The sequence below is a fragment of the Paenibacillus fonticola DSM 21315 genome, from assembly GCF_000381905.1.
In the GTDB taxonomy this organism is placed as follows: domain Bacteria; phylum Bacillota; class Bacilli; order Paenibacillales; family Paenibacillaceae; genus Fontibacillus; species Fontibacillus fonticola.
The window spans coordinates 172,705-277,642 of sequence record NZ_KB907248.1 but is presented as its reverse complement, the minus strand read 5'-3'; the positions used below and the strand labels follow the sequence as shown (position 1 = coordinate 277,642).

General features: G+C 49.8%; 90 protein-coding genes, 1 other RNA gene and 2 pseudogenes (1 of these 93 cut by a window edge). 81 read left to right on the top strand and 12 right to left on the bottom strand.

Annotated features, from left to right (window positions below; all coding sequences use genetic code 11):
• Positions 1–373: 373 nt before the first annotated feature.
• Positions 374–546, top strand: a pseudogene (locus G358_RS33805) (IS200/IS605 family transposase); the annotation flags it as partial.
• 140 nt (positions 547–686) lie between these two features.
• On the opposite strand, the gene G358_RS0106145 reads toward G358_RS33805, so the two are convergent.
• The 4 genes and pseudogenes from G358_RS0106145 to G358_RS29490 all read right to left on the bottom strand — a co-directional run bounded on the left by G358_RS0106145 (position 687) and on the right by G358_RS29490 (position 5,298).
• Complete coding sequence (locus tag G358_RS0106145; protein WP_019636324.1) at positions 687–1,877, bottom strand: glycoside hydrolase family 130 protein; 1,191 nt, start codon at positions 1,875–1,877, stop codon at positions 687–689.
• 18 nt (positions 1,878–1,895) lie between these two features.
• Complete coding sequence (locus G358_RS0106140) at positions 1,896–3,107, bottom strand: AGE family epimerase/isomerase (protein WP_019636323.1); 1,212 nt, start codon at positions 3,105–3,107, stop codon at positions 1,896–1,898.
• Between the two features lie 3 nt (positions 3,108–3,110).
• Positions 3,111–4,063 (bottom strand): annotated as a pseudogene (locus tag G358_RS31180) (glycoside hydrolase family 113).
• A 200-nt stretch (positions 4,064–4,263) separates the two neighbouring features.
• Positions 4,264–5,298: a substrate-binding domain-containing protein gene (locus G358_RS29490; protein ID WP_019636322.1), complete on the bottom strand. Its 1,035-nt coding sequence runs from the start codon at positions 5,296–5,298 to the stop codon at positions 4,264–4,266.
• A 361-nt stretch (positions 5,299–5,659) separates the two neighbouring features.
• Here G358_RS29490 and G358_RS0106125 point away from each other — a divergent pair, with 361 nt between their 5' ends.
• The 16 genes from G358_RS0106125 (at position 5,660) to G358_RS0106050 (ending at position 24,712) form a co-directional block, all read left to right on the top strand.
• A complete protein-coding gene (locus tag G358_RS0106125) occupies positions 5,660–6,979 on the top strand; it encodes an ABC transporter substrate-binding protein (RefSeq protein ID WP_019636321.1) in 1,320 nt (439 codons plus the stop codon).
• 107 nt (positions 6,980–7,086) lie between these two features.
• Positions 7,087–7,962, top strand: a complete 876-nt coding sequence (locus G358_RS0106120; RefSeq protein WP_019636320.1) for a carbohydrate ABC transporter permease — start codon at positions 7,087–7,089, stop codon at positions 7,960–7,962.
• A 2-nt stretch (positions 7,963–7,964) separates the two neighbouring features.
• The gene (locus G358_RS0106115) at positions 7,965–8,798 is read left to right on the top strand and encodes a carbohydrate ABC transporter permease (protein ID WP_026342094.1); all 834 of its coding nucleotides are present in this window, start codon (positions 7,965–7,967) and stop codon (positions 8,796–8,798) included.
• 34 nt (positions 8,799–8,832) lie between these two features.
• A complete protein-coding gene (locus tag G358_RS0106110; RefSeq protein WP_019636318.1) occupies positions 8,833–9,855 on the top strand; it encodes a glycoside hydrolase family 130 protein in 1,023 nt (340 codons plus the stop codon).
• Between the two features lie 121 nt (positions 9,856–9,976).
• Complete coding sequence (locus tag G358_RS0106105) at positions 9,977–10,936, top strand: acetylxylan esterase (RefSeq protein WP_019636317.1); 960 nt, start codon at positions 9,977–9,979, stop codon at positions 10,934–10,936.
• 322 nt (positions 10,937–11,258) lie between these two features.
• Positions 11,259–13,076 carry a translation elongation factor 4 gene (lepA, locus tag G358_RS0106100; RefSeq protein WP_019636316.1) on the top strand — a complete coding sequence of 606 codons (1,818 nt, stop codon included), beginning with the start codon at positions 11,259–11,261 and terminating at the stop codon, positions 13,074–13,076.
• Between the two features lie 222 nt (positions 13,077–13,298).
• Positions 13,299–14,510 (top strand): radical SAM family heme chaperone HemW, encoded by a 1,212-nt coding sequence (gene hemW, locus G358_RS0106095; protein ID WP_051107654.1) that lies wholly within the window; start codon positions 13,299–13,301, stop codon positions 14,508–14,510.
• A 73-nt stretch (positions 14,511–14,583) separates the two neighbouring features.
• Positions 14,584–15,051 carry an N-acetyltransferase gene (locus G358_RS0106090; RefSeq protein ID WP_019636314.1) on the top strand — a complete coding sequence of 156 codons (468 nt, stop codon included), beginning with the start codon at positions 14,584–14,586 and terminating at the stop codon, positions 15,049–15,051.
• A gap of 103 nt (positions 15,052–15,154) precedes the next feature.
• Positions 15,155–16,183 carry a heat-inducible transcriptional repressor HrcA gene (gene hrcA, locus G358_RS0106085; protein ID WP_019636313.1) on the top strand — a complete coding sequence of 343 codons (1,029 nt, stop codon included), beginning with the start codon at positions 15,155–15,157 and terminating at the stop codon, positions 16,181–16,183.
• Between the two features lie 91 nt (positions 16,184–16,274).
• Positions 16,275–16,865: a nucleotide exchange factor GrpE gene (grpE, locus tag G358_RS0106080; protein WP_026342091.1), complete on the top strand. Its 591-nt coding sequence runs from the start codon at positions 16,275–16,277 to the stop codon at positions 16,863–16,865.
• A 71-nt stretch (positions 16,866–16,936) separates the two neighbouring features.
• Positions 16,937–18,787, top strand: coding sequence for a molecular chaperone DnaK (dnaK, locus tag G358_RS0106075; protein WP_019636311.1), 1,851 nt, complete (start codon positions 16,937–16,939; stop codon positions 18,785–18,787).
• 148 nt (positions 18,788–18,935) lie between these two features.
• Entirely contained in the window at positions 18,936–20,057 is a 1,122-nt protein-coding gene (gene dnaJ / locus G358_RS0106070) for a molecular chaperone DnaJ (protein WP_019636310.1), read from the top strand.
• Positions 20,058–20,286: 229 nt separating this feature from the next.
• Positions 20,287–21,912, top strand: coding sequence for a DcuS/MalK family sensor histidine kinase (gene dcuS / locus G358_RS0106065; protein ID WP_019636309.1), 1,626 nt, complete (start codon positions 20,287–20,289; stop codon positions 21,910–21,912).
• Positions 21,909–22,622, top strand: a complete 714-nt coding sequence (locus tag G358_RS0106060) for a response regulator (RefSeq protein ID WP_019636308.1) — start codon at positions 21,909–21,911, stop codon at positions 22,620–22,622. The genes dcuS and G358_RS0106060 overlap by 4 nt, the downstream gene beginning before the upstream one ends.
• Before the next feature lie 261 nt (positions 22,623–22,883).
• On the top strand, positions 22,884–24,311 hold the full coding sequence (locus tag G358_RS0106055) for an FAD-dependent oxidoreductase (RefSeq protein WP_019636307.1): 1,428 nt from the start codon (positions 22,884–22,886) through the stop codon (positions 24,309–24,311).
• Positions 24,312–24,346: 35 nt separating this feature from the next.
• Positions 24,347–24,712: an FMN-binding protein gene (locus tag G358_RS0106050; RefSeq protein ID WP_019636306.1), complete on the top strand. Its 366-nt coding sequence runs from the start codon at positions 24,347–24,349 to the stop codon at positions 24,710–24,712.
• 76 nt (positions 24,713–24,788) lie between these two features.
• Here the strand turns inward: G358_RS0106050 and G358_RS0106045 are convergent, their stop codons facing one another.
• Together G358_RS0106045 and G358_RS0106040 are read right to left on the bottom strand one after the other, a co-directional pair.
• Positions 24,789–25,070, bottom strand: coding sequence for a YxcD family protein (locus tag G358_RS0106045; RefSeq protein ID WP_019636305.1), 282 nt, complete (start codon positions 25,068–25,070; stop codon positions 24,789–24,791).
• 3 nt (positions 25,071–25,073) lie between these two features.
• The gene (locus G358_RS0106040) at positions 25,074–25,526 is read right to left on the bottom strand and encodes a hypothetical protein (RefSeq protein WP_019636304.1); all 453 of its coding nucleotides are present in this window, start codon (positions 25,524–25,526) and stop codon (positions 25,074–25,076) included.
• Positions 25,527–25,722: 196 nt separating this feature from the next.
• On the opposite strand from G358_RS0106040, the gene G358_RS0106035 reads away from it, so the two are divergent.
• The 9 genes from G358_RS0106035 to G358_RS0106000 all read left to right on the top strand — a co-directional run bounded on the left by G358_RS0106035 (position 25,723) and on the right by G358_RS0106000 (position 32,284).
• Positions 25,723–26,091, top strand: a complete 369-nt coding sequence (locus G358_RS0106035) for a hypothetical protein (protein WP_019636303.1) — start codon at positions 25,723–25,725, stop codon at positions 26,089–26,091.
• A gap of 32 nt (positions 26,092–26,123) precedes the next feature.
• Positions 26,124–26,294: a YfhD family protein gene (locus G358_RS32140; protein ID WP_019636302.1), complete on the top strand. Its 171-nt coding sequence runs from the start codon at positions 26,124–26,126 to the stop codon at positions 26,292–26,294.
• Between the two features lie 273 nt (positions 26,295–26,567).
• Positions 26,568–27,695 carry a Gfo/Idh/MocA family protein gene (locus G358_RS0106025; protein WP_019636301.1) on the top strand — a complete coding sequence of 376 codons (1,128 nt, stop codon included), beginning with the start codon at positions 26,568–26,570 and terminating at the stop codon, positions 27,693–27,695.
• 86 nt (positions 27,696–27,781) lie between these two features.
• The gene (gene prmA / locus G358_RS0106020; protein WP_019636300.1) at positions 27,782–28,750 is read left to right on the top strand and encodes a 50S ribosomal protein L11 methyltransferase; all 969 of its coding nucleotides are present in this window, start codon (positions 27,782–27,784) and stop codon (positions 28,748–28,750) included.
• 6 nt (positions 28,751–28,756) lie between these two features.
• Entirely contained in the window at positions 28,757–29,218 is a 462-nt protein-coding gene (locus G358_RS31175; RefSeq protein ID WP_420836046.1) for a site-2 protease family protein, read from the top strand.
• Positions 29,206–29,439, top strand: coding sequence for a zinc metalloprotease (locus G358_RS34490; protein WP_420836045.1), 234 nt, complete (start codon positions 29,206–29,208; stop codon positions 29,437–29,439). Before G358_RS31175 ends, G358_RS34490 begins: the two co-directional genes overlap by 13 nt.
• Positions 29,440–29,529: 90 nt before the next feature.
• Positions 29,530–30,303 (top strand): 16S rRNA (uracil(1498)-N(3))-methyltransferase, encoded by a 774-nt coding sequence (locus G358_RS0106010; RefSeq protein ID WP_019636299.1) that lies wholly within the window; start codon positions 29,530–29,532, stop codon positions 30,301–30,303.
• A 2-nt stretch (positions 30,304–30,305) separates the two neighbouring features.
• On the top strand, positions 30,306–31,649 hold the full coding sequence (gene mtaB / locus G358_RS0106005; RefSeq protein ID WP_019636298.1) for a tRNA (N(6)-L-threonylcarbamoyladenosine(37)-C(2))-methylthiotransferase MtaB: 1,344 nt from the start codon (positions 30,306–30,308) through the stop codon (positions 31,647–31,649).
• A 203-nt stretch (positions 31,650–31,852) separates the two neighbouring features.
• On the top strand, positions 31,853–32,284 hold the full coding sequence (locus tag G358_RS0106000; RefSeq protein WP_019636297.1) for an NUDIX hydrolase: 432 nt from the start codon (positions 31,853–31,855) through the stop codon (positions 32,282–32,284).
• Here the strand turns inward: G358_RS0106000 and G358_RS0105995 are convergent.
• Positions 32,281–33,315: a Na/Pi cotransporter family protein gene (locus tag G358_RS0105995; protein ID WP_019636296.1), complete on the bottom strand. Its 1,035-nt coding sequence runs from the start codon at positions 33,313–33,315 to the stop codon at positions 32,281–32,283. The two genes, G358_RS0106000 and G358_RS0105995, sit on opposite strands and share 4 nt — an antisense overlap.
• 146 nt (positions 33,316–33,461) lie before the next feature.
• Between G358_RS0105995 and G358_RS0105990 the strand changes: the two genes are divergently transcribed.
• The 26 genes from G358_RS0105990 (at position 33,462) to rnpB (ending at position 67,164) form a co-directional block, all read left to right on the top strand.
• Positions 33,462–34,832: a class I SAM-dependent rRNA methyltransferase gene (locus G358_RS0105990; RefSeq protein WP_019636295.1), complete on the top strand. Its 1,371-nt coding sequence runs from the start codon at positions 33,462–33,464 to the stop codon at positions 34,830–34,832.
• 229 nt (positions 34,833–35,061) lie between these two features.
• Positions 35,062–38,589 carry a helicase-exonuclease AddAB subunit AddB gene (gene addB, locus G358_RS0105985; RefSeq protein WP_019636294.1) on the top strand — a complete coding sequence of 1,176 codons (3,528 nt, stop codon included), beginning with the start codon at positions 35,062–35,064 and terminating at the stop codon, positions 38,587–38,589.
• Positions 38,586–42,737, top strand: a complete 4,152-nt coding sequence (gene addA / locus G358_RS0105980) for a helicase-exonuclease AddAB subunit AddA (protein ID WP_019636293.1) — start codon at positions 38,586–38,588, stop codon at positions 42,735–42,737. The genes addB and addA overlap by 4 nt, the downstream gene beginning before the upstream one ends.
• Before the next feature lie 227 nt (positions 42,738–42,964).
• The gene (locus G358_RS0105975) at positions 42,965–44,149 is read left to right on the top strand and encodes an exonuclease SbcCD subunit D (protein WP_019636292.1); all 1,185 of its coding nucleotides are present in this window, start codon (positions 42,965–42,967) and stop codon (positions 44,147–44,149) included.
• A complete protein-coding gene (locus G358_RS0105970) occupies positions 44,146–47,682 on the top strand; it encodes an AAA family ATPase (protein WP_019636291.1) in 3,537 nt (1,178 codons plus the stop codon). The genes G358_RS0105975 and G358_RS0105970 overlap by 4 nt, the downstream gene beginning before the upstream one ends.
• 355 nt (positions 47,683–48,037) lie before the next feature.
• The gene (locus G358_RS0105965) at positions 48,038–48,403 is read left to right on the top strand and encodes a histidine triad nucleotide-binding protein (protein WP_019636290.1); all 366 of its coding nucleotides are present in this window, start codon (positions 48,038–48,040) and stop codon (positions 48,401–48,403) included.
• Between the two features lie 130 nt (positions 48,404–48,533).
• On the top strand, positions 48,534–48,707 hold the full coding sequence (gene rpsU / locus G358_RS0105960; protein WP_005547957.1) for a 30S ribosomal protein S21: 174 nt from the start codon (positions 48,534–48,536) through the stop codon (positions 48,705–48,707).
• Positions 48,708–48,722: 15 nt separating this feature from the next.
• Positions 48,723–49,166 (top strand): GatB/YqeY domain-containing protein, encoded by a 444-nt coding sequence (locus tag G358_RS0105955; protein WP_019636289.1) that lies wholly within the window; start codon positions 48,723–48,725, stop codon positions 49,164–49,166.
• Positions 49,167–49,566: 400 nt separating this feature from the next.
• Positions 49,567–49,854, top strand: coding sequence for a sporulation protein YqfC (gene yqfC / locus G358_RS0105950; protein WP_019636288.1), 288 nt, complete (start codon positions 49,567–49,569; stop codon positions 49,852–49,854).
• A 3-nt stretch (positions 49,855–49,857) separates the two neighbouring features.
• Positions 49,858–51,039, top strand: coding sequence for a sporulation protein YqfD (gene yqfD, locus G358_RS0105945; RefSeq protein ID WP_019636287.1), 1,182 nt, complete (start codon positions 49,858–49,860; stop codon positions 51,037–51,039).
• 6 nt (positions 51,040–51,045) lie between these two features.
• Positions 51,046–52,017: a PhoH family protein gene (locus G358_RS0105940; protein WP_019636286.1), complete on the top strand. Its 972-nt coding sequence runs from the start codon at positions 51,046–51,048 to the stop codon at positions 52,015–52,017.
• A gap of 153 nt (positions 52,018–52,170) precedes the next feature.
• Complete coding sequence (locus G358_RS0105935) at positions 52,171–54,456, top strand: HD family phosphohydrolase (RefSeq protein ID WP_019636285.1); 2,286 nt, start codon at positions 52,171–52,173, stop codon at positions 54,454–54,456.
• A complete protein-coding gene (gene ybeY, locus G358_RS0105930; RefSeq protein WP_019636284.1) occupies positions 54,431–54,928 on the top strand; it encodes an rRNA maturation RNase YbeY in 498 nt (165 codons plus the stop codon). The genes G358_RS0105935 and ybeY overlap by 26 nt, the downstream gene beginning before the upstream one ends.
• Complete coding sequence (locus G358_RS0105925; RefSeq protein WP_019636283.1) at positions 54,928–55,308, top strand: diacylglycerol kinase family protein; 381 nt, start codon at positions 54,928–54,930, stop codon at positions 55,306–55,308. Before ybeY ends, G358_RS0105925 begins: the two co-directional genes overlap by 1 nt.
• 43 nt (positions 55,309–55,351) lie before the next feature.
• Positions 55,352–55,759, top strand: a complete 408-nt coding sequence (locus G358_RS0105920; RefSeq protein WP_019636282.1) for a cytidine deaminase — start codon at positions 55,352–55,354, stop codon at positions 55,757–55,759.
• A gap of 35 nt (positions 55,760–55,794) precedes the next feature.
• Positions 55,795–56,697, top strand: coding sequence for a GTPase Era (gene era, locus G358_RS0105915; protein ID WP_019636281.1), 903 nt, complete (start codon positions 55,795–55,797; stop codon positions 56,695–56,697).
• Between the two features lie 133 nt (positions 56,698–56,830).
• Positions 56,831–56,986: a YqzL family protein gene (locus G358_RS32135; protein WP_084662676.1), complete on the top strand. Its 156-nt coding sequence runs from the start codon at positions 56,831–56,833 to the stop codon at positions 56,984–56,986.
• 21 nt (positions 56,987–57,007) lie between these two features.
• Complete coding sequence (recO, locus tag G358_RS0105905) at positions 57,008–57,757, top strand: DNA repair protein RecO (protein WP_019636279.1); 750 nt, start codon at positions 57,008–57,010, stop codon at positions 57,755–57,757.
• 351 nt (positions 57,758–58,108) lie between these two features.
• Positions 58,109–58,996, top strand: a complete 888-nt coding sequence (glyQ, locus tag G358_RS0105895) for a glycine--tRNA ligase subunit alpha (protein WP_019636277.1) — start codon at positions 58,109–58,111, stop codon at positions 58,994–58,996.
• Entirely contained in the window at positions 58,989–61,067 is a 2,079-nt protein-coding gene (glyS, locus tag G358_RS0105890) for a glycine--tRNA ligase subunit beta (RefSeq protein ID WP_019636276.1), read from the top strand. The genes glyQ and glyS overlap by 8 nt, the downstream gene beginning before the upstream one ends.
• 26 nt (positions 61,068–61,093) lie before the next feature.
• Entirely contained in the window at positions 61,094–61,555 is a 462-nt protein-coding gene (locus G358_RS0105885) for a YaiI/YqxD family protein (protein ID WP_019636275.1), read from the top strand.
• A 43-nt stretch (positions 61,556–61,598) separates the two neighbouring features.
• Positions 61,599–63,419, top strand: coding sequence for a DNA primase (gene dnaG / locus G358_RS0105880; RefSeq protein WP_026342088.1), 1,821 nt, complete (start codon positions 61,599–61,601; stop codon positions 63,417–63,419).
• Positions 63,420–63,464: 45 nt separating this feature from the next.
• Positions 63,465–64,595 (top strand): RNA polymerase sigma factor RpoD, encoded by a 1,131-nt coding sequence (gene rpoD / locus G358_RS0105875; protein ID WP_019636273.1) that lies wholly within the window; start codon positions 63,465–63,467, stop codon positions 64,593–64,595.
• A gap of 183 nt (positions 64,596–64,778) precedes the next feature.
• Positions 64,779–65,564: a tRNA (adenine(22)-N(1))-methyltransferase gene (locus G358_RS0105870; protein WP_019636272.1), complete on the top strand. Its 786-nt coding sequence runs from the start codon at positions 64,779–64,781 to the stop codon at positions 65,562–65,564.
• The gene (locus G358_RS0105865) at positions 65,540–66,655 is read left to right on the top strand and encodes a Nif3-like dinuclear metal center hexameric protein (protein WP_019636271.1); all 1,116 of its coding nucleotides are present in this window, start codon (positions 65,540–65,542) and stop codon (positions 66,653–66,655) included. Before G358_RS0105870 ends, G358_RS0105865 begins: the two co-directional genes overlap by 25 nt.
• Before the next feature lie 95 nt (positions 66,656–66,750).
• Positions 66,751–67,164, top strand: an RNA gene (gene rnpB / locus G358_RS31555) — RNase P RNA component class A.
• A 111-nt stretch (positions 67,165–67,275) separates the two neighbouring features.
• Here rnpB and G358_RS0105860 read toward each other — a convergent pair.
• The gene (locus G358_RS0105860; protein ID WP_019636270.1) at positions 67,276–69,213 is read right to left on the bottom strand and encodes a S8 family peptidase; all 1,938 of its coding nucleotides are present in this window, start codon (positions 69,211–69,213) and stop codon (positions 67,276–67,278) included.
• A 142-nt stretch (positions 69,214–69,355) separates the two neighbouring features.
• On the opposite strand from G358_RS0105860, the gene G358_RS0105855 reads away from it, so the two are divergent.
• The 5 genes from G358_RS0105855 (at position 69,356) to thiI (ending at position 73,541) form a co-directional block, all read left to right on the top strand.
• Positions 69,356–69,583, top strand: coding sequence for a DUF1540 domain-containing protein (locus G358_RS0105855; RefSeq protein ID WP_019636269.1), 228 nt, complete (start codon positions 69,356–69,358; stop codon positions 69,581–69,583).
• A gap of 42 nt (positions 69,584–69,625) precedes the next feature.
• Positions 69,626–70,027 (top strand): hypothetical protein, encoded by a 402-nt coding sequence (locus G358_RS0105850; RefSeq protein WP_019636268.1) that lies wholly within the window; start codon positions 69,626–69,628, stop codon positions 70,025–70,027.
• A 166-nt stretch (positions 70,028–70,193) separates the two neighbouring features.
• Positions 70,194–70,937, top strand: coding sequence for a lytic transglycosylase domain-containing protein (locus tag G358_RS0105845; RefSeq protein WP_019636267.1), 744 nt, complete (start codon positions 70,194–70,196; stop codon positions 70,935–70,937).
• Positions 70,938–71,152: 215 nt separating this feature from the next.
• A complete protein-coding gene (locus G358_RS0105840) occupies positions 71,153–72,304 on the top strand; it encodes a cysteine desulfurase family protein (RefSeq protein ID WP_019636266.1) in 1,152 nt (383 codons plus the stop codon).
• 1 nt (position 72,305) lies between these two features.
• The gene (thiI, locus tag G358_RS0105835) at positions 72,306–73,541 is read left to right on the top strand and encodes a tRNA uracil 4-sulfurtransferase ThiI (protein ID WP_019636265.1); all 1,236 of its coding nucleotides are present in this window, start codon (positions 72,306–72,308) and stop codon (positions 73,539–73,541) included.
• Positions 73,542–73,619: 78 nt separating this feature from the next.
• Here thiI and G358_RS29480 read toward each other — a convergent pair whose 3' ends face one another.
• Positions 73,620–74,324, bottom strand: coding sequence for a TerC family protein (locus G358_RS29480; RefSeq protein WP_019636264.1), 705 nt, complete (start codon positions 74,322–74,324; stop codon positions 73,620–73,622).
• 168 nt (positions 74,325–74,492) lie between these two features.
• On the opposite strand from G358_RS29480, the gene G358_RS0105825 reads away from it, so the two are divergent.
• From G358_RS0105825 to G358_RS0105800, 6 genes are all read left to right on the top strand, one after another.
• Entirely contained in the window at positions 74,493–75,152 is a 660-nt protein-coding gene (locus G358_RS0105825; RefSeq protein ID WP_019636263.1) for a TerC family protein, read from the top strand.
• 140 nt (positions 75,153–75,292) lie between these two features.
• The gene (locus G358_RS0105820; RefSeq protein WP_019636262.1) at positions 75,293–75,790 is read left to right on the top strand and encodes a hypothetical protein; all 498 of its coding nucleotides are present in this window, start codon (positions 75,293–75,295) and stop codon (positions 75,788–75,790) included.
• Positions 75,791–75,941: 151 nt separating this feature from the next.
• On the top strand, positions 75,942–77,783 hold the full coding sequence (gene typA / locus G358_RS0105815; RefSeq protein ID WP_019636261.1) for a translational GTPase TypA: 1,842 nt from the start codon (positions 75,942–75,944) through the stop codon (positions 77,781–77,783).
• Positions 77,784–77,845: 62 nt separating this feature from the next.
• Positions 77,846–78,160 (top strand): YlaH-like family protein, encoded by a 315-nt coding sequence (locus G358_RS0105810; protein WP_019636260.1) that lies wholly within the window; start codon positions 77,846–77,848, stop codon positions 78,158–78,160.
• A gap of 124 nt (positions 78,161–78,284) precedes the next feature.
• On the top strand, positions 78,285–79,373 hold the full coding sequence (locus G358_RS0105805; protein ID WP_019636259.1) for an LCP family protein: 1,089 nt from the start codon (positions 78,285–78,287) through the stop codon (positions 79,371–79,373).
• Between the two features lie 76 nt (positions 79,374–79,449).
• Complete coding sequence (locus G358_RS0105800; RefSeq protein WP_019636258.1) at positions 79,450–79,902, top strand: pyridoxamine 5'-phosphate oxidase family protein; 453 nt, start codon at positions 79,450–79,452, stop codon at positions 79,900–79,902.
• 52 nt (positions 79,903–79,954) lie between these two features.
• Here G358_RS0105800 and G358_RS29475 read toward each other — a convergent pair whose 3' ends face one another.
• Positions 79,955–80,620, bottom strand: a complete 666-nt coding sequence (locus G358_RS29475; protein ID WP_019636257.1) for a YhcN/YlaJ family sporulation lipoprotein — start codon at positions 80,618–80,620, stop codon at positions 79,955–79,957.
• Between the two features lie 110 nt (positions 80,621–80,730).
• Between G358_RS29475 and G358_RS0105790 the strand changes: the two genes are divergently transcribed.
• Positions 80,731–82,062, top strand: a complete 1,332-nt coding sequence (locus G358_RS0105790) for a PhoH family protein (RefSeq protein WP_019636256.1) — start codon at positions 80,731–80,733, stop codon at positions 82,060–82,062.
• Between the two features lie 163 nt (positions 82,063–82,225).
• Positions 82,226–83,500 (top strand): sugar ABC transporter substrate-binding protein, encoded by a 1,275-nt coding sequence (locus G358_RS0105785; protein WP_026342087.1) that lies wholly within the window; start codon positions 82,226–82,228, stop codon positions 83,498–83,500.
• Between the two features lie 19 nt (positions 83,501–83,519).
• Here G358_RS0105785 and G358_RS0105780 read toward each other — a convergent pair whose 3' ends face one another.
• Both G358_RS0105780 and G358_RS0105775 read right to left on the bottom strand, forming a co-directional pair.
• On the bottom strand, positions 83,520–84,611 hold the full coding sequence (locus tag G358_RS0105780) for a coiled-coil domain-containing protein (RefSeq protein WP_019636254.1): 1,092 nt from the start codon (positions 84,609–84,611) through the stop codon (positions 83,520–83,522).
• Positions 84,612–84,835: 224 nt separating this feature from the next.
• The gene (locus tag G358_RS0105775) at positions 84,836–85,072 is read right to left on the bottom strand and encodes a DUF2626 family protein (RefSeq protein ID WP_019636253.1); all 237 of its coding nucleotides are present in this window, start codon (positions 85,070–85,072) and stop codon (positions 84,836–84,838) included.
• A gap of 342 nt (positions 85,073–85,414) precedes the next feature.
• On the opposite strand from G358_RS0105775, the gene G358_RS0105770 reads away from it, so the two are divergent.
• The 16 genes from G358_RS0105770 to G358_RS0105695 form a co-directional block, all read left to right on the top strand.
• A complete protein-coding gene (locus G358_RS0105770) occupies positions 85,415–86,068 on the top strand; it encodes an RsfA family transcriptional regulator (protein WP_019636252.1) in 654 nt (217 codons plus the stop codon).
• 178 nt (positions 86,069–86,246) lie between these two features.
• Positions 86,247–87,215, top strand: coding sequence for a ketopantoate reductase family protein (locus G358_RS0105765; RefSeq protein ID WP_019636251.1), 969 nt, complete (start codon positions 86,247–86,249; stop codon positions 87,213–87,215).
• Between the two features lie 71 nt (positions 87,216–87,286).
• Complete coding sequence (locus tag G358_RS0105760) at positions 87,287–87,679, top strand: DUF3397 domain-containing protein (protein WP_019636250.1); 393 nt, start codon at positions 87,287–87,289, stop codon at positions 87,677–87,679.
• Positions 87,680–87,958: 279 nt separating this feature from the next.
• On the top strand, positions 87,959–89,659 hold the full coding sequence (locus G358_RS0105755) for a peptide ABC transporter substrate-binding protein (protein WP_019636249.1): 1,701 nt from the start codon (positions 87,959–87,961) through the stop codon (positions 89,657–89,659).
• Positions 89,660–89,855: 196 nt separating this feature from the next.
• Positions 89,856–90,788, top strand: a complete 933-nt coding sequence (locus G358_RS0105750; protein WP_026342084.1) for an ABC transporter permease — start codon at positions 89,856–89,858, stop codon at positions 90,786–90,788.
• Between the two features lie 3 nt (positions 90,789–90,791).
• Positions 90,792–91,742, top strand: coding sequence for an ABC transporter permease (locus G358_RS0105745; RefSeq protein ID WP_019636247.1), 951 nt, complete (start codon positions 90,792–90,794; stop codon positions 91,740–91,742).
• Positions 91,743–91,753: 11 nt separating this feature from the next.
• The gene (locus tag G358_RS0105740) at positions 91,754–92,749 is read left to right on the top strand and encodes an ABC transporter ATP-binding protein (protein ID WP_019636246.1); all 996 of its coding nucleotides are present in this window, start codon (positions 91,754–91,756) and stop codon (positions 92,747–92,749) included.
• On the top strand, positions 92,746–93,681 hold the full coding sequence (locus tag G358_RS0105735; RefSeq protein ID WP_019636245.1) for an ABC transporter ATP-binding protein: 936 nt from the start codon (positions 92,746–92,748) through the stop codon (positions 93,679–93,681). The genes G358_RS0105740 and G358_RS0105735 overlap by 4 nt, the downstream gene beginning before the upstream one ends.
• Before the next feature lie 133 nt (positions 93,682–93,814).
• Entirely contained in the window at positions 93,815–95,452 is a 1,638-nt protein-coding gene (gene bshC / locus G358_RS0105730) for a bacillithiol biosynthesis cysteine-adding enzyme BshC (protein WP_019636244.1), read from the top strand.
• A gap of 62 nt (positions 95,453–95,514) precedes the next feature.
• Entirely contained in the window at positions 95,515–96,783 is a 1,269-nt protein-coding gene (locus G358_RS0105725) for an adenosylhomocysteinase (RefSeq protein ID WP_019636243.1), read from the top strand.
• 476 nt (positions 96,784–97,259) lie between these two features.
• The gene (mraZ, locus tag G358_RS0105720; RefSeq protein WP_019636242.1) at positions 97,260–97,697 is read left to right on the top strand and encodes a division/cell wall cluster transcriptional repressor MraZ; all 438 of its coding nucleotides are present in this window, start codon (positions 97,260–97,262) and stop codon (positions 97,695–97,697) included.
• Positions 97,698–97,717: 20 nt separating this feature from the next.
• On the top strand, positions 97,718–98,671 hold the full coding sequence (rsmH, locus tag G358_RS0105715; protein WP_019636241.1) for a 16S rRNA (cytosine(1402)-N(4))-methyltransferase RsmH: 954 nt from the start codon (positions 97,718–97,720) through the stop codon (positions 98,669–98,671).
• Positions 98,672–98,693: 22 nt separating this feature from the next.
• Positions 98,694–99,119, top strand: coding sequence for a hypothetical protein (locus G358_RS0105710; protein ID WP_019636240.1), 426 nt, complete (start codon positions 98,694–98,696; stop codon positions 99,117–99,119).
• Positions 99,120–99,142: 23 nt separating this feature from the next.
• On the top strand, positions 99,143–101,392 hold the full coding sequence (locus G358_RS0105705) for a penicillin-binding transpeptidase domain-containing protein (RefSeq protein WP_019636239.1): 2,250 nt from the start codon (positions 99,143–99,145) through the stop codon (positions 101,390–101,392).
• An 81-nt stretch (positions 101,393–101,473) separates the two neighbouring features.
• Entirely contained in the window at positions 101,474–103,435 is a 1,962-nt protein-coding gene (locus tag G358_RS0105700) for a stage V sporulation protein D (protein ID WP_019636238.1), read from the top strand.
• A gap of 88 nt (positions 103,436–103,523) precedes the next feature.
• A protein-coding gene (locus tag G358_RS0105695) for a UDP-N-acetylmuramoyl-L-alanyl-D-glutamate--2,6-diaminopimelate ligase (protein WP_019636237.1) crosses the window boundary here: on the top strand, positions 103,524–104,938 show its 5' portion. The gene runs 76 nt beyond the window's last position; the window shows 1,415 of its 1,491 coding nt (coding positions 1–1,415); its start codon is at positions 103,524–103,526; the stop codon falls past the right edge of the window.

The following is a 104,938-nucleotide window of genomic DNA, read 5'->3' as shown; positions in this document are numbered from 1 at the left end:
ACTAGGTTTGCCAAGAACTGAACGTGCGTTTCTAGCTTGCAAAAGCTCTCCTTGACGAAGGCATAACATGTGGTACCCAACCCACGGATAGCAGCGTGCCGACCGTCGCTCGCATTTTTGCTCTCGCGCCACGTGCTCAGGCAGAAAAAATAGAGGGTTTGACAAAAACGTTCATAGCAACGAATCTCAGACACTCTATTTGCGGTTTATCCTCTGTTTGGAGCAGTAAAGACTGAAATAACGTTACCCAGCTTCGTTACATTTTGAGAAGGGTTATTTTTACACAGATAGCGATCATCAGCTTCGTTATAAAATTTGTTCATGTTCTGAATCACATTGTTCACGTTCTGAGTCACATTTTCGACCTAAGCCCTGGGCAGAAGGATATGATGTAAGTACAGTACAGTGAGCCTAAATGAAGCAATTGTAGCGAAATACATTCGTGAACAAGAAGCACGGGATCAGGCCATAGATACGCTGAGTGTAAAAGAGTATGAAGATCCGTTCAGCAGCAACACAGCAGTAACAAGATCAAGAAAGAAATAAGCCAGTTTAACTGGTAAGTGGAAGTGACAAATAACACTGAGCCTGAACAGATTTGTGGTCAGGCTAGCGTCTTTAGGCGCAGTTTGGCAACAGGGGATTATACCCCAAGAGCAAACCACCCGTTGGACGGGTGGTTATGATTAGTGAACATTTGCTTCAGCAAGCTGCAGGTTGCGGTTAATTAAATTAATTCTTTGCTCTACACAGGCGTAAGAGCGCAGCGGGTCTTCCGGCGTATGAAGGGCATAATCGACCAATTGCCCGACCGTGGTCGTAGCCACATGAATGCGTGTATCGGAGGAGGCATAGTAAATATACACTTCCCCGTTCTCACGGGCGATAACTCCATTGCAAAATACGACGTTGGAGACGTCGCCGACCCGCTCTTCGCCATCCGGGGCAATCAGGTGTCCGCCTGGGCTGTGCGTGATGCGGTGTGGCTGTTGCAAATCGGTAACAAACGCGTACAGCACATATCTTAGTCCCGCTGCTGTATTTCGCACCCCGTGCGCAATATGGAGCCACCCGGCATCCGTGCGGATCGGGGCGGGTCCCTGGCCGTTCTTCACTTCTTTAATGGTATGATACTGCCGTTCATCGACGATAATCTCCTCTTCGATGACAGCCTGCTCGATCGATGTGGACAGCCCCCAGCCGATTCCGCCGCCGGAGCCGGCGTCGATGAATCCATCCTGCGGCCGGGTATAGAAGGCATATTTGCCGTCGATGAACTCGGGATGCAGCACTACGTTGCGCTGCTGCGGCGATTTCGTCTTCAAATCCGCCAGACGCTCCCAGGTCACGAGATCTTTCGTGCGGGCAATGCCGCATTGGGCGATCGCGCTGGACAAATCTCCTTTGGGCGCGTTCGGGTCTTTACGCTCCGTGCAGAACAGGCCGTATATCCAGCCGTCCTCGTGCTTCACGAGACGCATGTCATAGACGTTAATATCGGGGTCTTCGGTTTCCGGGAGGACGACTGGATGATCCCAGAAACGGAAGCCGTCTACGCCGCTTTCGCTCTCGGCTACGGCGAAAAAGGATTTGCGGTCGACGCCCTCTACCCGGGCGACCAGATAAAATTTGCCGTTAAGCTCGATGGCTCCCGGGTTAAAAACGCCGTTAACGCCAAGCCTTTCCGCGAAAAACGGGTTCGTTTCCGGGTTGAAATCATATTTCCAAATCAGGGGCGCATGCTCGGCAGTAAGCACCGGATAGCGATAGCGGTCATAAATGCCGTTACCGAACGGAAGTTTCTCGTTGGGACGGGCGATCAGAGATTCATACTTCTTAGTTAATGCTGCTTTTCTTTCCGCAAATTGAATGTTCATACGAATTGCCTCCATTTTTTAAATTAGTGCATTCAAACGGGAGATCATTTCCAGGCAAGCTCTTCCGTTATGATAAGGGCATTTCCAGGCGCTCACTTTGGGTTCCGTCTTAATGGGAGTGCCATCCTGGTGTACGGCCCAGTGCCATTCGCCATGCACGGGGTCAGAGATGAACCGGCGAATGAATTGCCAGGAATCTTGGGCTGCTGTCATGAATTTTTTGTCTCCGGTAAGCTGATAGGCATTATAGAAGCCGACCATGGCTTCCGCCTGCGGCCACCAATCCTTGTTAGTATCTGTCAGCCCTTGCTCATCGGCTTCATTCCATAGTCCGCCGTCTTGATCTACGCCTTTGGCAAGCGTCGCCTCGGCCATGGCGATGGCCGTTTGCTTGACTCGCTCCAGCAGGGCGTGGTCATGTTCCAGTACTTCTGCCGCTTCCATGAGCAGCCAGCTGCCTTCGATATCATGGCCGTAGGAAATATGCGTGCTTTTTACATTCCACTCTTCATCGAAGAACAGGTGAAAATGCGCATTTTCCGCATTGACGATATGATCCAGCGTGACGTGGATCAGCTCCTTGAGCTTCCTTTCCAATGTTTCTGATTTCCATACCCGATACAGATTGGTATAGGCCTCGAGCACGTGCAGATGGGTGTTCATCGATTTTTTTTCGTTCAGATCCTTGTTGCTTAAGGTCAGATCGTCGGTAACCTGCCAATCGCGGGCAAGAGCCTCGATATAGCCTTGATGGATGGAATCGTAGCCGTGCTTCTCCAGCAGCTCAAAAAGCCGAATGGCCTGCTGCACTGGTTCGGGACGCCCTGAGGCCAGATGGTATTCCGACAGCGCGTAAATGACGAAGGCTTGGCCGTATACCTGTTTTTTGTCTTGAATCGGCTGGCCGGTGTAATCGACCATCCAGTACAGCCCCCCGAATTCACGGTCTATGAATTTGTCCTGCAGATAGCTGTACGCTCTGTCGGCGATGCGCAAGTATCCGGCATCCGGATAAACGCGATGGGCTGCCGAGAATGTCCAGAGGATGCGTGCATTCAGGACAAGGCTTTTTGCAGCCTGAGGGCGGATTGCTCCGGCATGATCCATTTCCCCAATGAATCCGCCATGATCCACATCTACAGTACGCTCCATCCAAAAGCGCAAAATGTTATTGTTCAGCTCGTCTTCGATTTCCGCCAGCCAGGCGGCTGCATTTACTTGCTTGTTCAATGCTTATTCCCCATTTCTTGTCTTGGAAGTGTAATAATCGAAAATAACCGATTCGGCCTTTTTGCCATAAACGCAATAACCGTCATCCGCCGCCGCCTCATCACGCGAATAGAGCTTTGCTGGCCAATCCCACAGCATGAAGCCTCCGATCCACTCCCGACTGTCGCAGGCGCTGAACATTGCCTTATAGAATTTAACCTGCTCATCCTGATCTGCTGTACCGGCCAGCGTCCAGTCGTTAGGGATGGCGGCGGAGCCGCTGCGGCTCGGGCAGCCGGCTTCCATGAAGAAGAATGGTTTGCCGTATGTCTGAACAACCTTCTCGATGCGATTCAGCTGATTCTCCCAATCATTTGCCGGATAGTAGCCGCTGGAAGAGATGATATCCAGCGCATCCCACCAACCGACGTTATCCTCTTGATATTTATCGCAATTATAGGTAATCAGTCCGGTGTATACTTTACGGACTTCGGCAATCAACTGCCGCCATTCGGCCTCCCGGCGATCCGTTTGCACCATTTCGCAGCCGATGCATAGCATTTCGCAGCCCGTATCCTCGGCAATCTTGGCGAAGTGAAGGATGTAGGCGCTGTAAGAGCGGAACCAGTCCGACCATTTGGGCTCGCAAGGAACATCTTATCAAAAAAATTGATGTGCGCCCGCCAGGTGCCGTCCGCGCAGTTCACAATCGGCTTCAGGCATACGTTCAATCCTAAGGTTTTTGCTTCCCTGATGGCCCATTTTACTTCCTCATCCGTCACCGTTGGGGCGTCCCAATAAGGAATTTCGGTAGAATGAGCGGTAGCTTGGATGGCGGAGAAGGCAATGGCCGTCCAGTTTGCACCGGTTGCGGTAGCCATCTGTTCCATAGAATGCTTGGCTTCATCATTTGCCCATGTTTCGCGAACGCCCATGAATCCCCAGGTCATTCCGGCAATGTAATCCGGCTTGGTCATCGTATCAGCCTCTCTTTGTTAGTAAGTGGTGGGACGTGCAAATCCATCGATATTAAAAGATAATAAAGACATTTGTTAGATTTGTTATTATAAATTTTATTATCTTATATAACTAATTTATAGATGTTTTCGTCAAATAAATCAACCGTAAATTGTGGCGAAAATAAAAAAATCCGCCCCGGGGGCGGATTTGTTCAGCGTCAAGTGCTGGAAATCTCTCTGGCTTCGGCATCTATTTGTCTGGCCGATTGCCGGTATATAATATTGCCCTGCACCATAACGCGTCCGAACTTGCGGTGCGGGTTCTCGATTTTATCCATGATGAATTTCACGGCCGATTTGGCCATTTGCTCGATGTCGACCTCGACGGTTGTAAGCTGGGGCGAGGTTAAAGTGGCGTAAATGTCGTTATCGAAGCCGACGACGGAGCAGTCCTCGGGGATGCTGTAACCGTTCAGCTTCAGCTTGTCTACCAGCAGATAAGCGATTTGGTCGCAATTGCAGACGAAGGCGGTCGGCAGCGGGTCCGGAAGCGCAATGTCGATGAATTTCCCTTTATCGTCCCGGTCGCTCAATATCAAGGAGTGATCCAGCTGCATCCCGTGCTCCAGCAAGGATTTATAGTAGCCGAGATACCGGTCCTGGATGCTGCTCGTTGAATAAATATTCCCGACATAGGCGATTCTGCGGTGACCGTTGCGGATCAAATAATTCGTCATCTCATAAGCCCCGTAGAAGTTGTCGGTAACAATGGAATCGATATCGGCATGCTCGTCATAGAAATCAAGAAATATTTTCGGGAGATCCATGTTTTGGACTGTCTCGATATACTCTTTACCGATTTGGCCAAGGACGATGATGCCGTCGACCTTATTTTCGCTATAGACCCGGGGGAAATTCAGCAGCTCCTCATCCTCGTTGCTCAGAATATTTAGAATGCCAAAATACCCGTATTGATCCAGAAGCAGCGAAATTTGCTGATATACGCGCAAATAGAACGAGTGGGACATCCCGGTGAACCGCTCGGGAATAAGCACGCCGATATTTTTCGATAAACCGTCTTTAATGGATTTGGCCGCAGAGTTGTAACGATAGCCCATTTCCCCGGCCAAAGCCTTGATCTTCTGCTTAAGCTCCTCGCTAACGCCTTCTTTATCGTTAAGTGCTTTGGATACCGTCACACTGCTGACACCGAGCTTATTTGCGATATCCCGCATTGTAATGTTGCTCTTCATGAAAATCACCTGCTTTCACGTCATACTAACCATAACTTTAATGCGACAGCCTACAGGTAGTATACATTTATATTTTTTAAAGATAAAGAAAAGTTTAAACAGAGTTGTAAATTTAGTTAATCGATAACCTAATAATTTAATTTTATACTAAAGCATGAATGGTTTCAGTATATCATCTGCAAAAAAATATGAAAAAAAGACAAAGGGACAAAAAAACATTGCTGTATCGGCGAAGATAAGTGACCTAAGCGCTAGAGAAGCAAAAAAAGCAAAATTAAATGATTGACGGGAAAGCGCATTCAGTATACCATCTGAATTGTAAGTTATCGATAACCTAATTTTATAGAGAGGGGTTGCAAGTGTGAAGAAGAGCAAATTGGTATTGGGGTTAATGGCTTTAATGCTCGTGCTTGGCATGCTGGCTGGCTGCAGTGGCAATGGCCGTGACGGGGAAGCCGGCGGCGGCTCGACAGATGGAGGAGGCGCTGTTAAAGGTGAAATTACCGTAATCACGCAAAGAACAGATATTGTGGATACGGTTTTCAAGCAGTATGCTGCAGAATTCAACAAGGAATATCCCGATGTCAAGGTGAATTTCCAGGCTCTGTCCGATTATGAAGGGCAAATCACGGTGCGGATGAGCTCCGATGATTACGGGGATGTCCTTCTGCTGCCGACGAGCATTCCACTCGAGGATACGCCGCAGTTTTTTGAACCGCTTGGCGATTTGGAGGAAATGAGCAAACAATACATCGGTCTTGAAGAAAGAGCGGTTGACGGCAAAGCGTACGGCATTCCGATTGCCGTTAACTTTTCCGGTGTCCTGTACAACAAGAAGGTGTTTGCAGACGCTGGCGTGACGACGGCGCCCAGAACTCCGAACGAGTTCATGGCTGCTTTGCAAGCGATTAAAGAGAAGGGCGACGCGATCCCGCTGTATACGAACTACGCCGACAGCTGGCCGCTGACCCAATGGGAAGCCGTGCTTACGACTGTGGCGGGCGATGTGGACTACGTCAACGTAACTCAGCCGAACACGGATGATAACTTTGTGCCGGGACAGCCTCACTATGAGCTGTACAAAGTGATGTATGATGCGGTGGCGCAGGGCTTAATCGAGAAAGATCCGACGACGACGAACTGGGAAGCGTCCAAGTCCGATCTGGCTAACGGCAAAATCGGTGCGATGGTGCTTGGTTCATGGGCGATCGGACAAGTACAGGAGCTGGCGGCCAATCCGGACGATATTGCCTACATGCCGTTCCCGACGAATGCCAAAGAAGTCATTATGCCGCTTGCGGACGACTATACGCTGGGGATCAGCAAGCACAGCAAGAACAAGGCTGCTGCGAGAGCGTGGGTCGACTGGTTCATTAACGAATCCGGCTATCCTACTACGGAGGGCGGGGGCATGAGCCCTGTCGTCGGTGCGCCGCTGCCCGACACCCTGAAGCAATTTGAAGGCACGGACATTAAGTTTGAATTGCAGACGCCGGCGCAGCCAGGCCAGGAGGGCTGGGTGGACAAGATCGATAAAGACGCCGAAATCGGTCTGTGGCAGCCGGACTTCAAGAAGCGGATCATTGAAGCCGCCATCGGTAACCGCAAGGAATCTTACGATGACATTATGAAGGAACTTAACGATGCATGGGTGAAATCCCGGGCAAAAGTAACGAAGTAAACGATCCGGACATCTTGCGGGTTGGAACCATTCGAAGAAAAACGCCTCTGCGCGTTTTTCTTCTCTATACCAAATCAAGACAGAGACAAGGCCTGGAGGTGTGAGTGGTGTTTGCAAACCTAAGCTACAAGACGCAAAGACGAATCATAATTATCGCTTTCTCGCTGATTCCGGTCGTCTTATTATTCACGTTTGCCTATCTCCCTGTATTCAACATGTTCAAATACAGCTTTACGAACTGGAACGGTTATAGTAAAAGCTTCGATTACGTCGGATTTGAAAATTACCAAACGATTTTTACGAATCCAAAGTATTTTTCCGTGTTCAAGGTCAGTCTCTACTACTTCGGAGCGACTTTCGTACAGATGGGATTGGCTTTGTACTTTGCTACCATTCTTAGTTTTAATATCCGCTTCAAAAATTTCTTTAAAGGGGTGCTGTTTTTCCCTTATCTGCTCAATGGGGTCGCCATCGGATTTATTTTTCTGGTCTTCTTTCGGCCGGACGGTACCTTGGATACGCTGCTTCAGGTTATCGGGCTTGGGCATTTGTCGCAGGGTTGGCTTTTGAATCCAAACATCATTAATATTTCGCTTGCAGGCGCGTCCTTGTGGAGGTACATGGGCTTCAACTTCATTATTTTCCTTGGAGCGATTTCTTCCATCGGCAAGGACATTTATGAGGCTGCTGACATTGACGGTGCAAATCGCTGGCATCAATTCAGACATATCATTCTGCCCAGCATCAAGCGGATTTTGCAGCTCAACTTAATTTTGGCTATTAGCGGCGCGATCAGCGCCTTTGATATTCCATATATTATGACCGGGGGCTCCAACGGAAGTAATACCTTTGTTATTCAAACGGTTGACGTTGCATTTAAATACAGCAAGCTAGGCCTTGCTTCGGCCATGGCTGTCGTGCTGCTTATCATCGTCATTCTCGTGACGCTGCTTCAGAGGGTTCTGATTAAGGGGGATGATTGATCGTGTACAGACTCAAATATGCGGCAGGCAGTACGTTCAAATATATTACGCTCATTCTAGGCGCCTTCGCGGCTCTCATTCCGATCATTGTCGTATTTTTCTCATCCTTGAAAACGAATGCCGAATACGGGGCGACCAGTCCGCTCGATCCGCCGCAAAACTGGATGAACTTCTCGAATTATACGAAAGCTTTCGTCGATGGGAAAATGCTGCTCGGCTTTGGCAATACGCTTTTTATTCTCGCCATTTCCATTATAGGAGCTACGCTGATCGGGTCGATGATCGCTTATGTGCTTAGCCGCTTTAAATTCCGGGGCAGCAAGCTGCTTATGGGGGCCTTCCTCCTGGCAACACTGATTCCCAGTGTTACGACACAGGTGGCTACGTTCCGGATTATCGATACGCTTGACCTGGTCAATACCCGCTTTGCGCCGATCATTCTCTATTTGGGAACGGATATTATCGCGGTTTATATTTTTCTGCAATTTCTGGACACGATCTCGGAATCTCTGGATGAATCGGCGATGCTGGACGGAGCCTCCTATATTACGATTTTTTTCAAAATCGTGCTTCCGCTGCTTGCTCCGGCGATCGTGACGGTTATCATCGTCAAGGGCGTTAACATTTACAATGACTTCTATACGCCGTTTCTCTACATGCCGGGCGAGAATCTGCAAGTGATATCAACCGCCTTGTTCAAATTCAAAGGGCCATACGGTTCGCAGTGGGAAGTCATCTGCGCGGCGATCATGATTACAATCATTCCTATTCTGGTCGCGTTTATCGCGCTGCAGAAATATATATATAACGGCTTTGCGCAGGGTTCAGTGAAATAATTCATTGATGAATCAATGGAAGGAGACATACCACATGACAGAAGTACGTATTATTGGAGACAAACTAACAAACATGCCTTGGCAGGAAAAACCGTCAGGTACAGCAGGCCCGGTGTGGAGACATAGCAATAACCCGGTGATTCAGCGAAATCCGGCCAAAGGGATCGCCCGTATTTTTAACAGCGCGGTGGTTCCTTTCGAAGGGCGGTTCGCCGGAGTGTTTCGTGCGGAAACGATTAACGGGCGCCCGCATCTTCATCTCGGATGGAGCGACGATGCGCTGAACTGGTCGATCGAAGAAGAGCGGATTGCTTTCGTCGACGAGGCAGGCAAGCCGTTTCAGCCGAACTATGCCTATGATCCGCGGGTCATCAAGGTAGACGGGACATACTACATTATTTGGTGTACTGATTTTTATGGAGCTGCCATTGGCGCCGCAAAGACGCAGGATTTCAAAACGTTCGTGCGCCTGGAGAATCCGTTTCTGCCATTCAATCGCAACGGAGTGCTTTTCCCGCGCAAAATCAACGGCAACTATGTGATGCTGTCCCGCCCTAGCGATAGCGGGCATACGCCATTTGGCGACGTATTCCTTAGTGAAAGCCCTGATTTTGTGTATTGGGGCAAGCATCGCCATGTCATGTCCAAGGGCGGGCAAGGCTGGTGGCAATCGGTGAAAATCGGCGGCGGACCGGCCCCGATCGAGACGACGGAAGGCTGGCTTATGTTCTATCATGGTGTTACCGGCACGTGCAACGGGCTCGTATACAGCATGGGCGCCGTCATTCTGGACCGGGATGAGCCTTCCAAAGTGAAGTACCGCTCGGCGAATTATGTGCTGACGCCGGAAGAGTGGTACGAGGAACGGGGTTTTGTCAACAATGTTGTGTTCCCGTGCGCCACTCTGCATGATGCCGAAACAGGCAGAATTGCCATTTATTACGGAGCAGCGGATACTTACGTAGGCGTGGCCTATACGACGGTACAGGAAATTGTAGAGTACGTAAAGGAGACGAGCGAGGAAGTGGCCGACGATGCCGGGATCGGCATGATGTAGCTTGAGATTTGCGATAACCATATGAGGCAGAGGACGAAATCCTTCTTCATTAGAAGCAACTTTCGTCCTCTCATTATTAGTAGGCTAGATGATTAGTCAGGAGATTAGGAGGTGTGACGGGATGGGCAGCAACATAGCACTAGCAGAGTTGGAACAATATAAAGGAAGCAGTCCGAAACCGGCCGATTTTGATTCGTATTGGGCGAGGGCGCTACAGGAGCTGGAAGGGCAATCACTGGATTATGAGCTGGTTCCGGCTGAATTTAGCAGCCCGTTAGCGGATTGCTATCACTTATATTTTACCGGGACAGGCGGTGCGCGAATCCATGCGAAATACGTGAAACCGAAGCAGATAGATGGCAAAGGGCCGGCAATGGCGATGTTCCATGGCTACTCCTGTGATAGCGGGGACTGGGCAGATAAGGTGAATTATGCGGCTCACGGCATTACGGTGCTGGCGCTGGACTGCCGCGGTCAAGGCGGCTTGTCCGAGGATAATTTGACGGTCCAGGGGACGACGATTCGCGGCCATATTATCCGGGGAATCGATGACCCGAATCCGGATAAGCTGTATTTCCGGAACGTCTTTCTCGATACGGTGCAGACGGTGAGGATCCTGATGAGTATGGAGCATGTTGATCCAGAGCGGATTGGTGTGCACGGCCTCTCGCAGGGAGGCGCCCTAGCAACAGCTTGCGCTGCACTGGAGCCAAGGGTTAAGCTGGCTGTGCCCGTATATCCGTTCTTGTGCGATTACCGCAGAGCCTTTGAACTGAATGTTACGACTTCGGCTTATGAAGAGATTCATTATTACTTCCGCTTCTTTGACCCCCACCACCTGCGGGAGGAAGAGATTTTCACGAGGCTGGGTTATATTGACATTCAACATCTGGCCAGCCGGATTAAGGCCAAGGTGCTGTTCGTAACCGGACTTGCCGACACAATCTGTCCGCCGTCCACGCAATTTGCGGTCTATAACAAAATTTGCGCGGAAAAAGAGCTGCTTGTCTACCACGAGTATGGGCACGAGTACTTGCCATATTTGAGCGACCGTACTTTGCAAGCGTTCCTATGCTTGTAAGGCTAACAAATTGAGCTTGTAAGGAGAAGCAACCTGCCAACTGATTAGATGATCGTTCAACACCCGGTGGACGTTGTGGTGCTGGGAGTCTTTATTTGCTTTGTATGCTTTTACGTTCCATAATATGTAGTTGTCCCGATGATAGGGTGAAGACAAGCCTTGTATCGGGACTTTTTATCGTTAAGGGAAGCGTGCTCGAAATGGTGTAGCGTCAGCATCGAACGTTAGTGTCACAGCTTCACTAAGCTCAACATTGATGCCGCCTCCTATAACTGATATAATAAATTGATTATACTTCGAAGGATTTGTGGTGGGGGTAACAATGACAGATATTAGAGCTAGGCAAGAAAAGATTCGCAATTTCTGTATTATTGCACACATCGACCATGGCAAATCAACGTTGGCTGACCGGATATTGGAATATACCGGAGCATTAACCTCGCGGGAAATGCAGCAGCAGGTGCTTGATACGATGGATTTGGAGCGAGAACGCGGGATTACGATTAAACTGCAGGCAGTGCGTCTCTCGTACCGTGCAGATGACGGTGAAGAATATGTGCTTAATTTGATCGATACGCCAGGACACGTCGATTTTACGTATGAGGTATCCAGAAGTCTGGCCGCTTGTGAAGGAGCGCTGCTTGTTGTAGACGCCGCGCAAGGGATCGAAGCCCAGACGCTGGCTAACGTATACTTGGCATTGGATAACAATCTGGAAATTTTGCCGGTCATTAACAAGATCGATCTGCCGAGCGCCGATCCTGATCGCGTGAAGCAGGAGATTGAGGATGTTATTGGACTGGATGCGAGCGAAGCCGTTCATGCATCGGCCAAGGCCGGTATCGGAATTCGCGAAATTCTGGAGCAGGTTGTGCAGAAGGTGCCTGCCCCGACGGGAGATCCCGACGAGCCGTTGAAGGCGCTCATCTTTGACTCGCATTATGACCCGTACAAAGGGGTTATCGTATATGTTCGTGTTATTAATGGGCAAATCAAAGCGGGCTCGAAGATCAAGATGATGGCAACCGGCAAGACGTTTGAGGTAATTGAGGTCGGCGCATTCATGCCGCGGATGACGATGGTCGACGAGCTGAATGTCGGGGATGTCGGATTTATCGTCGCCGGCATCAAGACGGTCGGCGACACGAGCGTCGGGGATACGATTACGGATGCGAAGCATCCGACGGCAGAGCCGCTTCCGGGTTACCGGAAGATCAATCCGATGGTATTCTGCGGCCTGTATCCGATCGACACGTCGGATTACAACGACTTGCGCGAAGCGCTGGAGAAACTGCAGCTGAACGATGCATCACTGAGCTTTGAGCCGGAGACCTCCAGTGCGCTCGGCTTCGGATTCCGCTGCGGATTCCTCGGCCTGCTGCACATGGACGTCATTCAGGAACGCATTGAGCGCGAGTTCAATATCCCGCTCATTACGACCGCGCCAAGTGTTATATACAAAGTGGCTCTGACGAATGGAGAGACGATATCAATCGATAACCCGTCCAACTACCCGGAGGTCGGCAAGATCGACCACGTGGAAGAGCCGTACGTCAAAGCGTCCATCATCGTACCGAATGATTTCGTGGGTACCGTCATGGAGCTTTGCCAGAGCAAACGCGGTGAATTTATCAACATGGAGTATTTGGATACGACCCGGGTAACGATTACGTACCAGATTCCATTGTCGGAAATCGTGTACGATTTCTTCGACCAGTTGAAATCAAGCACGAAGGGCTATGCTTCCTTTGACTATGAGCTTTCCGGCTACCGTCAATCGAACCTGGTCAAAATGGACATCCTTCTCAACGGGGAGCAGGTGGATGCATTGTCCTTTATCGTTCACAGAGAGCGGGCTTACCACCGTGGCCGCGGCATTTGCGAGAAGCTGCGCGAGCTGATTCCACGCCAGATGTTTGAGGTGCCAATCCAAGCTTCGGTCGGTACGAAGATCGTAGCGAGAGAGACGGTCAAGGCGATGCGGAAAAACGTACTCGCCAAATGTTACGGCGGGGACATCTCCCGTAAACGTAAATTGCTCGAGAAGCAAAAAGAAGGTAAGAAGCGCATGAAGCAGGTAGGCAACGTGGAAGTGCCGCAGGAAGCCTTTATGGCGGTGCTCAAAATCGATGATAATTAATCGAAATCGCTGTTTTGCGTTCATTGCGCGTTAAACAAGGGGAACAAATATAGCTGGAGAAGGAAAGCCCTCGGGCTTTCCTTTTTCCGTAGCGCGTATTGGTTTGGGGATTCCCTGTTGCCGGAAGACCCACTATGCGTGCATCGATCATCAATTAGCAAAACAACTTAACAAGAAGGAGGCGTGACCGTGAGTCATCACCTGCAGCAAGGCGGGCGCGAAATGCCCAAGACACCAGAAACGATAATACAAGCTGAAGCAAATGTAATCCCGGCAAACGCCCCTAAGGCTGTCTACATTCACATTCCGTTTTGTACAAATAAATGCTTTTATTGCGATTTTAACTCCTACGTTCTCAAAGATCAGCCCGTAATGGATTATTTGCGGGCGCTCGATCATGAAATGGAACTGACGGTTCGCGAGACGCCCCCTGGTGAGATTAAGAGCATCTTTGTCGGAGGGGGTACCCCTACTGTGCTTAAGGCGGATGAGATGGAGTTCTTTCTCGCTTCGGTTCGGCGGCATTTTCCAAATTGGGCCCCGGATATAGAGTTCTCTATGGAGGCTAATCCCGGCACGACCGATAAGGAAAAGCTAGCCATCATGAAGGCGGGAGGCGTGAATCGGGTCAGCTTTGGCGTGCAGGCCTTTCAGAACGAGCTGCTAAGCGGGATCGGCCGCATTCATAATACAGATGACGTCTATCGCAGTCTGGACAATGCCAGGGCGGTAGGGCTTGATAACTTATCGATCGACCTTATGTTAGGCTTGCCGAATCAAACGGTCGACATGCTTGATTACAGTGTATCCAGAGCGTTGGAGCTTGGGTTGCCCCATTATTCAATCTACAGCCTTAAAGTAGAAGAGAACACGTTGTTCCATACGCTGTACCATAAAAATCAGCTTCCCCTCCCAGAAGAAGAGGAGGAACTGCGAATGTACTTGTTATTGATGGAACGGATGGAACAGGCGGGATATAAACAATATGAAATTAGTAATTTTGCCAAACCCGGACAGGAGAGCCGGCATAATATAACCTATTGGCGAAACGAGGATTATTATGGCCTGGGCGCGGGCGCCCACGGATACGTGAACCGGTATCGCCATGTAAATATTAAAGGGGTTAATCCATATAATGAAGCTTGTAAACAAGGGCGGCCGATTTTAGAGCGGTTTGATGTAACCCGGGAGGAGGCGATGGAGGACTTCGTCATGGTCGGACTTCGCGTATTGGAGGGCATTTCCGATGAAGATTTCCGCAGCCAATTCGGTGCAGGCCTTGATGAGATCTTTGGCGTGCAGTTGACGAAGATGCTCAATAACGGACTGCTGGAAAAAACCGCATCCCCTTCGGGCTACCGGCTGAGCAAGCGTGGGATTTTATTTGGCAATGAAGTGTTCGCGGAATTTATTGGCGTCTTGACCGAAAAATAAATGTATTGAACTAATATACGATTTGTTGTATATTTATTCATATTATTGTGCCGGATCAAGGAGGGACAACAGCATGCCTGCCGTAGCTGTATGCAGAAGAGCAAGACTGGAGGATGTGGAGCCACTATTTCAGATGATAGACGGGTATGCCCAGCGGGGGATTATGCTGCCGCGTTCGCGAGAGGTACTGAGACGGCAGATTGATGATTTCGTCGTTACTGAAGTGGACGATATGGTCGTTGGATGCGGATCCTTATGCCGGTTAGGTGAAGAACTGGTGGAAATCCGGTCGCTCGGCATATCGGAAGGCTACAAGGGACGGGGACTCGGCTCGCTGCTCGTAGCTGAGCTTGTAAAGGAAGCGAGAGACCTCGGCATCCCCAAGGTCATGGCGCTGACTTACGAAGTGTCTTTTTTCTTGAAAAACGGCTTTGCGGTCGTAGAGAAGGATATATTTCCAGAGAAGGTCTGGACGGATTGTATCCATTGTCCGAAGCAGCATGCTTGCGATGAAATAGCTGTACTTAAGATACTGAACTGACTTGACAATGGTCTTGTCGGTTTGGTATTTTTGTATTAGCGATTAGCACTCGATAAGAGTGAGTGCTAATTACACGGTGATAAGCCTAATAGGAGGGATTTTCATGTTAACGGAACGCCAGAGAATGATTTTGACAGCCATAGTAGATGACTATATTCGTTCGGCGGAGCCAGTGGGATCCCGAAGCATTTCTAAACGCGGAGATGTCGGCTACAGTCCGGCAACGATTCGCAATGAAATGGCTGACCTGGAGGAGCTCGGCTTTCTCGAGCAGCCTCATACGTCAGCAGGCCGTATACCGTCACATAAAGGATACCGGTATTACGTTGATCATATGCTGCCCCTGAATTTGCTCACCTCGGAAGAGCTGGGGACGATGAAATCATTTTTTGCCGAGAAGCTGAATGCCACGGAACAGGTCATTCAGCATGCCGGTACGATTTTGTCTCATATGACCAACTACACCGCAATTTTACTCGGACCAGAAGTGTTCCATACGTCGCTGCGTCATTTTGAATTACTTTCGCTTAACGAAACTACGGCCGTCGCCATTATTGTCACAAATACTGGGCAGGTCGAGAATAAGACGGTTTCTATTCCGCCGGGCGTATCTGTATCGGAGATGGAGAAGGTCGTTAACCTGCTCAATCACCGGCTTACCGGCGTGCCGATCTATAAATTGAAATCGGCGCTGTATAATGAAATCGGTCAGGAAATGCAGCGGCATAGCAGCCATTTCGAGGAATTGATGAAGGTGCTAGACGATGTGCTGGATAGCAGCGGAAATGAAGGCCAGCGCCTGTTCCTGAGCGGAGCGACGAACATGCTGACACAGCCCGAATTCCGGGATGTGGACAAGGTGAAGAGTATTTTGGATTTGCTTGAGGAAACGCCGACATTAATGAAGATGATGGCATCGATATCGTCGGGATCAGGCGTCCAAGTGCGGATCGGTCCGGAGAACAAACATGAAGCTTTTGCAAATTGCAGTCTCATTACAGCCACCTATGCTACAGAAGGGGGAGCTGTAGGGACAATCGGTATTTTGGGGCCGACCAGAATGGAGTATGCCCGGGTGATGCGGATTTTGGATATGCTATCTAAAGATTTAACGGAATATCTGTCCCGCTAGCATTAGAAAATTGCATGATACTGACGTTTAATCGCATGTTAAGGAGGTGAACTTCTTGAAGGATCAAGAGTCGATTCAAGACAACATCAATATGAAGGTAGAGGAAAAATTCGATATGAGTGAAAACGAGAAACAAGAACATACAATGGATGAAGATGTGAACAGCGTTCAGCAGGATCATTCTGCGGATGAGCAGCAAGCTGCCGCAGACCCAGCATCCGTCAAGGAGAAGGATAGCGAACTAGAGACGCTTCGCGCTGAAGTTGAAGAGCAGCAACAGCGGCTGCTGAGAGTGCAGGCGGATTTCGATAACTTCCGCAGGCGTACGCAGAAAGAGAAGGAAGAGCTTGGCAAATATGCTTCTGCGAAGCTGATCACCGAGCTGCTTCCGGTCATAGATAATTTTGAGCGGGCAATCGCCAGCGGTGAGCAGGGTGCAGATGTTACTTCCTATGCCAAAGGTGTGGAAATGATTTTCCGCCAGCTCGAAGGCGTGCTGGGAACCGAAGGCTTGAAGGCGATGGAAAGTGTAGGCCAGCCATTTAACCCGGAATTTCATCAAGCGATTATGCAGGTGGAAACGGATGAGCATGAAGAGGGCATCGTTGTCGAAGAGGTACAAAAGGGGTATATGTTGAAGGACAAGGTGCTCCGTCCAGCGATGGTCAAAGTCAGCGGTTAATTTTCTTCGATTATCATTCAATCTGACAAATACAACTTATGCAACAATCTATTAAGGAGGACATAACTTATATGAGCAAAGTAATCGGTATTGACTTAGGAACTACAAACTCTTGCGTAGCGGTCATGGAGGGCGGCGAAGCCGTCGTTATTCCTAACCCGGAAGGCGCGCGTACGACGCCATCGGTCGTAGGCTTCAAGAAGGACGGAGAGCGCGTTGTCGGCGAGACTGCCAAACGCCAGGCTATTACGAACCCGGATCGCACGATCATCTCGATTAAAAGACATATGGGCAGCAATCATAAGGAGAGCATCGACGGCAAAGAAATGACGCCGCAGGAAATTTCGGCCATCATTTTGCAGAAGCTGAAATCCGATGCCGAAGCTTATCTTGGCCAAACGGTGACCCAAGCGGTTATTACCGTTCCGGCTTATTTCAATGACAGCCAGCGTCAAGCGACGAAGGATGCGGGGAAAATCGCAGGCCTCGAAGTATTGCGCATCGTGAACGAGCCTACGGCAGCGGCGCTTGCATACGGTATGGAAAAAGCGGAAGATCAAACGATTCTTGTTTATGACCTGGGCGGCGGTACGTTTGACGTATCCATTCTGGAGCTTGGGGACGGCTTCTTCGAAGTTAAGGCCACCAGCGGGGACAACAGTCTGGGCGGCGACGACTTTGACCAAGTGGTCATCGACTATCTGGTAGCTGAATTCAAGAAAGATCAAGGCATTGATCTGAGCAAGGATAAAGCAGCAGTACAGCGTCTCAAGGATGCAGCCGAGAAGGCGAAGAAGGAGTTGTCCGGCGTTCTGACGACGACGATTTCCCTTCCGTTCATCACCGTAGCGGATGGCGTTCCGCAGCACTTGGAGATGAACCTGACGCGCGCCAAATTCGAAGAGCTGTCCGCACACCTCGTAGAACGGACGCTTGAACCGACACGCCGCGCACTGAGCGACTCCGGCCTGACTCCTGCAGAGATCGACAAGATTGTATTGGTCGGCGGGTCCACGCGGATTCCTGCTGTTCAAGAAGCGATCAAGAAACTGACAGGCAAAGAGCCGCACAAAGGCGTTAACCCTGACGAAGTGGTTGCTCTCGGCGCTGCAGTACAAGCGGGCGTCCTGACAGGTGACGTTAAAGACGTCGTATTGCTCGACGTTACTCCGCTGTCCCTGGGTATCGAAACCGCAGGCGGCGTATTTACGAAAATGATCGACCGCAACACGACAATTCCGACGAGCAAATCGCAAGTCTTCTCTACTTATGCAGACAATCAGCCTAGCGTTGAGATTCATGTTCTGCAAGGGGAGCGCGAAATGGCAGCAGGCAACAAAACGCTAGGCCGCTTCATGCTGGGCGACATTCCGCTCGCACCTCGCGGCGTACCGCAAATCGAAGTTACCTTTGATATCGATGCGAACGGGATCGTTAACGTATCCGCAACGGACAAAGGAACTGGCAAGAGCCAGAAAATCACGATCACTTCTTCCAGCGGTTTGAGCGAAGAAGAAGTAGAGCAAATGATGAAGGACGCCGAGCTTCATGCGGAAGAAGACAAGAAACGCAAAGAGCTTGTAGAAGCGAAGAACAATGGCGACCAGCTCATTTACAGCGTGGACAAAACAATTAAAGAGCTTGGTGACAAAGTCGATGCTGCGGAGACGGAGAAAGCGAACGCAGCTAAGGATGAGCTGAAAAAGGCGCTCGAAGGCGACAACATTGAGGAAATCAATGCCGCGTCCGAGAAGCTGACAGAGATTGTACAGCAATTGTCCGTGAAGCTGTATGAGCAAGCTCAGGCTCAAGCGGGCCAAGCGGATGGCGGCGCTGATGGCGCTGCTGCAGGCGGAGCTGGCAAAGACAACGTCGTAGATGCAGAATACGAAGTAGTTGACGAGGATAAGAAGCAAGACTAATCGATGACGCAAGGCGTTATCTTGACAATACACTTTGGTGAACCGGGAAGGTCAAAGCGCGGGGCATTCCGTGCTTTGACTTTCCTTTTGCCGGATAGGGGGACTGTCCGGAACTGGCCAAAGTTTTAGCAATAGTGGGGGTGGAAGGATGGCTGAAAAGCGCGATTACTATGAGGTGCTGGGCGTTGGCAAGAGCGCTTCGGACGATGATATTAAGAAAGCCTACCGCAAGCTGGCACGTCAGTATCACCCTGACGTGAACAAAGCGGCGGATGCGGAGGATAAGTTTAAAGAGGTAAAGGAAGCTTACGATGTCCTAAGCGATTCGGGGAAGCGGGCGCGCTACGACCAATATGGTCATGTTGACCCGAATCAAGGGATGGGCGGCGGATTTTCCGGTGCCGATTTTGGTGGATTTGGCGATATTTTTGATATGTTTTTTGGCGGCGGTGGTGGCCGGCGCGATCCGAATGCACCGCAGCGCGGGAACGATCTGCAGTATACAATGACGATTGAATTTAAAGAAGCTGTATTTGGCAAAGAGATGGATATTACGATTCCGCGTACAGAGAACTGTGATACTTGCTTCGGCTCCGGAGCGAGACCGGGAACGAAGCCGGAGGCATGTTCTGTCTGCCATGGTACCGGACAACAGGAAGTTGTGCAGAACACCCCGTTCGGTCGAATGGTGAATCGCCGTGCCTGCAGCAATTGTGCGGGTAAAGGACAGATTATTAAAGACAAATGCTCGACTTGTCAAGGTAGCGGTAAGGTGAAGAAGCAGCGTAAAATCCATGTCCGCATTCCTGCTGGTGTAGATGATGGAGCGCAACTGCGGATGACCGGGGAAGGCGAAGGCGGGCTGCGTGGTGGCCCAGCCGGAGACTTGTACATCGTCATCCGCGTCAAGCCGCATGATTTCTTCGAGCGTGAAGGCGATGACATTTACTGTGAAGTTCCGTTAACTTTTGCGCAAGCGGCGTTGGGGGATGAAATTGAAATTCCAACGCTTACAGAGAAAGTGAAGCTCAAAGTACCGGCAGGCACCCAGACAGGCACGTATTTCCGGTTAAAAGGCAAGGGCGTTCCTCGTCTTCGCGGCATTGGTCAAGGCGATCAGCATATTAAAGTGGTCGTTGTAACACCAAGTAAGTTGAGTGAAGAACAAAAAGACCTGCTCCGGCAATTTGCCGCTATGGATGGCGAGCATACGCATGAGAATGAGCAATCGTTCTTTGACCGGATGAAACGGGCCTTCCGTGGAGATTGATGAACAGCACAGAATGAACATTGTACGAATGGATTGTTGAGAGCTTGCTAGCTGAAGGACTTTTAAGGAGATCGACGTGATGAGGCGTCGGTCTTTTTTTCTTGTTTGGAGGAGATAAACCCGTGGGCAAGTAACAAAACCTCACAGCGCTGTGGCAAAAGACAAGGTAAGATAGCAGCAGAGAAGGGCAGCGGAAGCAGGAGCAAGAGCAGTAACAGGAGGGACCGCTTTGAGGAGAAAACAAGTATTCCGTCTGCAAACTACGATTACCCTGTTAGTTTGCCTTGTTCTAGCTATAGTATTGCTAATTATATATTTCCTGTTCAGCGAACAATTCAAGGCGCAAACGAGCCGAAATTTGCAGGAGCGGGTAGTCGCCGTGTCGAGAACGGTCGCCCTTACGCCGTCCGTGCAGGAGGCGCTGCGAAATCCGGAGAACTCATTTAATATACAGCAGTACGCGAATAAGATCCGACGGCTTAACGACGTTGAATTTGTGGTCGTGATCGATATGGAGGGCATCCGCAGATCCCACCCTAACCAGGAGCTGGTCGGACGGCATATGACTGGCGGCGATGAAGAGTCAGTACTTCTCCGCGGAGAGCATAAAATTTCGATCGCGGAAGGTACGCTCGGCACCTCCCTCAGGTCGTTTATTCCGATTTTTGATGCCGAGGGCAGCCAGGTGGGGGCTGTTCTAACGGGGGTATTAATGCGGCGGATCTCCGAGGAAGCCGCCAGGAATCAGTGGATCCTGTACTGGGGACTCGGCCTTGGGGGAGGCATCGGCGCAGTGGGGGCGCATTTGCTCGCGCGTAAAATCAAACAGACGATATATGACATGGAGCCGTTTGAAATCGCCAAGCTGCTGAAAGAGCGAAACGCCATGCTTCAATCAGCCAAAGAAGGAATCCTCGCTGTAGATGAGCATTTGAATATTAAGCTAATCAATGAGGAAGGGCGCAGATTGTTCCGGCAGGCCGGACTGCCTGCCAAGCTGATCGATGAGGATATACGGAGCATTTGGCCCAGCCTGCGCTGCGAGGAGATTTTGCGGACGGGAGAAGGAGCCTCGGATGAAGAAGCAGAGCTCGGAGCGGCCATCGTTCGCGTCAGCAGCGTACCTATTCTGGTGAATGGAGAGGTTGCTGGAGTCATTGCCACCTTCCGGGATAAGACGGAGATTCGGATGATGAATGAGCGATTGTCCGGGCTGTCCTCCTATGCGGAAGCACTGCGTGCGCAGGCGCATGAGTTCCGTAACAAGCTTCATGTCATCTATGGAATGGCTCACATGGCGTATTACGATCAACTCCAAGAGTATATTTCCGAGACGCTGCAAACCCATGAATCGGAAGTTGGAGCCGTGACAGAGCAGGTCAGGGATCAGGTCATGGCCGGCTTCATTTTAGGAAAAATGAGCAGGGCAAGGGAGGTCGGGGTTGATTTCGTGCTTCTGAAGCATAGCTTATTACCCGAGCCATCCAGCGGAGAAACGATGCATCATCTGATCACTATACTGGGAAATTTATTTGATAATGCCTTGGAATCGTTAAGGGCAGAGAGCACTGGGCGCGAAGCTCCGTTAATCGAGCTTGCCATCCGTTATGAAGAAGAGGCTGGCGAACTCCATTGCTCCGTAAAGGATAACGGCTCCGGAATTCACGAAGAAATTAAGTCCGCTATCTATAATAAAGGATTTTCAACCAAAGGAGAGGATCGGGGAATGGGACTGTATCTCGTGATGCTGCGGGTGAAGGAACTGGGAGGCAGATTAGAGTGCCGTTCCCGGAAGGGAGAAGGAACTCTATTCACCGTTGCTTTGCCATATGCGGCAAAGGAGGCGTCTATATGATCAGCGTACTGATCGTTGAGGATGATCCGATGGTAGCGCAGTTCAATCGTTGCTATTTGGAGCAGGTAGGCGGCTTCCGCTGCATAGGGACGGCCTCGTCCGTTGACGAAGCCGTGTTGGAGCTGGAGCATCGGCGGCCGCAGCTTATTTTGCTGGACTTATTTATGCGGAAAAAAGACGGCTTCGACCTGCTGAACAATATCCGGAGCAAGGATGCGAACGTCGATGTTATCGTGATTTCGGCTGCTCGTGATCCCGAACGCATTAAGAAGGCCCTGCAGTATGGCGCGGTTGATTACCTTATCAAGCCGTTTAATTTTTCGAGATTTAAAGCGGCGCTCGATAGCTACCGCGAAACCTATTATCGCATGAACGCGCCGGGCAGCATGAGCCAGGATGATCTTGACCAGCTCATCCGGAGAGCGCCTGACCAAGGGGAGTCCGGTGAGATGCGTCATTTGCCGAAGGGCTTGACTCCGGGAACGCTAAAAATCGTATGGGAAGCAATAGAAGAGCATGGCGGCAGCTTCTCTACCGAGGACGTCTCCCGGCTGTCCGGCATATCGCGGGTGTCCGTACGCAAGTATTTGTCTTTTCTGACGGAGCTTAGCGTACTGGAGTCGCGCATCGTCTACGGAACGGGGGGACGTCCTCTGGACGTGTTCAGCGCTCTACCGGACAAGTCCGAGATTGTGGATGTGTATTTTTAACTCTATATTCAGCGCTGCATAAAGCACCCGTCATTGCTAGTGAATGGCGGGTGTTTTGGTTGTGCTCACAATCGAAAAATATTATTGAATCTCTAGTTGAGTTATGTTTCGGACAGCACGCTTCCACCGCTTAAATTACTTAATTAACTTTTTCAGTACTTACAAAATCTATTCGAGGGAAGCTTGAGTATTTACAATATAAAAGAATGTGAAAACATGCACAAAAATATAGTTGATCATTAAAGTGAAGAGGGGAACAGCATGAAGAAAAAACAGATGAAAACATGGTTGCTCACGATGGTGGCAGTGATGATGATGACAATCATTTTGCCGGCTTGCGTAGGTAAATCGGATGCTGCGGACATTGTCATTGTCGGAGGCGGCGGAGCAGGGATGTCCGCAGCCATCGAGGCGCATAATTCGGGAGCAAAGGTCGTATTGCTGGAGAAAATGCCGATGCTCGGAGGAAACACGGCGCGGGCCGAGGGCGGGCTGAATGCCGCTGGAACGGAGTACCAAAAGGCGCAGGGCATTGACGACAGCCCTGAGCTGCATTTTGAAGACACGATGAAGGGCGGCAAAGACGTCAACAACCCGGATTTGGTCAAGGTACTGACGGATAACGCCGCAAATTCGGTCCTGTTTCTCAAAGAGAACGGTGCTGAATTGTCGGAGGTCGGCAAAGCGGGCGGCTCCAGCGTTCCGCGGATTCACAGGCCGGAAGGCGGGGAAGCCGCAGGCAATTTTATCGTCATGGCTTTAAAGAAGAAGCTTGAGGAATTGAAAGTAGATGTTCGTCTGCAGCATAACGTTACAGAAATTATTAAGGATAAAGACGATAATGTAACAGGTGTCAAAGGTACGGACAAAGATGGCAAAGCGTTTGAAATCGAGGCCAAAGCGGTCATTCTCGCAACCGGAGGATTTGGCGCCAACCTGGATATGGTCGTGAAATATAATTCTGACTTGGAAGGCTTTGCAACGACGAACGCTCCGGGCGCACAGGGGGACGGCATTGAGTTGGCTTCGGCTGTCGGCGCGAAGCTGGTCGATATGAAAGAAATTCAAATTCATCCGACGACGATTCCAGGCGAAGGCGTGCTTATAACCGAAGGGGTTCGAGGAGATGGGGCTATTCTCGTTAACCAGGAAGGCGTACGATTTACGAACGAACTGCTGACGAGAGATGTCGTATCCAAGAACATTTTGGTTCAGACGGATAAAGTCGCTTATTTGATTTTTAATGAGGAACTGCGCGGCACACTGAAGGCTACGGATACGTATTTCGAAATGGGTCTGGTTCAGGAAGGTCAGACGCTAGCTGATCTCGCCTCGAAAATCGGGGTTGACCCTTCTATTTTAGAGCAAACCGTAAACAGGTACAGCCAATTCAAGGAAGCGGGCGCAGACGAGGACTTCCAGCGTGACGATATGCGTCTCGATTTTACGAAAGGCGCCTACTACGCGATCAAAGTAACGCCGGGGATTCACCATACGATGGGTGGCGTAGCGATCAACACGCAGGCTCAGGTACTGAATGAATCGGGAATGGCCATTCCGAATCTGTATGCTGCGGGTGAGGTTACCGGCGGCGTACATGGAGCTAACCGGCTAGGCGGAAATGCGTTGGCTGACATCACTACGTTTGGCCGCATTGCCGCGCAGGAAGCCGTGCAATCGTTGAAATAAACAGTCAGCATGGGGAAAAGGAGAAGGAAATAACTATGTACAGAGCGTTTAGGAAAAGCGTCTTGTTTGCGGGGACGGCGATCACCGCCGCAGTGCTTCTATTGGCTGGCTGTGCGGGCGGCGGCGGTCAATATATCGATGGAGTTTATGAAGGAAGCGCTCAAGGAGCAAAGAGTGAAATTAAAGTTTCCGTCGAAGTCAAGGGCAGTAAAATTGACAGTATTCAAATCGTAGAGCATGGAGAAACGCAAAGCATCGTGGACGCGGCCATTGAAATTACGATACCGGAAATTATCAAGGAGCAGTCTACGGAGGATATCGATGTGATCTCCGGGGCTTCCAAATCCAGTGCGGCTGTTGTTGAGGCCGTGGAAAGCGCACTTAGCAGCGCAAAAAAATAATACTGGCAAACAAAGGGAAGGGCATCCTTGTCGTCATTTAACGACAGGATGCCCTTATCAGCTTGCATTGGCGCAATCAATCTTGCTTGATCGTCGCCGTGATCTCTTCATCCAAGTCCAATTTAATATCATCCTTGAATGCTCGGATACCGTACTCCCTATATGCGTATTGAATTATCGCCTCTATAATGTTGAGCTCGATCAAATAACGGCTTCGCCCGTTGGCCCAAACCTCGCCGGTATATCCGGTATCCTCATCCCAGCTTAGCTCCACCTGAATGTCGGTGGGCCGCAAGCCGGTGCGATCGGCGGTATGAAGGCAAATCGCGTTAATGATCTCATCCATGCTAAGAATCATAGGTTAGTATCTTCCCCCGCGATGATCGTAGTCGTCGTTGCGCGGGCCTTGGTAGACTTGCGGCTTCTTGAACCTGCGGAACAGAGCAACGGCTACCATAACGATCAGGTAGATGGCAAACAGGTTGATAGCGAGGCCAAGCAGTTCGCCGAAGAAACCCATGCCTCCGAACAGCCCGCCGAACAGCATCCCGGCCAATCCGCCGACCATCAACCCTTTCATAAAGCTGCCGCCGCCGAAAAATCCGGATCGGTTATTGTTCATTCCGTTCGTTGACGTTGATTTGTTGGACGTGTTCGATTCGGACTTGTTTACGCTGTTTGATTTCTTCGGCGTAGTCGTGTAGCTTCGAGGTCCAGATTTAAAGCCGCCGCGTCTGGCGTCAGCGAAATCCGCAGAGGCGAATGAGAAGATTAGGGTGAACACCATCACGAGCATTGTCATTTTCTTGAACATACTTAAAGTGAGCCCTCCTACTGTAAATGTGTATTAGTGTACTTATATAAGAGTATATACGAACCTTTCCGCTAATAGTTTCAAATTTTAAAAGAAAGAATCATTTGTATAAAGTACCATTCAATATTGCATCCTACAGAGTAAGAACTGCGTTAGAAGCACGTTCAATATTGCCGAAGGAAGGCGGGCGCTACGGATGGGTGAAAAAAATATACTCGCGTATTTCAAAAGTCCGGAAGAGGCGGAGGGCGCTGCCCGGAAGCTGCAGGCTTTGCGGGTCGTGGATCTATCCATCGATCGCTTTAGCAAATATCCCGGCGAAGGCTATGATCCTTTAAATCCGATCACCGGCAAAATATCCAGCCTGACAGCAATTACTCAGGATGGGATGATAACGAATCAGTCCGCAGGTATTTTGTCGGCTGCCGATCCGGCCGCGAGCGGAATGAGCCATGGCGGACAAGGCGGCCCGACGGGCCACGACACCCTGCTTACGGTCGTCGTGGATGAAGCGAGTCATCATCAGGCTCTGCGCATCATTGATGAACAGGGCGGAATGATGTAACCGGCATATAACAAAAGGAGGGAAAGGGAAATATGAACGAGTACAAAAAGGACGCAGGACGCTCCTATCCAGCTAAAATGTCAAAACTATCCGACGGGCATAACGAGGATGTGGAGTTTTCTGAAGAGTTGGCTGATCAGGAGGATTGGGAGGCATTGGAACGGAGCGAGCGGGCAGACCGCCGTCAGCAGCAGCCTAGCTAACAGCAATGCAGGTGTGCGTAAGAGCATAAGACAGGCTTTAACGGTCTTGTGCTCTTTCTTTATTCATGGATGTTTTGGAGCTATACAAACTGAAATTTTACGTACTTGCCCCACATCCATTTCAATTGTTTCATCTTATATAGCTGAAGCGATGAAGGTAATCATGGACTATATAACCAGCTTTATATCCCATATAATTGACTGCTGTATAATGGATTGACAGCTTGCTGTTCCGACTTATAAGTTCAAATCAGATAGACGGGGGGAAGCAGGATGGACACGGTCAAAATAGGTATCGTTGGCGCCGGGCAAATCGGCAAGGCGCATTTAGAGCAATACATGGATATTCCCGGTGCTGCGGTCACCGCAATTTGCGACATTAATCTCGAAGAGGCCCGCCGGGTTGCTGACAGGCACGGCATCGCCAAGGTTTATGCTGACTACAGGGAGATGCTGGAGCAGGAGGAACTAAACGCGGTCGACGTATGTCTCCATAACAACTATCATATGCCGGTTACGGTGGCTGCCCTAGAGGCAGGGAAGCACGTGTATTGTGAAAAGCCGATCGCCGGCTCTTATACTGATGGCCTGCGAATGGTGGAGACGGCCAGGCGCTGCGGTAAAATGCTGCATATTCAGCTGGCCCATCTGTATGACAAAGAGACGAAGGCGGCCAAGCAGATCATTGACGCCGGCAAGCTCGGCAGACTGTATCATGCCAGATCCACTGGCTTTCGCCGCCGCAACCGGCCTTATGTCGATGGCTACGGGACCGCTGCATTTACGAGACAAGAGACGGCTGGCGGCGGGGCTTTGTATGATATGGGAGTGTACCACATTGCCCGCATGCTGTATCTTATGGGTAATCCCAAGGCTGAACGGATTGCGGGGCGCACCTATCAGGAGATCGCGATGGATGAGGAGCGTAGAGCCAGCTCTGGCTTCGACGTCGAGGAAATGGCTGCCGGATTCGTCCGTTTCGCGGGCGGGATTACGCTGGATATTATCGAGTCCTGGGCGCTGCAGCTTGGCGGCTTGGAGGGAAGTTCGATCGTTGGGTCAGAAGGGGGAATCCGGCTGCCCGGGGCCGTGTCGGACCGGGAACCGCACGGCTTCAGCTTCCATACGACGATCGCTGGCTTGGATATGGATTGCACTATTGACCTGGAGCGTGCCGACAGGCGTAACCGGATGCTGAGCCCCTATCCGGATGCTTACGCATCGTCCCAGCATCATTGGATTTCCGCCCTGCAAGGACAGGTTCCATTGCTGCCTACCGCAGAAATCGCGCTCAATACGATGCTCATCAGCGAAGGGATATATTTATCCCATCGACTGGGGCGCGAAGTAACCACGGATGAGGTTGCACAAGCTTCTCAATCTACCGCGATTGCCTTATAGCCGCTTGCATAAGCGGTTTTTTGTTTCCCCGGATATTATATAGTACAATAAAAGGTATGCGTATGAGCCGAGGAGGATAAATCAACATGATATGGAAGGAAATAACAATACATACAACGGAAGAAGCAGTGGAGATGATAACCAACTTCTTGCATGAGGCGGGAGCTGGCGGCGTAACCATTGAAGAATACGTAGATAACGACAAGCCTAGAGATACTTCCTTGGGACAATGGTTTGAAGTGCCGCCCAATGATATTCCTCAGGGGGAGGCTAGAATCAGCGGTTATTTTCCGGAAGGTACAGATGTGGAAGCAGTAGTTGCTTCCGTGAAGGAGCGGATCGCTGAGCTGGCCGAATATGATATTGATACAGGCCGTGCAGACATCTCCGTAAGGGATGTCAGTGAAGATGACTGGGCGAACAACTGGAAGCAATATTTTAAGCCGATCCGGGTTTCCCGGAAACTGACGATCAAGCCGACCTGGGAGGAGTACGCTCCTGAGTCGGAGGATGAGAAAATCATCGAGCTCGATCCAGGCATGGCATTTGGCACAGGCACGCATCCTACAACATCGCTTTGTCTGCGCACCCTGGAAGGAGTTATCCAGTCAGGGGACGAGGTTATCGACGTAGGGACAGGCTCCGGGATACTTGCGATTGGTGCAGTTAAACTGGGCGCTTCCCGGGTGCTTGCGCTCGATCTTGATCCGGTTGCGGTATCCAGCGCCATGGAGAATACAAGGCTCAACAAGCTGGACGATCAGATCAGCGTCGTTGAGAGCGATCTGCTGTCCGTATTGAAGCAGGAGGCAGGGGCGGAGCTAAACGTTACCCTTCCCGTCCGCGTTGTCGTCGCTAACATACTTGCAGAAATCATTCTTTTATTTATCGATGATGTTTATCGGGCGCTTCAGCCGGGAGGCTATTATATTGCGTCAGGAATATACAAGAATAAAGAACAAGCCGTGGAGCAGGCGCTGCTTGCTGCGGGATTTGAGATTACTGAAACTGCCCGGGAAGAAGACTGGGTAGCTTTTGTAGCGAGAAAGAGGTAATCATTCATGGATTTTTTAAATCAAATATTGCGTATTCCTTTGGATCAGCTCCCGTTTTTTTTAATCACGGTGATCATCGCGTTTACAGTGCATGAATTTTCGCACGCTTATTTCGCCAATAAATTCGGAGATCCCACAGCGAAACAGCAGGGGCGCGTCACCTTGAATCCTGTCGTTCACTTCGATTTTTTCGGGATCATTTTGCTGCTGCTTGCCGGTTTTGGCTGGGCGAGGCCGGTTCCCGTCAACCGGAACAATTTCGCGAAGCCTCGGCAAATGGGAATTATCGTTACGGCAGCCGGGCCGCTCAGTAACCTGCTGCTCGGTGTGATTGGAACGATGATTTACATCGTGTTGATTCAATCGGGCGTGATGGGCTCCATTACAAGCGATAAATTGTTTCAAGCGGTCAGTACTTTTTTACGACATTCAATATTACGAACTTCTTGCTGTTTTTGCTTAACCTAGTTCCGCTGCCTCCGCTTGACGGCTACCGTCTGCTGGAGGATATCGTGCCTGATCGCGCACGGGTCAAATTGAAGCAGTTCGAGCAATGGTCTATTTTGGTTTTTTTGCTCATTCTGGTTGTACCGCAGCTTAGGAGTGTTACGATCGAGCCGTTGTATGCTGGAGCAGGCAAGATTTATTTACAGTTTGCGAGCTTCTTCATGATGCTGTTTGGCGGCTGATTCCCCATTCTTTTTCAGCAATAAATAGTGGAATCCGTTATTTAAAAGTTGTATGATGTTCTTTGGTGATTAAGGTGAGGTTGATAACAAATGCAGCGCTATTTTATTGATCCCGGACAGTTTGGGGATGAGACAGTAAGCATAAGCGGTGAGGACGCCCGCCATATTAGCAAAGTGATGCGCTCCAAGCCGAAGGATAAGTTAATTGTAAGTGACGGTGCTTCCAGGGAAGCGCTTGTCGAAATTGTAGAAATTTTGCCGCAGCAAGTGTCGGCTCGGATTGTGGAGCAGCTTGAGGGAAGCGGAGAGCCGCGCGTTCACGTGACTATAGCCCAAAGCTTGCCTAAAGGCGATAAGATGGAGATCATCATCCAGAAATGTACCGAAATTGGCGCCGCTTCCTTCTTGCCCTTTCTATCCGAACGGACGGTCGTTCAGTACGATCAGAAAAAAGAAGAGAAGCGAACAGCACGCTGGCGCAAAATCGCCAAGGAAGCGGCTGAACAGGCTCATCGCAGCAAAATACCGGCAGTTGTCCCGCCCGTATCTTGGAAAAGCCTGCTTGCGGAGCTGCCTGAGCATGACCTCGTTTGCGTATGCTATGAGAAGGAGCACGGCCTGCAGCTGCGGGACGTGCTGAAGCCTTTTGCCGAGAAGATGCAATCGCAAAATCATGGCGGCGCGCCCCGTGTGCTTATTGCCATCGGCCCGGAAGGCGGGTTTACCGAACACGAAATAGGTCAGCTGGAAGCCGCTGGAGCCGTGTCCGTAGGTTTGGGACGACGAATATTAAGGACGGAGACGGCTGGGATGGCCGCCCTGACCTGCATCATGTATGAATCCGGAGAAATGGGGGAGAGATAGCAATGCCATCCGTCGCTTTTTACACTTTAGGATGCAAAGTCAATTTTTACGATACGGAAGCCATTTGGCAGCTGTTTAAAAATGAAGGCTACGAGCAGGTCGACTTTGAACAGACCGCTGATGTTTATTTAATTAATACGTGTACGGTGACCAATACAGGTGATAAAAAATCACGGCAAATTATCCGCCGGGCTATTCGCCGCAATCCAGACGCCATCGTCGCGGTTACCGGCTGCTATGCCCAGACGTCACCCGCTGAAATTCTAGATATTCCAGGGGTGGATCTGGTCATCGGCACACAGGACCGTGAAAACATTATGCCGCTTATTGGGCAAATTCAGGAGCAGCGCCAGCCGATTAATGCTGTTCGCAACATCATGAAAACTCGCGAGTTTGAAGAGCTTGACGTACCGGACTTCGCGGACCGAACGCGCGCGTTCCTTAAGATTCAGGAAGGCTGCAACAACTTCTGCACTTTCTGTATCATTCCGTGGTCACGCGGACTGTCGCGCAGCCGGGAGCCACAGAGCGTTGTTAATCAGGCAAAACAGCTTGTCGCGGCAGGATATAAGGAAATCGTGCTCACGGGTATTCATACCGGGGGCTACGGGGATGATCTCGAAAATTATCGCTTATCCGATCTGCTTTGGGAACTAGACAAGGTTGACGGATTGGAACGTGTCCGTATAAGCTCGATTGAAGCGAGTCAAATCGATGCAAAGATGCTGGAAGTGTTGAAGGGTTCGAGCAAAATGTGCCGTCACTTCCACATTCCGCTGCAAGCAGGCAGCAACGAGGTGCTGAAACGGATGCGGCGTAAATATACGATTGAGGAATTCGAAGATAAAATCCGGATGATCCGTGAATTTATGCCGGATGTGGCGATTACGACGGATATTATCGTCGGTTTCCCTGGAGAGACGGATGAGCTGTTTAGGGAAGGTTTTGAGGCGATTAAGCGGATCGGTTTCTCCGAAATGCATGTGTTCCCTTACTCCAAGCGTACGGGTACGCCAGCAGCCCGGATGGAAGACCAGGTTGAGGAAGAAGTGAAGCATGCCCGCGTTCATGAGCTGATCGAGCTTTCGGAGGCAATGCAGCTTGCCTACGCCCAGAAATTCGTTGGCCAAGTGCTGGATGTTATTCCTGAGAAAGATGAGAAGGGCTTGTCAGGGCAAGGCCATGTTACCGGGTTTAGCGACAATTATCTGCAGATTCGCTTTGAAGCGGCGCAGGATCTGACGGGCAAAGTATGCCGGGTTAAGCTGATCGAAGCTGACGTGAACACCTGCCGCGGGCAGCTCGTCCGCATTATGGATGAGACCTCTTCAAAAGCATTGGCCTAGACAGGGCGACTAACGGGTAAATATCATATCCACCTTCAAGGATTTCACCCCTAGGGGTGAAGTCCTTGTTGTCAATTAGGGTCCGGAGCTACCAGGTACAGCTGGTGCAAGTTGGATAAGCCAAACAAACCAAACAAACCAACAAGTCTAACAAGCCGATATCTCATTTCAGAGATGGTTCAATAATAAGGAGTGATCATACGATGTCATTCAAGCAAATTTCGGCAGGGGGCGTTGTCTATCGCAAAAAAGCGGGACAATTGCAAATTCAGCTCATAACCGATCGGTACGGTAAAATATCGTTTGCTAAGGGTAAAAGAGAAGGCGGAGAGACGATAGAGCAAACCGCGCTTCGTGAAATCCGCGAGGAAACCGGTATTATCGGGCGAATTGATCAGCCTGTCGATATTATTGCTTATACTTATCATCATCCGAAGTATGGAGATATCCAAAAGGAAGTGCACTACTACCTTGTTGAGAGCGAGGGAGGTACGCTGAGGCCGCAAACGGAGGAAATCCGCAGCGTGGCCTGGTATGAACCTCTAGTGGCTTGGGAAAGACAGTGTAATGATGGCTATGATAACAATGATTTTATTTTGGAAAAAGCTTTAAAATTGCTTGGCGTTAACTTTTAATCACGAATTTTGGCGGAGGAAGCTGCAGCCGGAGCTGTCGTCGGCGGATGTTTCGGCCCATCGAGTCTTGACCAAATAGGCAGGTAGCAAAACGGCAGTGCCAGCAAGGAACAGGCTATGTTGAAAATCGTCTGCGTATGTGCGATTTGAGCCCCCGGATCGGCGCTGAGCCAGGCGGCGGCAGATCCCAGCAATGGAATAAGGGGCATGAACAAACAGGCGCCGGCCAGGTTGAGAATGACATGCGACCAGGCGACAAACCGTCCTGAACGTGAGCTGCCGATTGAGGCGATCAATGGCGTAATGCAGGTGCCGACATTGGAACCGATCACCATAGCGATGCCAAATTCGACAGGAAGCGTTCCGGTGGCGACGAGCCCCATCGTCATTGCGATCACGGCTGCGCTGCTATGAATGAGCGCGGTAAGGATTGCTCCTGCCAGAGCCCCCCAGGCAAGACTGTCTGCCGCATGTTCCAGTAACCATCGGATTATGCCGCGGGATTCAAGCGCCGGCCCGATCGATTGCATCCAGGTAATCGCGATCATGATCAGGCTGAATCCGAATACGGCCAGCGAACCGAATTGCAGCGGTTTTAGCATCCCTGTCCAGAAAGCGCCGGTTTTTCTATGGCGCGGGGTAAATTCTTCGCTCATCACTGCCGCAGCCCAGAAAATAAAGGAACCGGCAAGCAGCGGGATACCTATGCGGGAAATGTTCAGGGCGATCAATTCTGTGGTCAGGCAGGTGCCGATATTGCCGCCGAGGATAATGCCAAGTGTCCGTCCGTAAGATAGTAACCCGGCATTAACAAGGCCGATCGTCATGACGGTGATCGCCGTACTGCTTTGCAGCACAGCGGTTATAAGCGTGCTGGATAACAGCCCGGTCCACGGAGTCCGCGTGGACATTTGGAGCAGCTTGATCAGCCTTGGGCCTGCCCAGGCTTGCAAAGCGGCCTCCATAATTTTCATGCCGAGCAGAAACAGGGCAAAGCCGAACGTTGCCGGGAACACAATATCGTGAAACATGAGCTCCCTCCTCTTATATCGAGATGTACAAGTTACATATATGTATGCGATGCTTTCGGCTCTCATGCAAAGCTGTAACGAGGTTAGACCGCACGTGGGAAGTGAACAAAAGAAGATTAAATTAAACAAGATGAGGAGTGAGCAGCGTGCCATCTGTCATTTTACAACGAGGCCGCAGAAAGAGGCTGGAACAAGGACACCCTTGGATCTACAACAATGAAATAGAAAAAATAGAAGGCGAGCCAGAGCCAGGCAGTCTTGTGTCTGTACTGGACTGGAGGGGCAAGTTCCTTGCTGCCGGCTATTATAATCCCGCATCGCAAATTACGGTCCGGGTCGTATCCTACGAGCCGCTGCAAGCGATGGATACCGCATTTTTTATCCGGCGCTTCGAGCAATGCCTCGCTCATCGCCGGCGTTTCGTCCAGGATAATGCTTACCGTTTGGTTTATGGAGAGGCGGACTTCTTACCGGGACTGATTGTGGACCGCTTCGGCGATATTGTTGTCGTGCAATTGTTGACTCTCGGCATGGACCGCTGCCGCAGCAGCATTGTTGAAGCGCTTGTCTCGGTCCTGGAGCCAACCGGCATATATGAGCGGAGTGATGTTTCCGTGCGGGAACTGGAGGGGCTTGAAGAAGTGAAGGGACCGCTTTATGGCAGCCCCCCTCAGCATGTCACCGTAACGGAAAACGGTCTGTTGATCAAAGTGGACATTTGGCAAGGACAGAAGACGGGATATTTCTTTGATCAGCGTGAGAACCGTGCATCCATCGAGCCGTTAATGGGCGGCTGGGGAGAACGAAGCGGCATTTCGCTCCAGCAGCTTCCGTCGGAAGACGGAGGTTTCAGAACGGTTCCGGTGAACCGGAAAGGCAAAGAGGTTACGTTCCCTTATTGGGATGGGGCCACCGTGCTGGAATGTTTCTCCCATACGGGAAGCTTTACACTTCATGCTTGCAAGTATGGCGCCAAGAAGGTAACCTGCCTCGATATTTCGGAACATGCGATCGAGAGCGCACGCGAAAATGTCAGGCTGAACGGATTTGAGGACCGGGTAGAATTTGTGGTGGCGGATGCCTTTGACTATTTGCGCAGTCAGGTTAAAGGCTTGAATGAGCGCCGCGAACGCGCGGCCGATCACGCTAAAGTCGATACTTCGCTTCCGATGACGGCTGGCGGAGGCCGGACGTGGGATGTCGTTATTCTCGATCCGCCGGCCTTTGCCAAGACAAAGGGCGCGGTCAAAGGGGCTTGCCGGGGCTACAAAGACATTAACCTGCACGGCTTGAAGCTGGTCAATGAAGGCGGATATTTAGTTACGGCGAGCTGCTCGTACCATATGAAGCCGGAGCTGTTTTTACAGACAATCCAGGATGCCGCTGTCGATGCGGGCAAGATTTTGCGCCTTGTCGAATGGCGGGCAGCAGGGAAAGATCATCCGCAAATATTAGGGGTGAATGAAGGGCACTATTTGAAATTTGCTATCTTTGAGGTACGGACGAAGTCGTTCTGATCAGTTGCAGAAACTGCAATGCCGGCACTTCATCATTTTAACCGGAAAATTTGACTGAAAAAAAAGCCCGGCAGGGAATGGCTTGTTCCTTTGCCCGGCTTTTTGGCTTTTTTTTATGGAAATTGACAGAACATACATTCTTGTTTCAGGCGCTAAACACTTTATGGATATGATATAATGAATTACAGAAATTTAGAATAGAGGCCATTATTTGTTTAGGAGGCACTCCATGTCAGTTCAATTTATTATCGGCCGTTCCGGAAGCGGCAAAAGCAGCCTGATTCTGGAGCGGATTACTTCACTCCTGAGAGAGGAGCCGAACGGGACGCCTATCATTTTACTTGCCCCAGAACAGGGGACTTTTCAAATCGAACAGGCGATCGTCCAGTCGGAACATTTAAAGGGCACGATAAGAGCTCAGGTGCTCGGTTTCCACCGATTGGCTCTGCGTGTAATGCAGGAAACCGGGGGATCCGCACTCATACCGATCAGCGATGAAGGCAAGAAGATGCTCCTCTACAAAATTATGCGCAGACATAGAGGAGAGTTGAGATTATTTAAGCAGTCCGGCGATCAGCTCGGGTTAATCGATCGAATCAATACGCTGTATAGCGAACTGAAGAAGCACCTAACTGATTTTACGGGACTTGATAAATATGTGGAAATACTGGATAGTTCAGCTAGCGAGTCTCGGCTTCTTCACGACAAGCTCCATGATTTAAGCATTATATATCGGGAATTCGATCAGGAGTTGTCCAGGTTGTACATAGATGCGGAAGATCATGTCGTTAAATTAGCCGAGGGTGCAAAGAGCTCCTCCTTTTTGCGTGGGGCTGATATTTGGATTGACGGTTTTCAGACTTTTACGCCGCAGGAGTATAAGGCGATCGGCGCTTTGATGTCTGTAGCTTCGTCAGTTACGGTATCGCTCACATTGGATCAGCCTTATGATCACGGAATTTTGCCACATGAATTAAATTTATTCCATCCGACAGCAGTCACTTATATGAAGCTCCGGGCGCTGGCAGAGGATTGCGGTATTGCAATCCAAGAGACAGAGGTGCTGGGATCGCGTCCTTATCCCCGGTTTAGAAACAATAAGACATTATCTCATTTGGAGGCCGCCTACGAATACCGGACTCCATGGTCCGGTAAGACAGAGCCAGACGATCTGCAGGATTCCTTATCTTTGCAGGCGGCCGGCAGCCGCCGTTCGGAGGTGGAAGGAGCGGCGCGGGCGATGCTCGCTCTGGCTAGAGAGCAGGGTGAGAGATGGCGGGATATGGCTTTGTTCGTCAGAAATCTGGACGACTATGATCATATCATTGGTACCGTATTTGAAGAGTACGGCATACCGTATTTTATGGACCAGAAACGAAGCGTACTGCATCATCCGCTAATCGAACTGCTCCGCGGAGCTTTGGATGTAGTGCTGAAATTTTGGAAATATGAAGATGTATTCCGTTGTGTCAAAAGTGAATTTTTGTTGCCGCTGGATGGAAGCCTGACGCGAAACAATATGGATCAGCTTGAAAATTATGTGCTGGCCAGCGGAATTCAAGGCTATCGCTGGAATGATGGACGCCCTTGGAAAGGGGCGCCCAGCTTGTCGCTAGAAGCGGCTGATCTTCCGGCCGCCCAGGCCCAATCTGAACAGGAGAGCCTGCTCGTGCTGGAGCGCTGCCGGGAAGCCGTCGTTACGCCGCTGGCGGCGTTTGAAACGAGATTGAAGCGCAGCAAAAATGCGCGGGACATGTGCAGCGCTGTCTATAGGCTGCTTGAGGACGTCGAGGCTGCTCATCGTTTGGACAAGCTGGCCCATGCTGCGCAGCGTAAAGGGCTTCCGCAGGAAGCGATGGAGCACCGGCAGCTGTGGAGCGCCGTGCTTGAGCTGCTTGATCAAGTTGTGGAAATGATGGGGGAAGAAGAGCTGAGTTTAGATATGTTTACCGGTATTATGGAGACCGGTTTGCAGGATCTGAAGCTGTCGCTGGTTCCCCCGTCCCTTGATCAGGTGCTGATCGGCAGCACCGATCGGACGCGTTCCAGCCATGTGAAGCATTTATTCCTGCTAGGCATTAATGAAGGCATCATGCCCGCCGCTTTACAGGAAGAAGGCGTGCTAAGCGATCAGGAGCGCATGCGGATGACGGAGCTAGGCATAGAGCTTGCTCCCGGACTGACACGGAGACTGCTTGATGAACGCTTCCTTATATATGAAGCATTAACGGCGGCCAGCGAGTCGTTATGGCTCAGCTATCCGCTTGCAGATGAAGAGGGGAAGGCGCTGCTGCCTTCCGAGGTTATTCGTCACGTGAAGACGATTTTCCCTACGCTTAAAGAGCGATTCCTTGCGGATAGACCGTCTGCGGAAGACGGGGAAGAGGAGCAGCTGGAGTATATTACCCGGCCGGTGCCGACGTTATCCCGGTTAATAGGGCAGCTGCGAATGTGGAAGGCCGGTGAACCGATTTCTCCCGTGTGGTGGAATGTACTTCAGTGGTACAAGACGCAGCCCGCTTGGGATGGGAAAGTTACGAGGCTTCTCGGCTCGCTCGATTATCGCAACCGGGTGCGCGGCCTTACGGCGGAAACCAGCCGGAAGCTATACGGCAAACGCCTGCGGACAAGCGTCTCGAGGATGGAGAAGTTTTCAGCCTGCCCTTTCTCGCATTTCGCGTCGCATGGCCTGAGGCTGAAGGAACGGCAAATTTATAAATTAAAGGCGCCGGATATCGGGCAGCTGTTTCACGCGGCCCTCAGTTCGATGGCGCTGACATTCAAGGAGCAGAACCGCAGCTGGGGCAGTCTTACGCCGGAACAGTGCCTGTTGGAGGCGGAAATGGCTGTGGACCGGATTGCCCCGAAGCTGCAGGGTGAAATCTTGTTAAGCTCGAAGCGTTATGGCTACATTTCGCGGAAGTTGAAAAACATCGTCGGCCGAGCCTCCGTCATTCTCGGCGAGCAGTCCAGAAGAGGCAGCTTCGAGCCGATTGGTTTGGAGCTGGATTTTGGGCCAGGCCAGACGTTGCCGCCGCTCACCTTTCAGCTTCCTAACGGATGCGTAATGGAAATTGTCGGGCGGATTGATCGTGTTGATGTGGCGGAAGGAGAGCAGGGCTTATTGCTGCGGGTGATTGATTATAAATCGAGCCAGACCGATCTGAAGCTGCATGAAGTGTATTACGGCTTATCATTGCAAATGCTGACGTACCTCGATGTGTTGCTGACCTCTGCCGAGGCATGGCTCGGAGAGCGGGCTTTGCCGGCAGGGACGCTGTATTTTCATGTGCACAATCCACTATTGCAAAGCAGCAACGGCATGACTTCCGAACAGGCCAGCCTCGAAATGCTGAAGCGGTTTAAGATGAGAGGGCTGCTGCTTGCGGACCGTGATGTCATTGCCAAAATGGACCATGCTCTAGATAAAGGCTATTCCGATATACTGCCGGTTGCGGTCAAGGCAGACGGCGGCTTTTATAGCAGCGCTTCGGTCGCTACGGAGCAGCAATGGCATACTTTGCTGCATTCAGCCCGCCACGCGGTAACCGAGATTGGAACGAGAATTACTGATGGAGACGTGCAAATTACGCCATATCGGCTCGGAACAGAGACCGCCTGCACGTATTGTGCATTCAAGCCGGTCTGCCGCTTTGAAGAATCGATAGAGGGAAGCTCCTACCATGTGCTCAGCAAGCCGGGCAAAGACAAGCTGTGGGAGCTGCTCGAACAAAGCGTAGAGGAGGGAGAGCGATGATAAGTATACCGAAGCCTCCAGGCAGCTTCTGGAGCGATGACCAGTGGCGGGCGATTTCGTTGTCTGGCGGCAATATGTTGATCGCGGCAGCGGCAGGCTCCGGAAAAACTGCGGTGCTGGTAGAGCGGATCATTCAGAAGCTATGCAGCAAGGAGACGCCGCTTAGCGTAGATCGTTTGCTCGTCGCCACCTTCACCAAGGCGGCCGCCTCGGAAATGCGGCAGCGCATACGGGAGGCGCTGGAGAAGGAAATGGCCAAGAACCCGCAAAACGATCATTTGGGAAGGCAGCTTGCGATGCTGGGCCGGGCCTCGATTACGACCCTTCACTCGTTCTGTATGGAAGTGATCCAGCGCTATTATACGTTAATCCCGCTTGATCCTGGCTTCAGAATCGCCTCTGAAAGCGAGAACGCTTTGCTTCGCCAGGAAGTGCTGGAGGAATTGTTTGAGGAGAAGTATGCGCAGGAATCCGAAGGAAGCTCTTTTGTGCGCCTGACTGATTGGTTTGGCGGTGAGCGCAGTGATGATGCTGTATTTTCTCTTGTACAAAGACTGTACGATTTCTCGCGAAGTCATCCATGGCCGGATTACTGGCTGCAGCAGGCGGCAGCTGTGTTTAACGCCCCTAGTATAGATGTGCTTGAAGGCAGTGTTTGGGTCGGCAGTATTTTAAGCGACACGAAGCTGACGTTGGAAGGAGCCCGGCAGTTATTGCATCAGGCCCAATCCCTTGCCTTGTCGCCAGGGGGGCCGCAGCCGTATGCCAGCACGCTGGAGGAGGATATCGCCCTAGTGGAGCGTATGCTTGAGGCTGTGGGCGAAGGGCGCTGGTCGCAGCTGCATGAACAGTTTGACAGCGTCGTGTTTGGCAAATTGAAGCCATGCAAAAAGGATCAGACGGATCCCGTAATACAGGAACGGGTCAAGGCGCTGCGCGAAGAAGCGAAGAAGACGATTACTGAGCTGCGCACGCAATTGTATGGTCGGACGGCTGAGGCATTTCTGGATGAGATGAATCAGATCGCCCCGTTAATGACGGAGCTTTCCTCCTTTATCATTGAGTTCGGCGAGCGTTACCAAAAGGAGAAAGCGGCAAAAGGCTGGCTCGATTTCGCTGATTTGGAGCACTATTGCTTGCAAATTTTGCGTCATCCGGACTCTACCCCGGACAGGGTGATTCCTTCGGACGCCGCGCTAGAATACCAGCAGCAATTTGATGAGGTGCTTCTCGATGAATACCAGGACACTAACACCGTTCAGGAGAACATCGTTCGGCTGATCTCCCGAAGCGATCCCGGCAACCGGTTTATGGTTGGCGACGTGAAGCAAAGCATATACAGGTTCAGGCTGGCCGAGCCAGGCTTGTTTCTGGAAAAATACCGCAATTATAGTGACGATTTTGCTGGACAAGGGCTTAAAATTGATCTTGCCCGCAATTTCCGCAGCCGGCGGGAAGTGGTGGAAGCTGTCAACTATTTGTTCCGCCAAGTGATGACGGAGCAGGTTGCGGAAATAGATTACGATTCGCGGTCTGAGCTTGTATATGGGGAAGGCTTTCCCGACATTCAGGGAGGAGACTATCGCCCGGAGCTGCTGCTGATTGACCGGAACAGCGATTCTTCAGCTTCAGCGGACCAGATTGCGGGTGCTGAGGGTGATGAAGCTGGAGCGGAAGCAGGGGAAGAGCCTGCTGATTTAGAAGCAGTACGATTGGAAGCGCGGGCGATTGCAGCTAAAATTCGCCAGCTGTGCGGAGATGTTCCGGAAGGGGGGGCTGGCCAGCACGGCATTTCTGCTTTCTGTATTTATGATAAGCATTTGAAAGAGCTGCGTCCTGTTGATTACCGGGACATCGTTATTTTGCTCAGATCCACCTTAGCGTGGGCGCCAGCGATGATCGAAGAGTTGAGATTGGAAGGAATCCCGGCATACGGGGAATTGAACCAGGGCTATTTTCAGGCTTCGGAGGTAGAGACGGTCTTATCTCTTCTGCAGGTAATTGACAACCCGATGCAGGATATCCCTTTGGCGGCCGTGCTTCGCTCTCCCTTTTACGATTTGTCGGAAGAAGAGCTGGCTGAAATACGTCTTGCTGCTCCGCGCGGGGATTATTTCAGAGCTTTGCATGCTTATATTGCCCAGAGCGAGGATCTGGAAATCCAATTAGAAGAGGAAGCGGCCGAAGAAGCAGTTGAATCAACGGGCGAAGTAGCGGCTGAATCAATGAACAAATCAGTAAGCGAATCAGCAGCTGTATCAGGGAACATATCAAGGAGCATATCAACGACCGAATCAAGGACTCAATCAGCTAGCCAATCAGCGGCTGAATCAATGACTCAATCGGGAACTGCCTGCTTGCGCAACAAAATCGCCGCCTTCCTGGAGCAGCTAGATCACTGGCGAAATATGGCCAGAGAAGGGGAGCTTGGAGAGCTGATTCATAACATTTTTCAGCAGACCGGTTTTTTGGATTGGGTTGGGGGCCTGCCGGGAGGGGCTCAAAGGCAAAGCAATCTGCGGGCGCTGCTTGACCGGGCCAGACAATTTGAGAAATCCTCCGCGTCCCGAGGGTTATTTCGCTTTTTAAGATATATTACGAGACTGAGGGAAAGCGGCGGCGACCTCGGAGCGGCGGCTTCGGCCGGAGAGCAGGAAGATGCCGTCAGAATTATGACGATTCATAAAAGCAAGGGGTTGGAATTTCCCGTTGTATTTGTAGCGGGGCTTTCTAAAATGTTCAATCGGCAAGATCTGAATGCGCCGTTTTTGATTCATAAAGACATGGGTTTTGGGCCGAAATTTATAGAGGAAAATACGAGAGTCAGTTACCCTACTTTGCCGAACTTGGCTATCCGCCGGAGAGCGCAAATGGAGCTGCTGGCTGAGGAAATACGAGTGCTGTATGTGGCATTGACAAGGCCTAAGGACAAGCTTATTCTCGTCTCCTCCGTAAAAGATTTAAAGAAATCGGCTGAATCATGGGGAAGCGTACTGGAGAACGGTGAGGAACGCCTTCCGGATCATTTAATAGCCCGGGGACGCAGTTATTTGGACTGGATCGGCCCTTCGCTGATCCGCCATCCTGCGGCTCAACGGCTGCGAGAGCTTGCCGGTTTGCCGAACCCTGCTTCAGCTCATTCGGAGCGGAGTGTCTCGGACTGGATTGTCGATTTTATTTCAGCCGAGCATTTCATTACAGGGGCGGCTGCAGCCGCTGCAAGGGAGTTGGCGCCGGAGGAAATGGCCATGCTGAAGGCGTTGGTTTCCGGCGGCCCTGTAGCCGTTGGTTCCGGCGGGAGTGCAACGTTTGACCATCATGTATTGGCGCGTCTTGACTGGCAGTACCCGTATGAAATCGCCGGGCGATTGTCCGCTAAGACTTCGGTTACGGAAATGAAGGCGCTGCTGGCGATGCAGGAAGAGCCTCCGGCGGATTGGCTTGCAGCGGAAGAGGTCCGTGTCGAGCAGATGAATGCGCAGGAAGAGAAGGTAGAATACAAACTGCATTTGCGCCGGCCGAGATTTATGGAGGAGAAGCAGATGACGCCGACTGAACGAGGAACGGCTTACCATATGCTTATGCAGCATCTTCCTTTTGATCAGCCAGCGGATGAAGCAACCGTCCGGCATACCCTCGAGCATTTGGTCGAGCGGCAAATTATGTCGCAGGAGCAGAGCTGGGAAATGGATGTAGCGCGTGTGGCTGACTTTTTACGCAGTCCTCTTGGAGCATTGCTTCGTCAAGCGGATTGGATTAAGCGGGAAATGCCGTTCAGCTATGGCTTGTCAGCTGCCGAGGCTTATCCGCGATTTACACCGCCAACTCCGGTTTATGGTCATTCTGATCGCGGGTCCATTGGTCCGCATTTGCCCGAGGCCGAGGGGCTTGACCCGCAGCTGCTAGCAGACGAGACCGTGCTTATTCAAGGCATTATTGACTGCCTGTTCGCTGTGGGGGATAAATTATACTTGCTGGATTACAAAAGCGACCGGATTTTGGAGCATCTTGGCGGCCTGCCTGCTTTGGTCGAAGCGTATCGCTTTCAGCTTGAGCTTTACGCGAAAGCGATAGAGCATATTATTGGACGGGCGGTAGATGAAAAATGGCTGTATTTTTTCGACAGCGGCGAAGCGGTCAAGCTTTAAGATAGCGGCTGCAGTATAGACCGAAATATGGACCGCAATGTGGGCCGAAATGTTGACTACAACAGTCACCACAACAGTTACTACAATAGCGACAGCGATGTGAATCGCAATAGTGTCCACAACAGTGCTGTATTAGCGACAGCAATGTGAATCGCAGCAGTGACCGCAATGTGGATGAGTTGCGAAAATGGATAAGTTGGAAAGCAGTTCGATAAGGGGGACGAACAATGCGTATTTTGCATACGGGAGATTGGCATTTGGGGAGAACGCTGGAAGGACGCAGCCGGCTGAAGGAACAGGAGGCGTTTCTCGAGGAGCTAGTTGAGCTCACCCGCGATCAGCAGATCGATTTGATTCTGATGGCTGGAGATGTATACGACAGCGTCAATCCGCCGGCAGCGGCGGAAGGGCTATTCTATGATGCCGCAGCCCGCTTAACCGACAATGGCTGCCAGCTTGTGGCCATCGCTGGAAACCATGACCAGCCCGAGCGGATATCCGCCGTGTCTCCCCTCGTCTCCCGGCGGGGGATTACACTAGTGGGCCTACCTGTGCCTCAGGCCGTAAGCATTCATGCAAAGCGCAGCGGGGAGCGTGCCATCATTGCCGCTCTGCCTTATCCTTCAGAGTCCAGGCTCGCTGAACTGCTCGCCGAAGAAGGGGATGAGGCGGAGCTCCGCACGGCATACAGCGCTAAGGTTAGCAGGTTAATGCGGCAGCTGGCCGGGGAATTCCGCAAGGATGCCGTTAACCTTGCAATGAGCCATATTTACGTGCTTGGCGGAGTGGAATCGGATTCAGAGCGCCCGATTCAAGTGGGCGGTGCGTATACGGTGGATCCTTCTGCACTAGACATTGGAGCGCAGTATACGGCGCTGGGACATTTGCACCGGCCGCAGCACGTCAAAGGCAGCGGGGTTATCCGCTACAGCGGTTCCCCGCTTGCCTACAGCTTCTCCGAGGCGGGGCAGTCGAAGTCCGTTATGCTGCTTGACATAACCCCGGGAGCCGTTCCCGTGATGGAGGAGCATTTGTTGAGCAGCGGTCGCCCCCTGGTGCGTTGGACGTGCCGTGGCGGTTTGGAGGAAGTGCACCGCTGGTTGGATGAAGGCCGGGACAGCAACGCATTCATCGACCTTGAGATCAGCTTGACCGAAGCGATGTCAATGAGCGATATCCAGTCACTGCGTAAAGCTCACGAAGGGATCATACATATTCGCCCGGTTTACCCTGGACGGGATGAGGAGATGGCTATGGCCTCGCGCGCGCAAATGCCGGTTCATGAACTGTTCCGAAAGTTTTATCAGCGGCAGAGCGGCGGAGCGGAGCCGGAGGAAGAGCTGGTTGAGTTATTTATGTCCCTTGTAGCGGATGATTCGTCCGCAAGCCGCGAAGAGGAGGAGGAACTATGAAGCCTATTTCGCTGAAGCTGTCGGGTCTTCAGAGCTACCGGAGCATGCAGGAAATTGATTTTACCGCGTTGTGCGATACCGGGCTGTTCGGAATATTTGGCCCGACCGGAAGTGGAAAATCAACGATTCTTGATGCGGTTACGCTAGCGATGTACGGCAAAGTAGGCCGTGCCTCCGGGGGAACCCAGGGCATTATGAATCATTCCGAGGATACGTTATTTGTGGCATTTACTTTTGAATTGGCATCGGCCCGCGGGAAGGAACGATACCGCGTGGAACGGCGGTTTAAACGGCAAAGCGATATTTCCGTAAGCAACACGATCAGCAGGTTCATTGAAGTTTCATCTGATGGCGACAAGGTCATTGCAGACAAGCTCGCAGACGTTACCCGGTGTGTGGAGGAGAAAATCGGCCTCAAAATGGATGACTTCACCCGGGCCGTCGTTCTTCCGCAGGGGAAATTTGCCGAGTTTATGTCTTTAAAAGGTGCAGAGCGCAGGGCGATGCTGCAGCGGTTGTTTCATCTGGAAAAATACGGAGATTTACTTGCCCAGAAGCTCAGCCGCAAAGTGAAGGAAAACGAAAATGCGCTGAATGAGCTTGCTGCGGAGCAGCAAGGGCTTGGCGACGCATCCGAAGCGGTGCTGCGCGAAGCTGCCGCTGCGCAGACGGCGGCCGCAGCGCTGGCCGCAACGCGGCGCCGCGAGCTCGCCGAGGCGCAGCAGCGCAGCGACCAGCTCGCGAAGGTGCGCGAGCTGAGCCTGGAGCGCAGCGCCCGTGCCGCGCAGCTGGCCGAGCTGCGCGAGCAGGACGGCGCCGTGGCCGAGCTCGAGGCTGCGCTGGCGGCGGCGGCTGCTGCCGAGCGGATCAGGCCGGCGTTGACGGCCTGGAAAGAGGCGCAGCAGCTTGCCGCCGAGCGGGCCGCGGCCGCGGGCCAGGCTCGCGAAGCCGCCGCCGCCGCGGAGGACGGCGCCAGGGCGGCGGCGGAGGTCGCCGAAGCCGCGGCCGCCGAGCTCGGGCGGGAAGAGCCGGTCCTGCTGCTGCGGCTCGATCAGCTGGAGCAGGCGAAGGCGCTGCAGGCGGAGTGCGACCAGCTGCTGCTGGAAGCAGAGCAGCTGCAAGCCAGCCGCGAGCAGGGGGGCGCGGAGCAGCAGCGGCTCCACGACGAGCTGCGGAAGCAGGAGCAGCTGCTGGTCAAGGCGCAGCAGCGCAGGCAGGAGCTGGAGGAGCAGCTGAACCAGAGTGAGGTTAAGCCAGCCGACCGCCGCCGCTTGCAAGATGCCGTAACAAGACAGCAGGGAATAGTTAACGCCCGCGAGGCGCTGTCCCGGGCCGAAGCGGATGTAAGCGGGCTTGCGTCTCAATCGGAAGGGGCGAATGCCAGGCTGGCGGCTTTAACTCAAGAGGAAGCAGATTGTGGGAGAGAGCGCCTCAATTTGGCAGATAAGGCTTGGCAGGCATATGCAGGACTAGACAGCCTTGAATCCGCATCGCTTGCACTTGCGAAGCGGACGGAGCGCTATGAGGCCGCCCTTAAGCGTTCGGCGAAAGAGCGGGACGAGCAGCAGTGGTCACGGCGGCTGGCCGAAGCGCTGCACAGCGGTCAGCCCTGCCCGGTATGCGGTTCAATGGAGCATCCGGCTCCGGCTGAGCCGGGCAAAGAGAGGGCTGCTGTAGACGAGTGGGAGCTGGAGCTGAAGGAAATTGGCAGTTTGCTGCTGCAAGTCCGCGAGCTTCGTTACGCAATATCCAGAAACCGGGACAGTCTTCGCAATTTACTGCAAGCTTTAGGAGCCGGGCAGGATGCTTCGTTCTTTACTGCAAATGAGGAGGCGGCCGCGGCGCTGTCCATTGTTGATTCGGATACGGGGCAGTTGAAGCGGATCCGGGATGGGGAAATCGTAGAAGCCGCTGGATTCGTAGAAGCAGAAGAGTTCACAGAATCCGCAGTACTTGTAGAAGCAGAAGAAGTAGAAGCTGTGACAACCGGCGAATCCGCTGCGCTGAGAAAAGATTATGCAGCTTTGAGCGAAGAACTGGCGGAATGGCAAGCTAAGCTGGAGCATTTCGAGCATAATGGCAAAACGGTCAGCAGCAAGCTGGCTGAACTGCAATCAAAACTAGCTTCTGCGAAGGCGGAGGCGACCTCGATCGCCGGATTGTTGGAGCAGTCTGCGCAGAAGAGTCAGTTGTGCCGGGAAGAACTCGCCGAGCGGATGAAACAATGGGATTTGGAGCACCCGGATTTATCCCCGGAAGAAGCGACAGCCCGCATGGAGCAAATTCATGAGCGGGATAGCTTGGCGGAGGATATTAAACAGCGGATAGCTCTTAGTGTTCCTTTTATGGAGGAAAAGTCTGCGGCAATTGTTCAACTGCAGCGTGACATAAATGAACTTGATAAATCGCTGCTGCAATGGGACGTTCAAAATCAGGGGAAACAGGAGCTTCTCCAGGACAAAAGAGCGCGTCTAAAGGCATGGATTGGCGACGGAACTGTCGATTTGCTGCATCAGGAGGCAGAGCAGCGATTGGCTTCTTTACGGACGCTGGCGGAGAGCGGCAAACGCCGTCAAGCGGATGCAGAGCTGCACCGGCAGGAGTGTGCCAAGGCAGACGTATTAGCCCAGCAAGCTGCTTTGACGGCACAGGAACAGGAGAGCAAACTTCTGGAACGCTGGCGTGTGGAGCTTGCGGCTTCTCCATTTGATAACGAGCAGCAGGCAGCCGCTGCTATTATGGAAGAAAAGCGCATGATCAGCTTAGAGCAGCAGATTAAGTCCCACCGGGATGCGGAACGCGAGCTGATGATTACAATTAAAGAATTGGATACGAAGCTGGAAAATCGAAGCGTTACTGAGGAGGAATGGGAGCAATGCTGCGCCGCTTTAAGTTTGGCCAAGGAGCTGGATGAGGCTGCGCTTCAGTTGAACGCCAGGCTGCAGCGCGATCTGGAGGATCTGGAGAAAAGGCATGTCCGCTGGAAGGAGCTTGAGAGCTTGAGATTAAAGCGGGAGCATGAGGGCGGGCTTCTCGGCAAGCTTCAATCCGCTTTGCGTGGAAATGCGTTTGTCGAATATGTTGCGGAGGAGCAGCTGATGAACGTCAGCCAAGCCGCATCCCAGCGGCTGAGGTATTTGACAAATCAGAGGTATGCCTTGGAATGCGATTCAGGCGGCGGATTCGTCATTCGCGACGATGCCAACGGCGGTGTAAAGCGTCCGGTTGCAACCCTTTCTGGCGGAGAGACGTTTCTGACCTCTCTAGCGCTGGCGCTGGCCCTATCTGCACAAATACAACTTCGCGGACAGTATCCGCTGCAATTTTTCTTTTTGGACGAAGGCTTTGGCACGCTGGACCCTGAGCTGCTGGATACGGTCATTACTTCGCTGGAGCATCTTCATCACGACCATCTGTCCGTCGGGATTATTAGCCACGTAGCTGAGCTGCGGGCAAGGCTGGCGCGCAAGCTGATCATCATTCCTGCGGAAAGCGGCGGGGAAGGTTCAAGGGTTACGTTGGAAAGCTTGTAGGGCATAGACTCATAGTGGCTATTGTGCTTGTAATTGTGCTGCAGCCTTTGCTTTACATCGTAAGCAAAATCCGCATATCCATTAGTGATTTGAAATCTGACACTTCAGGCGAAATTTTTTTATAAAAAAACGATGCGCGTGATGTACATCACAGATACAGCTTCACCCCGCTGTTATACTACAGTTAGCCGACATCATTTTGCAAGCACCCCGTCGGACGTATTGGTGACAGAGATGCTTTTGGGTCCAATACGTCCGTGCGACCAGCAAACTCGTATTCGAGGGAGCAGGGTGCTTCTTTTTTTTGCCTATTTTCGGTATGATGGAACATATATGATTGTAGGAGGCATTGAAAATGGAAAACTGCTTGTTTTGCAAAATTGCAAATGGATCAATTCCTTCGAATAAGGTGTACGAGGATGATACCTTTCTTGTATTTCATGATATTCAGCCAGCGGCTCCCACACATGTTCTGATCATTCCGAAGAAGCATATTGCGACGATGAACGATGTGGGGCCGGAAGATTATGCGCTGATCGGGGAACTGCACCGCGTGGCCCAGGAAGCGGCCAAGAAGCTAGGCGTAGCTGAAACAGGCTACCGGCTTATTAATAACTGTGGCCCGGACAGCGGACAGGCTGTCTATCATATCCACTATCATTTGCTCGGGGGAGCAAAGCTGGGGGCTCTTGTGCAAAATTCCGATTCCCATGCACTCTAAAAAGACCGGCGCAGGGATGAACGACAAAAAGCAGTTGTTTGGTTGACACCATATTTATTTTTCCCCTATAATGAAGAGTGATGAACCGTGTTGTGCTCTTGGACGGTCTGGTCGGAGGGAGGGAAAACTGGTGTCTGAAACTAAAGTTCGCAAAAACGAGACAATTGATGCTGCACTTCGTCGCTTTAAGCGTTCCATCGCAAAGGATGGCGTATTGGCTGAGGTGAAGAAACGCAAGCATTATGAAAAGCCAAGCGTAAAGCGCAAGAAAAAGTCCGAGGCTGCTCGTAAGAGAAAGTTTTAGGAGGAATTAGCTACCATGAATCTTAGCGAGCGATTGAACGAAGATATGAAGCAAGCGATGAAGAGTCAAGACAAGTTCAAACTCTCCACCATTCGAATGGTTCGTGCTACGATCAAGAATCTTGAAATAGATCTGAAAAGACCTTTGAACGATAATGAAGTGCTTGATATCCTAAGTCGTGAAATCAAACAGCGCAAAGATGCCCTCCAAGAATTTGAAAAAGCAGGTCGCGATGATCTTGCTGCAAATGTCAAAGCGGAAGCTGAGATTATTGCCGTATACCTTCCTGAACAGCTTACTGAAGAAGAAATTCAAGTCATTGTACAGCAGACCATCCAGGAAACCGGTGCTTCTTCGAAAGCAGATATCGGGAAAGTGATGAGCGCGCTTATGCCCAAGGTTAAAGGCCGGGCTGATGGTAAGCTCGTGAATCAAGCGGTTCAACAGCTTTTGCAATAGCATACGCAAACGAACACCTTCTACATTTGTAGAGGGTGTTTTTTGTTATGTGCAATCTATGCTTCAGCTAAAAAATATAGATGATAGTTGGACTTATTGTAATTAAATTTTTAATTCTATAAATGAACAGGTAATGAATTGGATTCCTTGCATTTAAAATCAGGAACAACGGCTTGTAAGCCTAAAGTCAGTGATTTAGACACACGAAATACAATTGTTATGCGCAGCGGCCGTCATTAGTTCATAATAGATGCATTAATTCCAATTGAACTCCAAACAGCATCTATAAAGAGGTTTCTGCTAAAACAGTCCAGCCCGTTCTACCCCTTTTTTCTCCTCTTCTCATAAAATCCTCCCCCCTCGCATATTTTGTAGAGTAGAGGAAGGAGGTTTGCCCCAAATGAGCCGGCTATCGCGTAAAATTCGAAATTGGGCGGTTGAAGCGCTTGACTTGCCGGGGGACCTCGTATTTGATTTGCCGAGGCTCACCATGATCGGGAACAAGCAGCTGCTCGTTGAAAACCACCAAGGGGTTCTTCATTTCTCTCCAGAAGAGCTGCAGCTTGAATTAAAGCAAGGCATCCTCAAAGTGGAGGGGACGGAGCTCGCAATCAGGACGATCATGCCTGAGGAAGTAATTATTGAGGGCCGGATATCCGGCATTAAATATGAGGGAGTGGAGGAGTGAAACGTGAAATCATCGGTCATATCCCGTTTGCGCGGCAGCGTAACTATAGTGGTTCGCGGTGAGCGTCTCGAAGAGCTGATCAATGAGCTGGCTAAGGAAGGTATAGAGATATGGAATGTGCGCTCCCTTCCGGAGCGGAAGATGGAGATGAACGTTCAACTGGGCGATTTCTTCTCCTTGCGTCCATTATTAAAACGGACAGGCTGCCGGATGTCAGTGAAGCGCCGGATCGGAGCGCCTTTTTTCCTGGCCCGGCTATGGCGGAGAAAAATATTTATACTTGGCTTCGCGATGTTTATCGCCGCCATATTTGCTCTGTCTTCGCTTGTATGGGATATTGAAGTGCAGGGTAATGATAAAATACCAACTGAAGATGTGCTGCTGGCAGCCCGGGAGGAAGGCATTTACCCCTTCCAATGGATATTCCGCATGCAGAAGCCGGACAAGTTGTCTGCTGAGTTAACACGCAGGCTGACAGGTACATCCTGGGTTGGCGTAACCCGCAGCGGTACTCGTATTACGATACAAGTTGTCGAAGCGACCCGGCCGAAGGAGCACACGCTGCGTAGTCCAAGCCACCTCGTCAGTAATGCGGATGCGATTGTTACATACATTTATGCGGAAAGAGGACAACCGGAAGTCAAGAAGCACGCGCGGGTCAAAAAGGGCCAGGTGCTTATTGCTGGTATTCAAGGCAACGAGCGCGTCGTGGCCAAAGGGGAAATTAGAGGGATCGTATGGCATGAATATAAGATGGAACTCCCGCTCGTTCGGAAGCAAAACGTTTACACAGGCGAAAAGAAAGTAAAGGGATATTTGTTTTTTGGCAATACCGCAATTCAAATTACCGGTTATGGCCCTACAAGCTTCGCACAGTTTCATACAGTGAGCGAGCTCGATCCGCTAACTTGGCGCAGCTTGAAGCTGCCGATAGGCTGGATGAACGAAAAATTGCTAGAAACGACCGTAATTCAGTTGAAGCTTTCGCCGGAACAGGCTAAAGTGGATGGGATAGAACGGGCCGAAAGGGACATTTATGCGAAGTACGGCATGGAATCGAAGATCATAAGTCAAAAAATTTTGCATGAGAAGTCAGACAATGGTAAAGTTTATATGAAAGTGCTTTTTGAAGTAGAGCAGAATATAGCGGAAGAACTTCCGATAGTACACGAGCAAGGAGAATGAGTCTATTTGTCAGAACAAATTGCGCATACAAAAATTACATTACAAAATGCATCTGAAGGGTTATCTTTATTCGGTCCGCAGGATGCGTTCCTTAAGCTGGTCGAGAGCAGCGTGCAGGCAGGAATCGTTTTGCGAGAGTCGGAAATATCCATCCGCGGCGAAGCCCGACAGGTAGAAATCGTACAGCAGTTGTTCGAAGTTCTGCTGGAACTGATCCGCAACGGATATATTTTAACCGAAAGGGACGTGCTCTACGCCATTGATTTGGCGAAAGAGCTTCGCGCCGATCAACTGCTGGATTTATACAAAGGTGAAATCGCGGTCACTTACCGCGGCAAACCGATTCGTGTCAAAACGATCGGCCAGAAGCATTATGTGACTACGATTAAGAAGCGTGATGTCGTATTTGGCATCGGGCCCGCAGGAACAGGCAAAACTTATTTGGCTGTCGTCCTCGCGATTTCGGCCTTGAAGGAAGGTTCGGTCAAGCGGATTATTCTTACCCGGCCTGCGGTGGAAGCTGGAGAAAATCTAGGGTTTCTGCCGGGAGATTTACAGGAGAAGGTAGATCCCTATTTACGTCCGCTGTATGATGCGTTATATGATGTAATGGGTCTAGAGCAGACCGCCAAAGCTTTGGAAAGAGGCCTCATTGAAATTGCGCCGCTTGCTTATATGCGCGGCCGTACGCTTGACGATTCTTTTATTATTTTGGACGAGGCCCAAAATACGACACCGGAGCAAATGAAAATGTTTCTGACCCGTCTTGGTTTCGGTTCCAAAATGGTCATTACCGGAGACGTCACACAAATCGATTTGCCAAAAGGAAAAAAATCGGGGCTGATCGAGGCGAAACAAATTTTGCAAGATATTGAAGAGATCGGTTTTGTATTTTTTACAGAATCAGATGTTGTGCGTCATTCGCTTGTACAAAAAATAATAGTTGCTTATGACCGTGCTGCTGAAAATCAGGGTTAATGGACCAGCCCGGAGCCTAGGAAATTGACGTCGATTTAGTTCTCTCACAGCAAAGCACCAGCATTCGCCTATGCGAAAAGCCTGTTGCCGACACATCCTTTCGATATTAATAAAAGGTTGCCGGGCTTTAAACTTTTCAGGAGGGCTGTCACTATGACCTCGAACGAGATGCAAAAAGGTAAAACACTGCAATCCCGAACAGCCGGATGGAGACATAGCGTATCTTTGCGTTATGTTCTGTTTGCGCTGCTTATTATTATGTTCTATGTAAGTTTGGCTCCTAAACTGCTGCCGGAAACCTATGATATTGCCGTCGGAATGCCAAGCGATAAAGAGATTTTGGCCCCTATGGATATCCCGGATACGAAAGCAACGCTCAAGGCCCAGGAGGAAGCCGCAGAGAAAGTCGGGCAGGTATATACGATTTTGCCGCTGCGCAACGAAGTTCTGATCGGGCAAATGCTTGATCGGATTTTCCGGCTTAATCAGGATGATCAGGTATCGACGGATGACAAAATTAAAATTTATCGTGAGGAGCTTCCCCAGCGGGCGAAAGACCATATTCAAAACTTTATCCGCAATAACCGGAACTCCCCGAATTATTCTGCCAAGCTGTTTGAAGAAGTAAACGAGCGGATCGGTGAGCAGGCTTACCAGATTTCGGAGGAGACTTTTATTAAAATTCCGAGGCTTACTCCGGAAGATATTAATGAAATGAAGCCGGTAGCCGCTGATATTGTCGCGCGGCTGACGACAGATCAGATTGTTGATGCCCAAACGGCTCGCGCCAAAGTTGCCGAGCAGGTAAGCACGAGCTCTCTCAGCAAGCGCGTATCCAGGGAAGTTGTCCAGGAATTGGCGCGCTTGTCGATTACCGCCAACAAATTTTATGATGAGGAAGCGACGAAGGCGGCGAAGGTCGAAGCGCGTGAAAATACGCCAACGGTGTTTATCAAACAAGGGGATGTACTCGTTCAAAAAGGGGAAAAAATTACCCCGGAAATGTATTCCTTGCTTGAGAAGAACGGTTTGCTTAAGGATGAAGTGAATTACTGGCCGCAGTTCGGCCTGGTCATCCTGTCTTCCTTGCTGGCGCTTGGCCTCATTATGTATATCCGCCAGTCGGAAGGTATAAGCCGTTTCAAGTATAACAACGCCCAGTTTGTTATGCTGCTGCTTATTATTTTGATCACGATTCTTTCTATGCACGTCGTTAATATTATACAAAATGAACAGCGGCCGTATATTGGCTACATTGCGCCTGTAGCGGTAGGGGCTATGCTGATCACGCTGCTGCTGGACATGTCTTTAGCGTATATTTGTTCTATTCTGTTCAGTATATTAGCCAGTATTATTCTTAATGTGCATAAAGGACAAATTTTTGATTTTCAATTTGGATTTTTCGCGGTTATTATTTCCCTTGCCGCTATCTTTGCTATCCACCGGGCGAGCCAGCGTTCAACCCTGCTGAAGGCAGGCATTATGATTACGCTCTTCGGCTCGGTTGCCGTGTTCACGCTTATACTAATCAATAACAACGGCTGGACGGAATCCAGCACGCTTTATGCCATCGGATTTGCCGTGGCGGGCGGGCTGCTGACGACGATTCTAGTGATCGGGCTTATGCCCTTTTTTGAAGTGACGTTTGGCATATTATCCGCCCTGAAGCTGGTGGAGCTGTCCAACCCGAACCATCCTTTACTGCGCAAGCTGCTGACAGAGACGCCGGGAACGTATCATCACAGTGTTATGGTTGGCAATTTATCGGAAGCTGCCGCAGAAGCGATCGGTGCAAACGGCCTGCTGTGCCGGGTAGGATCGTATTATCATGATATCGGTAAAACCAAGCGTCCAAGCTATTTTATAGAAAATCAGAACAATATGGAAAACCCTCATGATTTTATTGATCCTAAGCTGAGTAAGTCGATTATTATTGCTCATGCCCGCGACGGGGTCGAAATGCAGAAGGATTATAAGCTGCCCAAGCCGATCCGTGATATTGCCGAGCAGCATCATGGGACGACCTTTCTGCACTATTTCTACCACAAGGCGCTCAGATTGGCTGAGGAGCAAGGGGTGGAGCCTGACTTTACAGAGCAGAATTTCCGCTATCCGGGCCCGAAAGCACAGTCGAAGGAGTCAGCTATCGTCGGGATTGCCGACAGTGTGGAAGCGGCGGTTCGTTCTTTGCGCCAGCCGACGGTAGAGCAGGTGGAGACGATGATCGAAAAAATTATTAAAAGCCGTCTGGATGACCACCAGTTCAATGAATGTGATTTGACGATGAGAGAACTGGACATTATTGCTCAGACCCTCAAAGAAACGGTCATGGGCATATTCCACTCCCGGATCGAATACCCGGAGGATATTAAGAAAGCGACTCATGAAGAGAAAGACAGGGGGCAAGAGGCGCATGGCACTGCAGCTCGAGTGGAATAATGAGCAAGAAATTATCGAAATTGGGCAAGATTTAATTGACCTGCTGAATACATTGCTGCAAAAAGCAGCGGAGGCCGAGGGCATAACCGCAGGCGAGGTTGCTTTGACTTTTGTAAATGATGAAGAGATTCATGTGCTCAACCGGGAATACCGGGGCATTGACCGGCCGACGGATGTGCTGTCATTTGCTATGAACGATGCGGTGGAGGAAGAGCAGGAAATTGTGTATGAGCTGGAGGAAGGGGAAGAGCTTGGCGGGCTCGATGACCTGCTGGGGGATATTATTATTTCCGTGGAGACGGCTCAGGCCCAAAGTGAGGAATACGGTCATTCCTTGTACCGGGAAATCGGCTTTTTGTTCGTGCATGGCTTCTTGCACCTGCTTGGCTATGATCATCAGGATGAGGCAAGCGAAGCCGAGATGATGAGCAAGCAGGAAGCTGTTCTTGCCGAGGCAGGGCTTACGCGATAATGAAGCCTAGGCCTAAATGGAGGGACACTTTCCGCTATGCGCTGGAAGGCATTGTTTTAGCTGTGAAGACAGAGCGAAACATGAAGATCCATCTGTTTGCAGCAGCAGCTGTGGCAGCAGCAGCGCTGTATTTCCGGCTTCCGGCTCGCGATTTAGCTTTGCTGTGCATCGTCATCGGTATGGTCATTGCCGCGGAGCTTGTGAACACGGCACTGGAGTATGTAGTTAATCTCGTTTCGCCGGAGTGGCACAAGCTGGCTAAAGCTGCGAAGGATACGGCGGCAGGAGCTGTTCTGGTTACAGCGATCGCGGCGGTACTGGTCGGCTGCTTGTTGTTCTATGAGCCGGTCATGGGGTATATTCAAGCGAGAATCCATTAATTCAGTAAGATTTGCCATTCCACTATCTAGGGAGATGACGATGATGAGTAACACGGAGTTACTGTTGGAAGCGATCAAAGCACGGGCAGCTGCGTATATACCATACTCCGGATTTGCCGTCGGGGCTGCGCTGCTGGATGCGGATGGCCATGTTCATCATGGCTGCAACGTTGAGAATGCGGCATATGGCCCGACGAATTGCGCTGAGCGGACAGCACTGTTCCGCGCTGTGGCCGACGGACTTGCTCCGCGAAGCTTCCGCGCGCTGGCTGTCATCGGCGACACGGAGCACCCTATTGCGCCGTGCGGCGTATGCCGCCAGGTAATGCTGGAGCTGTGCAGCCCGGATATGCCAGTCATTCTTGGCAACATGAAAGGCGATGTCAAAGAGACGACGGTAGCGGAGCTGCTGCCTCATGCCTTCGGACCTGCAGATTTGGAGAGATCTTAGCATCGTTACGTACGAAGAGAAAGGGATAAGACGAAATGGCGAAAACAACATTTAAGTCCGGGTTTGTAGCAATCGTCGGCAGGCCGAACGTAGGCAAGTCGACATTGATGAACCATATTATCGGCCAGAAAATTGCAATTATGTCCGATAAGCCGCAGACTACCCGCAACAAAATACATGGAGTATACACTGCGGAAAATATGCAGATCGTTTTTTTGGATACTCCTGGCATTCATAAGCGTCAATCGAAGCTTGGGGATTTTATGAATACGACTGCGCTGAACACGCTCGGCGAAGTGGAAGCTGTACTGTTCCTCGTAGATGCCGCTGAGGGGCTTGGCGGCGGGGACCGGTTCATTATCGAGCATCTGAAGGGCGTGAACACTCCTGTCATCCTCGTCATGAACAAGATCGACCGGATCGAGCCAGAGCAGCTATTGCCGATGATTGAGCAGTATCGGGAGCTGTACGATTTTGCGGAAATCGTGCCGATCTCCGCGAAGCTTGGGAATAACGTCACTACACTGCTGGAGCAAATCGGCAAATATTTGCCGGAGGGACCGCAGTATTATCCTGAGGATCAAATAACGGACCATCCGGAGCAGTTCGTTTGCGCCGAATTGATCCGCGAGAAGATTTTGCATTTAACCCGGGAGGAAGTGCCCCATTCTATAGCGGTAACTATTGAGGACATGCGGGTGGAAGACAATGGAGTCGTCTACATTTCGGCTGTCATTTTCGTCGAGCGGGATTCCCAGAAAGGGATCATTATCGGCAAGCAAGGCGCGCTGCTAAAGGAAGTCGGAAAGCTGGCCAGGCAGGATATTCAAAATTTGCTTGGTTCAAAAATCTTTTTGGAGCTGTGGGTCAAGGTGAAGAAGGATTGGCGGAACCAGGAGCGTATTTTAAAAGATCTCGGTTTTCACCGCGACGCCTAAGCTTGCTATTGCATTCAAGTCTTACTTGCATTATTGGCATTAATGGCAGTTATTGCATCACATACTCCAGGCAAGTTGAGCCATCCTATTCTTCATAGACGCAGCTTCATTTCCGAAGAAAGGGTGAATACGATTGCGAGACTTTTCGTGGAAGTATTTTTCGATGACTGGAGATGTCGATGCCTACATGCTATATAGGGAAGCTGGCAGCAATCCCGAGGAGGAGACTGCTGCCGCGGCTGAGCTGGACGTTACCGAACAGGAAGCGGATGGCTACGCTGCAACATAAAGGGGAGCTTGGGGGAGGAACATGCTATACAGGGTGGAAGGAATCGTCATCCGCAGCATGGATTATGGTGAGGGGAACAAGATAATTACGCTGTGCACCGCGACGCATGGCAAGATCGGTGTTCTCGCCCGCGGGGCTAAGAAGGTCAAAAGTCGTCATGCTGCGCTGACCCAGCTGTTTACTTATGGCGAATATACGTTTTATAGGCAGAAAGAAGGCCTTGGAACACTTAATCAGGGTGAGATTATGGAATCTCACTTTTCTTTACGTGAAGATTTATATTTGGCGGCCTATGCTTCCTATGCTTGCGAACTGCTGGACCGGACGCTGCAGGATGAAGAAGTAGGCAGCTTCTGGTTTCATCAGCTCAAGGCTTGTCTCGATGGGTTGTCCGCAGGCAAGGATCCAGAAATCGTCATTCATTTATTCGAGATGAAAATATTGCAGGCCGCCGGATACGGCCCGGTTATTGCAGAGTGCCTGTCGTGCGGCCGGCAGGATGATACACATTTCATTAGCCCTCGTCTCGGCGGAAGGCTGTGCCGAAGCTGCCGCCATCAAGACCCAGCTGCGCTGTCAGTCGGGCCGGGAGCCTTCAAGCTGCTCTCTTTGTTCGAACGGATGGATTTGCGGCGTTTGGGCAATGTCGAGGTGAAGGACGAGACCAAGGCGGAGTTAAAAAAAATAATGCGTTCCTTCATCGATATGCAGCTCGGTGTGAAGCTGAAGTCCAGAAATTTCCTTGATCAATTAGACAAATATGAAATTTGACTTTGTATTGATTTTTCATGTATTATTAAAAGGATTTCTCTTATTAGAGACTCGTGCGTTGAACGGGAAAAGTAATGAAGTCTTTCACCGGAAATAGCGAATCGGGGGCAGTGGAAGCCCGAGCCGGATGATTTCATGAAACGGCAGCCCTGGAGCACGAAAGCTGATCGTGAAAAAGCGGATTTTGCACAAACGGCGAATTGGAAGCCGGCGATGCAAATCAAGTAGGGTGGAACCGCGGGAAGCAACAGCTCTCGTCCCTACGTCTGAACAGCAGGCGTAGGCGACGGGAGCTTTTTGCACGTCCCATGCAGCCGGCTGAACACGAACAAGTGTGAAGGAGTTGGGTTCATGAATTTTCAGCAAATGATATTAACGCTGCAGCAATTCTGGGCAGAGCAGAATTGTATCGTTGTGCAGCCATATGATGTGGAGAAAGGGGCGGGTACGCTTAATCCGATGACATTTCTGCGCTCGATCGGACCGGAGCCGTGGAATGTCGCTTATGTGGAGCCTTCCCGCAGACCCGCGGACGGACGGTATGGCGAGAATCCGAACCGGTTGTATCAGCATCATCAGTTCCAGGTGATTTTGAAACCTTCTCCTGACAACATCCAGGAAATTTATTTGGAGAGCCTGGTGCGGCTTGGCATTAACCCGCTGGAGCATGATATCCGTTTTGTCGAGGATAACTGGGAGCATCCGGGCCTTGGCGCATGGGGGCTTGGCTGGGAAGTGTGGTTAGACGGCATGGAAATTACGCAATTTACGTATTTCCAGCAGGTCGGCGGCATCGAAACCAATCCAGTGGCAGTAGAAATAACGTATGGAATGGAGCGCCTCGCTTCCTATATCCAGGAGAAGGAAAATGTGTTTGATCTGGAGTGGGTTAACGGAACGACATACGGCGACGTGTTCCATCAACCGGAGTACGAGCATTCAAAATATACTTTCGAAACTTCGGATGTTAAAATGCTGTTTACTTTATTCAATATGTACGAACAGGAAGCATCCAAGGCTATGGAGCAGCATCTTGTATTTCCGGCCTATGATTACGTGCTGAAATGCTCGCATACGTTCAACCTGCTCGACGCGAGAGGCGCAATCAGCGTGACGGAGCGGACAGGCTACATTACACGCGTGCGCAATCTGGCGCGGCATGTTGCGGCAACGTATTTGGAGGAGCGGGAAAAGCTTGGGTTCCCAATGCTGAAGAAAGGGGGCGAAATCCATGGCTAAGGACTTATTATTCGAAATCGGCCTTGAGGAAATGCCGGCCCGTTTTATTCGCGGAGCAATGGAGCAGCTTAGGGACCGGATGATAAAGTGGCTTGACGAACATTTGATCCAGCATGGCGACGTTGCTGTGTATGCGACGCCTCGACGCCTTGCCGTCCTCGTTAAAGAGGTGGCGGAGAAGCAGAAGGACGTTCACGAAGAGGTGAAAGGGCCTTCCCGTAAAATTGCTCTGGACGAGAACGGTCAATGGAGCAAGGCTGCACTTGGTTTTGCCCGCAGCCAGGGCGCTGATCCGGATCAATTTACTTTCAAAGAGCTCGGAGGCACCGAGTACGTATACGTAAGCAAAAGCCAGACAGGCGTAGCAACCTCCACGATTTTGTCCGCAGGCTTGCTGGACATTCTTCAAGCGATGAATTTTCCGAAAAATATGCGCTGGGGCAGCTATGACTTTAAGTTTGTCCGGCCGATTCGCTGGATCGTAGCCCTGTTCGGAAGCGACATTATCGATATCGAAGTCGCAGGGGTAAAGTCTGGCAATATTACGCGCGGACATCGCTTTCTCGGGAAAGAGACCGTCATCGGGCAGCCGGCCGATTATGTCGAAGCGCTGCGCAAAGGTTATGTTATCGCCGATGTAGATGAACGGCAGCAGTTGATTCAGCAGCAAATTAACAGCTTGGCCCAGCAGCAGGGTTGGAACATTTCCGTCAAGGAGGATTTGCTCGAAGAGGTATTGTTCCTTGTAGAGACGCCGACGGTGTTGTACGGAACGTTTGAGGAATCCTTTTTGCATATTCCGCAAGAGGTGCTGATCACTTCGATGCGTGAGCACCAGCGCTATTTTCCTGTATTGAACGATCAAGGAGAACTGCTTCCTTACTTCGTCACCGTTCGCAACGGTAATGCAGAGCATCTGGATGTCATTGCCAAAGGGAATGAGAAGGTGCTTCGGGCGAGACTGTCTGACGCTAAATTCTTTTATGAAGAAGACCAAAGGCTGGACATTAAGGATGCGCTTTCGAAGCTGGAGAGCATAGTATTCCACGAGGAGCTGGGGACAGTTGGCGACAAAGTCCGCAGAATCCGGCGCAATGCAGAGAAGCTGGCTGCTCTGCTTGACGTTAACACCGGAGTGGCGGAGTCAGTGAATCGTACAGCGGAAATTTGCAAGTTTGATCTCGTTACGCAAATGGTTTATGAGTTCCCTGAGCTTCAAGGGGTAATGGGGGAAGACTATGCTCGTAAAGCCGGAGAATCGGACGCAGTGGCCAAGGCGATTTTTGAGCATTATCAGCCTAGATTTGCAGGCGATGCAGTGCCGGCCTCTGAAGAAGGTTCAATTGTCAGCATGGCGGACAAAATCGACACGATTACGGGCTGCTTCTCTATCGGCATCGTGCCGACGGGCTCACAGGATCCGTACGGGCTCCGCCGCCAGGCGGCAGGCATCGTCCAGATTATTCTGGAGCATAAGCTGCCGGTTACGCTGCCTGCCTTGTTTGACATCGCCCTGGAGACTCATCAGCACTTCCATGACTTGAAACGGACGAAGGATGAAATCAGGAAGGATCTGGCCGACTTCTTCGGGCTTCGCATTAAAAAGACGCTGGCGGATCATGTGCGTTACGATGTGGTGGATGCAGTAATTGCCTCCGGGTATGAAGACGTTGTCTCCGTCATTGCAAGAGGAGAAGCGTTGATGGCCGCTATAAATGGTTTAGAGGATTTCAAAACGACGGTCGAATCTTTTGGACGGGTTAGCAACCTGGCCTCTAAAGCGTCCACCGAAAAAGTCCGCTCCGACCTGTTGACGGAACCTGCGGAATCCCGGCTCTATGAAGCATGGAAGTCGGTTTCCGGGGAATACCGTCAAGCGCTGCAAGAGCGCAACGCTCCTGAGGCATTGCGGCTTCTTTCTAATCTGAAGGACAGCATTACGGTATTTTTCGATACGGTGATGGTTATGGCGGAAGATGAAACGATTCGCGCGAACCGTCTGGCCTTACTCAAGGCGATGGATGAAGATCTCAAGCAGTTTGCCGATTTCAGCAAGCTTGTCTGGGCATAATAGTCAGGTATAAGGACGGGAGTACAATGGGTACACGAATTGTCGTTGACGGGGACTCCTGTCCCGTTAAGACCGAAATTATAAACACGGCCGCACGGTATAAGGCGAAGGTGTTGATGGTATCCTCCTACGATCATGTTATTCAACAGGTCGAGGGGGTTACTGTTGTTCAGGTTGACCGAAGCCAGGAAAGCGCGGATTTGTACATTGTAAATCATATCACCAAAGGGGATATCGTAGTTACTCAGGATTACGGGCTGGCCGCTTTGGCGCTGGCAAAATCTTGCCGAATATTGTCGCCCAGGGGAGAAGAATATCATTCCGGCAATATTGACTATTTGCTGGACCGCCGTCATCATTATGCGAAAGCGAGACGGGGCGGACGTTATTTTAAAGGCCCCAAGCCGTTTACGGAAGCCGATCGGCAGCGGTTTACCGAGTCGTTGGCAAAACTTTTGCAAGATATGCAGGAGAATGTACAATTTTAGCGAATTACTATTTACGTGTTATTTAGAGATGAAGGTGATTTGGATGAGTACCGGACGAGGAATTCCAGAGGAGATCATCGAGGCGGTCTTGCAGCAGCATGATATCGTCGACACGGTAGGCAAGCACGTTCATCTAAGTAAACAGGGCAAGTACATGAAAGGACTTTGCCCGTTTCATTCGGAGAAGACACCGTCATTTACGGTGACGCCCGAACGGCAAATGTTTCATTGCTATGGCTGTGGCAAGGGTGGAAATGCCATCAGATTCAGGATGGAAATCGAAGGACTATCCTTCCCCGAAGCGGTCAGAGCTATGGCAGAAGAGGCGCATATTCCTTTTGAGGATAACACTTTTCGGCCCGGCGGAACCCCTGTAAGCCGGGAAATGGAACAATTGCTGCAAGCCCATGAATGGTCCTCCAAGCTGTATCATTTTCTGCTCAAAAATACAGAGCATGGCAAACCAGCCATGGATTATTTGAAGTCAAGGGGGTTTAGCGATAAGGCTATCGACACATTCCAAATCGGTTACGCCCCGGCACGTTGGGATACGCTTGTTCAATTTTTGGACAAGCGCTCATTTGATCTTAACGCGATGGAACAAGGCGGCTTATTGTCTTCCAAGCAAGACGGATCAGGATTTGTTGACCGCTTTCGCGACCGGATTATTTTTCCGCTGCACAATCGAAGCGGTAAAGTAATTGCTTTTGCAGGCCGAATTTTAGGGGAAGGCCAGCCAAAATATTTGAATTCCCCGGAAAGCAAATTGTTTACGAAGAGCCGAACGCTCTACAATCTTCATCAGGCTAAGCTGCAAATCCGCAAGTCGCGTCAAATCGTTCTGTTTGAAGGATATGGCGATGTGATCAGCGCCTGGGAGGCAGGCGTACACAACGGAGTAGCGACGATGGGTACGGCGCTCACCGAGAGCCATGCCAGCATGATGAGAACGCTCGCCGACGAAGTTGTCGTATGCTATGACGGAGACAACGCAGGACAGGCTGCAGCTTTGAAAAGCATTCCTATATTGGAGGCAGCGGGTTTCCAGATTAAAATTTCACTGCTTAGCGAAGGGCTTGACCCCGACGAGTTTATTCAGAAATACGGGGCCGAGAGATTCAGATTGCAAGTGTTGGACGGGGCTGTTTCAGCAGTTAAATTTAAGCTTATATATCTGAAAAAAAGCCATATACTGCTAGAGGAAGACGGAAAGGTTGCTTACATTAAAGATGCGCTGGAAGTTATTGCACCCCTGCCGTCGCCGACAGAGCGTGAGATTTATTTAAAGGAATTGTCCGCCGAGCTGCAGGTTTCATTCGATAGCTTAAAACAGGAGTGCAACCAATTCCGCCAAGCGATGCAAAAAAGGTCCTCCCATGGGGATAATAAGGCCAAAAGGTGGAATAATGTTAGGCATAAAAAAGCCCAGGCATCTATGCCGACATTGCTGCCAGCTTATCATGTTGCGGAACGGAGATTGCTGTCCTTTATGCTTCAGGATGAAGAAGTGGCCCGTTATGTGGGCGATCGTCTCGGAGATCGTTTTAACATCAATGATCATGCGGCGATAGCTGCTTATCTATATGCCTATTATGCAGGGGGAAAACCACCGGATGTAAGCCGCTTCATCTCATCCATACAGGATGATCGGCTGGAACAAACGGTGACCTCGATCATGATGATGGATATACCAGAAGAATGGACGACTCAGGAGTTGGATGATTGTATCCGGGAAATCCAGAGAATCCCGCAGCTAGCCCAAATTCAGCGCAAGAAAGAAGAAATGGTTTCGGCCGAGCGTGCTGGTGATTTTTTGCGGGCAGCACAAATTGCAAGTGAGATTATAGCCCTAGAGAGACAGTAGCTGGATGATTCTTTGCAGATGTTTCTAGGGAGGAGGGAGTCAAGTATGGCGAATGATCAGCACACCGAATCTGAAACAGAACTAACACTGGATCAGGTTAAAGATCGGCTGATTGAACAAGGTAAGAAAAGGTCTTCGTTAACTTATAAAGAGATTATGGAGAAGCTTTCGCCTTTCGATCAGGATCCTGAGCAAATGGACGAATTTTTCGAGCATTTGGGGGATTTGGGAATAGACGTTTCGAACGATAGTGATGAAGAGCTGACCCATCGGCGCAATGATGAGGATGGGCATGGTGAAAGCGATGAGTTCAGCTTTGATGATGATTTGACATTACCTCCCGGAATCAAGATCAATGATCCGGTGCGAATGTACTTGAAGGAAATCGGCAGAGTACCTCTGTTGTCTGCAGATGATGAGATTGAATTGGCCAAGCGCATTGAAAATGGGGACGAGGAAGCAAAGCGGCGTCTTGCTGAAGCGAACCTCAGACTCGTGGTCAGCATTGCGAAGCGTTATGTAGGCCGCGGCATGCTGTTCCTTGACTTGATCCAAGAGGGGAATATGGGTCTGATTAAAGCGGTGGAGAAGTTCGACTTTAAGAAGGGCTTTAAGTTCAGTACCTATGCTACTTGGTGGATTCGGCAAGCTATTACGCGGGCTATTGCCGACCAGGCCAGAACGATTCGTATCCCCGTTCACATGGTAGAGACGATCAACAAGCTGATCCGGGTATCCCGGCAATTACTGCAGGAATTGGGCCGCGAACCTACTCCTGAAGAAATCGCTGCAGAGATGGAGCTGACGGTGGAAAAAGTCCGTGAAATTATGAAAATTGCCCAGGAGCCTGTATCGTTGGAAACACCTATCGGTGAAGAAGATGACTCCCATTTGGGCGATTTTATTGAAGACCAGGAGGCGTTGGCTCCAGCTGATGCCGCTGCGTATGAGCTGCTGAAGGAGCAGTTGGAGGACGTGCTGGACACGCTCACCGAACGTGAAGAGAACGTATTGCGGCTTCGTTTCGGTCTCGATGACGGCCGTACCAGAACTCTGGAGGAAGTGGGCAAAGTATTCGGTGTAACGCGCGAAAGAATTCGCCAGATCGAAGCGAAAGCACTGCGTAAACTTCGCCATCCGAGCCGCAGCAAACGGTTAAAGGACTTCCTGGAATAAGCGTGTGACCTTGACCTTCTGCAGCCTGCAGACAGGTCTTTTTTTTCAGAAAAATATACAATGTTTTCATTAGATTTACTTTATTTCCTAGTTTTTCTTGCTGGTTTTATTTTAGCTGTTTTCCCTGCCCAATGCAAATGAAATTGGAGGGAATCGGCTAGGAAGGAGGGGGACTTTCCCCGGATGAAATTATCTTCAAGATTACAGCATATTGCCGACAGGCTGCCCCAAGACTGCCGTTTTGCGGATATTGGCTCGGATCATGCTTTGCTGCCTGTATGGGCGGTGAAGAATGGATCGGCTGTATCTGCCGTCGCGGGTGAAGTGAATGAAGGTCCACTGGATGCGGCCCGCAGACAGGTTGCCGAAGCAGGCTTAAGCGAGCGGATTTCCGTCCGCAAGGGTGACGGGCTTCAAGTTATCGCTGCTGGGGAAGTTGATGCGATTACAATTGCCGGTATGGGAGGGGCTTTAATCGCATCGATTCTGGAGGCAGGCAAAGACAAGCTGGCAGGCGTTAAGCGGCTTATTCTGCAGCCTAACGTAGGAGAAGAGCTTGTAAGAAGCTGGCTGATGGACAACGATTGGTATGTTGCGGATGAAGCCATCGTCGCCGAGGATGGAAAAATATACGAAATTATTACGGCAGATGCGCTTTTCGACGCTGATAAGCTCAATAAAGAGTTATATAAAGAGAGGACGCTGCAGGCACACTTTGCTTCAGAGCATCGGGAGGCTGGCGTTGTGCTGACAAAACAGCTATTGTTGCTGATGGGGCCGCGGCTTGTACAACAGGCGGGAGATGTGTTTCTTAACAAATGGCATGCGGAAGTCGACAAGTTGGAAAAAATTTATCAATCCGTCGCTTCCTCCCGTCTCCCTGCCTCCCGAAATAAAGAACAGGAATTGAGCAGATTGATAAAGCAGCTGAAGGAGGTGCTGGCATGTTTGCAAAAGGGCAAACCGTAATCCAGTATATGGAGCAGCTGGCTCCAAAACATGTCGCTATGGAAGACGACAAGATCGGCTTACAGCTAGGAACGTTGCAGAAGGAAATACGAAGTGTGCTCGTTGCGCTGGATGTTAACGAAGAGGTCGTCGATGAGGCGATTTCCCTGGGAGCAGATTTGATTATAGCGCATCACGCCATTATTTACAGACCGCTTGCTGGCCTGCTGACGGATACTCCGATGGGCAAAGTATATGAGAAGCTTATCAAGCACAATATTGCCGTCTATATTAGTCATACGAATCTCGATGTGACGGAAGGCGGCATGAACGACTGGATGGCTGAGGCGCTTGGCATTGAGGGGACTTCTCCGCTGGAAGATATCCATACCGACAAGCTGTACAAGCTGGTCGTCTTCGTTCCGAAAGATCATCATCAGAAAGTTCTGGATGCTGTTCTGAACGCAGGTGCCGGCTGTATCGGCAATTACAGCCATTGCAGCTTCAATATTAACGGCTATGGCACGTTTCTGCCTCTCGAGGGAGCAGAGCCTTACCTGGGTCAACAGGGAAAGCTGGAGCGGGCCGAAGAGGTGCGCATTGAAACGATTGTACCGGATAGTATCCGCAACAGGGTAATCCAAGCGATGCTCCGAAGCCATCCTTATGAAGAAGTCGCCTACGATCTGTATCCTATGGATCTTAAAGGGCGGACATTGGGCCTCGGAAGAGTGGGCCGCCTGGCGGAGCCTGTAACTTTAGAAGCGTTTGCCGATCGTGTCAAAGAGAAGCTGGACGTCCCGGCTGTGAGGGTCATTGGCGATCTGCAGCTCCCTATTAACAAGGCCGCTGTAATCGGGGGCTCAGGCGGACGATATTGGAAGCACGCCAAGTTTCGCGGGGCGGACGTACTCGTCACGGGCGACATCGATTATCATACGGCACAGGACGCTTTAATGGCTGGAATTGCTTTGATCGACCCGGGACATAATGCCGAGAAAATCATGAAGCCTAAGGTTGCCGCTTGGCTGACTGAGAAGCTTGCCGAGAATAAGTATCATACGAAGGTACACGCTTCATCAGTCAATACGGAGCCATTTGCGTTCCGGTAAATTTACCCGCACTGGCATAAAACGTTAACACTGCCGGTTATTCATACTTGTGATTATGAAGCAATGCCTGTATACTATATCAAGTGTTGCCTTCGAAAGTTTGACAGACAATCGCCGGCGGTTTAGGCCGCGGGAGGAAAGTCCGGGCTCCATAGGGCAGGGTGCTGGATAATGTCCAGTCGGCGCGAGCCGAAGGATAGTGCCACAGAAACGGACCGCCGATGGCCGCAGCAATGCGTGCACAGGCAAGGATGGAACCGAGGTGTAAGAGACCCCGAGGAACGCTGGTGACTTCGTTCCTGGTAAACCCCACTTGGAGCAAGACCTAATGGGACGCAGCCTGTATCTGTACAGGTAGAGGCAGCCTTTGCCCGAGGCGCGTCCAGGTTGGTCGCTGGAGCCGTGCAGTAATGTACGGCCTAGATAGATGATTGTCGCTTGGTAGCGGAAGGGTAGTTCCCGTGCACACCGCGAAAAGTACAGAACCCGGCTTATGGCAAGCTTTCATCACTGCAACATGTGAACAGTCCTAGTACTGTTCTTAACTTTACAAATCAAAGAAGATCATTGTCCCATTAACCCGAAGGGGGACAACGATCTTCTTTTTTAGTTTTTTATGGTCAGCGCTTTGCTTTTTCCTCGAATAATCGCTTCAGTCTTTGATCGATATGCTGGGGCCATAACTGAAGCGGGGCGGCTCCGCCTCCGGCAGCTTCAAGCGCCGCATAAACATCGATCTGTCCGTTGCCATATAGATAGTCATGTCCTGGATCGCCGAGATCAATGACGTTATTGCGGATAATATCCATAACCTCTGTGTTTCTCAGCTCCGGGTTGACGGATCGTATCAATGCGGCGAGAGCAGCCACATGGGGGCTGGCCATGGAAGTGCCTGATAATGCAGCGTATTGATTGTCCGGATAAGTGCTGGCAATACTTTCGCCGGGGGCCACGACATCAACGTAGTCGCCGTAGTTGGAAAATGACGCCTTATTCAAGTTATAGTCAGTGGCGGAAACGGACAATACTTCAGGATAGGCTGCGGGATATCCGGGGCGTTCTGTATTGTCGTTGCCTGTTGCAGCGACGAGAACGACATCTTTGTCGTAAGCGTACTTGATCGCTTCGTGCAAAAATTGGGCATCCGCATAATTTCCCAAACTTAAATTGATTACCTTTGCCCCGTTATCTGCAGCCCAAATAATGCCTTGGGCAACGGAGTATGTCGTCCCGGATCCGGACTTATCCAGTGCTTTGACAGGTAAAATTTTTCCTCCCCACATCATACCCGCAATACCTTCTCCGTTGTTGACGTTCGCGGATATGATGCCGGCGACATGTGTTCCGTGACCAACGTCATCGATCGGTTCCTCATCTGGAGCAATTACATTATATCCTTTGAGCAGCCGTCCTTTCAGGTCAGGATGCGATAAGTCCACTCCGGTATCTACCACGCCGACGATAACGTCGTTACTCCCTTTGGACAATTTCCATCCCCGATTCGTTTCAGTAATGGGTAAATTCCACTGATATTCAGAGAACAGCAAATCGTTTGGTATTTCCGGCGGGTCTGCTGAAGGAGCTGTCTCATTAGTTAAATACAAGTAATGGGGCTCGATAAAGGCCGGGTTCCATTTATTCTCAAAATAATTTTTTAGCTCTGTCATACTCATATTTTCCGATTTAAAAATGTAGGTGTTTCTTATGAATTTTGGTTTTTCCGCTTGATTTGCTTTAATATCCGATTGAATCCGCGCAAGCTCGCGTTCGGACGGAGGCGCGCTGAACGTTACAACGATTTCGTTCTCATAATAGTGGCTCGCTTTCTCATTGTCATGTCCCGTCTTGACAGTGATATCTTTCAGTGTGTCGGTATGTACCGATTCGACCTTGTACCTGCCTTCCTTGGGATACGGAATGAGGCGAAGATTTTTATTTTGATGCTCCTTTACCCGGCCGAGAATAGCTGTATCCATCACGGCGATAATTCCATCCTTGGCATGCTTGGCTGGCTCAGCGACAACAAAATAATGAGGATTGTTCTCCGGAAAAGCCGGCGATTCGTAAGATTTTGATTTACGCAGCGCTTTCCGCGCCAAATTTACATAGTAATTCATTTGCTCCTGTGTTGGCTGGGATGATTGTTGATGGGGACTGCTGAACTTTTTTTCTTTATTACCTGACGCGCTATGCAGCATGATTAAACGAAATTGCTTGTGGCTCTTCTGAAGATTTCTTATATCAGCTGAAAGCTGAGGTGCAGAAGCTCCCCCCAGTTTAACCGCCAGTGATTTCAGATGTTCCTTTGCATCAAGCCGAGCCAGTCTCTCAGTCGCTGTAACGTCACGGTGAAGCATCAGCTGCTTCAATTGCTTTTCTTGACCAGCAGCCGGCGCTTTAGTTTGCTGTTTAGTCTCCTGCTGTTGTGCCGTCAGCTGTTCTGCCTGTCGTTCCCCGGCTTGCTGCTGCCGATTTGGACCCGGCGACGAGAACAACGATACAACCGCTATAGCGGCGGCTCCGAACAACCCGATAGCTATCCATCTGCCCCATTTCATAAGGTATCCCTCCTGCTTTAAGTTCATGTACCTGTAGGTTGAGAAAATCAACTGCTTTTTATTCCGGGCTGTATCGAATTGACATTACTTTGTCCGCATAGGCCGCTCGAAGGCGGGGGAAAATGTACCCGAGGTGATCATTATGCCAAATGGCAGTAAGCCGATTGTCAAATGCAGTGTCTCCAACTGTGTTTATTGGAAAGAACAAAATTTTTGCAATGCGGACCTGATTATGATTGATATCGATCAGCATGCAAAACGCAAATACGATGCGGAATTTGCAGGCGAAGAATTCGATAGTGATCATAAAGACACCGCAGGTTCATCAGCTGCCACCTGCTGTCATACGTTTAAGGCTAAATTGTCGTAATTAACAGGATGTGCAAGCAAAATTTACTGGAGGTGTTGATTAATGACGGAGGATAATAAGGAAAACTGGGGAGAGCATCAGGAAGAACATCAGCATAGCGAATCGAATGATTCCGAACGCGTGGATTATCCGCGGCGCTCTCATCAGGAAGAGTATTCCGCTGAGGTGGCTCCAACAGGGACGTATGAAAGCTCCAGAGTCGATGAGGATTCTGATGTCCGTGATGCCGATGTTACAGGTACAGCAGGCCGTACTGTAGGTTATGTGGGGGTCGGACTCGGCATCGCTTCCTTGTTCATGTGGTCCATTATTTTAGGGCCCCTTGCAGCTGTGATGGGATTTTATGCGTATAGCCAAGGAAGTAAAACATCAGGAGCTTGGGCAATCGGTCTAGGTGCAATCGCGATTTTGAGTTATTTCTTTTTAATTCCTTTTACACGTTAATCTTGGCTTCGTTATTTGTTAGGGGCGTTATAAAGACTCTCGTCATCTGGACGAGGGTTTTTTTTATGATGATCAATAAAATTTCGAAAAATGGTGGTTATTGTCGCATTTCAAGTGTAAAATATAGGTTATACAATTCCATTGGGAGAAAGAGGAGTAAATAAAGATGGAAATTGATACGCGTACGCTGGGGCAGCTCGTACGGCTCCAGATGATGAATGATATTGATCTTAAAGGAACGTCTGTGCAAAGTACATCTTCCGATAGTGGAGACTCTTTATTTGACATATTGCTGCAAGAATTAATGGTAGCTGAGGGCCAGGCTCCGGCGATGACGTTCGATGGAACGGCCGGCGCATCTGGAACGCTGTCCGCTTCCCTGGACGATGCATTATGGTACGTTCTTCAGCAGTCATCGTCGTACAATGAAACTGGTGCTCCTGAGGCTGCCGGTTCGTTCCCAATCGAAGGGCAGTCTATTTCAACCCGTGACGGCAGAAACCTCGATGAGCTGATTTTGAGAGCCAGCCGCACATATGGTGTGGCGGAGAGCTTAATTAAAGCGGTAATTGAGACGGAGTCCTCCTTCAATTCTGAAGCTATTTCATCTGCAGGGGCCAAAGGGTTAATGCAGCTTATGGATGGAACCGCCAGAGGCCTTGGGGTTACGAACCCCTTTGATCCGGTCCAAAACATTGATGGCGGCACACGTTATTTGTCTTACCAGCTGCAGCGTTTTAACGGGGAGGAGAAAACGGCTCTTGCTGCCTATAATGCGGGACCAGGGCGTATTCAGAGACTTGGAATCAGCAATGATCAAGAGTTGATGGAGAATCTGCACCTTCTTCCGAAAGAAACGCAGAACTACATTAAGAAAATCGAAAATGCGCGTTCTAAATATATAGGCTAAATGAGCTGGCAGGCAAGCTTTGATACTGCGTAATAAGCTGTGTAACAAGCTGCGTAACAAGGTCAAAGAGATCATTTGGGATAACGCTGATTTGCGGCGATGTCTCATTTGGTCTTTTTTTGACAATGACGGGAGAATGAACTGTTCGTTACAATAGAGTTACAATGGATTGGGATTTAATTATTAATTTCAGTATTTAAATAAAGGGGGATAATATGAAGTATTTTGATCATGCTGCGACTACCCCGCCACATGAGGAAGTTGTCCGTACGGTTGCGGAGGTCATGACCCAGCATTTCGGCAATCCGTCCTCCTTGCACCGGCTCGGTGAAGACAGCGGCAAGCTGTTGTCCAGAGCAAGAGAAGTATGTGCGGAGAGCCTGCGTGTCAGCCCGGAAGAAATCATATTCACGTCCGGGGCTACGGAGAGCAACAACCTGGCAATTCAAGGCGTCATGACGCAATACCGGCAACGTGGCAATCATATCGTTACGACGGCTATTGAGCATCCTTCGGTGTATGAGACGTGCAAGCAATTGGAAAAGCAGGGCTGTGACGTTACTTATTTGCCGGTACGAGCCGATGGTACGGTAACAGCGGAGGACGTATTATCCGCACTGCGCGACAACACAGTGCTTGTCTCAATTATGCATGTCAATAATGAGACAGGCGCGATGCAGCCTATTGCTGAAATAGGTAATGTTATTAAAAATCATTATCCTCGCATCATATTCCACGTGGACGGCGTACAAGGCTTCGGTAAGCTTCCGTTATCTATCCGGGACAGCCGAATAGATCTATATAGTTTATCTGCGCATAAATTCCGTGGACCGAAAGGCATTGGCTTATTATATGTCAGGGAGGGCTTGATGCTGGCTCCCTTGCTGGCTGGAGGCGGACAGGAACGGGGGCGCCGGTCAGGAACCGAGAATGTCCCCTACATTGTCGGCATGGCAAAGGCAGTCAGGCTTGCTGCGGAACAGCAGGAGCATTACGCCAAGCGTTTGTACAAGCTGCGTCATATTTTAATTGAAGGCTTGCAGCAATTGCCGGAGCTGGAGCTCAATTCAGCTTTGAGCGGAGCTCCTCATATTGTTCATTTTTCCTATCCGGGGATGAAGGCAGAGACGATGCTTCATATGCTGGAAGAAGAAGGCTTTATTGTTTCAACTCAATCTGCCTGTTCTTCAAAGCGAAGCGAACCTAGCCGCGTGCTGCTGGCGATGAATAAAGCTCCGGATTGTGCCGCGTCGGGAATTCGCATTAGTCTTGGCGAAGAGCATACAGATGAGGATGTCAGACAACTGCTGCGTGCCATTGAGAACACGGTGGGGCGCTTGCAACAATTGAAAGGTGGAAACAGTTAATATGCCGCAATATGATATGCTGCTGCTGCGTTTTGGTGAAATTACCGTCAAGGGAAGAAATCGTTCACGATTTGAAAAAGCAGCGCTGGCTCATGTAAAAGAAGTGTTACGCGCTTACCCGGCCACAGAGGTCAAAAATGAATATGGCCGGATTTATGTTGTTCTAAACGGACAGCCGGCCTCAGAAGTATCGGAAGAGCTTAGGAACGTGTTTGGTATTACGTCTATTAGCCCTGTAATGGTGACAGGCTCTCACATTGAACAGATCATTCCGATGGCCATCCGTTTCATTGAAAGCATGAATATCGTTGAAGGCACAACGTTCAAAGTAAATGCCAGAAGAGTATGGAAGAAGTTCCCGGTTTCATCCCAAGAGATGAACCAAATTATAAGTGCACCGGTCTTGAAGGCGTGCCCTAATTTGAGGGTTGATGTGCATCGTCCGAATATCGAACTCCGTATTGAGGTTAGGGAGCAGGGTACTTATTTATTCTCCGAAGTGATTCCCGCTGCTGGCGGATTTCCGCGAGGCACGAATGGGAAGGCGCTGCTGCTGTTGTCCGGGGGAATCGACAGCCCGGTCGCCGGGTGGTCCGCAATGCGCCGGGGGCTGGAAATTGAATGTGTACATTTTCACAGTTATCCATTTACGAGCAAAAAGGCGGAGGAGAAAGTGATTGATCTGGCTAAAGTACTGGCTGGCTATTATGGGCAGATCAAGCTTCATCTTGTTCCGTTTACAAATATACAGACTACCCTTGCGCAAAGCGGTCATGAGAATGTAATGATTACCCTTATGCGCAGAGCCATGCTCCGGATCGCTACTGCACTGGCGGAGAGAAATAACGCCATGGCATTAGTGACAGGGGACAGCCTGGGACAAGTAGCCAGCCAGACGCTGGCCAGCATGAATGTTATTGGCCGGGTTACATCGCTGCCGCTGCTGCGTCCTTTGGTCATGACCGATAAAGAAGAAATTATCGGTTTGGCTCAAAGGATAGGAACTTATGACTTATCCATCTTGCCTTATGAAGACTGCTGTACTTTGTTTGTACCTAAATCACCTACAACAAATCCAAACTTGCGGATCATTGAACAGATTGAGGCTTCGTTACCCCAGCTGAATGAGCAAATTGAAGAGGCTGTGCTTGGAACGGAGACGGTGATGATCAGGCCGGGAGAGGCTATCCAGAGAAAACAGGACGAGGAACCAGTCGTGCAGGATAAATGGTTTTAGTCAAGGGCTGCCAAAGGCGGACGGAACGCTCCGGGGAATCGGAGGAAGTTGCGTCCTCCCTCGGGCAGTCCTTTTTATTTAGCGGGCAGCCTGGCGGGATTGACGGTTATCATTATGCTCCCGCTGGCGCTGCTTAGCTGCGTAACCGGCACAAAGAACTCCGATGATGACAATAACGATAAATAAATAACGCAGTATAGGCTTATCCGCGAAAAAAGGCAGCAGATGCGGCTCTTCCGTAATCATGTGGGAGGCGGTATAAGCCAGCACGGCTGAGCCGGCGTAAGCGATCCAAGGAAACCTGCCAAGCAGCTTAATAAACAGCGTACTGCCCCAAATGACAATCGGTACGCTGATGAGAAGACCGATCACAACCAAAATTGTGTGCTGCTGGGAGGCGCCAGCCACGGCGATGACATTATCAAGGCCCATGGCGGCATCGGCAATTACAATAGTTCTTACCGCCGCCCAAAGGGAGTCTTTCGCTTCGATCGTCTCATGATCGCTTGCGTCGGCTAGCACTTTATATGCAATGTAGACGAGCATCGTACCGGCTATGGCGAGGAGCCAAGGAATTTTTAGCAGCCATACGACGATAAGCGTTGCCGTGATTCTAATGAAGACGGCGCCTGCGGTCCCGAACATAATCGCTTTCTTTTGAACGTGAGGCGGCAGCTTTCTGGCTGCCATTCCAATGACGATGGCATTATCACCGGCCAGAATTAGGTCAATGAATATGATGTTGATTAAGGCGATAAAAAACGCGGTGCTAAATAGTTCCACTGTTGTCACTTCTTCCTCAATTAAGTAGGAGATGCCGAATAGGACATAATTGAAAAGGCACTATAAGTATTAATTCACTAAATATTACTTTTGTCCAGTGTTGATTTTAGTAATAAAGGGTATAGGCTGAAAAAAAATCTCATACAAGTGTATGGGAGGGATAAGCCTATGGAGCATTTGTTATTGCTATTCGAAATACTGATCATCAATTTAGTGCTTAGCGGCGACAACGCGGTAGTTATCGCCATGGCCAGCAAAAATCTGCCTCTTCAGCAGCGCAGGCAGGCTGTATGGTGGGGGGCTTTTGCTGCCGTATTGATGCGGTGCATCCTGACATGGGTCGCCGTCACTTTGCTGAAGATCCCGTTTATCCAAGCTGTCGGGGGACTGCTGCTTGCGATGATTGCCTTCAAACTGCTTCAGAATCGCGAAGGCGCATCAGATCAAAGAGGGGCCGCAACTATCTTCAGGGCAATCAAGACGATACTAGCCGCGGACTTCATCATGAGCTTGGATAATGTACTGGCGATTGCTGCTTTGGCTGACGGTGATCTCGCCATACTTGTCATCGGCATTGCGATTAGTATACCCATTGTTGTCTGGGGAAGTAACCTGATTGCTGATTGGCTGCAGCGATTCCCGATATTAACGTTGACCGGAGCGGGCATACTAGGATATACAGCAGGGGATATGCTGTTGAAAGATGGCATATTAGGTTCTTTTCTGACACGGGCATTGCCAATGTTTCATACGTGGATTCCGCTGCTTATCGCGGCGGTTATTATCATTTTTGGCTGGTTCAACAACTACAAGACAGCATCCCGGTAGGTTTATGGCCAAATGCTTTTTTTATCGATTATGTTTGCGGGGAGTGGTTTTTTCCTCCATCTTCATATAAACTGGAAGCAAGAGGGTGTTACAATTTTAGTGGCTCTGTCCCAACTTGTCATAGGAAGGTATGTGATGGAATGTCCGACAACAACAAACTTATGACCGGAATACTCATTTTAGCTGCAGGCATTTTTATTTTGCTTGGAAAGTGGGGAGTATTCAGTTTTCTCGGAAAAGCGCTGTGGCCGTTTTTGTTGCTGGCACCGGGTATCGCGCTGCATTACTGGGTATTCTCAAGACGAGGCTCTGCTGAGCTGCTGCTCCCAGCGGGTATTCTCGTCGTATATTCCTTCCTGTTCTTTATCGGCATCATTTGGGGCTGGACAACTTTGTTTCACAAAATGTGGCCGGCATTTATACTCGGCATCGCTATAGGCTTGTTTGAATACTATGCTTATGCGTCTCAACGACAAAGCAGCTTGCTTATCGCTGCGATTACGCTTGGAGCGGTATCAATTGTTTTACTGGGCTGGAGTCTGTTTGCTTTTTCCTTCATTTATTTGCTGGCCCTTGTATTGATCGCCGTGGGGATTCTGCTTATTGCCGCTCGAGGAAACAGCCGCCGAATCTGGTAGAACTCTGGAAAGTTCTTGAATTATATCTGGATTTGCGTATAATATTAAGGATATGATAGAGCGTCGGAATTTTTCGTCCGGCGCTTCTTTTGGGTGGTCATTAGGCAAAGGCTGCAAAAGACACAGACATGAAAGGATTTGGAGAAACGATATGCATGAGAGAAAAAACATTCGCAATATAGCCATTATCGCTCACGTAGACCATGGCAAAACAACTTTAGTTGACAAGCTGCTGCAGCAGTCGGGAATTTATCGGGAGCATGAGACGGTGCAGGAGCGCGTTATGGACTCCAATGATTTGGAGCGTGAACGGGGCATTACGATTCTGGCCAAGAACACAGCGATTACGTACAAAGATTACTTGATTAATATTGTAGATACGCCGGGTCACGCCGATTTCGGCGGTGAAGTAGAACGGATTATGAAAATGGTGGATGGCGTTTTGCTCGTTGTCGATGCTTATGAAGGCTGCATGCCGCAAACGAAGTTTGTGCTGAGCAAGGCCCTGGAGTATCAGTTGACACCCATTGTAGTTGTAAATAAAATCGACCGCCCGGCCGCGCGGCCTGCGGAAGTGATCGATGAAGTGCTGGATCTATTCATTGAGCTGGAAGCAAGCGATGAGCAATTGGAATTCCCGGTCGTTTACGCTTCAGCGTTGAATGGAACATCCAGTCTCGATATGTCGCAGCAGGATAGCAATATGCAGGCGCTCTATGACACGATTGTCGAATATATACCCGCTCCGACCGAAAAGGTGGAAGAGCCGCTGCAATTTCTAGTTACGCTGATGGATTATAACGAATATTTGGGACGCGTGGCCATCGGAAGAGTCAACCGTGGTGTAATCCGGCAGGGCCAGCCTGTAGCCGTAATGACGCGCGAGGGCGGTAAGAAGTCCGCCCGTATTGAGAAGCTGTTCGGCTTTAAGGGGTTAAACCGGGTCGAGATCGATGAAGCCGGTGCCGGCGACATCGTAGCTATTGCCGGAATTAAGGATATTAACATCGGCGAGACGATCGCCGATTCGAATCATCCGGAAGCATTGCCTGTACTGAAAATCGATGAGCCTACACTCCAAATGACGTTCCTTGTAAACAACAGTCCGTTTGCGGGCCGTGAAGGAAAATGGGTTACCTCCCGGAAGCTGCGGGAGCGTTTGATGAAAGAGCTGGAGACGGATGTATCGCTCCGCGTAGATGAGACGGACAGCCCTGACGCCTTCGTTGTGTCGGGACGTGGCGAGCTGCACTTGGGGATTCTCATTGAGAATATGCGCAGAGAAGGATATGAGCTTCAGGTTTCCAAGCCGGAGGTTATCGTGAAGGAAATCGATGGGGTCAAGATGGAGCCGATCGAGCGTCTGCTTATCGATGTGCCGGAAGAGAGCATGGGGCCGGTAATGGAAAGTCTCGGCTCGCGCAAAGCAGAGATGGTGAACATGATTAACAGCGGTAACGGTCAGGTTCGTTTGGAGTTCCTTATTCCGGCCCGCGGTTTGATTGGTTACGGCACGCACTTCCTGACCTTGACGCGCGGCTATGGCGTAATGAATCATGCTTTTGACAGTTATGGGCCGTATGCCGGCGGGCAGGTTGGCGGTCGTCATCAAGGCGTGCTCGTATCGAGTGAGAACGGCGTTTCGAGTCTGTACGGGATAATGTCCATTGAGGACCGGGGCACGTTGTTTCTTGAACCGGGCAGCGAAATTTACGAAGGAATGATCGTGGGCGAGCATAACCGCGATAACGATATCGTAGTAAACATTTGTAAAGAAAAGCAGCTGAGTAATGTGCGTTCGGCAACGAAGGAAGAAACCGTCAAAATGAAAACGCCGCGGTTGTTCTCGCTGGAGCAGGCTTTGGAGTATTTGAATGACGATGAATATTGCGAGATTACGCCTCAAAATGTGCGCCTGCGCAAAAAACTTCTTAACAAGAGCGAGCGTGAACGTGCCGAAAAACATCGCAAAATGTCCGAGGCCAATCTATAATAAGGGAGTAAGGGCATAAATCTTTACTAATTACGTTAACTGCCTCGAAGGAGGGAACTGTATTGCAGCAATGGTTTGCCGATCACCCCGTGATCGCGTATTTTATCATTTTTGTATTAGTTGCTTTCGTGTACAATAAAGTGTTTCGGGCACAGCAGAAGCTGCCATTATGGAAAGAGATCATATTGTATTTGTTAATGGCCATCGGTTCCTTTATGCTGCTTATATTCCAAGTTGACAGGCTGCCGATCATTCAATGCTTGCTCGTTGCCGTAACTCTGATGCTGATGGTGCGTATTCGCTATTTTGTAGAAGGACGCCGGAATAAGAAAAACGCTGCTTCCGCAGCTGAAGGAGATGGCGGCACAAAGCTGTGACGGAGCTATCTGAGAGTTTTGCAACTTTTTATCATGTCGATACGTTGTTATGATAAAGTTGAATTCCGCTCGGATCGTCCGGCGCTATGAATGCTAAAACAGATGAAAAAAGGTGTTTTAATCCATGAGTTCTACACGTAGTGGCCTGCCTCCCCGGGAGCAAAATAATAAAAAATCTTCAAAAAGCTCGCGTAAAAGGAAGAAAAAGAAAGTTAGCGGATTTCAGAAGTTTCTGCGGGTCATTTTGACAATTATGATTATTTCTGCGCTTGGGGTAGGCATGTATATCGGATATATGCTCGTCACCTTGGATCAAGTGATCGATGAAACGGGAACCGAACAGAAGGTGGCTCCGGAGAAATCCGCTAAAGTAAAACCGTTAACGATGCTGCTTCTTGGGACGGATTACCGGCCGGAAACGAAGACGCACCTTACTGACGTAATGATGGTTATCGCTATGAATCCGGAAACCAAGTCGGCTACCGTAGTGTCGCTTCCGCGCGATACATTGCTGGAGTTGAAGGGATATAAGCCTAACAAGCTTAATGCCTATTATCCGATCTTTCTCTCGCAGGAGAAGAAGTCGGGGATTACGGCGAAGTATGAAATGAAGACGCTGATGAGCAAATATTTCGATCTTAACATCGATTATGTCACCGTCTTGAATTTCCAAGGCTTCCGAGATGTCGTCGATGCGCTTGGCGGAGTTAATATCAATGTCGATGCTGACATGTGTTACCAGGATCGTGCGGATAATACGAATATTAATCTGAAAAAAGGCCAGCAGCATTTATCGGGAGACGATGCGCTGGGATACGTGCGCTACCGCAAATCCAATTGTCAGCCGCGAACGAAAGCTTCCGATGACTTTGACCGCAACCGGCGTCAAAATGAAGTGCTGCATGCGCTGATTGATCAGGCGAAATCGCTGGATGGTGTATTGGGTGCCGGAAATGTCATTCAGGCGGTCGGCAAAAATATGGAAACAGATCTCGAGTCCCAGCAAATGAAAAATATAATTGCTGCTTATTGGAATATTTCCAAGGAGAATGTTTCCTTTATGCCGGTAACCGGGCAATGGAAAAATCCGTACGTCTATCTGAACGGCGAAGAGTTTGAGAAGGCCAGACAAGCTCTCAAGGATGAACTGGCTGGCGTTAAGCAACAGGCTGACGGCAGCGGAGCTGCCCAAGCCGCCGAACAAGGGAAGTAATGATTGAAGGCAAGTTTTGCGGCATGTTATAATACAATCATAAAGAAGGATTGTAATGTACAGGAGGGCTGGCTACATGTCCGAAATCGTTACGCAATTATCCGAACCGTTATACACTGTTTTCCAGTCCGAGACGTTTGTGCTGTTAAGCACGGTAGATGCGGAGTCCGGCGGTCCCACTTCAAGTGCGATTTCCTGGATTTATGCGCTGGACTATTCTACGCTTCGTTTGGCGCTTGACCATCGTTCAAGGCTGGTCGGAAATATTAAGACCCATCCAAAGGTCACGATTACGGTCTTTGGAGAAGGAACGATTTATGCGATTAATGGCAAAGCATCTGTAGCGCAAGATCCGCTAGAGGGTGTGCCCTTCAAAATGTGCTGCTTCGATGTGCATATCGAAGCGGTCCGTAACGCTCTGTTTTATGGGGCACAGCTTGCATCTGCTCCTGTGTACAATAAAGTTTATGATCGCCGTGCAGCGGACATGCTGGACGCGCAAGTGTTTGAATCCATGAAAAAAGCCTAGCGAAACTATTTTCGCTGGGCTTTTTTTGTTGGAATACGGGAGGAAATTCATTTTATTGGTAATATCCATTTGGTGTCATATGGCCTTTCTGATTTTGCTTTTGGGTTTTCATTCTTTGTTTTTGTGTCTTCGTATTTTGCTCATACGATTTCGTGGACGGCTTATTCCCCGTAGCTCCCGGCTTGCGTCCCTGCATGTAGTTTTCGGTTTTTGGCACTGTATCTCTAGGCATTTGCGGCATAATTCTTCCTATGATGTCAGCTAATTCTGTGGCGAACCCGGATACGGGATGACCTTGCCGGATTTTAGCGCCGATTTCTGAGAGCCGGTTGTTCAAATCGACGTCGGCGGTAACGACCGCTCCGGCGCCGTGAGGGTCCTTCCGCAGCGCTTCGGCTACCGTATATTTAATGTTGCCGACGCGCGCCCGTTCCAGCTTGCCGTCTACGTCAATGCCGACAACAGCCGTATTGCCCATAATGACGCAGCGAGCCCCTTTTACACCCGGCACGCGCTTCACCAACTGTTCCAGATGAGCTTGCTTACTGAGCTGGCTTGGATTGCCAGTGTTATTTGCAGCAAGGCGGCCGTCATGTGCAGTACTTTGAGCCCGGGGGACATTGTTTTTACTTTGTGGAGAGGGTGATGCCTTTTGTGATGTTGTATTACAGCCTGTAAGCACAATAGCCGTCAATAACAAATACAGCCATATTCGCATGTTAGATCGTCCTTTCGGGGAATGATGTCTGTCTTTAGATTTCCCGTCAGAACAAGAAATATGTATGTGAATACAAGAGGCTGCCAAGACAAGCGGTGGAGGGGATATCTGTGAAAAAAATATTTGTATTGGATACGAATGTACTGCTGCACGATCCCAATGCGATTTTTGCCTTTGAAGAAAATGAGGTCGTCATACCGGCTATCGTCCTGGAGGAAATAGATTCCAAGAAGAGGAATGCTGACGAGCTTGGCCGGAATGCACGGGGGGTTTCCCGGCTGCTTGACGGTCTTCGCGCAACAGGACATCTTCATGACGGAGTAAAGCTGGAAAATGGCGGGACCGTCAAGGTAGAGCTGAACCATCGCAGCTTCGCCAAAGTGCAGGAGATGTTCGGCGATATATCGAACGACAATCGCATTCTTGCCGTTGCCCTCAATTATCACTTGGAAGAGCAAGAACGGGGTTCGTTCAGGACGGTCGTCCTGGTCAGCAAGGACGTTCTTGTTCGCATAAAGGCAGACGTACTGGGGCTGACGGCAGAGGACTACTTATCCGATCGTGCGGCAGGGCCGAATGAGCAGTACGTTGGCCACTCCACCCTTAAAGTTCATCCCTCAGTAATTGATGAATTTTATTCTTACCGCACTCTGCCCATTAAACCGTTGGGACTATCCTATACCCTTTATCCTCATGAATTTGTCATATTGAAGGATGAAATGGGCAGCGGGAAGTCAGCCTTGCTAAAAGTGAGCGAGGATAGCCTACAGCTTATGCCGTTGTTTTTAAGCAATGAACCGGTGTGGGGAATTAGTGCGCGCAATGCCCAGCAGCGGATGGCGCTAGAGCTGCTGTTGAACGATGATATTCCGCTTGTGACTATTACAGGCAAGGCCGGAACCGGTAAAACTTTACTCGCTTTAGCAGCCGGCTTGCTGAAAGTAGAAGATGAGCATAAATATAAGAAATTGTTAATCGCCCGCCCCGTCGTTCCGATGGGAAAGGATATCGGGTACCTGCCTGGGGAAAAGGAGGAGAAGCTCCGTCCGTGGATGCAGCCGATTTATGATAACCTGGAATATTTGTTTGACACTAAAAAATCAGGAGATATCGATAAAATTTTAATGGGGCTTGGCAGTATTCAAGTCGAAGCTCTTACCTACATCCGTGGACGTTCCATCCCGGGGCAGTTCATTATAGTGGATGAAGCCCAAAACTTGACGCGTCATGAAGTGAAGACGATCGTCTCCCGGGTCGGGGAAGGCAGCAAAATAATATTGCTTGGGGATCCGGAGCAAATTGATCATCCTTATTTGGATTCTGCCAGCAACGGGCTGACATATCTTGTAGAACGTTTCAAACAGCAAGGGATAAGCGGCCATATTACTTTGGAGAAAGGCGAGCGCTCGAAATTAGCGCAAGTCGCTGCTGATCTCTTGTAAAAATTATTAAAAAAATAGGAACGTGCAGGCGATGATCCGCCGGATGTTTATCCGGCGGTACTTTTTGCCATGTTTTGTAGAGGACAAATCATGAGGGAATTTGTTACAATAGGTGATAATGCATGTTGGGCTGAAGATCGGAACATGGGGAGGAAGAACCGGTGTGAAGCGTAGAAATCAATGGGTGCTTTTTGCTATCCTTTTACTTGCTTTGATTAACTTGTCTCCAAGTAAGCAATCGACTCTCGTTCGCAATCAGGAAGGAGCAGCCCCAGAACCGGTATCGCTTCCGAGCCAAAAGACGGTTCAGGAGCCTGCCCATTTCCGGGTCGCTGTCCAAATGAATGAAGTGGAGTTTTTACGATTACAGCATATGAACTATGAATATATGAACACCCATGCCGATCAGGTCGAGCTGGTGAATTTATCATCTGCAGAATCGTACGATAATTTATTGCAGCAGTTTGAGCTGGGTGAATCCCCGGATGTCCTGCTGCTGGATAACGCCTGGATACGTAAATTTGCTTCCAGCGGCCATCTGATGCCTGCTGAACGTTATTATTCCAGCCCTTTAACGGGCGAGGTGCTGAGCGTATCGCTGGCCCAAAATGAATGGAACGGTTATATTTGGGGGGTTCCCTTCGATACGGATCCTTATGTATTCGTATACAATCCGAATGCAATCACAGAACTTGGAATGCAGCAGCCTCCAAAATCGGCAGATGAATGGGAGACCTTATTAACCGCTTTTAGGAAGCAGAACCGGGTACCGTATCTGCTTGCCGCAGATTTTAACGAGCCTTATGCCGCATTATCTTTATTGTGGCAGTTTGGAGGCAATACGGCGACGGACTCCCGGCCTATTTTTGAAATTAGTGATGGCATGCAGCAAGGAATTCAGTATTTGGAGGAAGTAAGGCCGTATTTACTGGCGAATATTGCAGACGCTAAGGCTTCTACTGATATTTGGAAGAGGATGTATGATGGAGAAGTCGTACTGAGTCTTGCCCGGGCATCAGAGGTCAAGCACGGCCAGCATCCGACAATGGATGTTTATCTGCCTGACCCGGGTCCTTCGGGCAAATCCATGTGGATCTATGGACGCAGCTATGTTATTTCGTCGAAGAGCAGCCATGCAGAAGCAGCTGGCTTATGGATTGCGGAGATGTCCTCTCTGGCCAGGCAGCGGGAGTGGTACGAAATTACCGGGCGCCTGCCTGTGTTGAAAACGCTATATTTTGATTTTCAGCGGAACAAAATCCCGGCATGGCTTCCCGTTTCACTCGTAAACAGCAAATCGGATGCTCTGCCTATAAGCAGCAGCCTTCCTGAGCAAATGGAGCAGTTCACACAAGCCTCTTTAAAATTTGTTCAGGGATATATCGGCACAAATCAATTTATGGATGAAATGACGCAAATCAGATCCTTCGATAAATAAGGAGCTGAGGCTCTCTGAACTAAAGAGAGAGCTTCAGCCTGACGGTCAGCGTTCCCTTCTGGATAATGGCCTCGGTGGCTTTCACGAAGGGAACTATTTTTTGGGGGTAAAATCCGAGATCATAGTCAGTTTGCAGCTCCATTCGCGTCGTATCTGGCAGCTCTAAACCGTTGAAAATGAGGCGGTCGACATGAAATACGATAGCGTTTTGGGGCTCATTTTCTACCGTATAATGCCCCTCAACCCGAAGATTGAGCTCTTCCCTGCTCCCGGTGGCGATAATTTTCTCCTCTTCAAAAATAAAGGACATATCGCTGAGTAAATTATTTTTTTGGTACAAAAATTGATTTAAGTCCTCCTCGCGTATTGTAAGAGTATAGCCCCCATTTTCAGAAATCAGGCTATTCTGATGCTCTTTAAGGAAGTCTTGAAAATCGGCCATGGCAGAAGAAAGGGCCTGAAAATAACGCTGCACCTCATACAATCCAACATTTTCCCAGTAAGCAGTCAATTCTCTAATCATCGCTTGCAAGTGCTCGGGATCCGTGCTGGCTCCGATTGAACCATCCACGCTGCGCTGCAGCTCCTCTACACGATCACGCTGTTCGAGCAAATTGTTTTTCATTTCTATCAACTCGCTGCTAAGGGCAGTGAGCTGCTGTCTTGAATTGTTAAGTTTGGCGTACTCATCTTTGTAAGCGGTCAGTACATCGCGATCTCTTTCCATAATGATCTGATAATAATCGAGCACAGTGAAGAAATCCTTCCAGCTGTTGACAGACAACAGCGCAGCCAGCAAATCTTCCCGTTCACCCATGTAATAAGCTCTTAGCCGCGCGCCGGCACGCTCTTGACTGATAAGTATTTGTTCCTCTTTCTTAACCAGTTCTGCGGAAAGCTTCAGCTTCGCGCGTTCCGTTTCCCGTTGCTTCGCTTCAATTCGGGCTATTTCCCGATCAATTTCAATAATGGAAAGGCTCTTTTCTAATATTTGCTGCTCCTCTGCCGTAAACGGAAGGGCGTGGGTGAGTGATGCAGAGGAAATAAAGCTTATAATAGCTAAGACGATGAGGAAAAAAGAGGAGCAGAAAGAAGAAATCGGATTGTTCAATTGCGTTCCTCTCCTTGGCTTGATCTATGTATATATATGATAACAGGACATAAAATAGCAGTAAGTAAAATTACTCATTTTTTAATACGTAACGGTGAACCGGTTTCCCCGGAATAAATGACGCGCTGCAACGAAAAAGAGCGCTCCGGCACTGGCCGAATCGCCCTTTGAATGGAAAGCGTGAACTGATTTTTAGCTAACATTGTTCGTCGCGCTTCTTAATTTTAGAGAGGCAGCCCCATTTGGAAAATCGTCCAATAACTGAAGCCTGTGAACGTTACAAGCATATATCCCCAGAAAAGCATGATATATGTTCTTTCCGTAAAATTCAAGTAACCGAAAATAACGAAAAATGCCGTTTGCAGGAAAAATAACAGGGCCATTTCAATATGACCACCGGCAAAGGCCATCAGTCCAATTGTTAGTGTGAAAAAACCAAGAACGCGGTACATGCGTGCCATAAGTAAGTCCCCTTTCATATGTATCAGCGACATCCCAATTTCTATACATCATTATACCCGTAACCCATACAACTGTAAACGAAAAGTCATCGATAATTAACTGTTTTCTTGATCACAGTGATTAATGTTATTGAATTACAAGGTAGTAATCGTAGTTTTCTCGCTTTTTTACAAACAAGGTATGACATTTGGTTATTTTGGATATACAAAATAGTATCAAATAGATTCTATGAATTCTATGAGAGGCATAGGATGGAGTAAGAAGCTTTTTTACCGATTCACCGACTCCGGAAGTGCCCGGAAGACGGTTATATTAGGATGTCGTTAGGAGGTTTTTATAGCATGACAGCTGTGAGACAAGATGCATGGAGTGCGGAAGATGATTTGATTTTGGCCGAGGTTACCTTGCGCCACATCCGCGAAGGCAGTACCCAACTTACCGCGTTTGAAGAGGTGGGCGAACGAATCGGGAGAACGGCAGCAGCTTGCGGTTTCCGCTGGAATAGCTGTGTCCGCAAAAAGTATGAGGCGGCGATTGCGATTGCGAAAGCGCAGCGGCAGAAGCGAAATTATATGAAAAAACAAGGGCCGATCTCAACTCATTCCTCAATAGCTTCACTCGCTTCCGTAGATCTGGAAGAGGGGCTCTATAAAAGTGAAGGGGTTACGGAAGAGACGATTTCTATCGATGCGGTCATCCGTTTTTTACGAGGCTGGAAAAATACGGTGCAGGAAACGAGCAGATATGTCAAACAGCTGGAAAAGGAGCTGCGCGACAAAGATGAGGAATTGACAGCGCTGCGCGAGGAAAAGAATCGTCTGTCTCATCAGGTAAATGAAGTGCAGACGGACTATCGGGTCGTTAACGACGACTATAAAGCGCTGATTCAAATTATGGATCGAGCCCGCCGACTTGCTTTTTTGAATGAAGAAGATGAGGAGTCGAAGACACGGTTCAAAATGGATGCCAACGGTAATTTGGAACGCATTGAATAGCTTGAAACATGAATAGCTTTGCACAGCTTAAAACATTGAATCGCATCTAATCGCATTAGAATAGCATAACGGCAAAGGCAAGGGGCTCCCCCATAGTGAAGTAGCATTTAGCTGCTTGGGGGAGTCCCATCTTTGTGTTTACAGGACAAAATTTGGTATAAAGGAGATAACAGTTGCGATGAAAAGGGTGGACGAAATGAAAATTGATATTGTCGGTGCAGGGGCACTCGGTTTGCTGTATGGCGGCAAGCTGGCCGCTTCCGGTCAACAGGTCCGTTTCTGGACACGGACTTCTGAGCAGGCCAGTAGGCTGGTATCCCAGGGGATCACTTTAGAAGAGGGCGCTGGCCGCACTGAAGTTGTGCGGGGGAATATCGGGGCTTATCCGATTCAGGAAGCGATCTCTCGGTTAAGGACAGGAAAAGATGCAGAGTGGATATTGGTGATGACCAAGCAGCGGCATATCGATAAGGCGCTAATAAGCGGAATACAATCGTTATCAGGGAAAAATACAAAGGTGCTTTGTTTTCAAAACGGGATAGGGCATCTGGAGTTGTTGGAGAATGCCTTACGGTCGATTCCGGTTTATGCTGCGATTACAACGGAAGGGGCGAAACGTACCGGGACGAATTGTGTCGTTCGCTCTGGCACGGGGACAACCTCGGTAGGACTAGTTGGAAATGGTCATTTACGAGAACAGCCTCATTTAAAAAAAGCAGCAGAAAAGTTAATTGATGCCTTTGTTACAGCAGGATTTTACACTCTTCTGTCGAAAGAAATCGGTAGGGAAATTTACAGGAAACTATTGATCAATGCCGCTATAAATCCGCTTACAGCAATCTGGCGCATTCCCAATGGAGAGCTGCTGGAAACAGCGGAACGAACTGCTCTGCTCAAGCAGCTTTGTGACGAGGCTATTTCCGTCTATAACGCAAAGGGCGTTTCCTTTGAGGGAGATGCTTATGCGCAGGTGGCTGAGGTATGCCGCTCCACCGCGAGTAATACGTCGTCCATGCTGAAGGATGTCATTCAAGGAACGCCCACTGAGATTGACTATATTAACGGAAAGCTGGTAGAGATGGCCAGGCTGGTCAACATCCCGGTTCCAGGTCATGAAACGGTTTGGCGGCTTGTTCGTGGAATGTGAAGAACGATACAACAAATTACGGAACGATGAAATCAAGCTATTGCTATGCATCATTTGCAGGAGGTGGAAATATGAAACTGCTACTCACACTACAAGATACTCTAAGCATTCTCGCGATGTTACCCATCGTCCCCTTTTTACTCGTCTATTTCATTCATTATTATTTAAACAAAGATAAGAAGGCCGCTGTGCTTCTCGCTATGGACGTTACAACAATATTTTTAATTATATCCGCTTCGGCCTTATTTAATATCGTTTTTAAGAATGGCTTCGGTTTTTATTTGATCGTTCTTATACTGCTGATTGCCGGCGGCCTGATCGGCGGGGCACAGAATCGCCTTAAAGGTAAAGTCGACGTCAGGAGATTGTTGCGCGCAGTATGGCGGTTGGCTTTTGCCGGGACAGGCGCCGCTTATATTGTTCTGTTTTTAATCAACTTCTTTACATATGTTTTCACAGCTTAAGATATCATAGAAGTGGTTTAATAATAAAGTATGAAGCATATTACCAAAAGTGAATTGTTTTTCCTGTAGAAACCATAAAATTCCACTTATTCGTTGTTTTTCGTGCTTAAATACGACCGTACGACAAAGTCAATAATGTATAAAGGACTATTTTGTTAAGAAAAAGCAAAGGATTTTATTAACAATCGTTCAATTCTTAAAAATTGTATTGGATTTTTTGACCGCTGGTTGTATAATCTAAAAACATATACCACAAATTTTTAAGGGGGATATTGCTAGATGAAGAAGAATAAGAGTCTCTTGCTTCTTTTAACATTGGTTCTGGCACTGAGCACATTGCTTGCTGCATGCGGTTCCAATGATAAAGGTGCCTCGAATGGCGGCAAGAACAATACGCCGGCTGAAAATGGAAACAGCGGTGAGGATGGATTGGCTGCAGACCAAACGCTTAGAATTAATCTTAGCGCTGAACCGCCAACATTCGACCCTGCACTGGCAGAAGACAGCCAAGCTAACACTGTCCTCAAAACGATGTATGAAGGCCTTGTTCGTGTGGACGATGAAGGTCAGCCGCTTCCGGGCACTGCCGAAACCTGGGATGTGGACGGTGTAAAATATACATTCCATCTTCGTAAAGATGCCGTATGGAGCAACGGCGATCCGGTTACCGCACATGACTTCGTATTTGCATGGGAGCGCGTGCTAAGCCCAGAGACTATGCCTGCGCCAACTTATGCTTATCAACTGTATTATTTGAAAAATGCGCAAAAATATAACGAAGGCGAAATTTCTGATTTCAGCCAAGTTGGGGTGAGAGCGGCTGATGACTATACGCTTGAAGTAGAATTAGAAGCGCCGACGCCTTATTTCCTTGGTCTGACTTCTTTCTATACGTATTATCCGGTGCATCAATCCGTTAAAGGCGACGAAAAGTGGGCGTTAGATGCCAGCAAAATGATCGTTAACGGTCCGTTTACTTTGACCAATTGGACGAAAGGCCAAACGATTGAAGTAACGAAGAATGATAAATATTGGGACAAAGACAACATCAAGCTGAACAAAATTACGATGTCACTCGTAAATAGCAGCGCATCCGAGCTGGCTAGTTACAAAAACAATGAGTTGGATCGTGCTGGACATCCGCACGGTGAAATTCCAACCGACCAAATTCCAATTCTTGAAAAAGATCTGAAAGACGAGTTGAAAATAAAAGGAATTGCCAGCACGTACTACTACCAATTCAACACGACAGAAAAACCATTTGATAACTTTAAAATCCGCAAAGCGTTTGCCATGGCGATTGATCGTCAAATTCTCGTAGATAAAGTAGCGCTCGGCGGGCAAATTCCGGCCTTCGGCTTCGTTCCCCCAGGCATTAAAGGGATTAATGATGAGTACCGTGTAGAGAATAAAGATGACTACTTTGCTGAAAATATCGAAGAAGCGAAAAAGCTTCTCGAAGAAGGCATGCAGGAAGAAGGCTATACGAAACTGCCAGACATTACATTGCTCTATAACTCCAATGATGCGCACAAGAAATTTGCTCTTGCTGTAGCGGATATGTGGAAGCAAAACCTTGGCGTTGACGTGCAAACGCAAAACCAAGAATGGGCCGTGTTCCTGGAGAACCGTCAGAACCTGAACTACCAAGTTGCGCGTGCCGGCTGGAGCGCAGACTATAACGATCCGATGACATTCCTTGATATGTGGACTTCGAACAGTCCTCACAACGATGTGGGCTTCAAGAATGAAGAGTATGATAAGCTGATTGCTGAAGCTAAGGCAACAGAAGACAATGAAAAACGGAACGAAAACTTCAAAAAAGCTGAAGAAATTTTCGTTAAAGAAACTATGGCGATTTTGCCACTCTACTACTATACAAATGTAGGCTTGGAAAAACCATGGCTCAAAGGCGTATCACTCGATTTCAGTGGTGCGATCGATTATACTCGCGCTTACATTACGGAAGAGCGTAAGTAATTTGAATAGCTGCTCCGGGATATATATGTGGGTATTCCATATATATCCCGTTTTTTTGTATGTGATTTGAAATTTCAAGAGTTTTGTACTTATGGCAATTATATTGAATAGACATGGTGAAATAATTACCCTAAAATCGATTTATGTCGAAAAATGTTTTTTTGTCGAAAATTATCATAAGGAGGTGCTAACGGGCATGGTTCGTTATATTGCCAATAAGTTTTTCTATATGTTGGTTTCGTTATTTATTCTAATCTCAGCCACCTTCTTTCTTATGAAAGCAATTCCAGGGGACCCTTTTACCTCGGAGAAAAAAGTGCCGCCTGCGATTAAGGAGCGTCTATATGAACAATATGGTTTAGATAAGCCCGTTTATCAGCAGTATTTGAAATATTTAGGGGATATAGCTCAAGGGAACTTCGGTATTTCAATGAAGAGGGCCAACCAAGACGTATCTGAAATTATCGGACAGACATTCTCCTCTTCTTTGAAATTAGGGCTTGTAGCGATCGTTGTCGCGGTTGTCGTCGGTGTACTGCTCGGAATGCTGGCAGCGCTATATCATCGCAAGCTGATGGATAACGTGGCGATGGTGCTAGCGGTGCTTGGAATTGCTGTACCCAGCTTCGTTGTGGCTACCATGCTTCAATATGTATTTGCATCCAAGCTCCACTGGTTGCCGACGACGGGCTTTAATGGGCCGCTGTATTATTTTTTGCCGGTAGCGGCTTTGACGGCTCAGCCAATCGCGTTCATTGCCCGCCTGACCCGTTCAAGCATGCTGGAAGTGCTGCATGCTGATTATATTAAGACGGCGAAAGCGAAGGGCCTCGGCTGGATGGCCATCTTGTTCCGTCATGTCATTCGGAATGGAATTATGCCGGTCATCACTTACTTAGGACCAATGACTGCGAATATCGTAACGGGTTCCGTCGTCATTGAGCAACTTTTCGGAATCGGCGGTATCGGCAAGCAGTTCGTTGAGGTGATAAGCAACCGTGACTATCCAATCATTATGGGGATTACGATATTCTACGGAATCCTGCTAATGTTTGCTCGCTTTATTACGGATATCGCTTACGTACTTGTAGATCCACGCATTAAACTCAACAAAGGGAAGGAGGGGTAACGGATGGATCTAAAACAGATGAAAGTTATGCCGGCCCCTGCTGATCTGAAGCCGGAGGATTTCCGTAAAATCGGCATGGACGAGAAGGAAGCGGAAGTCATTCAACGCGAAAGTATTTCTGCGTGGCAAGATGCGTGGTATCGTTTGCGTACCAACAAGCTGGCCATGTTTGCGCTCTGTGTACTGATATTCATTTGTGTTGCGGCTATTATTGGCCCGATGATTTCTAATTACGACTATTATTCTAATGATTATCTGAATACGAATTCGAAGCCTTCGGCAGAGCATTGGTTTGGAACCGATGATTTGGGGCGCGATATGTTCGTTCGTACCTGGATGGGGGCTAGAATTTCCCTGATCGTGGGCTTGGCTGCTGCCTGTATCGACTTGTTGATCGGCGTTATTTATGGCGGCATTATGGGGTATTACGGCGGCCGTGTGGATGAAATCATGAATAAGTTTTCCGAGATTCTGTATGCCATCCCTTACCTTCTGGTAACGATTCTGCTGCTTGTCGTATTGGAGCCGAGTTTGGGTACGATTATTTTGGCTTTGACGATTACCGGATGGATTAACATGTCTTGGATTGTACGCGGTGAAATTATGCAGCTCAAAAACCGTGAATTTGTGCTTGCTTCCCGTTCCATGGGCGCAGGATCAGGACGCCTGTTATTCCGTCACTTGCTCCCGAACGCTGTGGGACCGATTATCGTTACTGTCACGTTGTCTGTTCCAAACGCGATCTTTGCTGAAGCGTTCCTTAGCTTCCTTGGCCTCGGCGTGCAGGCGCCGATCGCTTCCCTTGGTTCGATGATTAATGACGCGCTTACCGCATGGGAAGCTTACCCATGGCGCATGTTGTTCCCGGCTATTCTAATTAGCTTAACTATGCTATGCTTTAACATTTTCGGCGATGGTCTTCGTGACGCGCTGGATCCAAAACTGAAGAAATAGGAGGTGGAATGATGGAACCGATTTTACAAGTTAAGGATCTGCATGTATCCTTCCAGGTTAAAGGCGGAGAAGTAAAGGCCGTTCGTGGCATGAACTTTGAAATAGGTAAGGGGGAAACGGTTGCTATCGTCGGTGAGTCAGGCAGTGGTAAAAGTGTCACGGCCCAAACAGTCATGCGTCTGATCCCGTCCCCTCCATCGATCATTAAGCAAGGCGAAATCCTGTTCCAAGGACAGGATTTGCTCAAGAAAAGCAATAAAGAAATGGAAGCCATTCGCGGTAAAGATATTGGCATGATTTTTCAAGACCCGATGACCTCTTTGAATCCGACGATTAAAATCGGGAAGCAGATTACCGAAGTACTAATCAAACATCAGAATATGTCAGCGGCTGAAGCGAAAACCGAAGCGATCGAAATGTTGAAACTTGTCGGTATCAAAAACGCGGAAGCCCGCTTTAATCAATATCCTCATGAATTTTCCGGGGGGATGCGTCAGCGCGCGATGATCGCGATTGCCCTGGCTTGCCGGCCAGCTTTGCTGATCGCCGATGAGCCGACGACCGCCCTTGATGTGACAATACAGGCGCAAATTATGGATCTAATGAAGGAGATGCAGCAGCGTCTCGGAACCTCGATTATTCTCATTACGCACGATCTCGGCGTCGTAGCTGGCACGTGCGATCGTGTGATCGTCATGTATGCTGGAGAAGTGGTGGAAACCGGAACAAAATGGGAAATTTTCAAAAACCCTCAGCATCCTTACACTAAGGGACTGCTTCGTTCCATGCCGCGCCTCGATCAGAAGAAGAACGAGCCGCTTATTCCGATTATCGGGACCCCGCCCGATCTAATTAAACCGCCGCTCGGCTGCCCGTTTGCAGCCCGCTGCGATCAGGCGATGAAGATTTGTGAGCGGATCGATCCGGAAGCAACCGTGTTTAGCGACACGCATACTGCGCGGTGCTGGGATCTGCATCCGATGGCGAAGGAGGCGCAGTCGTCTTGAATAAAAATTTGATCGAGGTCGAAGGCCTAAGGAAATATTTTAATGTTGGCGGCGGTAATGTGCTGAAGGCCGTCAACGATATAAGCTTCTCCATTGCGGAAGGGGAAACGCTAGGACTGGTTGGCGAGTCGGGCTGCGGTAAATCGACGGCAGGACGGACCATTCTCCGTTTATACGAGCCTACTGGAGGCAGCGTCAAGTTCAACGGGGTAGATATCAGCAAGCTTCCTTCCAAGAAAATGAAAGCGATGCGCCGCGATATGCAGATGATTTTTCAAGATCCGTATGCGTCGCTGAACCCGAGATTTACCGTCACCGATATTATCGGCGAGGCGCTGGACATCCACAATATGGCCGGCAGCCGGGCGGAGCGGAAGAAACGGGTCGAGGAGCTGCTCGATATGGTCGGTCTCAACCCGGACCACGCGACGCGTTACCCGCATGAATTTTCCGGCGGTCAGCGCCAGCGGATCGGGATTGCCCGTGCGCTTGCCGTTAACCCGAAATTCATCATTTGCGATGAGCCGATCTCCGCGCTGGATGTTTCGATTCAGGCCCAGGTCGTTAACCTGCTTAAAGATTTGCAGGATCGCCTGGGATTGACTTACTTGTTCATCGCGCATGACCTGTCTATGGTTAAGCATATAAGCGACAGAGTGGCCGTAATGTATTTGGGCCGCATCGTGGAGCTTGCGGAGAGCGAGGAGCTGTATGCAAATCCGATGCATCCGTATACGAAGACGCTTCTGTCCGCTATCCCGATCCCGGATCCGGAGATTGAAGCGAACAAGAAGCGCATTTTGCTGGAGGACAACGCCAATGGTCCGATCCAATCGGCTAAAGGCGGTTCCGGCGGCGGTGCCTTTGATTTGGAAAACTCGGAATTGGTGGAGGTTACAAAAGGCCACTGGGTTTCCATGCCCAAGAAATAAGCGCAGCAAGCGTAAAACTCTCCCAGCGTCGCCTGGGAGAGTTTTTTCGCCTGGATTTTCACTTTGACGGGGGAGGAGTACATTCGGTACAATCGGAATTAGGTTTCCGATAAGAACAGGAGGATATGACCTGATGAACGTAGTTCAAGAGCCTTTACAGTCCGGTCAGCCGCTAGCCGAATCTTACATAGCGGATTATGGAGCAGTGGAGCATTTATTTGGAGAGAATCCTCTAATTGAAGGAAGCTGGGCGGCTAGGCTGCAATGGCTGGATCAGACCGAGCATTTGCGTGTCGAGCGCAGGGAGCTGGTTAAGCGGCTCCGTCAATACAATGAGCAGCATAACCCGGATGCCGCTGTTATGGAATCATTGCACAAGCTGGAGCAGCCGGGAACCGCCGTTATTTCTGGAGGACAGCAAAGCGGGCTTTTTACAGGGCCACTGCTTGTCATATATAAAGCCGTTACCCTGATCAAGGCGGCGGAACAGGCCTCTTCCCAGCTTGGCCGCGACGTCGTTCCGGTGTTCTGGATTGCGGGTGAAGATCATGACTGGGGCGAGGTTAACCATACCTACGTGCACTCTCCCGATCTTGAAGTATGCCGCATACGTATTCCGCGCGAAGAAGGCCGGCGGGGACCGGTCAGCCTGACTGAGGTAAGCAAAGAGGAATGGGAAACAGCTGCAGGGGAACTGGAGCAGTTGCTGCCGGATACGGAATTTAAAGCGGAGCTGTTGTTACAGTTGAAGCAAATTCTGACGGCCTCAACCTCGTTGACCGAAGCCTTTGCAAAAATGCTGGGTGCCTGGTTTGGCAAGTACGGTCTTGTGCTGCTTGATTCCGCAGATCCGCAGCTGCGTCAGCTGGAAATTCCGCTGTTTCAAACGATGATCGAGCGGAATAACGAGCTGGAGCTCGCTTACCATTCCGCCTCCAAAGAAATTATGTCCCAAGGCTACGATCCGCAAGCAGAAGTCGCGGAGGGCGGAGCTAATTTGTTTTACATTTCCGAGGGGGAGCGGCTGCTGCTGTTTAAACGGGAGGGGCGATTTGTCGATCGGAAGGGGCTGGTGTCATTTACGCCAGAGGAGCTTATTTCCGAGCTGCATCGATTTCCGGAGCGTTTCAGCAACAATGTATTAACCCGTCCCATTATGCAGGACTACCTGCTGCCTGTGCTTGGCTCCGTGCTTGGAAATGGCGAAATTGCTTACTGGGGCCTTACAGGCCAGGCGTTCGAATTGCTGAACTTTCGCATGCCGCTGCTGCTTCCCCGGATGTCGTTTACGGTCGTCGATGGCACAGTGGCCAAGCATATGGACAAATATGGACTTACATGGGAAGATGTTAAAGACGCCGACGAATTGCAGAATATTAAAGCGGCATGGCTTGCCGAACAGGATCAGCTGCAGCTGCAAGCGCAGTTTGAGAAAGTGAAAGCGGATTTCGCGACACTGTACGATCCGTTAATTGGGCAGCTTGGCCGCGTGGAGAAGGGTTTGCTTAAATTAGGCGACACTAACAAAGCAAAAATTATCGAGCAGATGGAATTTTTGCAGGCTCGGGTCAATGATGCGCTGGAACGGAGCAGCGCCACGGGCTTGCGGCATTTTGAATTGATTGAATCATCGCTGTTTCCGCTGCGTAAGCCGCAGGAACGGGTGTTCAACATTTATGCTTATTTCAATCGTTATGGCACCGACTGGATCGATCGTCTGATGGAGGTTCCATATGAATTGATGGGGCAGCATAGAATGATATACGTATAAAAGGCAGTATTTTCAAGTGTTAACAAGGTCATTCGAACATGTAATTATAGGAGGGAAACATAATGACAACAAAATCGATTCAGAACAGCATTATTACCGACTTGAAGCTAGCTCCGGAAGGACATTTGAAAATTGACTGGGTGGAGGCCCACATGCCGGTGCTTAGCCGGATCCGCAAGCAGTTTGAACAGGAGCAGCCTTTTAAAGGATTGAAAGTAGCAATTTCTTTGCATTTGGAGGCGAAAACCGCTTATTTGGCTAAGGTTGTTCAAGCCGGCGGAGCTGAAGTGACGATTACCGGTAGCAACCCGCTCTCTACACAGGATGATGTTTGCGCAGCGCTTGTTGAGGATGGCGTGACGGTATTTGCCAAATACAATCCAGACCCGCAGGAATATAAAGAACTGATGGTTCGCGCACTGGAGAATAAGCCTGACCTCATTATTGATGATGGCGGAGATCTGGTCAGTATCGTTCATTCGGAACGTCCTGACCTGCTGGAGAATGTCCGCGGCGGGGCCGAAGAGACGACTACCGGTATTTTGCGTCTTAAAGCGATGGAGAAGGAAGGCCAGCTGAAGTTCCCAATGGTGGCTGTAAATGATGCTTATTGCAAATACTTGTTCGATAACCGATATGGAACGGGCCAGTCGGTGTGGGACGGAATTAACCGTACGACGAACCTGGTTGTTGCCGGCAAAACGGTTGTTGTCGTAGGTTATGGCTGGTGCGGCAAGGGGGTTGCGATGCGTGCTAAAGGTCTTGGAGCGAATGTCATCGTTACAGAAATTGACGCGATCAAAGCGGTAGAAGCTTACATGGACGGGTTCCATGTGATGCCGATGATTGAAGCAGCCAAAGTCGGCGACTTTTTCGTTACGGTAACAGGCAATCGCGATGTCATTCGCGGTGAGCATTATGATGTGATGAAGGATGGAGCGATTTTGTCCAATGCAGGTCATTTCGATGTTGAAGTAAACAAGCCGGAGCTGGAAGAGCGTTCCACGTCGATTCGAACCGTACGCCGCAATATTGAAGAATATCAATTGAAGGATGGACGCAAGATGTACATTTTGGCTGAAGGCCGTCTTGTAAACCTTGCAGCCGGTGACGGTCATCCAGCCGAAATTATGGATATGACCTTCGCGCTTCAAGCCTTGTCCCTGAAATATGTCAATGAGCACTATAAAGAAATCGGTGCAGCCGTCGTCAATGTGCCATACGAATTAGATGAGCAGGTGGCCCGCAACAAGCTGGAGAGCCTCGGACTTGGTATCGATGTTCTGACTGAGGAACAGCGTGCTTATCTGGAGAGCTGGCAAGAGCACTAAAAGCCGGGTAAAACGTAATTACTGCGTTAAATGGCGTAATATTATGCTGAGTTAGGTTAGAATAATCGATTTAAAAGTAAAAGAACCTCGTCACGGATGAGGTTCTTTTTTTCATGGGAAAATGAATATCGTTGAATTTATATCATGGGAATTATTTTTTATCTGTGAATCTGCGAATTTAATTGAAAAGTTCTGTGGATTTATCGCCGATCTTTTTTTAGTGCGAATATGCAGAAAGTGTATATACTTGAACGAGGTGGTTCTTAAGACTCTTATGTAACTATACTTAAGACCTAAGTATTAAATGGGAAATTTGGAATTTTATATTTTTTAGCGCGTTGGTCACAAAATTATGAGCTTTTGCTAAAAAATATTTGTTTTACAAGGAGGAATTCACGCTCAAATGCAGAATTACTACTTCAAGAGTGGTGGAAAGTGGTGCAAAGTGGGGGAAAGAGGTAAGGAGTGAAGTTTCAATGTTTATGGGGGAATTCCAACATAGCATTGATGATAAAGGCCGAATTATTATACCGGCTAAGTTTCGTGATCTTCTTGGCGCCTCCTTTGTCGTTACCCGCGGATTGGACCAATGCCTCTTTGTGTATCCGATGCAGGAATGGGAAGTGCTGGAACAGAAGCTCAAGGCTCTCCCCTTAATGAAGTCTGATGCTCGTGCGTTTACCCGCTTTTTTTTCTCGGGGGCGACGGAATGCGAGTGGGACAAACAGGGAAGGGTAAATTTACCGGGCAATTTGAGACAGTACGCCAAGCTGGAGAAGGATTGCGTCGTACTCGGTGTTTCAAATCGGGTAGAAATATGGAGCCGCGACACGTGGGAGCAATACTTCCAGCAATCGGAGGACACCTTTAATGATATCGCTGAGAAACTGGTTGATTTTAATTTTGATTTGTAAACGGTCTGGAGGGCTGCAGCTTGTTTCATCACATCACGGTGCTTAAAGAAGAAGCGACAGAAGGGCTGCGCATCAAGCCGAATGGTATTTATGTAGACTGTACCTTGGGAGGCGGCGGCCACAGTTCTGTTATTTTGTCCAAGCTTGGAACAGAAGGCCGGCTGATTGCCTTTGATCAGGACGATTGGGCGCTTGATCATGCCACTGAGAAGTTATCTTCCTATGGCAAACAATTAACCCTGGTGCGCAGTAACTTTCGATATTTGCAGGAAAAGTTAGCGGAACTGGCTTGGGTACCTCGGAAAGATGGTGTACCGCAAGTCGATGGAATACTGTTTGATCTGGGCGTATCCTCTCCTCAATTTGATGAAGGCGAGAGGGGCTTCAGCTATAATTCGGATGCAGCGCTGGATATGCGGATGGATCAGACGGCGGAGCTGACGGCCAAGGATATAGTAAACGAATGGCCCGAACGGGAAATTGCCCGCATTTTGTTTCAGTACGGGGAAGAGAAGTTTTCGAGACGAATCGCCAAAGTGATTGTGGAAATGCGCAAGGAACGATCGATAGAAACGACAGGACAACTGGTAGAGCTAATTAAAGAAGGGATACCGGCTGCGGCACGCCGGACAGGCGGACACCCTGCCAAACGAAGCTTTCAGGCGCTGCGAATTGCTGTAAACGATGAACTGGGGGCATTTGAAGACGGTTTGCATGCGGCAATTCGATGCTTGGCACCAGGCGGCAGAGTATCCGTTATTACCTTTCATTCACTAGAAGACCGGATTTGCAAGCAAATTTTCGCGAAATTTGTCGAGAAATGTACATGTCCTCCGGATTTTCCTATGTGTGTGTGCGGAGGCAAAGGAGAGCTCAGGCTGATCAACCGGAAGCCGGTAGTTCCTTCAGAAAAGGAGCTGGCCGAAAACGCCCGGGCACGTTCAGCGAAATTGCGTGTAGCGGAAAAATTGTAATCTGTAGCGGAGGAATAGTGAAATGGCTTATACACGGGGGAATTTAGCAGTTAAAGAAAAAGCTTCAGAACGCGGCTACCCGTCCCAGCGTTACCGGGAAACGACGAAGGTTGTTACGCGCAGAGCGACGCTCCCTGTCCGGGAGAAGCTGCTTTATATGTTTACGATCGTTTTTTGCGTCGCTATTATGGGTGGTCTGCTGTGGCAAAACGGCAATTTGTACAGCATTAAACGTGAAATGTATAATTTGAACACCGACATTCAGAAGCTGAATGGTGAAATGAAAGAGTTAACGATTCAGAAAGAGAAGCTGGAGGAGCAAATTCCTCAGAAAGCTGCCGAACTGGGATACTCAGTGTCGGATGAAGAAGGCTTTCACGTTCAGGTATCGACAGAGTCAGGGAGCCAATCAACAAATTCGGGCGGCGCGAATGTCGCCCGCAAATAATGAAGATTTAAGAGGTTCTGGCCATGATTAAGAGAATTAAATTGCGGACACTGCTTATAGGGGGAATTATTACCCTCTTTTTTGCTGTATTGATGGGGAGAGTGTTTTGGGTTCAGGTCGTGGAGGCCGAATTCTGGCAGGCATATGCGGAAAAAGTATGGTCAAAGAAGAAGACGATTCCGGCAAGCCGTGGAAAAATCACTGACCGTAACGGTAAGATACTGGCGGTGGATGCGCCTGCTTATACGGTTGCGATCAATCCCAAGTTGATTCATCAGCTGGGGATTCAGGAGGAAATAGTCCAGGGGCTGCATGATATTCTCGGAAAGAGCGAGAGTGAGTTGCGTGAGCTTGTCAATGCCAAGAAGAAAGACGGCGCTTTTTACAATCAACGTGAAGTTCGCAAAGAAGGCTGGAAAGTGGACCAGGATGTAAAGGATAAGGTCGAGAAGCTGCAGGCTGACCTGATGAAGCAGCATAATGTAGATGATGTCGGAATTATTCTTATCAAGGGGCAGAAACGCTATTACCCGAGTCAAAGTCTGGCTGCGCATATTCTTGGATATGTTAATCGCGATTCTGAAGCTGTCGAAGGGACAGGCGTTGAGGCTTATTATGATGAGGAGCTGAAGGGGCAGGACGGTTCGCTTGAATATAAGAGCGATGGCCGCGGAATAGAAATTCCCAAAGCCAGCGAAATTTACACACCTGTCAAGAATGGGAAAGATATACAGCTGACGATCGACTATACCATCCAGTATTATGTTGAAGAGGCGATGAACGAAGCATACGCTGATTTGAAACCGATCAGTATGACAGTCATTGCCGCTGATCCGAAGACGATGGAAATTTTGGCGCTGGCTAATTTGCCAACTTACAATCCGAATGAGTATTGGAAAGACGTCGATCAGAAAAACTTTTACAATCATGCCACTAAATCAGTATATGAGCCGGGCTCCACGTTTAAGATCGTTACACTAGCCGGCGCGGTTCAGGAAGGATTGTTCAATCCGAATGAAAGCTTCATGTCCGGCAGCATCCGTGTTCCCGGACAGACGATACATGATGTTAAGCGATCGGGCTGGGGAGCTATTTCATATTTGGAAGGAGTCAAGCGCTCCAGCAACGTCGCTTTTGTTAAGCTCGGGTATGAGAAGCTTGGCCCGGAATTGCTGAAGCAATACGTTGATAACTTTGGCTTTGGCCAACGAACAGGCATCGAATTGCCCGGTGAGGCAAAAGGGGCCGTTACTCCTGTGTACCAGGCAGACTTTGCGGCGATGTCCTACGGCCACGGCCAGCTGCTTGTGACTCCGATTCAACAGGTTGCGGCGGTTGCTGCAGTGGCCAATGGCGGCAAGCTGATGGAACCGCATATCGTCAAGTCGGTCACGGATCCTCATACCGGGGAAACGACAATGACACAACCGAAGGTGATTCGTAATGTTTTATCACCGGATAAGGCGAAGGAAATAAGCGGCTACCTCGAACAGGTCGTTTCTGACAGGGTTATTGGGACTGGACGTCACGCCTATATCGAGGGCTATCGCATAGCCGGCAAGACGGGGACGGCAATAAAGCCCGGTAAGGGAGGATACGATTCATCGAAGCAGGTCGTTTCCTATATTGGATATGCGCCGGTGGACGACCCCCAAATTATTGTATTAGTACTCATTGACGAGCCGATAAACCCGGAGCTTGGCGGGGGGAGTGCGGCCGGTCCGGTCGTCAAGAAGATTATGAACCAGGCTCTGCAACATATGGGAGTGCCGAAGCAGCTTGATGATCAGGCCGCGAGCCCGGCAGTTCAAGCAGCTAACGTCTTGAAGGTCCCGGACCTTGATGGCATGCCGGTTCAGGAAGCGAAGGATTTATTGAAAAGCAAAGGGATTTCCTATGCGACCTTGGGAAATGGAAGCAAGGTCATATCCCAGTTTCCGAAGCCGGGCAGCCAGATAAAGTCAAGTCAGCATATGTACATTTTGACGGAAGAAGGCCAGTATCTGAGCATACCTAACGTTAAGGGGCAATCATTGCGGGATGCTGTGGAGCTGTTGTCAGTGCTGCAGGTGTCTATAAAAACCGTTGGCGAGGGATATGTAGTAGAACAGCAAGTGTCAGAGGTGCAGGGGCAAAGGCAGGTAACGCTCATACTGGAACCTTTAAATCCCGGGCAGGCTGATGAGGAGGCGGACGCCTCTTCGGACGGCGGGGACAAACACGGCGATGAGGATGCGAATGTGCAGGACGATGCCGAAGAAGCCTCGCCATAGCTTGTTCTAACCCCTGTTTATCCTGAATAGTCATGATAGCAGAACGATCATGTCTTTTTAGGAGCGAACAGGAGGCAATCTATGAAAATATCCAAAGTTACTGTCAGACGAAGACTGCTGTTATTGCTGCTGCTGTTAGTTCTGCTTTTTGCAGCACTCGTTGCAAGACTCGCTTATGTTCAACTGGGCAAAGGGGCAGAACTGTCGGCCAAGGCGGAAGATTCATGGCGCCGCAACATTCCTTTCTCGGCCAAGCGGGGGGAGATAAGTGACAGAAACGGCGTTACGCTCGCCTATAATATATCGACGCCGACGGTTATGGCTATTCCGGTGCAGATCAAGACGCCGGAAGCTACGGCGCGCAGCTTGGCGCCTCTGCTTGGCATGAGTGAAGAAGAGATTTTGAAGACAATCACGAAGCGACAATCGATAGTCAGACTGCAGCCCGGTGGACGCAAAATTACGATGGAAAAAGGACAGCAAATTCGTGATTTGGGTCTGCCGGGTATTGTTGTTGCCGAGGACAACAAAAGGTATTATCCTTATGGAGGGCTGGCCGCTCATATTCTGGGTTTCACCGGGAGCTATAATCAGGGGCTTACCGGAGTGGAGAAAAAATATGACAGTCAGCTGAACGGAATGAACGGCAGCATCTCGTATTTGTCGGATGCGGGCGGAAGGCTGATGCCAGGTTCATCCGAAAAATACGTCCAACCGAAGGATGGGCTGAATTTACAGCTTACGATCGATAAGACGATCCAAGGCATCATGGAAAGAGAACTGGATGAGGCGATGGCCAGGCTGCAGGCCAATTCGGCTATCGCGATCGCCATGGATCCGAAGAACGGCGAAATATTGGCGATGGCAGCGCGGCCTGGCTATGAGCCTGCTGAATACCAGGAATATCCTGTAGAGGTATATAACCGCAATCTGCCGATTTGGATGACGTACGAGCCGGGATCTACGTTTAAAATTATTACGCTTGCAGCAGCTCTGGAAGAGAAGAAAGTTGACCTTATGAACGAAAGGTTTTTTGATCCGGGCTTTATTAAGGTTGCAGGCGCTTCGCTTCGCTGCTGGAAAAGAGGCGGCCATGGCAGCCAGACCTTTCTCCAGGTCGTTGAAAACTCCTGTAACCCGGGCTTTGTAACCCTCGGTCAGCGGCTTGGCAAAGAGACTTTATTCAAATATATTAAGGATTTTGGCTTTGGAAGCAAGACGGGCATCGATCTTAGCGGTGAAGAGAACGGAATTCTCTTCAAGCTTTCCCAGGTGGGCCCGGTTGAATTGGCCACAACTTCTTTTGGCCAAGGGGTGTCCGTGACTCCGATACAGCAAATTACCGCTGTGTCAGCCGCAATTAACGGCGGCAAGCTCTATAAACCGCACGTGACGAAATCCTGGATAAATCCGGAAACCGGGCAGGTGGTCGATGAAGTGGAGCCGGAAATGGTGCGGCAGGTCATTTCAGAGGCAACGTCCAAGCAGGTGAGAACGGCTTTGGAAAGCGTCGTGGCCAATGGCACGGGCGGCAATGCTTTTATTGACGGCTATCGCGTAGGGGGCAAGACGGGAACGGCGCAAAAGGTCGTCAACGGCCGCTACTCAACGAGTGAGCACATCGTTTCCTTTATCGGCTTTGCTCCTGCGGATGACCCGCAGATTATTGTATACACGGCGGTAGACAACCCGCAGGGCATTCAGTTTGGTGGCGTTGTAGCGGCGCCGATCGTTCGTAATATTTTGACCGATGCGTTGGAATATATGGAGGTGCCCCCACGGAAAGACCAGATGGCCAAGAAGTATAAATACGGTGAAACGAGGGTCGTTACCGTTCCAGACTTGATCGGACATAGCGTACAGGAAATCTATGAAGATTTGAATATGAACTTTTCGCTTGCTAAATCGGGCGTTGGCAATATCGTCATTAATCAGGCGCCCAAACCCGGTGCAAGGGTGGAGCGCGGCTCGACGATACGCATCTATATGGGAAGCGAGTCGGAGGCTGAAATAGAGCACAATCATAGTGAACAAGATTCCTGAAAAATGATACTTTTGGTGATAATATAACTAAATGGGGATTCCTGTGACTGTTATTCATAGGTTGATAACAATTTGACGGAGGGGTCTTATGCTGCTGAAGGAACTCGCAACATATTTGATAGCATCGAAAATATATGGAGATGGAGAAACGCCGTGTCAGGGCATAGCCATAGACTCCAGGCAGGTGAAGAGCGGCGATCTGTTTATTTGTCTGCCTGGGCTGACGGTGGACGGTCATGATTTTGCTCCGCAGGCGATGAAGCAGGGGGCGGTTGCGCTAGTAGTGGAGCGCCGGCTTGAGCAGGTGGATTTGCCTCAGCTTCAGGTGAAAGATACTAGATTGGCCATGGCGATTTTGGGGAATGTATTGTACGGGACGCCGAGCTCCCGGATGAAAGTGATCGGTGTAACGGGGACGAACGGCAAAACGACGACGACGTATTTGATTGAAAGCATTTTGAGTCAGTACGGCAAACGAACGGGACTGATCGGTACGATTGAGCGAAAATTTGGAGGCAGGACATTTCCTATGCCAAGAACGACTCCGGAATCGCTCGACCTGCAGCAGTACTTGCATGACATGGTGAACAGCGATATTGATTATTGCGTAATGGAAGTATCTTCGCATGCATTAGAGCAGGGAAGAGTGAAAGGGACGAAATTTCGTTCCGCGGTGTTTACAAATTTGACGCAGGATCATTTGGATTATCATCATACGATGGAAGCTTACCGCGAGGCCAAAGGGCTGTTCTTCTCCCGGCTTGGGAACACCTATGAGGCTAATCCTGAGCTGCGAAGCTATGCCGTGCTTAATGCAGACGACCCCGCATCCGCCTATTTTGCCGCACAAACGGCAGTGCAGGCGATCACCTATGGCGTTGAGAATGCCGCCGATGTAGCTGCTTCAAATATTTCCGTTACGGCAAAAGGGACCTCCTTTCATGTTGATACGTTTCAGGGCAGCACCGACATTTCGCTGCGCATGGTTGGCAAGTTCAATGTGTACAATGCGCTAGCCGCCATCGCGGCATGTTTGCTGGAAGGTGTTCCGCTGAATCGAATTAAAGAAAGCCTGGAGTCCCTTAAAGGGGTCGATGGACGCGTAGAGGCTGTGGATGAAGGGCAATCGTTCGCCGTTATTGTTGACTATGCTCATACGCCTGACGGCTTGGAGAACGTGCTGCGCACAGTAACCGAATTTGCGGCAGGGCGGGTCATCTGCGTATTTGGCTGCGGAGGCGACCGGGATCGCACAAAGCGCCCGCTGATGGGCAAAATCGCCGCACGCTATGCGGAGCATGTCATCGTGACCTCCGACAATCCCCGTACGGAAAATCCCGAGGCGATTCTTCAGGACATTGAAGCCGGACTTATGGAAGATCAAGTGGCCGGGGAACGCTATGAGCTTATCGCCGACCGGCGCGAGGCCATCCAAAAGGCTATTGAAATGGCAAGCAGTGAAGATGTAGTATTGATTGCGGGGAAAGGTCATGAAACCTACCA

Excerpts from the sequence above, each read along its gene's own strand:
- G358_RS0105770 (WP_019636252.1), top strand. The coding sequence starts at position 85,415 with ATGACAGCTGTGAGACAAGATGCATGGAGTGCGGAAGATGATTTGATT.
- G358_RS0106060 (WP_019636308.1), top strand. The coding sequence starts at position 21,909 with ATGATCAGCGTACTGATCGTTGAGGATGATCCGATGGTAGCGCAGTTC.
- era (WP_019636281.1), top strand. The coding sequence starts at position 55,795 with ATGGCGAAAACAACATTTAAGTCCGGGTTTGTAGCAATCGTCGGCAGG.
- addA (WP_019636293.1), top strand. The coding sequence starts at position 38,586 with ATGATAAGTATACCGAAGCCTCCAGGCAGCTTCTGGAGCGATGACCAG.
- G358_RS0105955 (WP_019636289.1), top strand. The coding sequence starts at position 48,723 with ATGAATCTTAGCGAGCGATTGAACGAAGATATGAAGCAAGCGATGAAG.
- G358_RS0106040 (WP_019636304.1), bottom strand. The coding sequence starts at position 25,526 with ATGTTCAAGAAAATGACAATGCTCGTGATGGTGTTCACCCTAATCTTC.
- lepA (WP_019636316.1), top strand. The coding sequence starts at position 11,259 with ATGACAGATATTAGAGCTAGGCAAGAAAAGATTCGCAATTTCTGTATT.
- G358_RS0106110 (WP_019636318.1), top strand. The coding sequence starts at position 8,833 with ATGACAGAAGTACGTATTATTGGAGACAAACTAACAAACATGCCTTGG.
- hrcA (WP_019636313.1), top strand. The coding sequence starts at position 15,155 with ATGTTAACGGAACGCCAGAGAATGATTTTGACAGCCATAGTAGATGAC.
- mraZ (WP_019636242.1), top strand. The coding sequence starts at position 97,260 with ATGTTTATGGGGGAATTCCAACATAGCATTGATGATAAAGGCCGAATT.
- G358_RS0105860 (WP_019636270.1), bottom strand. The coding sequence starts at position 69,213 with ATGAAATGGGGCAGATGGATAGCTATCGGGTTGTTCGGAGCCGCCGCT.
- hemW (WP_051107654.1), top strand. The coding sequence starts at position 13,299 with ATGCCCAAGACACCAGAAACGATAATACAAGCTGAAGCAAATGTAATC.
- dnaG (WP_026342088.1), top strand. The coding sequence starts at position 61,599 with ATGAGTACCGGACGAGGAATTCCAGAGGAGATCATCGAGGCGGTCTTG.
- G358_RS29475 (WP_019636257.1), bottom strand. The coding sequence starts at position 80,620 with ATGCGAATATGGCTGTATTTGTTATTGACGGCTATTGTGCTTACAGGC.
- G358_RS0105970 (WP_019636291.1), top strand. The coding sequence starts at position 44,146 with ATGAAGCCTATTTCGCTGAAGCTGTCGGGTCTTCAGAGCTACCGGAGC.
- mtaB (WP_019636298.1), top strand. The coding sequence starts at position 30,306 with ATGCCATCCGTCGCTTTTTACACTTTAGGATGCAAAGTCAATTTTTAC.
- dnaK (WP_019636311.1), top strand. The coding sequence starts at position 16,937 with ATGAGCAAAGTAATCGGTATTGACTTAGGAACTACAAACTCTTGCGTA.
- G358_RS0105965 (WP_019636290.1), top strand. The coding sequence starts at position 48,038 with ATGGAAAACTGCTTGTTTTGCAAAATTGCAAATGGATCAATTCCTTCG.
- dnaJ (WP_019636310.1), top strand. The coding sequence starts at position 18,936 with ATGGCTGAAAAGCGCGATTACTATGAGGTGCTGGGCGTTGGCAAGAGC.
- glyQ (WP_019636277.1), top strand. The coding sequence starts at position 58,109 with ATGAATTTTCAGCAAATGATATTAACGCTGCAGCAATTCTGGGCAGAG.
- G358_RS0105865 (WP_019636271.1), top strand. The coding sequence starts at position 65,540 with ATGTTTGCAAAAGGGCAAACCGTAATCCAGTATATGGAGCAGCTGGCT.
- bshC (WP_019636244.1), top strand. The coding sequence starts at position 93,815 with ATGAACGTAGTTCAAGAGCCTTTACAGTCCGGTCAGCCGCTAGCCGAA.
- G358_RS0106145 (WP_019636324.1), bottom strand. The coding sequence starts at position 1,877 with ATGAACATTCAATTTGCGGAAAGAAAAGCAGCATTAACTAAGAAGTAT.
- prmA (WP_019636300.1), top strand. The coding sequence starts at position 27,782 with ATGATATGGAAGGAAATAACAATACATACAACGGAAGAAGCAGTGGAG.
- G358_RS0105870 (WP_019636272.1), top strand. The coding sequence starts at position 64,779 with ATGAAATTATCTTCAAGATTACAGCATATTGCCGACAGGCTGCCCCAA.
- addB (WP_019636294.1), top strand. The coding sequence starts at position 35,062 with ATGTCAGTTCAATTTATTATCGGCCGTTCCGGAAGCGGCAAAAGCAGC.
- G358_RS0105885 (WP_019636275.1), top strand. The coding sequence starts at position 61,094 with ATGGGTACACGAATTGTCGTTGACGGGGACTCCTGTCCCGTTAAGACC.
- G358_RS0105805 (WP_019636259.1), top strand. The coding sequence starts at position 78,285 with ATGAGTTCTACACGTAGTGGCCTGCCTCCCCGGGAGCAAAATAATAAA.
- G358_RS0105745 (WP_019636247.1), top strand. The coding sequence starts at position 90,792 with ATGGATCTAAAACAGATGAAAGTTATGCCGGCCCCTGCTGATCTGAAG.
- G358_RS0105755 (WP_019636249.1), top strand. The coding sequence starts at position 87,959 with ATGAAGAAGAATAAGAGTCTCTTGCTTCTTTTAACATTGGTTCTGGCA.
- glyS (WP_019636276.1), top strand. The coding sequence starts at position 58,989 with ATGGCTAAGGACTTATTATTCGAAATCGGCCTTGAGGAAATGCCGGCC.
- yqfC (WP_019636288.1), top strand. The coding sequence starts at position 49,567 with ATGAGCCGGCTATCGCGTAAAATTCGAAATTGGGCGGTTGAAGCGCTT.
- G358_RS0105800 (WP_019636258.1), top strand. The coding sequence starts at position 79,450 with ATGTCCGAAATCGTTACGCAATTATCCGAACCGTTATACACTGTTTTC.
- G358_RS0105855 (WP_019636269.1), top strand. The coding sequence starts at position 69,356 with ATGCCAAATGGCAGTAAGCCGATTGTCAAATGCAGTGTCTCCAACTGT.
- G358_RS0105920 (WP_019636282.1), top strand. The coding sequence starts at position 55,352 with ATGAGTAACACGGAGTTACTGTTGGAAGCGATCAAAGCACGGGCAGCT.
- G358_RS0105840 (WP_019636266.1), top strand. The coding sequence starts at position 71,153 with ATGAAGTATTTTGATCATGCTGCGACTACCCCGCCACATGAGGAAGTT.
- ybeY (WP_019636284.1), top strand. The coding sequence starts at position 54,431 with ATGGCACTGCAGCTCGAGTGGAATAATGAGCAAGAAATTATCGAAATT.
- G358_RS0105845 (WP_019636267.1), top strand. The coding sequence starts at position 70,194 with ATGGAAATTGATACGCGTACGCTGGGGCAGCTCGTACGGCTCCAGATG.
- G358_RS0105750 (WP_026342084.1), top strand. The coding sequence starts at position 89,856 with ATGGTTCGTTATATTGCCAATAAGTTTTTCTATATGTTGGTTTCGTTA.
- G358_RS0106050 (WP_019636306.1), top strand. The coding sequence starts at position 24,347 with ATGTACAGAGCGTTTAGGAAAAGCGTCTTGTTTGCGGGGACGGCGATC.
- G358_RS0106090 (WP_019636314.1), top strand. The coding sequence starts at position 14,584 with ATGCCTGCCGTAGCTGTATGCAGAAGAGCAAGACTGGAGGATGTGGAG.
- G358_RS31175 (WP_420836046.1), top strand. The coding sequence starts at position 28,757 with ATGGATTTTTTAAATCAAATATTGCGTATTCCTTTGGATCAGCTCCCG.
- G358_RS32140 (WP_019636302.1), top strand. The coding sequence starts at position 26,124 with ATGAACGAGTACAAAAAGGACGCAGGACGCTCCTATCCAGCTAAAATG.
- typA (WP_019636261.1), top strand. The coding sequence starts at position 75,942 with ATGCATGAGAGAAAAAACATTCGCAATATAGCCATTATCGCTCACGTA.
- G358_RS0105700 (WP_019636238.1), top strand. The coding sequence starts at position 101,474 with ATGAAAATATCCAAAGTTACTGTCAGACGAAGACTGCTGTTATTGCTG.
- G358_RS0105820 (WP_019636262.1), top strand. The coding sequence starts at position 75,293 with ATGTCCGACAACAACAAACTTATGACCGGAATACTCATTTTAGCTGCA.
- G358_RS0106010 (WP_019636299.1), top strand. The coding sequence starts at position 29,530 with ATGCAGCGCTATTTTATTGATCCCGGACAGTTTGGGGATGAGACAGTA.
- thiI (WP_019636265.1), top strand. The coding sequence starts at position 72,306 with ATGCCGCAATATGATATGCTGCTGCTGCGTTTTGGTGAAATTACCGTC.
- G358_RS0105825 (WP_019636263.1), top strand. The coding sequence starts at position 74,493 with ATGGAGCATTTGTTATTGCTATTCGAAATACTGATCATCAATTTAGTG.
- G358_RS0105725 (WP_019636243.1), top strand. The coding sequence starts at position 95,515 with ATGACAACAAAATCGATTCAGAACAGCATTATTACCGACTTGAAGCTA.
- G358_RS0105760 (WP_019636250.1), top strand. The coding sequence starts at position 87,287 with ATGAAACTGCTACTCACACTACAAGATACTCTAAGCATTCTCGCGATG.
- G358_RS29490 (WP_019636322.1), bottom strand. The coding sequence starts at position 5,298 with ATGAAGAGCAACATTACAATGCGGGATATCGCAAATAAGCTCGGTGTC.
- rpoD (WP_019636273.1), top strand. The coding sequence starts at position 63,465 with ATGGCGAATGATCAGCACACCGAATCTGAAACAGAACTAACACTGGAT.
- grpE (WP_026342091.1), top strand. The coding sequence starts at position 16,275 with ATGAAGGTAGAGGAAAAATTCGATATGAGTGAAAACGAGAAACAAGAA.
- G358_RS0105775 (WP_019636253.1), bottom strand. The coding sequence starts at position 85,072 with ATGGCACGCATGTACCGCGTTCTTGGTTTTTTCACACTAACAATTGGA.
- G358_RS0105925 (WP_019636283.1), top strand. The coding sequence starts at position 54,928 with ATGAAGCCTAGGCCTAAATGGAGGGACACTTTCCGCTATGCGCTGGAA.
- G358_RS0105850 (WP_019636268.1), top strand. The coding sequence starts at position 69,626 with ATGACGGAGGATAATAAGGAAAACTGGGGAGAGCATCAGGAAGAACAT.
- G358_RS0105975 (WP_019636292.1), top strand. The coding sequence starts at position 42,965 with ATGCGTATTTTGCATACGGGAGATTGGCATTTGGGGAGAACGCTGGAA.
- G358_RS0105705 (WP_019636239.1), top strand. The coding sequence starts at position 99,143 with ATGATTAAGAGAATTAAATTGCGGACACTGCTTATAGGGGGAATTATT.
- G358_RS0106000 (WP_019636297.1), top strand. The coding sequence starts at position 31,853 with ATGTCATTCAAGCAAATTTCGGCAGGGGGCGTTGTCTATCGCAAAAAA.
- G358_RS0105710 (WP_019636240.1), top strand. The coding sequence starts at position 98,694 with ATGGCTTATACACGGGGGAATTTAGCAGTTAAAGAAAAAGCTTCAGAA.
- G358_RS0105995 (WP_019636296.1), bottom strand. The coding sequence starts at position 33,315 with ATGTTTCACGATATTGTGTTCCCGGCAACGTTCGGCTTTGCCCTGTTT.
- G358_RS0106045 (WP_019636305.1), bottom strand. The coding sequence starts at position 25,070 with ATGATTCTTAGCATGGATGAGATCATTAACGCGATTTGCCTTCATACC.
- G358_RS0105740 (WP_019636246.1), top strand. The coding sequence starts at position 91,754 with ATGGAACCGATTTTACAAGTTAAGGATCTGCATGTATCCTTCCAGGTT.
- G358_RS0105935 (WP_019636285.1), top strand. The coding sequence starts at position 52,171 with ATGACCTCGAACGAGATGCAAAAAGGTAAAACACTGCAATCCCGAACA.
- recO (WP_019636279.1), top strand. The coding sequence starts at position 57,008 with ATGCTATACAGGGTGGAAGGAATCGTCATCCGCAGCATGGATTATGGT.
- G358_RS0106025 (WP_019636301.1), top strand. The coding sequence starts at position 26,568 with ATGGACACGGTCAAAATAGGTATCGTTGGCGCCGGGCAAATCGGCAAG.
- G358_RS0106035 (WP_019636303.1), top strand. The coding sequence starts at position 25,723 with ATGGGTGAAAAAAATATACTCGCGTATTTCAAAAGTCCGGAAGAGGCG.
- G358_RS0106055 (WP_019636307.1), top strand. The coding sequence starts at position 22,884 with ATGAAGAAAAAACAGATGAAAACATGGTTGCTCACGATGGTGGCAGTG.
- G358_RS0106105 (WP_019636317.1), top strand. The coding sequence starts at position 9,977 with ATGGGCAGCAACATAGCACTAGCAGAGTTGGAACAATATAAAGGAAGC.
- G358_RS0105765 (WP_019636251.1), top strand. The coding sequence starts at position 86,247 with ATGAAAAGGGTGGACGAAATGAAAATTGATATTGTCGGTGCAGGGGCA.